This is a genomic window from Pseudomonas sp. S2_F07, from assembly GCF_054668325.1.
Window position 1 is genome coordinate 1 of sequence record NZ_CP162758.1, and the last position, 110,612, is coordinate 110,612.

The 110,612-nt window shown below is 60.8% G+C and carries 110 protein-coding genes and 1 pseudogene (1 of these 111 running past the window's edge); 56 read left to right on the forward strand and 55 right to left on the reverse strand.

Annotated elements, in window-relative coordinates:
- Positions 1–732 (forward strand): peptidase M14 (locus AB4O40_RS00005; protein WP_460160118.1); only part of this gene is annotated, 732 nt, incomplete at its 5' end.
- Between the two features lie 181 nt (positions 733–913).
- Entirely contained in the window at positions 914–1,630 is a 717-nt protein-coding gene (locus AB4O40_RS00010) for an alpha/beta hydrolase (protein ID WP_223541521.1), read from the forward strand.
- 3 nt (positions 1,631–1,633) lie between these two features.
- Here the strand turns inward: AB4O40_RS00010 and AB4O40_RS00015 are convergent, their stop codons facing one another.
- The 5 genes from AB4O40_RS00015 to AB4O40_RS00035 all read right to left on the reverse strand — a co-directional run bounded on the left by AB4O40_RS00015 (position 1,634) and on the right by AB4O40_RS00035 (position 5,931).
- On the reverse strand, positions 1,634–2,200 hold the full coding sequence (locus tag AB4O40_RS00015; protein ID WP_056723641.1) for a DcrB/PsbP domain-containing protein: 567 nt from the start codon (positions 2,198–2,200) through the stop codon (positions 1,634–1,636).
- Between the two features lie 126 nt (positions 2,201–2,326).
- Entirely contained in the window at positions 2,327–3,121 is a 795-nt protein-coding gene (locus AB4O40_RS00020) for a hypothetical protein (RefSeq protein ID WP_056723686.1), read from the reverse strand.
- A 216-nt stretch (positions 3,122–3,337) separates the two neighbouring features.
- Positions 3,338–4,519 carry an acetyl-CoA C-acetyltransferase gene (locus AB4O40_RS00025; RefSeq protein ID WP_056723643.1) on the reverse strand — a complete coding sequence of 394 codons (1,182 nt, stop codon included), beginning with the start codon at positions 4,517–4,519 and terminating at the stop codon, positions 3,338–3,340.
- Positions 4,520–4,530: 11 nt separating this feature from the next.
- Positions 4,531–5,196, reverse strand: coding sequence for a CoA transferase subunit B (locus AB4O40_RS00030; protein WP_056723644.1), 666 nt, complete (start codon positions 5,194–5,196; stop codon positions 4,531–4,533).
- Between the two features lie 36 nt (positions 5,197–5,232).
- Positions 5,233–5,931 carry a CoA transferase subunit A gene (locus AB4O40_RS00035; protein ID WP_046043267.1) on the reverse strand — a complete coding sequence of 233 codons (699 nt, stop codon included), beginning with the start codon at positions 5,929–5,931 and terminating at the stop codon, positions 5,233–5,235.
- 210 nt (positions 5,932–6,141) lie between these two features.
- Here AB4O40_RS00035 and AB4O40_RS00040 point away from each other — a divergent pair, with 210 nt between their 5' ends.
- Entirely contained in the window at positions 6,142–7,044 is a 903-nt protein-coding gene (locus tag AB4O40_RS00040) for a LysR family transcriptional regulator (RefSeq protein WP_056723646.1), read from the forward strand.
- Between the two features lie 114 nt (positions 7,045–7,158).
- On the opposite strand, the gene AB4O40_RS00045 is transcribed toward AB4O40_RS00040, so the two are convergent.
- Positions 7,159–8,001, reverse strand: coding sequence for an NAD-dependent protein deacetylase (locus tag AB4O40_RS00045; RefSeq protein WP_409079306.1), 843 nt, complete (start codon positions 7,999–8,001; stop codon positions 7,159–7,161).
- A 122-nt stretch (positions 8,002–8,123) separates the two neighbouring features.
- Positions 8,124–9,170: a class I SAM-dependent methyltransferase gene (locus AB4O40_RS00050; RefSeq protein WP_056723650.1), complete on the reverse strand. Its 1,047-nt coding sequence runs from the start codon at positions 9,168–9,170 to the stop codon at positions 8,124–8,126.
- A 346-nt stretch (positions 9,171–9,516) separates the two neighbouring features.
- On the opposite strand from AB4O40_RS00050, the gene AB4O40_RS00055 reads away from it, so the two are divergent.
- Both AB4O40_RS00055 and AB4O40_RS00060 read left to right on the forward strand, forming a co-directional pair.
- On the forward strand, positions 9,517–10,347 hold the full coding sequence (locus AB4O40_RS00055) for an HvfB family MNIO-type RiPP peptide maturase (protein WP_056723653.1): 831 nt from the start codon (positions 9,517–9,519) through the stop codon (positions 10,345–10,347).
- 3 nt (positions 10,348–10,350) lie between these two features.
- The gene (locus AB4O40_RS00060; protein ID WP_413966572.1) at positions 10,351–11,106 is read left to right on the forward strand and encodes an HvfC family RiPP maturation protein; all 756 of its coding nucleotides are present in this window, start codon (positions 10,351–10,353) and stop codon (positions 11,104–11,106) included.
- A gap of 1,047 nt (positions 11,107–12,153) precedes the next feature.
- Here the strand turns inward: AB4O40_RS00060 and AB4O40_RS00065 are convergent.
- Together AB4O40_RS00065 and AB4O40_RS00070 are read right to left on the reverse strand one after the other, a co-directional pair.
- Positions 12,154–13,464 carry an ATP-binding protein gene (locus AB4O40_RS00065; RefSeq protein ID WP_056723655.1) on the reverse strand — a complete coding sequence of 437 codons (1,311 nt, stop codon included), beginning with the start codon at positions 13,462–13,464 and terminating at the stop codon, positions 12,154–12,156.
- Positions 13,461–14,201 carry a response regulator gene (locus AB4O40_RS00070; protein WP_056723657.1) on the reverse strand — a complete coding sequence of 247 codons (741 nt, stop codon included), beginning with the start codon at positions 14,199–14,201 and terminating at the stop codon, positions 13,461–13,463. Before AB4O40_RS00070 ends, AB4O40_RS00065 begins: the two co-directional genes overlap by 4 nt.
- 297 nt (positions 14,202–14,498) lie before the next feature.
- On the opposite strand from AB4O40_RS00070, the gene AB4O40_RS00075 reads away from it, so the two are divergent.
- The 3 genes from AB4O40_RS00075 to AB4O40_RS00085 all read left to right on the forward strand — a co-directional run bounded on the left by AB4O40_RS00075 (position 14,499) and on the right by AB4O40_RS00085 (position 16,401).
- Positions 14,499–14,762, forward strand: coding sequence for a DUF2790 domain-containing protein (locus AB4O40_RS00075; protein WP_223542438.1), 264 nt, complete (start codon positions 14,499–14,501; stop codon positions 14,760–14,762).
- Positions 14,763–14,810: 48 nt separating this feature from the next.
- Positions 14,811–15,023 carry a hypothetical protein gene (locus AB4O40_RS00080; protein WP_223542437.1) on the forward strand — a complete coding sequence of 71 codons (213 nt, stop codon included), beginning with the start codon at positions 14,811–14,813 and terminating at the stop codon, positions 15,021–15,023.
- Positions 15,024–15,183: 160 nt separating this feature from the next.
- Positions 15,184–16,401: a cytochrome c biogenesis protein DipZ gene (locus AB4O40_RS00085; RefSeq protein ID WP_409079409.1), complete on the forward strand. Its 1,218-nt coding sequence runs from the start codon at positions 15,184–15,186 to the stop codon at positions 16,399–16,401.
- A 9-nt stretch (positions 16,402–16,410) separates the two neighbouring features.
- On the opposite strand, the gene AB4O40_RS00090 is transcribed toward AB4O40_RS00085, so the two are convergent.
- Entirely contained in the window at positions 16,411–17,403 is a 993-nt protein-coding gene (locus AB4O40_RS00090; RefSeq protein WP_223542435.1) for an AraC family transcriptional regulator, read from the reverse strand.
- A 179-nt stretch (positions 17,404–17,582) separates the two neighbouring features.
- Between AB4O40_RS00090 and AB4O40_RS00095 the strand changes: the two genes are divergently transcribed.
- Positions 17,583–17,852, forward strand: a complete 270-nt coding sequence (locus tag AB4O40_RS00095) for a DUF4242 domain-containing protein (RefSeq protein ID WP_056723667.1) — start codon at positions 17,583–17,585, stop codon at positions 17,850–17,852.
- A gap of 44 nt (positions 17,853–17,896) precedes the next feature.
- The gene (locus AB4O40_RS00100) at positions 17,897–18,709 is read left to right on the forward strand and encodes a class I SAM-dependent methyltransferase (protein ID WP_223542434.1); all 813 of its coding nucleotides are present in this window, start codon (positions 17,897–17,899) and stop codon (positions 18,707–18,709) included.
- A gap of 129 nt (positions 18,710–18,838) precedes the next feature.
- Here AB4O40_RS00100 and AB4O40_RS00105 read toward each other — a convergent pair whose 3' ends face one another.
- Both AB4O40_RS00105 and pcsA read right to left on the reverse strand, forming a co-directional pair.
- Positions 18,839–19,225, reverse strand: a complete 387-nt coding sequence (locus AB4O40_RS00105; RefSeq protein WP_460056818.1) for a DUF488 domain-containing protein — start codon at positions 19,223–19,225, stop codon at positions 18,839–18,841.
- 2 nt (positions 19,226–19,227) lie between these two features.
- Complete coding sequence (gene pcsA, locus AB4O40_RS00110; protein ID WP_409079411.1) at positions 19,228–19,950, reverse strand: phosphatidylcholine synthase; 723 nt, start codon at positions 19,948–19,950, stop codon at positions 19,228–19,230.
- A gap of 258 nt (positions 19,951–20,208) precedes the next feature.
- On the opposite strand from pcsA, the gene AB4O40_RS00115 reads away from it, so the two are divergent.
- Positions 20,209–20,937 (forward strand): tellurite resistance TerB family protein, encoded by a 729-nt coding sequence (locus AB4O40_RS00115; protein ID WP_409079412.1) that lies wholly within the window; start codon positions 20,209–20,211, stop codon positions 20,935–20,937.
- Between the two features lie 207 nt (positions 20,938–21,144).
- On the forward strand, positions 21,145–23,181 hold the full coding sequence (gene ligD / locus AB4O40_RS00120) for a DNA ligase D (RefSeq protein WP_460056813.1): 2,037 nt from the start codon (positions 21,145–21,147) through the stop codon (positions 23,179–23,181).
- A 148-nt stretch (positions 23,182–23,329) separates the two neighbouring features.
- On the opposite strand, the gene AB4O40_RS00125 is transcribed toward ligD, so the two are convergent.
- The 7 genes from AB4O40_RS00125 to potE form a co-directional block, all read right to left on the reverse strand.
- Positions 23,330–24,004 carry a DUF3313 domain-containing protein gene (locus tag AB4O40_RS00125; RefSeq protein WP_460056810.1) on the reverse strand — a complete coding sequence of 225 codons (675 nt, stop codon included), beginning with the start codon at positions 24,002–24,004 and terminating at the stop codon, positions 23,330–23,332.
- Positions 24,005–24,054: 50 nt separating this feature from the next.
- On the reverse strand, positions 24,055–25,323 hold the full coding sequence (locus tag AB4O40_RS00130; protein ID WP_409079414.1) for an OmpP1/FadL family transporter: 1,269 nt from the start codon (positions 25,321–25,323) through the stop codon (positions 24,055–24,057).
- A gap of 68 nt (positions 25,324–25,391) precedes the next feature.
- Complete coding sequence (locus AB4O40_RS00135) at positions 25,392–27,005, reverse strand: arylsulfatase (RefSeq protein ID WP_056723126.1); 1,614 nt, start codon at positions 27,003–27,005, stop codon at positions 25,392–25,394.
- A gap of 200 nt (positions 27,006–27,205) precedes the next feature.
- Positions 27,206–27,745: an HD domain-containing protein gene (locus AB4O40_RS00140; protein ID WP_056723124.1), complete on the reverse strand. Its 540-nt coding sequence runs from the start codon at positions 27,743–27,745 to the stop codon at positions 27,206–27,208.
- Positions 27,745–28,146, reverse strand: coding sequence for a hypothetical protein (locus tag AB4O40_RS00145; RefSeq protein WP_056723123.1), 402 nt, complete (start codon positions 28,144–28,146; stop codon positions 27,745–27,747). The genes AB4O40_RS00140 and AB4O40_RS00145 overlap by 1 nt, the downstream gene beginning before the upstream one ends.
- Before the next feature lie 194 nt (positions 28,147–28,340).
- The gene (locus AB4O40_RS00150; protein WP_056723121.1) at positions 28,341–30,626 is read right to left on the reverse strand and encodes an Orn/Lys/Arg family decarboxylase; all 2,286 of its coding nucleotides are present in this window, start codon (positions 30,624–30,626) and stop codon (positions 28,341–28,343) included.
- Positions 30,623–32,032 carry a putrescine-ornithine antiporter gene (gene potE, locus AB4O40_RS00155; RefSeq protein ID WP_056723119.1) on the reverse strand — a complete coding sequence of 470 codons (1,410 nt, stop codon included), beginning with the start codon at positions 32,030–32,032 and terminating at the stop codon, positions 30,623–30,625. The genes AB4O40_RS00150 and potE overlap by 4 nt, the downstream gene beginning before the upstream one ends.
- A 184-nt stretch (positions 32,033–32,216) precedes the next feature.
- On the opposite strand from potE, the gene AB4O40_RS00160 reads away from it, so the two are divergent.
- Positions 32,217–32,546 (forward strand): hypothetical protein, encoded by a 330-nt coding sequence (locus AB4O40_RS00160; RefSeq protein WP_056723118.1) that lies wholly within the window; start codon positions 32,217–32,219, stop codon positions 32,544–32,546.
- A gap of 121 nt (positions 32,547–32,667) precedes the next feature.
- A complete protein-coding gene (locus AB4O40_RS00165) occupies positions 32,668–33,084 on the forward strand; it encodes an organic hydroperoxide resistance protein (RefSeq protein ID WP_046040328.1) in 417 nt (138 codons plus the stop codon).
- 119 nt (positions 33,085–33,203) lie between these two features.
- Here the strand turns inward: AB4O40_RS00165 and AB4O40_RS00170 are convergent, their stop codons facing one another.
- The 5 genes from AB4O40_RS00170 to AB4O40_RS00190 form a co-directional block, all read right to left on the reverse strand.
- Entirely contained in the window at positions 33,204–33,713 is a 510-nt protein-coding gene (locus tag AB4O40_RS00170; protein ID WP_056723116.1) for a copper chaperone PCu(A)C, read from the reverse strand.
- A 1-nt stretch (position 33,714) separates the two neighbouring features.
- On the reverse strand, positions 33,715–34,320 hold the full coding sequence (locus AB4O40_RS00175; RefSeq protein ID WP_056723114.1) for an SCO family protein: 606 nt from the start codon (positions 34,318–34,320) through the stop codon (positions 33,715–33,717).
- A gap of 226 nt (positions 34,321–34,546) precedes the next feature.
- Positions 34,547–35,431, reverse strand: coding sequence for a ChaN family lipoprotein (locus tag AB4O40_RS00180; RefSeq protein WP_460056798.1), 885 nt, complete (start codon positions 35,429–35,431; stop codon positions 34,547–34,549).
- An 18-nt stretch (positions 35,432–35,449) separates the two neighbouring features.
- The gene (locus AB4O40_RS00185) at positions 35,450–36,217 is read right to left on the reverse strand and encodes a heme ABC transporter ATP-binding protein (protein WP_056723110.1); all 768 of its coding nucleotides are present in this window, start codon (positions 36,215–36,217) and stop codon (positions 35,450–35,452) included.
- Positions 36,217–37,254, reverse strand: a complete 1,038-nt coding sequence (locus tag AB4O40_RS00190; protein WP_460056795.1) for a FecCD family ABC transporter permease — start codon at positions 37,252–37,254, stop codon at positions 36,217–36,219. Before AB4O40_RS00190 ends, AB4O40_RS00185 begins: the two co-directional genes overlap by 1 nt.
- A 298-nt stretch (positions 37,255–37,552) precedes the next feature.
- On the opposite strand from AB4O40_RS00190, the gene metE reads away from it, so the two are divergent.
- Positions 37,553–39,841 (forward strand): 5-methyltetrahydropteroyltriglutamate--homocysteine S-methyltransferase, encoded by a 2,289-nt coding sequence (gene metE, locus AB4O40_RS00195; protein WP_460056793.1) that lies wholly within the window; start codon positions 37,553–37,555, stop codon positions 39,839–39,841.
- 191 nt (positions 39,842–40,032) lie between these two features.
- Here the strand turns inward: metE and AB4O40_RS00200 are convergent, their stop codons facing one another.
- The 7 genes from AB4O40_RS00200 to AB4O40_RS00230 all read right to left on the reverse strand — a co-directional run bounded on the left by AB4O40_RS00200 (position 40,033) and on the right by AB4O40_RS00230 (position 46,018).
- A complete protein-coding gene (locus AB4O40_RS00200; RefSeq protein WP_223542131.1) occupies positions 40,033–40,704 on the reverse strand; it encodes a class I SAM-dependent methyltransferase in 672 nt (223 codons plus the stop codon).
- 112 nt (positions 40,705–40,816) lie between these two features.
- Positions 40,817–41,338, reverse strand: a complete 522-nt coding sequence (locus tag AB4O40_RS00205) for a hypothetical protein (protein WP_056723103.1) — start codon at positions 41,336–41,338, stop codon at positions 40,817–40,819.
- A gap of 103 nt (positions 41,339–41,441) precedes the next feature.
- Positions 41,442–41,963: a methylamine dehydrogenase light chain gene (locus AB4O40_RS00210; protein WP_008050506.1), complete on the reverse strand. Its 522-nt coding sequence runs from the start codon at positions 41,961–41,963 to the stop codon at positions 41,442–41,444.
- Between the two features lie 18 nt (positions 41,964–41,981).
- Entirely contained in the window at positions 41,982–42,608 is a 627-nt protein-coding gene (mauD, locus tag AB4O40_RS00215) for a methylamine dehydrogenase accessory protein MauD (RefSeq protein WP_056723101.1), read from the reverse strand.
- 5 nt (positions 42,609–42,613) lie between these two features.
- Entirely contained in the window at positions 42,614–43,153 is a 540-nt protein-coding gene (locus AB4O40_RS00220) for a MauE/DoxX family redox-associated membrane protein (protein ID WP_056723100.1), read from the reverse strand.
- Positions 43,154–43,164: 11 nt separating this feature from the next.
- Positions 43,165–44,313, reverse strand: a complete 1,149-nt coding sequence (locus AB4O40_RS00225; RefSeq protein WP_056723097.1) for an amine dehydrogenase large subunit — start codon at positions 44,311–44,313, stop codon at positions 43,165–43,167.
- A 223-nt stretch (positions 44,314–44,536) separates the two neighbouring features.
- Positions 44,537–46,018, reverse strand: coding sequence for a PAS domain-containing sensor histidine kinase (locus AB4O40_RS00230; protein ID WP_414917284.1), 1,482 nt, complete (start codon positions 46,016–46,018; stop codon positions 44,537–44,539).
- A gap of 321 nt (positions 46,019–46,339) precedes the next feature.
- On the opposite strand from AB4O40_RS00230, the gene AB4O40_RS00235 reads away from it, so the two are divergent.
- The 9 genes from AB4O40_RS00235 to feaR (AB4O40_RS00275) all read left to right on the forward strand — a co-directional run bounded on the left by AB4O40_RS00235 (position 46,340) and on the right by feaR (AB4O40_RS00275) (position 54,260).
- Positions 46,340–47,503, forward strand: coding sequence for an acyl-CoA dehydrogenase family protein (locus AB4O40_RS00235; protein WP_056723093.1), 1,164 nt, complete (start codon positions 46,340–46,342; stop codon positions 47,501–47,503).
- A 31-nt stretch (positions 47,504–47,534) separates the two neighbouring features.
- The gene (locus AB4O40_RS00240) at positions 47,535–47,906 is read left to right on the forward strand and encodes a hypothetical protein (protein ID WP_460160119.1); all 372 of its coding nucleotides are present in this window, start codon (positions 47,535–47,537) and stop codon (positions 47,904–47,906) included.
- Between the two features lie 3 nt (positions 47,907–47,909).
- On the forward strand, positions 47,910–48,380 hold the full coding sequence (locus AB4O40_RS00245; RefSeq protein ID WP_223542134.1) for a nuclear transport factor 2 family protein: 471 nt from the start codon (positions 47,910–47,912) through the stop codon (positions 48,378–48,380).
- Complete coding sequence (locus AB4O40_RS00250) at positions 48,377–49,525, forward strand: amidase (RefSeq protein WP_460056783.1); 1,149 nt, start codon at positions 48,377–48,379, stop codon at positions 49,523–49,525. Before AB4O40_RS00245 ends, AB4O40_RS00250 begins: the two co-directional genes overlap by 4 nt.
- A 23-nt stretch (positions 49,526–49,548) precedes the next feature.
- Positions 49,549–50,832 (forward strand): aromatic ring-hydroxylating oxygenase subunit alpha, encoded by a 1,284-nt coding sequence (locus AB4O40_RS00255; RefSeq protein ID WP_056723085.1) that lies wholly within the window; start codon positions 49,549–49,551, stop codon positions 50,830–50,832.
- Positions 50,829–51,329 carry an aromatic-ring-hydroxylating dioxygenase subunit beta gene (locus tag AB4O40_RS00260; protein ID WP_409079422.1) on the forward strand — a complete coding sequence of 167 codons (501 nt, stop codon included), beginning with the start codon at positions 50,829–50,831 and terminating at the stop codon, positions 51,327–51,329. The genes AB4O40_RS00255 and AB4O40_RS00260 overlap by 4 nt, the downstream gene beginning before the upstream one ends.
- Before the next feature lie 10 nt (positions 51,330–51,339).
- Positions 51,340–52,080, forward strand: coding sequence for an SDR family NAD(P)-dependent oxidoreductase (locus tag AB4O40_RS00265; protein WP_056723080.1), 741 nt, complete (start codon positions 51,340–51,342; stop codon positions 52,078–52,080).
- 156 nt (positions 52,081–52,236) lie between these two features.
- Positions 52,237–53,187 carry a PDR/VanB family oxidoreductase gene (locus AB4O40_RS00270; RefSeq protein ID WP_056723078.1) on the forward strand — a complete coding sequence of 317 codons (951 nt, stop codon included), beginning with the start codon at positions 52,237–52,239 and terminating at the stop codon, positions 53,185–53,187.
- A 152-nt stretch (positions 53,188–53,339) separates the two neighbouring features.
- Positions 53,340–54,260, forward strand: a complete 921-nt coding sequence (feaR, locus tag AB4O40_RS00275) for a transcriptional regulator FeaR (protein WP_223542137.1) — start codon at positions 53,340–53,342, stop codon at positions 54,258–54,260.
- A gap of 152 nt (positions 54,261–54,412) precedes the next feature.
- On the opposite strand, the gene AB4O40_RS00280 is transcribed toward feaR (AB4O40_RS00275), so the two are convergent.
- Entirely contained in the window at positions 54,413–55,042 is a 630-nt protein-coding gene (locus tag AB4O40_RS00280) for a response regulator transcription factor (protein ID WP_053161157.1), read from the reverse strand.
- Between the two features lie 259 nt (positions 55,043–55,301).
- Between AB4O40_RS00280 and hpaC the strand changes: the two genes are divergently transcribed.
- The gene (gene hpaC, locus AB4O40_RS00285; protein ID WP_057715405.1) at positions 55,302–55,811 is read left to right on the forward strand and encodes a 4-hydroxyphenylacetate 3-monooxygenase, reductase component; all 510 of its coding nucleotides are present in this window, start codon (positions 55,302–55,304) and stop codon (positions 55,809–55,811) included.
- A 237-nt stretch (positions 55,812–56,048) separates the two neighbouring features.
- Positions 56,049–56,345 (forward strand): DUF6124 family protein, encoded by a 297-nt coding sequence (locus tag AB4O40_RS00290; protein WP_056723073.1) that lies wholly within the window; start codon positions 56,049–56,051, stop codon positions 56,343–56,345.
- Between the two features lie 239 nt (positions 56,346–56,584).
- Here AB4O40_RS00290 and AB4O40_RS00295 read toward each other — a convergent pair whose 3' ends face one another.
- The gene (locus AB4O40_RS00295) at positions 56,585–57,907 is read right to left on the reverse strand and encodes an alginate export family protein (RefSeq protein ID WP_460056772.1); all 1,323 of its coding nucleotides are present in this window, start codon (positions 57,905–57,907) and stop codon (positions 56,585–56,587) included.
- Positions 57,908–58,188: 281 nt separating this feature from the next.
- On the opposite strand from AB4O40_RS00295, the gene feaR (AB4O40_RS00300) reads away from it, so the two are divergent.
- From feaR (AB4O40_RS00300) to AB4O40_RS00315, 4 genes are all read left to right on the forward strand, one after another.
- Positions 58,189–59,097 (forward strand): transcriptional regulator FeaR, encoded by a 909-nt coding sequence (gene feaR, locus AB4O40_RS00300; protein ID WP_056723069.1) that lies wholly within the window; start codon positions 58,189–58,191, stop codon positions 59,095–59,097.
- A gap of 454 nt (positions 59,098–59,551) precedes the next feature.
- The gene (locus AB4O40_RS00305) at positions 59,552–59,884 is read left to right on the forward strand and encodes a hypothetical protein (RefSeq protein WP_223542451.1); all 333 of its coding nucleotides are present in this window, start codon (positions 59,552–59,554) and stop codon (positions 59,882–59,884) included.
- A gap of 328 nt (positions 59,885–60,212) precedes the next feature.
- Positions 60,213–60,602: a c-type cytochrome gene (locus AB4O40_RS00310; protein WP_460056767.1), complete on the forward strand. Its 390-nt coding sequence runs from the start codon at positions 60,213–60,215 to the stop codon at positions 60,600–60,602.
- Between the two features lie 48 nt (positions 60,603–60,650).
- Positions 60,651–62,141 carry an aldehyde dehydrogenase family protein gene (locus AB4O40_RS00315; protein WP_460056764.1) on the forward strand — a complete coding sequence of 497 codons (1,491 nt, stop codon included), beginning with the start codon at positions 60,651–60,653 and terminating at the stop codon, positions 62,139–62,141.
- A gap of 105 nt (positions 62,142–62,246) precedes the next feature.
- On the opposite strand, the gene AB4O40_RS00320 is transcribed toward AB4O40_RS00315, so the two are convergent.
- Positions 62,247–64,658 carry a DUF3772 domain-containing protein gene (locus AB4O40_RS00320; protein WP_460056761.1) on the reverse strand — a complete coding sequence of 804 codons (2,412 nt, stop codon included), beginning with the start codon at positions 64,656–64,658 and terminating at the stop codon, positions 62,247–62,249.
- A gap of 312 nt (positions 64,659–64,970) precedes the next feature.
- On the opposite strand from AB4O40_RS00320, the gene AB4O40_RS00325 reads away from it, so the two are divergent.
- The 3 genes from AB4O40_RS00325 to AB4O40_RS00335 are packed head-to-tail and all read left to right on the forward strand — an operon-like array spanning position 64,971 to position 67,944.
- Positions 64,971–65,936 carry a Bug family tripartite tricarboxylate transporter substrate binding protein gene (locus AB4O40_RS00325; protein ID WP_460160120.1) on the forward strand — a complete coding sequence of 322 codons (966 nt, stop codon included), beginning with the start codon at positions 64,971–64,973 and terminating at the stop codon, positions 65,934–65,936.
- Position 65,937: 1 nt separating this feature from the next.
- Positions 65,938–66,420 carry a tripartite tricarboxylate transporter TctB family protein gene (locus tag AB4O40_RS00330; RefSeq protein ID WP_460056758.1) on the forward strand — a complete coding sequence of 161 codons (483 nt, stop codon included), beginning with the start codon at positions 65,938–65,940 and terminating at the stop codon, positions 66,418–66,420.
- A gap of 15 nt (positions 66,421–66,435) precedes the next feature.
- Complete coding sequence (locus AB4O40_RS00335) at positions 66,436–67,944, forward strand: tripartite tricarboxylate transporter permease (protein ID WP_056723056.1); 1,509 nt, start codon at positions 66,436–66,438, stop codon at positions 67,942–67,944.
- Between the two features lie 121 nt (positions 67,945–68,065).
- Here AB4O40_RS00335 and AB4O40_RS00340 read toward each other — a convergent pair whose 3' ends face one another.
- A complete protein-coding gene (locus AB4O40_RS00340; RefSeq protein ID WP_056723054.1) occupies positions 68,066–68,965 on the reverse strand; it encodes a LysR substrate-binding domain-containing protein in 900 nt (299 codons plus the stop codon).
- Between the two features lie 160 nt (positions 68,966–69,125).
- Here AB4O40_RS00340 and AB4O40_RS00345 point away from each other — a divergent pair, with 160 nt between their 5' ends.
- Positions 69,126–70,427: an NAD(P)/FAD-dependent oxidoreductase gene (locus AB4O40_RS00345; RefSeq protein WP_056723052.1), complete on the forward strand. Its 1,302-nt coding sequence runs from the start codon at positions 69,126–69,128 to the stop codon at positions 70,425–70,427.
- 54 nt (positions 70,428–70,481) lie between these two features.
- Positions 70,482–71,570, forward strand: a complete 1,089-nt coding sequence (locus AB4O40_RS00350; RefSeq protein WP_460056753.1) for a polyamine ABC transporter substrate-binding protein — start codon at positions 70,482–70,484, stop codon at positions 71,568–71,570.
- Between the two features lie 176 nt (positions 71,571–71,746).
- Here AB4O40_RS00350 and AB4O40_RS00355 read toward each other — a convergent pair whose 3' ends face one another.
- Positions 71,747–72,265 carry a carboxymuconolactone decarboxylase family protein gene (locus AB4O40_RS00355; RefSeq protein WP_056723048.1) on the reverse strand — a complete coding sequence of 173 codons (519 nt, stop codon included), beginning with the start codon at positions 72,263–72,265 and terminating at the stop codon, positions 71,747–71,749.
- A 133-nt stretch (positions 72,266–72,398) separates the two neighbouring features.
- Here AB4O40_RS00355 and AB4O40_RS00360 point away from each other — a divergent pair, with 133 nt between their 5' ends.
- Complete coding sequence (locus tag AB4O40_RS00360; protein ID WP_056723046.1) at positions 72,399–73,214, forward strand: AraC family transcriptional regulator; 816 nt, start codon at positions 72,399–72,401, stop codon at positions 73,212–73,214.
- A gap of 135 nt (positions 73,215–73,349) precedes the next feature.
- Here AB4O40_RS00360 and AB4O40_RS00365 read toward each other — a convergent pair whose 3' ends face one another.
- Positions 73,350–73,781, reverse strand: a complete 432-nt coding sequence (locus AB4O40_RS00365; protein WP_223515445.1) for a nuclear transport factor 2 family protein — start codon at positions 73,779–73,781, stop codon at positions 73,350–73,352.
- Positions 73,782–73,938: 157 nt separating this feature from the next.
- Between AB4O40_RS00365 and AB4O40_RS00370 the strand changes: the two genes are divergently transcribed.
- Positions 73,939–74,589, forward strand: coding sequence for a DUF2238 domain-containing protein (locus AB4O40_RS00370; protein WP_056723042.1), 651 nt, complete (start codon positions 73,939–73,941; stop codon positions 74,587–74,589).
- Positions 74,590–74,672: 83 nt separating this feature from the next.
- On the opposite strand, the gene ilvD is transcribed toward AB4O40_RS00370, so the two are convergent.
- Positions 74,673–76,355 (reverse strand): dihydroxy-acid dehydratase, encoded by a 1,683-nt coding sequence (ilvD, locus tag AB4O40_RS00375; protein WP_056723040.1) that lies wholly within the window; start codon positions 76,353–76,355, stop codon positions 74,673–74,675.
- A 393-nt stretch (positions 76,356–76,748) separates the two neighbouring features.
- Here ilvD and mqo point away from each other — a divergent pair, with 393 nt between their 5' ends.
- The 3 genes from mqo to sorB all read left to right on the forward strand — a co-directional run bounded on the left by mqo (position 76,749) and on the right by sorB (position 80,619).
- Positions 76,749–78,395, forward strand: a complete 1,647-nt coding sequence (gene mqo, locus AB4O40_RS00380) for a malate dehydrogenase (quinone) (RefSeq protein WP_056723037.1) — start codon at positions 76,749–76,751, stop codon at positions 78,393–78,395.
- A 306-nt stretch (positions 78,396–78,701) separates the two neighbouring features.
- Positions 78,702–79,961, forward strand: a complete 1,260-nt coding sequence (gene sorA, locus AB4O40_RS00385) for a SorA family sulfite dehydrogenase catalytic subunit (RefSeq protein ID WP_223542278.1) — start codon at positions 78,702–78,704, stop codon at positions 79,959–79,961.
- 10 nt (positions 79,962–79,971) lie between these two features.
- Positions 79,972–80,619 carry a SorB family sulfite dehydrogenase c-type cytochrome subunit gene (gene sorB / locus AB4O40_RS00390; RefSeq protein ID WP_056723034.1) on the forward strand — a complete coding sequence of 216 codons (648 nt, stop codon included), beginning with the start codon at positions 79,972–79,974 and terminating at the stop codon, positions 80,617–80,619.
- A 75-nt stretch (positions 80,620–80,694) separates the two neighbouring features.
- On the opposite strand, the gene AB4O40_RS00395 is transcribed toward sorB, so the two are convergent.
- Positions 80,695–81,501 (reverse strand): glycosyltransferase family 2 protein, encoded by an 807-nt coding sequence (locus tag AB4O40_RS00395; RefSeq protein WP_414913029.1) that lies wholly within the window; start codon positions 81,499–81,501, stop codon positions 80,695–80,697.
- Positions 81,502–81,682: 181 nt separating this feature from the next.
- On the opposite strand from AB4O40_RS00395, the gene AB4O40_RS00400 reads away from it, so the two are divergent.
- The 5 genes from AB4O40_RS00400 (at position 81,683) to AB4O40_RS00420 (ending at position 85,939) form a co-directional block, all read left to right on the forward strand.
- Positions 81,683–81,814, forward strand: a complete 132-nt coding sequence (locus tag AB4O40_RS00400; protein ID WP_263291783.1) for a hypothetical protein — start codon at positions 81,683–81,685, stop codon at positions 81,812–81,814.
- Between the two features lie 13 nt (positions 81,815–81,827).
- Positions 81,828–82,400, forward strand: coding sequence for a hypothetical protein (locus AB4O40_RS00405; RefSeq protein ID WP_056723030.1), 573 nt, complete (start codon positions 81,828–81,830; stop codon positions 82,398–82,400).
- 198 nt (positions 82,401–82,598) lie between these two features.
- Entirely contained in the window at positions 82,599–83,441 is an 843-nt protein-coding gene (locus AB4O40_RS00410) for a DUF6502 family protein (protein ID WP_056723028.1), read from the forward strand.
- Positions 83,438–85,087: a DUF5666 domain-containing protein gene (locus AB4O40_RS00415; protein ID WP_223542280.1), complete on the forward strand. Its 1,650-nt coding sequence runs from the start codon at positions 83,438–83,440 to the stop codon at positions 85,085–85,087. Before AB4O40_RS00410 ends, AB4O40_RS00415 begins: the two co-directional genes overlap by 4 nt.
- Before the next feature lie 102 nt (positions 85,088–85,189).
- On the forward strand, positions 85,190–85,939 hold the full coding sequence (locus AB4O40_RS00420; RefSeq protein WP_056723023.1) for a hypothetical protein: 750 nt from the start codon (positions 85,190–85,192) through the stop codon (positions 85,937–85,939).
- Between the two features lie 92 nt (positions 85,940–86,031).
- Here the strand turns inward: AB4O40_RS00420 and AB4O40_RS00425 are convergent, their stop codons facing one another.
- The 3 genes from AB4O40_RS00425 to AB4O40_RS00435 form a co-directional block, all read right to left on the reverse strand.
- A complete protein-coding gene (locus tag AB4O40_RS00425; RefSeq protein WP_056723021.1) occupies positions 86,032–86,835 on the reverse strand; it encodes a 2OG-Fe(II) oxygenase in 804 nt (267 codons plus the stop codon).
- Positions 86,836–86,918: 83 nt separating this feature from the next.
- Complete coding sequence (locus AB4O40_RS00430) at positions 86,919–87,728, reverse strand: glycosyltransferase (protein WP_223542281.1); 810 nt, start codon at positions 87,726–87,728, stop codon at positions 86,919–86,921.
- A gap of 322 nt (positions 87,729–88,050) precedes the next feature.
- Positions 88,051–88,536, reverse strand: a complete 486-nt coding sequence (locus tag AB4O40_RS00435) for an adenosine-specific kinase (protein ID WP_223542282.1) — start codon at positions 88,534–88,536, stop codon at positions 88,051–88,053.
- A gap of 458 nt (positions 88,537–88,994) precedes the next feature.
- Here AB4O40_RS00435 and AB4O40_RS00440 point away from each other — a divergent pair, with 458 nt between their 5' ends.
- The 3 genes from AB4O40_RS00440 to kynB all read left to right on the forward strand — a co-directional run bounded on the left by AB4O40_RS00440 (position 88,995) and on the right by kynB (position 90,920).
- Positions 88,995–89,318: a hypothetical protein gene (locus AB4O40_RS00440; protein ID WP_460058205.1), complete on the forward strand. Its 324-nt coding sequence runs from the start codon at positions 88,995–88,997 to the stop codon at positions 89,316–89,318.
- Positions 89,319–89,371: 53 nt separating this feature from the next.
- A complete protein-coding gene (locus tag AB4O40_RS00445; RefSeq protein WP_460056740.1) occupies positions 89,372–89,989 on the forward strand; it encodes a hypothetical protein in 618 nt (205 codons plus the stop codon).
- A 268-nt stretch (positions 89,990–90,257) separates the two neighbouring features.
- Positions 90,258–90,920: an arylformamidase gene (gene kynB / locus AB4O40_RS00450; protein ID WP_056723141.1), complete on the forward strand. Its 663-nt coding sequence runs from the start codon at positions 90,258–90,260 to the stop codon at positions 90,918–90,920.
- A 39-nt stretch (positions 90,921–90,959) separates the two neighbouring features.
- On the opposite strand, the gene antC is transcribed toward kynB, so the two are convergent.
- Genes antC through antA form a run of 3 tightly spaced genes read right to left on the reverse strand, consistent with a single transcriptional unit; the run spans position 90,960 to position 93,883 of the window.
- Positions 90,960–91,982: an anthranilate 1,2-dioxygenase electron transfer component AntC gene (gene antC / locus AB4O40_RS00455; RefSeq protein WP_056723013.1), complete on the reverse strand. Its 1,023-nt coding sequence runs from the start codon at positions 91,980–91,982 to the stop codon at positions 90,960–90,962.
- Between the two features lie 18 nt (positions 91,983–92,000).
- On the reverse strand, positions 92,001–92,492 hold the full coding sequence (gene antB, locus AB4O40_RS00460) for an anthranilate 1,2-dioxygenase small subunit (protein WP_056723011.1): 492 nt from the start codon (positions 92,490–92,492) through the stop codon (positions 92,001–92,003).
- Complete coding sequence (antA, locus tag AB4O40_RS00465) at positions 92,492–93,883, reverse strand: anthranilate 1,2-dioxygenase large subunit (protein WP_056723009.1); 1,392 nt, start codon at positions 93,881–93,883, stop codon at positions 92,492–92,494. Before antA ends, antB begins: the two co-directional genes overlap by 1 nt.
- Before the next feature lie 458 nt (positions 93,884–94,341).
- On the opposite strand from antA, the gene AB4O40_RS00470 reads away from it, so the two are divergent.
- A complete protein-coding gene (locus AB4O40_RS00470) occupies positions 94,342–95,355 on the forward strand; it encodes an AraC family transcriptional regulator (RefSeq protein WP_056722997.1) in 1,014 nt (337 codons plus the stop codon).
- 15 nt (positions 95,356–95,370) lie between these two features.
- Here AB4O40_RS00470 and AB4O40_RS00475 read toward each other — a convergent pair whose 3' ends face one another.
- Positions 95,371–95,844: an Lrp/AsnC family transcriptional regulator gene (locus AB4O40_RS00475; protein WP_056722993.1), complete on the reverse strand. Its 474-nt coding sequence runs from the start codon at positions 95,842–95,844 to the stop codon at positions 95,371–95,373.
- 390 nt (positions 95,845–96,234) lie between these two features.
- Here AB4O40_RS00475 and kynU point away from each other — a divergent pair, with 390 nt between their 5' ends.
- The 3 genes from kynU (at position 96,235) to AB4O40_RS00490 (ending at position 100,396) form a co-directional block, all read left to right on the forward strand.
- A complete protein-coding gene (gene kynU, locus AB4O40_RS00480; RefSeq protein WP_460056733.1) occupies positions 96,235–97,485 on the forward strand; it encodes a kynureninase in 1,251 nt (416 codons plus the stop codon).
- 102 nt (positions 97,486–97,587) lie between these two features.
- Positions 97,588–98,901 carry an OprD family porin gene (locus AB4O40_RS00485; protein WP_056722989.1) on the forward strand — a complete coding sequence of 438 codons (1,314 nt, stop codon included), beginning with the start codon at positions 97,588–97,590 and terminating at the stop codon, positions 98,899–98,901.
- Positions 98,902–98,986: 85 nt separating this feature from the next.
- Positions 98,987–100,396 (forward strand): amino acid permease, encoded by a 1,410-nt coding sequence (locus AB4O40_RS00490; protein WP_056722987.1) that lies wholly within the window; start codon positions 98,987–98,989, stop codon positions 100,394–100,396.
- 66 nt (positions 100,397–100,462) lie between these two features.
- On the opposite strand, the gene AB4O40_RS00495 is transcribed toward AB4O40_RS00490, so the two are convergent.
- Positions 100,463–101,389 carry a universal stress protein gene (locus AB4O40_RS00495; RefSeq protein WP_223541861.1) on the reverse strand — a complete coding sequence of 309 codons (927 nt, stop codon included), beginning with the start codon at positions 101,387–101,389 and terminating at the stop codon, positions 100,463–100,465.
- Positions 101,390–101,681: 292 nt separating this feature from the next.
- Here AB4O40_RS00495 and AB4O40_RS00500 point away from each other — a divergent pair, with 292 nt between their 5' ends.
- Both AB4O40_RS00500 and AB4O40_RS00505 read left to right on the forward strand, forming a co-directional pair.
- Positions 101,682–101,906 carry a hypothetical protein gene (locus AB4O40_RS00500; protein WP_056722983.1) on the forward strand — a complete coding sequence of 75 codons (225 nt, stop codon included), beginning with the start codon at positions 101,682–101,684 and terminating at the stop codon, positions 101,904–101,906.
- Positions 101,907–101,952: 46 nt separating this feature from the next.
- Entirely contained in the window at positions 101,953–102,876 is a 924-nt protein-coding gene (locus tag AB4O40_RS00505; protein ID WP_223541862.1) for a universal stress protein, read from the forward strand.
- A 52-nt stretch (positions 102,877–102,928) separates the two neighbouring features.
- Here the strand turns inward: AB4O40_RS00505 and AB4O40_RS00510 are convergent.
- A pseudogene (locus AB4O40_RS00510) lies at positions 102,929–103,053 on the reverse strand (GNAT family N-acetyltransferase); the annotation flags it as partial.
- Between the two features lie 190 nt (positions 103,054–103,243).
- On the opposite strand from AB4O40_RS00510, the gene AB4O40_RS00515 reads away from it, so the two are divergent.
- Positions 103,244–104,143, forward strand: a complete 900-nt coding sequence (locus AB4O40_RS00515; protein ID WP_223541863.1) for a universal stress protein — start codon at positions 103,244–103,246, stop codon at positions 104,141–104,143.
- A gap of 33 nt (positions 104,144–104,176) precedes the next feature.
- On the opposite strand, the gene fnr is transcribed toward AB4O40_RS00515, so the two are convergent.
- On the reverse strand, positions 104,177–104,923 hold the full coding sequence (fnr, locus tag AB4O40_RS00520) for a fumarate/nitrate reduction transcriptional regulator Fnr (protein ID WP_223541864.1): 747 nt from the start codon (positions 104,921–104,923) through the stop codon (positions 104,177–104,179).
- 151 nt (positions 104,924–105,074) lie between these two features.
- Positions 105,075–105,503, reverse strand: a complete 429-nt coding sequence (locus AB4O40_RS00525; RefSeq protein ID WP_056722975.1) for a potassium channel family protein — start codon at positions 105,501–105,503, stop codon at positions 105,075–105,077.
- 340 nt (positions 105,504–105,843) lie between these two features.
- Here AB4O40_RS00525 and AB4O40_RS00530 point away from each other — a divergent pair, with 340 nt between their 5' ends.
- Positions 105,844–106,758: a universal stress protein gene (locus AB4O40_RS00530; RefSeq protein WP_056722974.1), complete on the forward strand. Its 915-nt coding sequence runs from the start codon at positions 105,844–105,846 to the stop codon at positions 106,756–106,758.
- A 22-nt stretch (positions 106,759–106,780) separates the two neighbouring features.
- On the opposite strand, the gene AB4O40_RS00535 is transcribed toward AB4O40_RS00530, so the two are convergent.
- From AB4O40_RS00535 to AB4O40_RS00555, 5 genes are all read right to left on the reverse strand, one after another.
- Entirely contained in the window at positions 106,781–107,689 is a 909-nt protein-coding gene (locus tag AB4O40_RS00535) for a MurR/RpiR family transcriptional regulator (RefSeq protein WP_046040448.1), read from the reverse strand.
- Positions 107,690–107,816: 127 nt separating this feature from the next.
- Complete coding sequence (locus AB4O40_RS00540; protein WP_056722970.1) at positions 107,817–108,581, reverse strand: ABC transporter ATP-binding protein; 765 nt, start codon at positions 108,579–108,581, stop codon at positions 107,817–107,819.
- An 18-nt stretch (positions 108,582–108,599) separates the two neighbouring features.
- Positions 108,600–109,712 (reverse strand): succinylglutamate desuccinylase/aspartoacylase family protein, encoded by a 1,113-nt coding sequence (locus AB4O40_RS00545; RefSeq protein WP_046040451.1) that lies wholly within the window; start codon positions 109,710–109,712, stop codon positions 108,600–108,602.
- Positions 109,713–109,721: 9 nt separating this feature from the next.
- Positions 109,722–110,420 (reverse strand): ABC transporter permease, encoded by a 699-nt coding sequence (locus AB4O40_RS00550; protein ID WP_046040453.1) that lies wholly within the window; start codon positions 110,418–110,420, stop codon positions 109,722–109,724.
- A gap of 13 nt (positions 110,421–110,433) precedes the next feature.
- Positions 110,434–110,612: the 3' portion of an ABC transporter permease gene (locus AB4O40_RS00555; protein WP_046040455.1), read on the reverse strand. Its footprint extends 511 nt past the window's final position; the window shows 179 of its 690 coding nt (coding positions 512–690); its start codon lies beyond the right edge, outside the window; the stop codon is at positions 110,434–110,436.

Consider the following 110,612-nt stretch of genomic DNA (forward strand, 5'->3'; position numbering starts at 1 on the left):
CTGATTCGCCAGGCCATGGGCGAGGTCCTCGACGGCTTGCCGGCAGCGCCATCGCAGCTGGAAGCCATGCACCGCCTGTTGCTGCGCCATGCCTGCGACGCCGACATCACCCTCGACCTGCATTGCGATTTCGACGCTGCGATCCACATCTATGCGTTGCCGCAGCACTGGCCGCAGTGGCAATCCCTGGCGGCGCGTTTGAAGGCCGGTGTGGCGTTGTTGTGTGAAGACTCCGGCGGCAGTTCGTTCGATGAGTCCTGCTCTTCGCCATGGTTGCGCCTGGCCAGGACGTTCCCGGCGGCGGCGATTCCACCGGCCAACCTGGCGACCACCCTGGAGCTGGGCAGCATGGGCGACACTCGGGTCGACCAGGCCCAGGCCAATTGCGAGGCCATTCTCGGGTTCCTCGCCGAGCAAGGATTCATCTCCGGCACCTGGCCGGCGGCACCGGCTGAATGCTGTGAGGGCATGCCATTCGAAGGCACCCAATACCTGTTCGCCCCGCATCACGGCGTGGTCAGTTTCCTGCGTGAAGCCGGGGAATGGGTGGAGAAGGGCGATGCGCTGTTCGAGGTGGTCGACCCGTTGAACGACAAGGTCACCACCGTGCAGGCCGGCACCAGCGGTGTGCTGTTCGCCATCGACCGTGGGCGCTACACCCAGCCAGGCAGCTGGCAGGCGAAGGTCGCCGGGCGCGAGCCGATTCGGGTGGGGAAGTTGATCAACGACTGATTCAGAAATTTCGCAGGCTGTTCGGGCCTCTTCGCGGGCAAGCCCGCTCCCACAGGGTTTACGCGATTCTTGTGGGAGCGGGCTTGCTCGCGAAGGCGGCATCCGCCACGCCCGAGATGTTCCTGCCTACTGACCAGTGTTAGGCTCTTCCCCGAATCCTGCATTCAGTGAAGGAAGACCCATGTTGAAGATGCTCGCGCTGCTCACGCTCCTGCTATCCACCGCTGTCCACGCTCAAACCCCTCTGCAAACCGATTTGCCGCTCAAGTACCTGGCGCAGGCCAGCGCCGATTCGAACCATCAACCCCTGGTGATTTTCCTCCACGGTTACGGCAGTAACGAGCAGGACCTGTTCGGTATCAAGGATGACTTGCCCGCGTCCTACACCTTCGTGTCGGTGCGGGCGCCGATGGTGATGCAGGAGGGTAGTTACCAGTGGTTTCGCAAGAAGGGTGAAGGGGCCTACAACGGCGAGACCGATGATCTGAAGGCCAGCGGCCAGTTGCTGCTGGACTTCGTCGCACAGGCCACGAAGAAATATCACACCGAACCCGAGAAGGTGTTCCTGGTCGGTTTCAGCCAGGGTGCGATCATGTCCTACGAAACAGGCCTGCGCCATCCCGAGGCGTTCGGTGGGATCGCTGCGTTGAGCGGGCGGATTCTGCCGGTGCTCAAGTCCGAGCTCCAACCGGATGAAAAACGCCAGTCCCTGGCGATTTTCATCGGTCATGGCGAGCAGGACAAACGCCTGCCATTGAGCGACGGCACCGAAGCCAACAGCCTGCTGCAGAGCGTGTCACTCGAACCCGAGTTTCACGCCTACCCCGGTGTCGGTCACAGTATCAGCGCCGACGAGATACAGGACTTGAGCGCCTGGTTGCAGCGCCTCAACCCCTGAGATTCATTTTCCGCTGACGATCTGTTTGATCAGGGTTTCGTGGGCCGCCATGTCGCCTGGGCGGGAAATCACCTGGATCACCGCCATGCGAGTGCCGGATGCGGCCATCAGCGTGGTGGTGAGGGTCATGCCACCGCCCTGCGTGGCAGTGCCGTCGATCTGGCGCAGGCCCAGTCCGGTTGTACGGGTCAGCGCTTTCTCGCTGAGCTTGTTGTAGTCGGGCAGGGATTTGTGTTGCGCCGCTTCGAAATCGGCCGCGGTGCCGTCGAGGAACCCGCCGTCGTTGTCCTTGACGCTGACACCGTTGGGCAGGGTGTTTTCGGCGGCGATCACCACGGTCTTGGTGGTCTCGTTACTGTACAGGGTGCCGCTGGCACCGTCCGGGCTGGCCGGCAGCGGGTTGGCGATGAAACCCTTGGGCAGGTTGAAGGTGAACTTGCTGCCGAGCATCGAGACTTTGTGGGCGGGCGCAGCACTGGACGTGGCCTTGGCGGCCTGCGCATTCAAAGCCCCAAGGCCGGTAGCGGCGGCCAGCAGCAGGACAAGGGCTTTTTTACTCAACAATGACATCGGGATCTCCAGGGATGGGCGCGCAGTGGGGGGCGATCATCCCATGGAGGTTGCGATGCATTCCAGTGTGCTCTACTCAGCGGTCGCTGGGGCGGGCATCATCCTGGCCCGATGACCTGATGCAGCTTAGCGTTTGATGACTGCTCCCTCGGTGTCCGTCACCGGGCCAACCGGACGCGCCAGCAGGCGTTTGGTCACGCCCAGCATGGCCACCGATACCGCGACTCCCAGCACAAAAGCGTTCATTCCCATCGTTGGCAGGGCCAGCGCCAACACCAGGCAGAAGGCGGCGAACGAGTACATGCCGGTGGCGGTGGCGCGCAGCAACGCGGCGGTAAAGGCCGGGCCACGGGTTTGCTGGGAGAACACCGCCATCACGCTGCCTAATACCGGGAACACCGCCAGCAGGCCGCTCCAGCGGTCGCCAACGGTGCTGGCCAACAGCGTGACAACCAGGGTGAGCAATGCACCGGCCATCATGCGCAACAGGAGCTTGTCGGATTTCGGTGCCGGGCCACTGAGCACCGGTTGCACGGTGGGGAACAGGTACGGTGCGGCGAGCAGCGCGGTGGCGGCGGCGCACACCGAGAACACCAGGGAGGCCGGGATCAGCGACAGGACAACCGCCACCAGTGCCCAGACCGAGAGCGAGATCACCAGCGCCAGCGGCCATCCGGCCCGTTGTGCGACCTGGGCGTAGGTCACGCAGAACGCAATCATCGCGAACATGGCTGACAGCGCGGCAGTGGCCGATTGCGCGGCGAACGCCTGGCCTTGTTCGAGGGCGAGGAACAACAGGATCGGCCCGACCACCACCGGCAACCCCGACAACCAACCGGCCACGCTCGGCCCCCAGCGTTTGCCAGCCAGGGAAATCAGTAGCAGGAAGCCTGGGATCAACAGCAACTTGAGGATCAACACGCGCACGTCTCCGACCTGTGTGAGGTGGCAACGGTAGCATTGCATCGGGTGGATTGCTTTATGTGTTCGCGAGTTTTGTATACAAAATTCAAGCCCGCTGGAAATGAAAAACCCAGGCAAAAAAGAACCCGGTGCGACTTGCATCGCACCGGGTGTTTTTCCAGACAGATCACGGATCTTCGTGGGTCCCCGCGCCGTCTGTTGAACGCTGTTGGCTTACGCCCTTTCGAGCGCCAGCGCTACGCCCTGACCACCACCGATACACAGGGTGGCGAGGCCTTTTTTGGCGTCACGCTTGAGCATTTCATGCAGCAGGGTCACCAGCACGCGGCAACCCGAGGCACCGATCGGGTGACCCAGGGCAATGGCGCCGCCGTTGACGTTGACCTTGTTCAAGTCCCATTCCAGGTCCTTGGCCACCGCCAGCGATTGCGCGGCGAAGGCTTCGTTGGCTTCAATCAGCTCAAGCTGGTCGATGTTCCAGCCGGCCTTGTCCAGGCAGCGGCGGGTGGCCGACACCGGGCCGATGCCCATGATCGCCGGGTCGACACCCGCGTTGGCGTAGGCGGCGATTTTTGCAAGGACCGGCAGGCCCAGGGCCTTGGCCTTTTCGGCGCTCATCAGGATCACGGCCGCGGCACCGTCGTTCAGCGACGAAGCGTTGCCGGCGGTCACCGAGCCGTCCTTCTTGAAGGCGGCTTTGAGTTTGCCCAGGGATTCGGCGGTGGTGCCGGCCCGTGGCTGTTCGTCGGTGGCGAAGGACAGCGGATCGCCCTTGCGCTGCGGGATCAGGATCGGGGTGATTTCATCGACAAAGCGCCCGGCTTCGATGGCGGCCACGGCTTTCTGCTGCGAGGCGGCGGCGAATGCGTCCTGCTGCTCGCGAGTCAGGCTGTATTTCTCAACCAGGTTCTCGGCGGTGATGCCCATGTGGTAATCGTTGAACGCGTCCCACAGGCCATCGCTGATCATGGTGTCGACGATTTGCCCGTTGCCCATGCGCAGGCCGGTGCGGGCACCGGGCATGACGTAGTTGGCCAGGCTCATGTTTTCCTGGCCACCGGCGATGATCACCTCGGCGTCGCCGCAGCGAATCGCCTGGGCGCCCAGGTGCAATGCTTTAAGACCGGAGCCGCAGACCTTGTTCAGGGTCATGGCAGGTACGGCGAAGGGCAGGCCGGCCTTGATCGCGGCCTGGCGCGCAGGGTTTTGCCCGGCGCCGGCGGTCAGCACCTGGCCCATGATCACTTCATCGACCTGCGCAGGATCCAGGCCGGTTTGCGCCAGCAACTGACGGATCACCGCAGCGCCCAGGTCAACCGCGGACACATTGGCCAGGGATCCCTGGAAGCTGCCGATCGCGGTGCGCGTGGCGGCAACAATGACGACTTCTTGCATGGAATGATTCCTCACTGGGCAGCGAACTGCATTTCCGGCACGTGGTCCGGCACGATCAGTTTACCGGCAGTCTTGGCGACGATCTCTTCGACGCTGACACCCGGCGCACGTTCTTTGAGAATGAACGCGCCGTTTTCGATTTCCAGGTAGGCCAGGTCGGTCAGCACACGCTTGATGCACCCGGCGCCGGTCAGCGGCAGGCTGCATTGGTCCAGCAGCTTGGACTCACCATCCTTGGAGGCGTGGGTCATGATGACGATAATGTTGTCGGCGCCGGCCACCAGGTCCATCGCGCCGCCCATGCCCTTGACCAGTTTGCCGGGGATCATCCACGAGGCGATGTTGCCTTGCACGTCCACTTCAAAGGCGCCCAGCACGGTCAGGTCGACATGACCACCGCGGATCATCGCGAAGGACTCGGCGGAGGAGAAAATCGACGCGCCGGTACGGGCGGTCACGGTTTGCTTGCCGGCGTTGATCATGTCGGCATCGATGGTTTCTTCGGTAGGAAACGGACCCATGCCCAGCAGGCCGTTTTCCGACTGCAGCATGACTTCCATGCCTTCGGGGATGTAGTTGGCGACCAGGGTCGGAATGCCGATGCCCAGGTTCACGTAGAAGCCGTCCTGCATTTCGCGGGCGACGCGTTGAGCCATTTGTTCGCGGGAAAGTGCCATTGTCGTTATTCCTTCATTCGGTCCGGGGGTAGGGGATCACTTACGCACGGTGCGCTGTTCGATGCGCTTCTCGAACGTGCCGCAGATGATCCGGTCGACGTAGATGCCGGGGGTGTGGATCTGCGCCGGGTCCAGCTCGCCGGGTTCAACGATTTCTTCGACTTCGACCACGGTGATCTTGCCGGCGGTGGCGGCCAGCGGGTTGAAGTTCTGGGCGGTGTGGCGATAGATCACATTACCGAAATGGTCGGCTTTCCAGCCTTTGACGATGGCGAAGTCGCCGGTGATGGATTCTTCCATCAGGTACTTGCGGCCATGGAATTCGCGCACTTCCTTGCCTTCGGCGACCGGGGTGCCAACGCCGGTGGCGGTGAAGAAGGCCGGGATGCCGGCGCCGCCTGCGCGCATTTTTTCAGCGAGGGTGCCTTGCGGGGTCAGGGTGACTTCGATTTCGCCCTTGAGCAGTTGCTCTTCGAACAGCTTGTTTTCGCCGACGTAGGACGCCACCACTTTGCTGATCTGGCGGTCGGTCAGCAGTACGCCGAGGCCGAAACCGTCGACGCCGCAGTTGTTGGAAACCACGGTGAGATCGCGGGTGCCCTTGCGCTTGATCTCGTTGATCAGGTTTTCCGGGATCCCGCACAGGCCGAAGCCACCAGCGATCACGGTCATGCCGTCTTCAAGACCTGCCAGAGCTTCCTCGTAGGAACTCACGCGCTTGTCGAAACCTGCCATATGCACCTCTTTTATTCTTTGTGGGCGGCTGGCTAGCCGAATGGGAAGGAGTGTCTCGCTGGAGTATTCATTTGTTAAGTTGATTTTTAAGGTTAATTAATAGATAAAACTCAAGAATCTGTAGGGGCTGCCGAAGGCTGCGATCTTTTGGATCAAGATCAAAAGATCGCAGCCTTCGGCAGCTCCTACAATAGCCGGGAGAAATCGAGTATGACCGTCAAGCAGATCCGCGCCTTTCTGGCCGTGGCCCAGAGCCTGAGCTTTGCCGTGGCCTGCGAGCGCCTGCACCTGTCGCAATCGGCCTTGAGCCTGACCATTAAGGCGCTGGAGGAGGGCCTGGGCGGGCGCTTGTTCACCCGCACCACGCGCAATGTGGCGCTCACCGCCGAAGGCGAATCCCTGGTGCCGCTGGCGCGCCGGTTGATCGCCGACTGGGACAATGCCGAGGATGAGTTGCGCCAGCGCTTTACCTTGCAGCGCGGTCGCGTGACCCTGGCGGCGATGCCATCGTTCGCCGGCAACCTGCTGCCGCCGATCCTCAAGACCTTCCGCGCCCGTTATCCGAATGTCAACGTGACGGTCAATGACGTGATCAACGAGCAAGTGCTGGAAATGGTCCGGGACCGCCAGGTGGAACTGGGGGTGGCGTTCGAGCCGACCCAGAGTTCGTCGCTGCAGTTCACGCCGTTGTACATCGACCGCTTCGTCGCGGTGGTGCCCCTGGATTCGGCGCTGGCCGAACTCGATGACATCGACTGGCAGACCCTGCTCAAGGAGCCGTTCATTACCTTGCAGCGTCCGTCGACGGTGCGGGTGATGCTCGAAGAACACTTGCAGGCCCGGGGCATGAAGCTGCCGGTGGAGTTTGAAAGCCATCAACTGGCGACAGTCGGGCGCATGGTCGCCAGTGGCCTGGGCGTGAGCGCGGTGCCAGCCTTGTGTGCCGGACAGATGCGTGAGTTGGGGGCGCGTTGCATCACCTTGCGCGACCCGGTGGTGGAGCGCGCGCTGGGGGTGCTGACGTTGCCGGGGGGAGAGCTGTCGGCGGCGGCCCAGGCGTTGTTTGATGTGCTCAAAGAGGAAAACCTTGGGCAACGTTTCTCCACGAACTGATCACATTACCTGTGGGAGCGGGCTTGCTCGCGAAAGCGGTGGGTCAGGCAAAAAAGATGTTGGATGTGCCGCCCTCTTCGCGAGCAAGCCCGCTCCCACAGGGTACTGTGTTGATCAGGAAGAGAGGCGTTCGGCCAATATTGGCAACAACCGCTCGCACGACCCCTCGATCTTCAAATCCAGCATCTCATCGGCCCGGGTCTTGCCCAGGTTGATCGCAATCAGCGGCTTGCCCTGGTCCACCACCGCCCGACACAAGCGAAACGCCGAGTAGGCCATCAACGACGAGCCAATCACCAACAGCCCGGCAGCCTGTTCGACGGCGGCCATCGCCTTGGCCGCCGTGGCCTGTGCGACGTTCTCGCCAAAAAATACCACGTCCGGCTTCATCCGTTCCCCGGCGCAATGTGGGCAGCGGGGGACCTGGAAGCGTGCCTCGAAGGCCGGGTCGAGCAAGGTGTCGCCATCCGGCGCCTGCACTGCGTCGACGCCGGCCAGGTACGGGTTCTGTGTTTCCATCAGGTGCTGGATCGAGTCGCGCTCACTACGCTGACCGCAATCCAGGCACAACACCCGGTGCAGACTGCCGTGGAGTTCGATCACGTCGTGGCTGCCGGCCTGGTCGTGCAGGGTGTCAACGTTCTGGGTGATCAACCCGCTGATCTGCCGCGTGCCTTGCAAGCGGGCGAGGGTGTCGTGGGCCACGTTCGGTTGTGCCATTCGCACCCTCGGCCAGCCGAGCATCGCCCGCGCCCAATAGCGCCGCCGGGACTCCGGGGCCGAGAGAAACTCCTGGTACATCATCGGCTGCCGGCCCCGTCGCACGCCCTGGCTGTCGCGATAATCCGGGATGCCTGAGGGCGTGCTGATACCGGCCCCGGTCAGCACGGCAAACGGCTGATCCGCCATGAGCTGATGGAGGCGATCGAGTTGGTCACGGGTCTGGCGGTCGAGCATGCCGGGAAACCTGTAGGAGCGAGCCTGCTCGCGATGGAGTGTCAGTCGACATCAATATAGCTGACACACCATCGTCGGAACGCCGCCCGGAGCAAGCTCGCGCCTACAGATGACGGCGAGGATTATTTACGCGCCTCCAGAATCAGGTTGAACGGCGTTTCCGTGGCCCGGCGAAAACGAGTGAATCCGGCCTCGCTGAACACCTTGCGCAAGCGTGCTTCACCGGCCTGGGCACCGAGGCCGAGGCCAACTTCCTGGGACAGCGAGTTGGGCGTGCAGATGAAGGTCGATGCCGCGTAGAACAGGCGTCCGACCGGGTTGACGTTGTCGTCGAGCAAGTCGTTGGCGTAGGGCTCGACCAGCAGCACCGTGCCGTCGTCCTTCAGCGACTCATAGGCGTGTTTGGCCGCACCCACCGGGTCGCCCATGTCGTGCAGGCAGTCGAAGTAGCAGATCAGGTCGTAATCGCTGCCGGGGTAACTTTTCGCCGTGCCCTGGAAGAACCTGGCCCGGCTGGATACACCCCCTTCTTCGGCCCGCTGGGTGGCAACGGTGACGGACGGTGCGTGGTAGTCGAAGCCGACGAAGCGCGAATCCGGAAACGCCTGGGCCATGATCACCGTCGAGGCGCCATGGCCGCAGCCGATGTCCGCCACTTTGGCCCCGGCTTCCAGTTTGGCCACCACGCCGTCGAGGGCCGGCAACCATTCGGCGACCAGATGGGCTTTGTAGCCGGGGCGGAAGAAGCGTTCGGTGCCGCTGAACATGCACGGGTGGTGATCGCCCCAGGGCAGGGCGCCGTCGCCGCGCATGGCGCTGACCAGTTTGTCCTTGTCATGGAAAAACGACGCGACCACGCCAATCCCACCCGCCACATAAACCGGTGAGTCTTCGTTTGCCAACGCCATGGCTTGCTCTTCGGGGAGCCGGAACTGGCCGTCACGGTGTTCCATGTAGCCGGAGGCTGCATGGGCGCTGAGCCATTCGCGCAGCAGGCGGGTGTTGCAGCCGGTTTTCTCGGCAAGGGTTTCGGGGGTGATGGGCTGACTGTCGGCCATCGCCCGGTACAGGCCGAGCTCTTCGCCAAGGATGACGTTGGCGAGCATCGCCGCGCCGCCCATGTCATTCACCAGTTTGCCCATGAAATCGTTGAGTCTGGCCTCGTCCATCATGTGTGCTCCTTTAGCAGGATCACGGTCCAGAGGCATTGTCTGGCGAGGCGTTCGCCGCTGGGCGGTGGTCGTGGGGATGTACAGGGCACCAAGCGGGCCCTGTGTGCAGTAAGTTTAGTCCGGGCCTTGTAGCGCGCGGCCTGGCGCGACGAAAGCAACGTTTATTCTGCCGCTATACGACCCTGTGGGAGAGATGTATCTCACTGTGTCCCACCGGCCTTTCGATACAGTCCCGCGCAACTTCAGACCCCAGCCGAACACAGTCCAGATACACCCTTTCGATTAACTCTGTCTCATGGCGGGCACCGGCTCGCGTCCTTGAACATCTTGTGAGATCGACACCATGCAGACATCCATTCCCCCCGTAGCCAAGGCCAGCGCAGGGCTTGGCCTGCGTCGCGGTTTACTCAAAGACCTCCAGGCCGCACCGGCAGGGGATTTCGATTTTCTGGAAGTCGCGCCGGAAAACTGGATCGGCATCGGCGGTGCCCACGGCGCGGCATTGCGCGCCCTGGCCGAACGCTATCCATTGTCCTGTCACGGCTTGTCCCTGTCCCTCGGCGGGCCGTCGCCGCTGGACGTCGATTTTCTGCAGGAGGTTCGCAGCTTCCTCGATCATTACAACGTGCCGCTGTACAGCGAGCACCTGAGCTATTGCAGCGACGACGGCCACCTGTATGACCTGTTGCCGTTGCCGTTCACTGAAGAAGCGGTGCACCACGTCGCGGCGCGTATCCGTCAGGCCCAGGACATCCTTGGTCGGCGCCTGGCAGTGGAAAACGTTTCCTATTACGCCGCGCCTCAACAGGACATGGACGAGGTGACCTTCACCAATGCCGTACTGCGTGAGGCCGATTGCGACCTGTTGCTGGACGTCAATAACGTCTACGTCAATTCGATCAACCACGGTTTCGATCCGCAGGCGTTTCTGTCTGGCATCGATTCGGGCCGGGTGGTGGCGATGCACATTGCCGGGCATTTCGACGAGTCCGATTCCTTGAAGATCGACACTCACGGCGCTTCGGTCAAACCGGCGGTGTGGTCGTTGCTGGCCCAGGCCTATGCCCGGTTCGGTGTGCAACCGACCTTGTTGGAGCGGGATTTCAACTTTCCGGCGTTCGCTGAGCTGGTGGCGGAATTGCAGACCATTCGCCGCTTGCAACAGGAGGTTTGAACCGTGGAGAAGCAATCGTTGCATCAGCAGCAAAGCACCATGGGCCAATACCTGCGTGATCCCGAGCGTTTCGCGCCACCGGCCGAAATGGACGCTGCCCGGGCGCAGGTGTATCGCGATCTGGTGTTTGCCAATCTGTCGTCCTTGCTCAGTGGCACTTTTCCGGTGCTGGTGAAGATTCTGGGCAATGAGCACTGGCGTTCGCTGGTGCGGATTTTTCTGCGGGACTACCGCGCCCGCACGCCGAAGTTTGGTGAGATTGCTGAGGAGTTTGTCGGGTTTCTCGCGGCCGGGCCTCAGGCGTTGAGCGATGGGCCGTGGCCGCCGTTCATGGTGGAGCTGGCGCATTACGAGTGGGTGGAAATGGCCTTGCAACAATCCGACGCCGAGCCTCTGGTTGGCGGTGATGCCGCGTTGCTGCTGGATCGGCCCTTGGGGGTGTCGCCGTTGGCCTGGCCGTTGGCTTATGCCTGGCCGGTGCAGCAGGTGGGGCCGGATTATCAGCCGGACGTTTTACCTGCTCAGCCGACTTTGTTGCTGGTGCGTCGTGCCGAGGATTGGAGTGTGAGGTTTTCTGAGTTGAGTCCGTTGGCGTGGCGGTTGTTGCTGCGTATTCGTGAGTTTCCGGAGTTGACCGGGCATGAGCAGTTGCAAGGATTGGCGGTGGAGGCGGGGATGGTGGGGGATTCGGGGTTTCTGGTGGGTGGGTTGGCGTTGTTGCGGCAGATGCATGGGGAGGGGGTTGTTGGGGGTGTTTGATCTGCTTTGACCTTGGCGGCCTTTGGGCCGACCAGGTTCTTGGTTGATTGAGTACATATCCGTTGCTGCGGTAACGGCGGCTGGCGGTTTCGCCCTTACGGCGAGTCCCTTTGGCAAACGCCCCAAAGGAACCAAAGGTCTCGCCCCTTACGTACGGCCCCTCGCTAAGGCTCGGGGTTCCTTCGCTGCGGTATTCATCCGGGGGCATTGCCCTCCGGTCGGCTTCGCTTCGACCTACATGCAATGAGTTCGACTGCGTCGAACGGCGCTGCGCGCCCATCCCCGGATGAACACCTCCGCTCAGCCTGCCGAGGGGGCGGGTGGATCAAGATCAAGAGCTGCAGGCGAGCTAACGCTCGGCCTGATGAGTGGTGAAAAGCGTGGGTGTACGCCGATCAACTGTAGGAGCTGGCTTGCCAGCGAAGGCGGCCTGACAGCCGACCTGGTTTTGCTGCTGCACACGGTCCAATTGTGGGAGCGGGCTTGCTCGCGAAGACGGCCTGCCAGCCGACCGAAATCTTGCTGATGTACTGAGTACTTGTGGGAGCGAGCTTGCTCGCGATAGCAGTCTACCGGCGACCAGGTACCTCCCAGACGAACGACCCCGTCAACCAGGTCGGCCGGTAGGCCGCCTCGGACGCTGTTACAGTGTACGCCCCCTCGTGAGGCCGAGCGCAGGTTCTGCGCAGTGGTCAACCCGGCATGGATGCCGGGTTAGCCGCCCCCGGCCATGGATGGCCGATGGCGGCGGGCCCACGGAGCAGGACCGGAGCGAGGGAATGCCGAGCCTAGGCGAGGCACCGAATGTCAGGGGCAAGAGCCCTTGGTTACTTGGGGTCGGGCGGCGTTCCGTTTTTCCAAGTGACCCGCCGTAAGGGCGGAACCATAAGCCGCCGTTACCGCAGAAACGGATATGTACACCCTCAAAAATCCATGCCGCCTGACACAAAGCCATCGTCGGAACGCCGCCCGGACCAAGCCCGTTCCCACAGGGATCCTCAGTGGCCACAAGTCCCGAGTAAACCCGCAAACCCGAACCGAAGACATCTACACCGGCAATCGCAACTCCGCACACAACCCGCCACCCTCACGATTGCTCAAGGTCAACGACCCTCCAATCGCGACCGCCAGTTGCTGGGCGATCGCCAGCCCCAGCCCGGTGCCGCCGGTGCTGCGGTTGCGGGAATTCTCAACGCGATAGAACGGCTCCATCACTTGCTTGAGTTCCTCCTCGGCGATCCCCGGGCCACGGTCGAGGATCCTGATCGAGAGGTTGCCATCGGCCCGTTTTTCCACCTGCAATTGAGCAGCACCGGCAAACTTCAATGCGTTGTCCGTGAGGTTGACCAGCACCCGGCGCAAGGCGTGGGGGCGGGTATCGATGACGGCCGCACTCTTGCCGGTGAGCTGAACATCCTTGCCCACGTCCTGATAGTCGAACACCAGGCTGTCGAGGAACGAGTCGAGGTCGGTGCGGCGGCTTTCTTCGGTGGCGCCGTGGATGCTGCGGGCGTAGGCCACGCCTTCGCGCACCAGGTGTTCCATCTCGCCCAGGTCGTTCCACAGTTTGTCTTTCTCACTGGAGTCGTCCATGAACTCGGCGCGCAGTTTCATGCGGGTGATCGGGGTTTGCAGGTCGTGGGAGATTGCCGCGAGCAGTTGCATGCGTTCTTTCAAGTAGGCCGCGATGCGTGCCTGCATCGAGTTGAAGGCCCTGGCAGCGTGGGCGACTTCGCTCGGGCCTCTTTCGTCGAGGAGCACGGGGTGCGCGTTGGGGTCCAGGGTTTCGACGGCACCGGCGAGGCGGGTGAGGGGGCGGATGGCGATTCTCACCGCCAGCCAGGAGCACGCCAGCATCAACGCCAGTTGCCCGAGCAACACGATGGGCAGCCAGGGTGACAACGGCACCATCGCCGGGCGGACGTCGATGGTCAGCGGGCTGCCATCGGCCAGGTTCAAGTGCACTTGGAAATGTTTTTTCGGCCCGGGGATGTCGGTGAAGGTCATCGGGTAATCGTGGCCGATGGCGTCCTTGATCGAGGCAATGGCGATGGGCGCATCGGGCATGTCGGTGCGCATGGGCGTGCCCGGCGAACCCTCATTGAGCATGTAACTGTAATTGCGCCGCTCCAGTTGTTTGAGCCAGGCGGCTCGCTCATCGACGGGCAAGCGGTCGAGGATGGCAACGGAGGTGGAAACGTCGGTTTCCAGGTTGCCGAGCATGGTGTTTTTCGAGGACTCGTAGCGTTCGTAGTACTGCACACCGAAGGACAGCGCCTGGGCGAGGATCAGGCCGATCAGGAAAATCAGCGACAGCCGCGAAGCCAGGGTGCGTGGCCAATGCAGCGCCAGGGTCATGATTGATCGCCCAGGATTTCCACCGGCAGGGAAAACACATAGCCTTCGCTGCGTACGGTCTTGATGTAGGCCGGCTCGCGAGCGTCGTCGAGCAAGCGCTGGCGCAGGCGACTGACCAGCAGATCGATGGAACGGTCGAACAGGTCGGCGTCGCGGCCCTGGGTCAGGTTGAGCAATTGATCGCGGTTGAGCACCCGCTGCGGATGGTCGAGAAACACCCGCAATAATCGATATTCGGCACCGCTCAGGGCCACCATGGTGCCGTCTGTATCGAGCAGGTGACGGGCCGAGGTGTCCAGGCGCCAACGGCCGAAGGCCAACAGGCGGCTGGCTTCGGTCACCACCAGGTTCGGCGGCAGCATGCGCGTGCGTCGCAGCACCGCGTTGATCCGCGCCAGCAGTTCGCGGGCGGCGAATGGCTTGACCAGGTAGTCGTCGGCGCCCATTTCCAGGCCGAGGATGCGATCGGTTTCATCGTTGCGGGCGGTGAGCATCAGCACCGGCGTGGCCTTGTGCTTGCCGGCGCGCAATTCGCGGCAGAGCAGCAGGCCATCGTCCCCTGGCATCATGATGTCCAGCACGATCAGGTCCACTGGAGTGGTTTCCAGAAAAGCGCGCATCTGCCGTCCATCCGCCACGACCGTGGTGCGCAGACCGTTTTTCTTCAGGTAGTTGCCAACCAGTTCGCGGATTTCGCGGTCATCGTCAACGATGAGGATGTGATCAACGTGATCCATTGGGCCAAACCTCTGGTAAATGGGGAATGCCACACAGTCTATAGAGCCTGGGCGGGCTCGCCTGCCACCCTTTGTATTGCAGTGTATCTGGCTTGCCTGCGGATACACACGAAGGCAAAAAAGCCGATTTCCAGCGGTTTTGTATGCCTGTGTATCCAGGCGCCGTTCTGATACGCAGCGATTGATTCACGCCGATTCCCGACACAGACGAGATACCTCACAGGCTTTTAATGGGTTCCATCGAGGCCAGCCAGAGCGCCTCGGCCCAACGACCTGTCGAACCCTGAGGAATCCGCCATGAACACCAAGGCCATCTACGCCGCCTGCCTGTTTGCCGCCCTGAACATCTGCACCTTGTCGGCCCGTGCCGAAGCCGATGTCGCTCCCAGAACCTACACCTACGGCACCCAACTGGACATCAGGAAAGTGCTGTCGCTGACCGAGGACGCTACGCCTTCCTGCGGCGTGGTGAATGCGCAGCTGACGTACCTCGACTCCCAGTCCAGGACCCAAGTGCTGGATTACCGCAAATTCGCTGACAACTGCAACTCGCAAAACTGAGTGTCGCGCCCGACCACCGCCTGATCCATTTGAAACAGGAAGGACATCATGAACAACGTTTCCCGCTACCTGACCGCCATCGTCTTTTCCGTCGCCGGTGCGGCGGCCCATGCCAACGCCACTGTCGAGCAAAGCGCCTGCGCCGGCAACACCTGCTTCCAGCTCACGCCTGTGGCGCAGAAGGATACCCAGGGCTTGTTGGCGCAAGACGGTTCCAGCCGCACGCCGCAAGGGCAGTTGCTGGATGAGCAGACGGCTTGAGAACACCCCAATCCAATGTGGGAGCGGGCTTGCTCGCGAAGAGGCCAGTACATTCAACATTGATATCAACTGAAAGTACGTCTTCGTCGGAACGCCGCCCGGAGCAAGCCCGCTCCCACACTGGCTCTGTGTCGCCCTATAACCTGCATCAGGTGATCCCATGTTACTCATCGCTTTCCTGGGCGGCATATTGACCGTCCTCAGCCCGTGCATCCTGCCGGTCGTGCCCTTCCTGTTTGCCGGGGCCGACCGCACACGTTCCTCGATCCTGCTGACCCTCGGCGGCATGGTCCTGACCTTTGCCCTGGTCTCCAGCCTGGCCGTGGTCAGCAGCGAGTGGGTGATCCAGGCCAGCAATACCGGCCGCCACGTCGCGCTGGTGGTGATGGTGCTGTTCGCCCTGTCGCTGATTTCCGCCCGGGTCGGTGAATGGCTGGCGCGGCCCTTCGTGCTGCTGGGCAATCGCATCGACCCGAACTCGCGCAAGATGTCCCGGCCGCTGGCCTCGATCATGATCGGCGTCGCCACCGGGCTGCTCTGGGCACCCTGCGCCGGGCCGATCCTCGGGGTGATTCTCACCAGCGCCATGCTGCGAGGCGCGAACGCCGGCACCAGTCTGTTGCTGGTGGCCTATGGCGCGGGCAGTGCGCTGTCCCTGGGCACCTTGATCTTTGCCGGTCGCGGCCTGGTCAATCGCTTGAAACCGTCGATTCCGGTCACTGGCTGGTTGCGCCGTGGCGCCGGGGTTGCGGTGCTGTCCGGTGCGGCGGTGATTGCAACGGGGGCCAATGACCTGTTGCTGGCCAACACCTCCTCGCAAGGTGTCGGTAGCGTGGAGAAAGGCGTGCTGGAAACCGTGCCGAAAGTCGTCGACTACCTGGTCAGCAAGGTCAAGGCCGACAGCACCATGGACAGCGCCCAGGGCGCCATGCCCTCGCTGTCCGGCGCGGTGGACTGGCTCAACTCGCCGGCCCTGAGCAACGAGGCCGTTAAAGGCAAAGTGGTGCTGGTGGACTTCTGGACCTTCGACTGCATCAACTGCAAGCACACCCTGCCGTACGTGAAGGACTGGGCGAAGAAGTACGAAAAGGACGGGCTGGTGGTGATCGGCGTGCACTCGCCCGAATACGGCTTTGAACGCATCATCGACAACGTCAGGGCCAAGGTGAAGGAGTACGGCATCACCTACCCGGTGGCGATCGACAACAACTACGCGATCTGGCGCAACTTCGACAACCAGTACTGGCCGGCGCACTACCTGATCGATGCCAAGGGGCAGATGCGTTACACCCACTTCGGTGAGGGTAGTTATGACACTCAGGAGAAGATGATTCAGCAGTTGCTGGAGGAGGCCAAGGCAAGCGCGCCAACGGCGTAATTGGCTCGATCAATGGCTCACAGGTCTTGCCTCGTGGGCCATGATTTTTTTCTCCTGGCCGCGCCGCCACGCCGCCGGTGGCGCACCGAACTCGCGACGGAAGGCGCGGCTGAAAGCGGTATCGGTCTGGTAACCCACTTCTTCGGCGATGCGCGTCAATGAGCTGTTGCTGCTGCGTAACAGGTTGGCGGCGAGCAACATGCGCCATTGCGTCAGGTACTGCATCGGCGACACCCCCACCAGTTGCTGGAAGCGTTCGGCCAACACCGATCTTGAGGTGCTGGCGGTGCGCGCCAGTTCGTCCAGCGTCCAGGCGTGGCAGGGCTTTTTGTGCAAGGCGTTGAGGGCGGCGCCGACGATGCGGTCGCGCACGCCGGCCAGCCAGCCGGTGCGGCCTTCGCCCTGTTCGTTCATGTACAGGCGCAACACTTCGATGAACAGCACTTCGGCCAGTTTGGCCAATACCCCTTCGCCGCCAGGGCGAGGCGAGCGGGCTTCGGCGAGGGCATAACGCACGGAGGATTCCAGCCAGATACCGGCATCCGAACCGCGTACATTGACGCGCACCACGGCCGGCAAGCCCTTGAGCAACATGCCCGCCAGGCGCGTGTCGCACGCCAGGTAACCACACACCAACCGGGTGACCGCGCCACCTCCGCCATAACTCAACTGCCGAGGCCGGCGCGCGAGCACCGCATCCAGTCGCGCACCCGTGGCCGGGGGCAACCCGGGACGGGAGCACATGCGGTGGGCATCGCCCTGGGGGAAGATCACCACGTCGCCCGCACTCAGCAGCAGCGGCGGGGCATCGCCCAATTCCACGTAGCACTCACCCTCGGTGATCAGGTGAAAGATCACCACTCGTTCCGCATCGGGCTCCAGGAACGGCGCCGCCGTATCGGCGCTGGGCGACTGGTAGCACCAGGGCGCGGTGAACCGGGCGTTAATGAAGATCGCGCCGACCAGGTGCACGACGCGCAGGGTCTGTGACAGAGCGTCCATTGGGGTTTCCCCGTGGGAGGTTCCTGATTGTGAGCGCGCCTGCGCGCTACGTGGAATCTCCGGACGATCGGGCAGGGTTGGGCGACGATCGGACAGGACGCCAGCGCCCGTCAGGACGATAGTTTGTCTACGGGGTCAATACCGGCCCTGCTACCCAGAACAAGAAAAGAGAGGTTGCCATGCCGAAGTTCGTGATTGAACGCGAGATCCAGGGCGCCGGAGCATTGTCGGAAAGGGATTTGAAAGCCGCTTCGCTAAAGTCCTGCCAGGCGTTGCGTGAGTTGCCAGAGGTGCAGTGGCTGCAGAGCTATGTCACCGGTGACAAACTCTACTGCGTGTACATCTCGCCGAACGAGGAGCAGATCCGGGAGCACGCCAGGATCAGTGGTTTTCCCGCCAACCGCATTTCCCAGGTCATGAATATCATCGATCCGACGACGGCGGAGTAACCGCGACCGGACCCGACTCGTGTTTCAAACCAGAGACCGTTTCCATGAGTACACCCATTGATCTGACTGCCTTGAAAAACCGCCAGATGGCCTCCTGGGCCAGCGGTGACTACGCCGTGATCGGCACCACCCTGCAGATCGTCGGCGAGCAACTGGCCGAAGCCTGCGACCTGTTGTGCGATGAGCGCGTGCTCGACGTAGCCGCCGGTAACGGCAACGCAACCCTCGCGGCTGCCCGCCGTGGCTGCCAGGTGACGTCCACCGACTATGTCGCCGCCTTGCTCGAACGCGGCGAAGAACGGGCCCGGGCAGAACGCCTGAAGGTCTCCTTCCAGGTCGCCGATGCCGAAGCCTTGCCCTTTGCCGACGGCAGTTTTGATGCCGTGCTGTCGACCTTCGGCGTGATGTTCACGCCAGACCAGCCCAAGGCCGCCGCGGAACTGGCGCGGGTTTGTCGCCCGGGCGGGCGGATCGGCCTGGCCAACTGGACGCCGGAAGGTTTCGTCGGCCAGATGTTCAAGACCCTGGGCCAACACCTGCCACCCCCTCCGGGCGCCAATCCGCCCTCCCGCTGGGGTAGCGAAGCCTGGCTGCGCGAGCATTTCGACGAGCGTGAATTCCTGCTTCAGGTGACACGCCGCACGTTCAATTTCCGCTATCGCTCGGCGGCGCATTTCATCGACACCTTCCGCCAGTGGTACGGGCCGGTGCACAAGGCCTTCGCCGCGCTGCCCGCGGATGGCGCCAAGGCACTGGAGAGGGACCTGAGCGAGTTGATCAACCGGATGAACCGGGCGGGCGACAAGTCGCTGGTGGTGCCGAGTGAATACCTGGAGGTGGTGATTACGCGGCGTTGAGTTACCACAAGTCCAATGTGGGAGCGGGCTTGCTCGCGAAAGCGGTGTGTCAGCCACAGCATCTTCGACTGAAAGACCGCATTCGCGAGCAAGCCAGCTCCCACAGGAGTTGTGTGGTGGTCATTGCCTCTAAATCACTACGGCGCCACGGGCTTGCAGCAACTCGCGCAACACCGACCGGTGACAATGCGCTTCATCCTCGCAATAACAACCCACGGCCAGGGACGTCTGGTGGGACAGCGCGGCCAGCAGGTCCAGCATCTGACTGGCCGCGGGCTGGCTCATCTCGGCCTTGAACTTGCGCCGGAACATCTCCCAGGCCTTGGCATCCTGTGCAGCCTTGGCCTCGGCCACCAACTCGGCACTGGGCGACAGCAGCGGTTGCCAGACATCATAAAAGTCCCGACGGGCGAATTCGGTTTTCGGTACGCCGCGTGGAGGGCGGCGTACCGTGCCCAGGCGCAAGCCTTCGTCAGGCCGACGGGGTGATCCGAGTTGAACGATATGGACCGCCATGGCTACTTGAGCCCCGACTCGTCGAACCACTCCAGCGCCGTGCGCCACAGGCAGATGCCCAGGAAGTACGCCGACATCAGCAACCACAAGCCCATTACCAACGGATTGATCCGTGGATGGTTGAGCACCAGTGACAGGCTACACAGCAACCAGATGGCTGTCACCGCAATGTTGATCGGCATGAACCGGCGCACGCGAAACGGGTGCAGGAATTTCATCCGGGTCACGGTCAGCAGCGCCAGGCCGATGACCGTGGCGAAGGTGATCCACGGCGGCGGGGCGATGATGTACAGGCACAGGGCGACCACGTTCCAGGCGGCGGGGAAACCCTGGAAGTAGTTGTCGGTGCTCTTCATGTTGACGTTGCAGAAGCAGAACAGCGACGACACCAGAATCAGCGACACGCTCAGCAGCAGGGTGTAGTCCGGCAACGGAATGTAGCGGTAGATGAACAGTGCCGGGATAAACACGTACGTCAGGTAGTCGATCACCAGGTCGAGGATCGAGCCATCGAAGCTCGGCAACACCGACTGCACGTTGACCTTGCGTGCCAGCGCACCGTCCAGTCCGTCGACGATCAGGGCGACACCCAGCCACAGCAGGCAATGGGTCGGTTGGTTATCCAGCAGGGACAGGGTGGCGAGGAAAGCGGTGACCACGCCAGTGGCGGTAAAGCCATGGGCGCCCCATGCTTTGAGCCTGGCGATGTACAGGGTTGAAATCACGGGGGCGTTCTCCAGTGAATGAAGCAAGCCAGTTGTCGCCCCGCGTATGGGGGCGGTGGCAAACCGGGTCGGGTTGCAGGTATCGACCGGGTTTGCGGGAATAAGGTTCACCACCTGTGAATCTTAGCTGCGCCGCCAGGAAATACTCCGGAGCAATCCGCGGTAGCGCGGGCGGGTCAGCCCAACGGTGCTGGCACATTCGCCGGCGGGGGCTATCGTTGCCTGACTGGATAAACGCCCTTCAAGAGGACAACTGCCATGAACACCAGCGATCTGCTCGAACAATTACTGCGCGCCGGCCAGGGCTCGATGGCGCAAAAGGGGGGCGGTGGCTCGTCGGCCCAAGGCGGGCTCGGCGACCTGGGTGGATTGCTCGGCGGCTTGTTGGGTGGTGGTGCTGGTGCAGGCAGTGGCGGTGGTGGCGCTGGGTTGGGCGATTTGCTCGGTGGCTTGCTCGGTGGTGGTTCGCCGATGGGCGGTGCACCGCAAAGTCGCTCCGCTGGCGGCACTAATTATGCGGCGCTGGCGTCCCTGGGCATGATGGCGTTCCAGGCGTACCAGGCCTGGCAACGCAGTCAGGCGTCGGCGCCGCAAGAAGCGCCACGGACCGTGGACTTGCTGGCCGGCCCGGAGGCCGAGGAGCACAGCCATGGGATCCTGCGGGCATTGATCGCCGCGGCCAAGGCCGATGGCCGCATCGACGAAGCCGAGAAGCACATGATCAGCACTGAAATCGGCCGTCACACCGACGATCCGCAATTGCAGCAATGGCTGGACGACGAGGTCGCCAAGCCTCTGGACCCCAATGAAGTGGCGCAATCGGCCACCGACCCGGCCATGGCCTCGGAGATGTACCTGGCCAGTGTGATGCTGGTGGACGACCAGCAGGACGCCGAGCGCAACTATCTGGATGAACTGGCTGCGGCGTTGCAGATCGACCCGCTATTGCAATTGCATCTGGAACAGCAGGCCAAGGGTACTGCCTGAAAGGGTGCATCCGCCTTGGTAAAGCTTCGCGAGCCTGCTCGCGAAGAACGATGACTCGGTCAACCTGCGCAAACACCGGCCGTACCCCGCGCTACAAGCCCGTCCGTCCGGGCTTTTTCAACGTTGATTGAATTATTGCGCCGCTCGCTGGCTCTGCTTGATTAGAAGACGTTTGCATTCGACGTCCTGGCGTGAAGCAGGTAAGCCATGCCCCGTAACCTCGATGATTACAACCGCCTGGGTGACTTTTCGGCGACCTCCAGGGCCGCCGCCAAGCGCTCACGCCCGGGAACATCATCGCCCCTCACCGGTGCGCGCAAAGCCAGGCTACCCGAGTTGCTCAAGCCTGAGTTGGCGACGTTGGTGGAAAAAATCCCCGACGGCCCGTGGAGCTACGAAATCAAGTTCGACGGCTACCGCATCATGGCCCGCATCGACCACGGCGAGGTGAAGCTGATCACCCGCAATGGCCACGACTGGACCCACAAACTGCCGGGGCAGGCCGCGGCCCTGGCCGCGCTGGGCCTCGAATCGGCGTGGCTCGACGGTGAAATGGTGGTGATGGACGAACAGGGTGTGCCGGACTTTCAGGCGCTGCAAAACGCCTTCGAAGAGGATCGCAGCGACGGCATTCTCTACTACCTGTTCGACCTGCCGTACCTCAATGGCGTGGACCTGCGCGAGGTGTCGGTCGAAGAGCGTCGGGCCGCGCTGGCGACCGTGCTCAAGGCCAATAAAGATCCGTTGCTGCGCTTCTCCGAGTCGTTTGGCCAGGAGCCCCGGGCCTTGCTCGACAGCGCCTGCCAGATGCGCATGGAAGGGTTGATCGGCAAGCGTCTGGGTTCGCCCTATCTCTCCCGGCGCAGCAGTGACTGGATCAAGCTCAAATGCCAGCAACGGCAGGAATTCATCATCGTTGGCTTCACCGAGCCGAAAGGCTCGCGTCATGCCTTCGGGGCATTGCTGCTGGGGCTGCATGACCGCGATGGCGGCGAGTTGCGCTACGCCGGCAAGGTCGGCACCGGGTTCAACGAGGCGACCTTGCGCAGCCTCCATGAACAACTCAAGCCGTTGCAGGTGAAAAAGCCGCCTGTGGTTAACCCACCCGTCGGTTCGCAGGCCAGGGATGTGCACTGGCTCAAACCCAGGCTGCTGGCGGAAGTGGCCTTCGCTGAAATGACCAGGGACGGCTCGGTACGCCATGCCGTGTTCCATGGTCTGCGCAAGGACAAACCGGCCCGAGCCATCACCGAGGAGCGTGCGAGTACCGTGAAAACCTCCACTGAGAAAAAAACCGGCACGGCAAAGCCCGCAGCCACGCAAAAGAAAACCGCGCCTGCCCCCTCACAGATCGGTCTGGAGGACGGCAAGGTCCGCATCACTCACCCGGACCGGGTGATCGACCCCGCCAGCGGCACGACCAAACTGCAACTGGCGCAGTACTACGCCAGTGTCGCCGAGTGGATCCTGCCCGAACTCAAGGATCGTCCGGTGGCGCTGGTGCGTGCCCCGGACGGCATCGCTGGCGAGCTGTTTTTTCAGAAAAACGCCGAGCACCTGGCGATCCCCGGCATCACCATGCTGGACAAACAACTCACCGGCCAGCCGATGATGCTCATCGACAATGCCGAGGCGCTGGTTGGCGCGGTGCAGATGAGTACCGTGGAACTGCATACCTGGAATGCGACGTCTGACAAACTCGACAAGCCGGACCGTTTTGTCCTCGACCTTGACCCGGACCCGGCGCTGCCATGGAAGCGCATGGTCGAGGCCACGCAACTGACGCTGTCGGTGCTGGATGAACTGGGGCTCAAGGCGTTTCTGAAAACCAGCGGCGGCAAGGGCATTCATGTGGTAGTGCCGTTGACCCGCAAGCTCGGTTGGGACGAGGTCAAGGATTTCAGCCATGCCATTGTCAACCACATGGCCAAGCTGTTGCCCGAGCGTTTTTCGGCGGTGTCGGGACCGAAGAACCGGGTCGGACGGATCTTTATCGATTACCTGCGCAACGGCCTGGGGGCGACCACCATTTGCGCCTACGCCGTACGTACCCGCGAAGGGTTGCCGGTGTCGATGCCGATCTGGCGCGAAGAGGTGGCCGAACTCAAGGGTGCCAATCAATGGAACCTGCACAACGTGCATGAACGTCTGGCTGAAGTCGGGGATGGGCCGTGGGCGCAGATGCCCGGAACCCGACAAGCGATCAATGCCGAGATGCGCCGGCGGGTGGGGATGAAGAAGTGACCGCAAGGGTCAGGAGGGGAACCTCTGTGGCGAGGGAGCTTGCTCCCGCTCCCGACTGCGCAGCAGTCGCAAAACATGTCGTTGCCGACAGTCCAGGGGCCGCTACGCAGCCCGGCGCGAGCAAGCTCGCTCGCCACAAAGGCAGGTGTTACTTGAGGAATGCCTGGAAGTCGGTACCCAGTTTGTCGATCGCCGCCTTGAAGTCCTTGGCGGTAATCTGCTGGCTTTCGTTTTTCAGTTCGGTGCCGAACACCTTACGCACCGCTTTGGCTACGGTCTGGTTGCTCCTGGCGTCGACGAACTCGGCTTCGATGAACAGGGTGGTGTCCTGGTCACGGTGGCCGGTGGCGGCCTGGGTTGCGCCGACGACGGCCGCGATGGGAACCACTTCATACCACTTCATGCCTTCGTTCTCGGCGTTCACCCCGGTAATTGCCGCACGCATGATCAGGGGACGAGAACCCGCCGGTGCGGATGAGGTGTTGGTCACTACGCGATACTTCTGACCCAGGGTGGCCTTGGCCTTGTTGGTCATGTAGTTCTGAATGTCGGTCAGCGTTTGCTGGTTGACCCGCTCATCGGGTTTTGGCGCAGGGTAGAGCTCCAGTTTATTGAACACCACGGTGTCATAGGCATTCGGGTTCCACGAAGGGCTGACCCAACGCATCACGGTACCGCCGCTCGGCGTTTCCACTTCCTGCAGGTTGTTGTAGTTGGACAGGAAGCCTGAGTATTGCTCCTTCTCAGTCACTTTCGAGGTGCAACCGCCTAGCAGCAGACTGGCCAGCGTGGCGCCGACGAGCAGTTTTCGGGACAGATTCATAGTGGTGTTTACTCCTTGGAAGAAATCTTCGTTCTTTTGTTTACAAGACATCAAAATCGCCAGGTCATGTTTCCGCTCAAGGCTTGAATCCAGGCATTGTCGAATTGACCGGATACTCGATTGCCCGATACGGATTTGGTCTGCTCAACCGGCATGTCGCCGAGCCAGACCATGGCCCAACTGACGTTGACATCGGTGTCCTTGTCCAGAGCATAGGTGGCCCCGGTGGCAATACGCCAGGATTCGTTCATCGGCACGACTACACTGCGGTTACTGTCCGAGACGGCGCTGCTGTCGTAAGCCACGCCGAAGTTCCACAACCACTGCTCGGTGGCCTGGTATTGCGTGCCAAGGGAGAGGTGCCAGGTGTCCTTGAAGCCGGCGTCGACGGTCTTCGATTGCGAGCCGAACGCCGTGGTGTCGACCTCTACGGCGATGTCGCCGAATTCCGACCAGTCCTGCCAGTTGGCCGAGGCCAGCAGTGCCCATTGTCGGTCCAGTTGCTGGAACAGGCTCAGGGTGACGGTTTGCGGCACCTTCATGTCCAGTTCGGTGTTGGTGTTGTTGACTCTGTCGAGCAGACGTCCGTCGCCCTTCACATCAAGCCGGTCCTTGAAGTCCAGGTCGACCTGGCTGGTGTAGGTCAGGCCGATGCGCGTGCCGGGTTGCGGGGCGTAGATCACACCGACGTTGGCGCCATAGCCCCAGGTGTTGTCCTGATACTTGTATTGGCCGTCAGCGCGGTCAGTGAAGCCGAAAGGGGAGCGGTCGATGGCGGTGTCGGCCTGCAACATGCCGTACATGGCCTTGACGCCGAGGCCGACCGACCACTGCTCGTTGAAGCGATACGCCACGCTCGGTACCAGTGACAAGCCGAGCAGGCTGGAGTTTTGTGCGAAGTAGCGGCCGGACCAGTCGTTGTCGTAATTGAGCGCCAGGCCGAAGTCACCATAGGAACCGAAACCGACGCTCCAGTGCTCGTCGAGTTCATGGCTGATGAAGAAGCTGGCGCCGGGCATCGGATCGAGGGCATTGCCACTGCCTGTGCCCGGGGTGTTGGTGCCGGAGTCGCGGTCGAAGCTCAGGTCGCCGTACAGCACCTGCAAGCCACCGGTGATTTGCGTGCCCGGCAGAAAACTCATGCCCGCCGGGTTGCTGGCGATGGTCGAGGGGCCTTGGGCACGGGCGGCGGCACCGGCGTTGGCCAGGCCGGCGTTATCGGTGCCGATTTCATAGAGCATGATGCCACCGGCCCAGGCTTGTTGGCAGCACAGGGCAAGAAGCGCAGAAGTGGGCAGGGCAGCTGTTTTTATTGGCATTGAAATCCCTCAGCAATTGTCCATTTCGAATACGGGTGGACTGCACAAGCCACCCGTGGATTCGGCTGTTATTTGGCCATCTCTGCCCGAGCCGCGGCGATCTTGGCTTTAACCGAGTCGAGGTTGAAGCTTGCGCCTTTTTGCATCGGCGGGAACTCGATCGCCGTTTCCGCCAGTTTGGCCACCTGTTGCTGGACGAACACGAAGCGCCAGAACTGGAACTTGAACCAGTCGAAGTACTGTTGCGAACCCTGCGCGGCCTGGTTTTCCGGCCAGCCCATGCGCTCGAACGGGTCGAGTCGAAGGTTGGTCAGGATCGGCACATCCACAGCAACTTTAGCTCCCATCCAGCCACCCGGTTGGTCGATGAAGCGATATTTGTAGTCGTCTATGCGCACTGCACCCAAGGCGCTCTCTCCAAAGTAGAAGATTTCATGGCGGTTCGACGGTCCTTTTCCGGTGATCATTGGAGTTTGATCATAGCCGTCCAGATGAACTTTGTAGGTGGTGTCGCCCAATTGTTTGCCTTTGAGCAGTTCGGCGGTAATGTTCGGGTTGCCCGCCGCCGCGACCAGGGTCGGGAACCAGTCCATGCCGGACATGATGCCGTTGGCGACCTGGTTGGCCGGTACCTTGCCCGGCCAGCGAATGATCGCCGGCACCCGGAAGCCACCTTCCATCACCGTGCCCTTGCCCATGGCAAACGGCGTCGTACCGCCATCGGGCCAGGTGAAGTTCTCGGCCCCATTATCGGTGGTGAAAATGACGATGGTGTTGTCGTCCATGCCGTCTTTTTTCAGCTTCGCCAGGACGTCGCCGACGATGTCATCGAGCTGCGCCATGCCGGCTTCCTGTTCCGACCAGCCATTTTCCGAGTTGCGCATGGCCTGGTACTTGTCGGACAGATGCGTGACGATGTGCATGCGGGTCGGGTTGAGCCAGACGAAGAAGGGTTTGTTGTCCTGTTTGGCCTTGTCGATGAACGAGAAGGCCTTGTCGCGAATTTCCTCGTCGACGGTTTTCATCCGCTCCGGATAGAGCGTGCCGGCGTCTTCGATTTTCTGCTTGCCCACCTTGCCCCAGCGTGGCATCACCGTCGTGTCATCGGTGGTGGAGGCCCAGCTGTGGACCATGTTGCGTGGGCCGACACTGTCCAGCAGCTCCTTCGGATAATTGGGGTGCGCCGGGTCTTCCATGGCATCGAGGTGGTAGAGGTAACCGAAGAATTCGTCGAAACCGTGGACGGTGGGCAGGAACTGGTTGAGGTCACCCAAGTGGTTTTTGCCGAACTGGCCGGTGGCGTAACCCATGGCCTTGAGGGCGGTCGCGATGGTCACGGCTTCGGCAGGAATGCCCACGGGCGAGCCAGCCTGGCCGACGGTGGTCATGCCTGTACGAATCGGCAGTTCGCCGGTGATGAAATTGGCGCGTCCAGCGGTGCAACTGGCTTCGGCGTAGTAATCGGTGAAACGCATGCCTTCATTCGCCAGTTGGTCGAGGTTGGGGGTTCTGCCGGCCATCATGCCCTGGTTGTAGACGCCGATATTCGACCAGCCGATATCGTCGCCCATGATCACTAGAATGTTGGGGGCCTTGTCGGCGGCCAGGGCCTGACCGGGAAACGCCATTGCAGACAGTAAAAGGGGGACTGCAAACATCGAGGAAAAGGTTGTCCGGTTCATGTCGAGCTCCTGCGCACTAGCGTGAGTACATAGAGACGAGCCCCCAACCGTCGTTGAAATGCGTTACCCCCCGCGAAGAGCGTAGGTTTGAATTTCGAAATATCCAGTAGTGAATAGTCAGAAAGTTAGTGTTTCAGGCACATTGCCGCGAAATGGCTTTCCGGCAATGGCGACGTCAGAGGGGAAGGCAGACGTTTGTGTTACCAGCGAAACATCGGCAGCGGCCGCAGCGGCGAGCGGATGAGCTGCCGGGCGGAAAGCTTGATCAGCATCGAGTGGAAACCGTGATCGGGAAAGGTCGCCTGCACGGTTTTGATGAAGCTGCGGGGCAAGCCGAAACGCACCAGGCCCAGGGATACGTCCACCAGGTCGGCCTGGCGGAAGGGTTCGACACTGTCGGCGTAGACACCGCGATACCGGCGCAGCTTGTGATGCTCAAGTATCAGCGCGCTGACTTCATCTTTCAGTTCCGGTCGTTGCCGGTTGTCGAGGTACTCGGTGGCCAGGGCGATGGACGGGGGCAGGTAGTCGAGGGTGTCATCGGTCCAGATACCCAGGTCATGAAACGCCGCCGCGATTTGTACCGCGTCCGGGGGCAGGCCTTCGGCACCACGCAGGGCACCATGGAAATTCAGCACCCGGTAAATATGGTTGCGGTAGCCCTGAAGGTCGGCCCCGATGGCCAGGGCGAACGAAGTGAGAATCTCGTCGGTGAGGGGGAGTTCGAGAAGAGGTGTCATCAGGCGTCACGCAACAGGTCGTTGGCATTGAGCAGGTCGTAGGCGATCTCCGGGCGCTTTTCCATGGCCCGGCGAATGGCGGCGGGGATGTTGGCGCGGGTCTTGCGGCACAGCCCCGGCAGTTCGCCAACCTGGATGCCGATGCCGCGCATGGTGCGCACTTCGTTGAAACCGGGGGCGATGTGCACGCGGATACCCAACTGTTCGAGCATGCGCCGTTGCAGGTGCTCCAGATCGCTCAGGCTCTGCAGGTTCTCCAGGCGCTCGATCAGGCGTTTTTCTTCGTTGCGGGTCAGAAACAGAATGCGCAGGTCCGCCCCTGGTGTTTCCAGCAGCGGGTCGCGCCCGCAGTCGCAGGCGCCGGGCGGGCAGGGTGAGCGGATCGCAGCAGTGGTGGTCATGGGGATCAATCATAGAGCGCAGTGATCGAGTTTGCCCATAGGGATTTTTGGGGGGATGCAAAGCAATGTGGGAGCGAGCTTGCTCGCGATGGCATCGTGTCAGGCAACAGTGATGTTGACTGCAAAAACGCTATCGTCGGAGCGCCGCCCGGAGCAAGCTCGCTCCCACAGGTGTTGCGGTGAAACTGCGTGACCTATTTCAGTACCAGCATCCGATAAACGCCGTCTTCGACTTCGATCCCGTGGGTGTCATGGGTGAAGCCGGGGAAGGATTTGTCGAAGGCTTCCAGTGCCTTGAGATACGCCAGCAACGGACCGTCCGCCGGCCCTGCGTTCTCACCCGGCATCAGCAGCGGGATGCCTGGTGGATACGGCACGATACCGGTCGCGGCAAGACGCCCGGCGGCTTCGTTGAGCGTCACCAGCTCGATGTCGTTGCGCACCAGTTTTTCGTAGGCCTCCACCGGGCTGAACTCGGCTTTTGGCAAGGTGCCGAAGGCCTGGGACATGTTGGCGGTGGTCTTGTGCTTCTTCATTGCGGCGAAGATTTCGTTGGCCAGATCCTTCAGGCCCATACCGGCATAACGATGCTGGTTGGCGTTGTACAGGTCGGGCAGGCACAGCTCGAGCTCGGCGTTGTCGTCGTAGTCACGCTTGAAGTCGAGCAGGGCGTTGAGCAGCGTGCCCCACTTGCCTTTGGTGATGCCGATGGAGAACAGGAACAGGATGGTGAAGTCGGTGGTTTTCTCGACCACGATACCCTGACGGCCCAGGTACGCCGTGACCACGCAAGCGGGGATCCCGGAGGCGAGCAGGTTGCCGTCGTCACCCATGCCCGGGCTGAGCACCGAGACCTTGATCGGGTCGAGCATGCAGTAGCCGTCTTCGATGTCGCCGAAGCCGTGCCAGACCGCGTTCGGGTGCAGGACCCAGCAGTTCGGGTCGGTTTTCAGCGTGGCCGGGTCGACCTCATGGAACGGCACGGTCGCTGCGCCAACCTGTACGGTCGGCGGCTGCCAGCAGGTGAAGAACCAGTCGTCCTTGCTCAGCATCTCGTTATGCATGCGCGAGAGCACCTGGCGGAAGCTGATGGCTTCTTCAATCGACTCGTTGGTGAGGATCTGCCCGCTCGGTGCCTCCATCATCGCCGAGCTGACGTCGCAGGACGCCATGATCGCGTAGTTCGGCGAGGTCGAGGCGTGCATCATGTACGACTCGTTGAAGCGCGCATGTTCGATCGGGTTACGCCCGTCACGCACGTGGATCATCGAGGCCTGGGACAGGGCGGCCAGCAGCTTGTGAGTCGACTGGGTGGCGAACACGGTCGGCCCGGACTTGTCATGATCGGCCGGGTCGCCGTGCATGGCATGGCGTCCGCTGTACAGCGGGTTGAAACGCGCATAACCGTACCAGGCTTCGTCGAAGTGCAGGCGGTCCACGCTTTCACCCAGCAGTTCTTCGACGCGGGTGACGTTGTAGGTCAGGCCGTCGTAGGTGGAGTTGGTGACAATGGCGTGCACCGGCGTCGGGTCGATGCCTTGCTTGACCAGCGGGTTGTCGGCGATGGCGGCTTTCACGCCTTCGGCGCTCAGGGTCTGCGGCAGGATCGGGCCGATGATGCCGTAGCGGTTGCGGGTCGGTACCAGGTAGGTCGGAATCGCCCCGGACAGGGTCATCGCATGCTCGGCGGACTTGTGGCAATTGCGGTCGCACAGGGCGATCTGGTTGCGCGTGACGCTGGCCATGAGGATGACGCGGTTGGACATCGACGAGCCGTTGGTCACGTAGTACGTGCGGTGGGCGCCAAAGACCTTGGCGGCATAACGTTCGCCCTGGCCGATAGGGCCGCTGTGATCGAGCAGCGAACCGAGTTCGCCCACCGAGATCGACAGGTCGGAGCGCAGCAGGTTTTCCCCGAAGAACTCGTAGAAGGCCCGACCCGCTGTGCTTTTCAGGAATGCGGTGCCGCCGGCATGGCCTGGGGTGTGCCAGGAGTATTCATAGCTGCGGGCAAACTTCACCAGCGCGCCGAACATCGGCGGCAGGGCGGCCTGGCGATAGCGCTCGATGGCCGCCAGGATGCGCCCGCTGAGGAAGCGGGAGGTGTCCTCGGGCAGCCAGATGAAGTCGTCGGCGTGCTGCATGACCAATAACGGAATGCTCGACGCGGTGGTACGGTCGCTGATCAGGAACACCGGCACGCGGGTGTTGCGCTCGCGCAGCTTGACCAGCAATTTGGTGCAGTCGGCGTGGCCTTCGCTGGTGTCCATTTCCCAACGGATCAGCACGCATTGAATGGCAGGGTCCGAGCGCAGGATCGAGGCGGCATCGGTGAGGCTTTCCGAGGCCAGTACGCTGACACCACGTCCCTCTACGTCCTGGACCAGTTGGTCCAGGGCGCGGCCAAACACCGTTCGCTTGTCCGGCGGGCTGCTGACCAGTAGCGCCAGCATGCCCAGCGAGTGTTTATATTCCGTCATGCTTGAACCTCCATAGTGGCTGTATTCAGATTGTTCACCGGCACTGGCTCGGCAGTGAGGTGCTGCGCGCTGACGGTTTGCGTCGGTACGCTGTTGTTGAGTGCTTCGAGGCGGATCAGGCGGTTGTTGACGAAGCCGAACAGGGTGTAGCCAACGATCGTGGCCACGCCGCCCAGCATCAGTGCCTGTTCACCGGAACTGTACAGTGCCAGGTAACTGTAGGCCGCCGCGATCAGGGCGATGACGTTGGTGGCCAGTGCCTTGCCTTCCGGCACGTTGGAGACTTTCTGCATGGTCATCAGTGCGGCCATGGACAGGATGTACGGCACCAGGTTGGTGACCACCGCGAGGTTGACCAGGGTGTCGAACTGCTTGCTCAGGTCGGGGCTGATGGTGAGCAGGGCCAGCGCGGTCTGTGCCGCCAGCAGCACCAGCATGCCGACAATCGGCGTTCCCGCTTTGTTGCCCTTGGCAAAGATCGGCAGGAAGTAGCCGGTGTCGGCCGAGCTTTTGTACACCTGGGCGATGGTGAACTGCCAACCCAGCAGCGAACCGATGCAGGCGAGCACCATGGCCGCCATCACGATATCGCCGACCATTGGGGTGAACATCTTGGCGAACACCAGGCCGAACGGCGCGGTGGACGTGACCAGTTCTTCGTTGCCGACGATGCCGAAGATGACGTTGGTGGAGACGATGTAGATCACCGCCGCCCCCAGGGTGCCGCCCAGCACGGCAATCGGTACGTTGCGCTCAGGGTTTTCCACCGCGTCGGTGTTGGCGCAAGCCGATTCCAGGCCGAGGAAGGCCCACAGGGTAATTGCCACCGAGGCGCCTGCCGCTTCGAACCAGCCCTTGTCGTGGGGGTTCCATCCAGCGGCGTAAACGCTGCTGTCGAACCAGAACCAGCCCACCGTGGATACCAGTACCACCGGTGCAATCACACCCCAGACCGTGACCGCGCCGATCCGGCCGGTAATGCGGGCACCGCCAAAGTTGGCGAAAGTGGTGATCCACAACAGGGCAATAGTGGCCAGGCCTACTTGCAGCGAATCAAGCTTTATCCCGAACAACACCTGGATGTAGCCGACGGCGGTAATACTGATCGCCACGTTGGCAATCAACAGCGAGAGACCGTAGGTGTAGTTGGTGATGTAGTTACCTGCTTTACCGAAGGTGTATTCGGCATAACCGCCCATGCCGCCGGTCTTGCGGCTGAGCATCCCGCATCGCGCAAAGGCGTAGGCCAGAGCGAGGGAGCCGGTGGCCGTTATCAGCCAGGAGAGGATAGAAATCGCACCGACTTCGGCGAGTTTAGTCGGTAGCAGGATAATTCCTGAGCCCAACATGTTGACGGCGGTCAACATTGTCAGTTGCCCCACACTCATTTTCTTTGCGACTGACATTCCGTTGCCTCACTTAGTTGGCGATTGAGAACCTTAGCTATAGCAAAGGTTTGAAATCCCGCAAGAAATTGACGACCCCCCATCCGGCTTTTTCATTTATTTGCAAAAAAGGCAGGATGCTGGCCCCCAAGTTTCAAAGTTATCTGCAAAATTACTTGGTTTTCAATTGGTTAGATAGGTCGAAATGCGCAAGATATGGATCGCATTAGTCCCGCTAGTAGTTGCGGGCATAGCCACTTCGGTTCAAGCAAAAGAACTGGCCGCCAAAGATCAGTACATGTGCAGTTGGGGGGCGGGCACCGCTGCAAGGGCACAGGAACTCAAGCTCTCAGGGGTTTCCTTGTATGCCGCCCGGCAGAAAATCCAGGTCTACAAGTTCGCTAAAAGCTGGATGCGCATGATGGCTCTTGGCATTACAGAGCAAACTTATGACAGTCCGTCGCGATTCAAACCGGCTGCTGTACGCCAGAGCTTTTATGAGGACTGCGTCAGGTACAAGTTGGCGCGTAAATAAAGAAGAAGCGGGCGTCGGTCGGATCGACCGCCGTGCGGGGCTGTGACGACTATATTGATTGACCATCCCAGCGACCCGATGGGGTGAAACCGGTTTTTTACAACTCAATCAGGAGGTCATCATGAGCCAGATCGATAAAGTGTTGTACACCGCCCAAACCCACACCACCGGCGGGCGTGATGGCGCGTCCCGCAGCTCCGACGGGATCCTCGACGTGAAGCTGTCGTCGCCGGGTGCGGGCGGTGGCGGAACCAACCCCGAGCAACTGTTCGCTGCCGGGTGGTCAGCCTGTTTCATCGGCGCCATGCAGGTTGCAGCCAGGGAAATGAAAGTGGCGCTGCCCAAGGATGTGGCGGTCGATGCCGAGGTTGACTTGGGCACCAATGAAGGCGGCTACCTGCTGCAGGCGCGGCTCAATGTCAGCCTGCCGGGGCTGGACCGTGAAACCGCACAGAAAATCGTCGACACCGGGCACCAGTACTGCCCGTACTCGAAAGCCACGCGCAACAACATCAATGTGGTGCTCAAGCTTGTTTAAGTTGACGTGAAAAGGTCTTGATCTAAAAAAAGATCGCAGCCTGCGGCAGCGCCTACGAAATCGGTGTAGGAGCTGCCGCAGGCTGCGATCTTTTTTTGTGTTGCGATACTACGAGAAATTCAATTCATCTTGCTGTGATCATGCATCATCGTGCCGTGATCCATGGTGTTAATCGCTTTGGCAACGGCTTCTACCTGAATCGACTCTTTCTCGCCCTTGGCGTTTTCGACGGTCAGGGTCAGTGGCACCTTGTCGCCGTCCTTGATCTGGCCTGTGAGGTTCATCAGCATGATGTGATAGCCGTTGGGATCGAAGCTCACCGGCTTGCCGGCCGGCAGAGCCACGGAGTCCACCTGCTGCATCTTCATCACGTCGTCTTTCATGCTCATTTCATGAATCTGCACCAGCTTGGCGACCGGCGTTTGCACGCTCAGCAACTTGCTGTCGCTGCTGGCGGTGACGGTCATGAAGGCGCCGCTCGACGGCTGGCCGGCCACGGTGGCGCGGACCCAGGCGTCGTCGACCCGGGTTTGTGCCGAGACCTGAAGGGCCAGGCCGACCAGGGACAGGCCCAGTGCCAGTTGCTTGCAGCGTTGCACGAAGCGGTTTTTAGCCTGCGGGGCATTCATTTCAGCAAACCTCCATCACGGTGAGCAGGTCTTCTGCGCACTCTTTGGCCGTCAGGGACGCGGACAGTCCCAGGCGCAGATTGCCCCGGGAGTCGAAGACATAGCTGGTCGCGGTATGGGAGAGGGTATAGGTATCGCCGCTTGGGACTTTCTCAAAGAACACGCCGAATTCCTTGGCGGTGGCGGCGGTTTCTTCCAGCGTGCCGTACAGGGCTTCGAAACTCGGGTCGAAAGCCTTGACGTACTTGTCGAGCAACTCTGGCGTGTCGCGTTCAGGGTCGAGGGTGATGAAGACCACCTGCAGCCTTTCGCCATCGCGGCCCATCAGTTTCTTGGCCTGTGCGGCGCGGGCCAGGGTGGTCGGGCACACGGCCGGGCACTGGGTGAAACCGAAGAACACCATCGGCATCAGGCCGCGATAGCTGCCCAGCATCCGGGTTTCGCCCTCAGGGTTCTTGAGCTTGAAGTTACGCCCCATGATCTTGTCGCTGAGGTCCTTGCCGTAGTTGAACGACAGCTTGCTGCTGTCGTCGCAACCGGCGAGCAGGCCCAGGCTCAACAGGCCCATGCCTTGCAGGACAGTCCGGCGGGTATACAAAGTACTCATGAAAAAAAGCATCCTGTTGAACAGGCTGAAATGACAGCGTGATGACTGTACAGACGAAAAAATCGCAGGGATGTTAACAAACTGTGCCGGTGCCGGAGGTGCGGATACGACCATTGGACCGGCGCACAGGCGTGACATAGTGTCGCGCTGTCAGGGTGAAAGTGCTCTTGTGGCGAGGGAGCAAGCTCCCTCGCCACAAAGGTTCAGGGCAATCTGTCGGGTCGTTTTAACGACGCAGCTTCGCGCAATGATCCTGTTGCGGTTGCGCAGCGGTGTACCACACGTAATCCGCACTCTCGGCGGTCACGGTCTTGCCCGCTTCGGCCAGGATCAGCACCGCATTCCCTTCACCGGCACCCAGATCCTTCAGGTGCAGCGGCACCCCCAGGTCCTTGCGCACGTGGAAGGCACCGGCCAGCAGCAACGCAGGCTTCGGCGCGGCCATCAGGCGCTCGGCCATGCGCCGGTCACGTTGCTGCTGCACGGCGAGCATGGCCGGCATCTGCGCTTCGGGCAGCAGGCCGCAATGGGATTCGCGGATGTCGTCCAGCAAGGTCGCCTGCACCTGTTGAGTGGTGGATGCTTGCCCCGTGAGTAGCGGGCGCTGTTTGTAGATCTGCATGATCTGCGCGCGGTCCAGGTTCGCCGCCAGCAGCGGATACGGTTGCCGCAGCGCGTAGGTGACGAGTGCGCCATAAACACTCCAGTCCCAATTGGCCTGCCAGGCCAGCGCCTTGAACGCATCGATCGGTGGCTGGCCCGCGCGGGTCGCAGCTTGCGCGGCATCGACCCCGGCCTGTTGATCTGGATTGAGCATTTCCATCAACAAACTGCCTTGTGGGCGTTGCGCCGCCAGTTCGCGCAGCAGCCACAATTGCAGGGCGTGGTGGTCCGGGTTGTCGTGCTGTTCACCGACCAATACCCGAGGTGCAACGGCCAGTCGTTCGACCAGTTGTTGCGGCGTCAACGTACGGCCCGTGGCGAGTTCGCGAATGACCCCAAGGTCGGTGTGATCACGGCCTTGCGGGGCGATCGGCGCCGGCAGTGGGGTGACCTGATGGGTTTGGCAGGCAGCCAGCAGGCTGAATGCACAGAGCAACACAAAGCGCATCGGTTTTCCTTATTGGTCTCAGCGCGCGATGATCAACGGGTGGCCACGTTCCGGGTGTTGCTGAATCAGCACTTCCAGACCATACACCGCCGCCAGCGCCTCGGTGGTCAGCACCTCTGCCGGTGGACCGTAGGCGTGGGGCAGGCCCTGTTGCAACAACAGTAGTTGATCGCAGTAACGTGCGGCCAGGTTGAGGTCGTGCAGGATCACCAGCACCGCGGCACCACGCTCGGCGAAGTCGCGCACGGCTTGCAAAATAGTGTGCTGGTGCAGTGGATCGAGCATCGATGTCGGCTCATCGAGCAGCAGGGTTTGCCCTTCGGCACCTGGCCAGAGCTGAGCGAGCACCCGCGCCAGATGCACGCGCTGGCGTTCACCGCCCGACAGGGCCAGGTAGCTGCGTCCGGCCAGATGAAGGGCATCGGCGGTCTTGAGCGCCTCGGCGACGATTTCGGTATCACGCACGCGGCCGCTGGCGTGGGGCAAGCGCCCCATGCCGACGACTTCATTGACCGAAAACGCAAAGTTCAGGCTCGAACTCTGCGGCAGCACGGCCAGGCGTTTGGCCCGTTCCTGACCCGGCCAGTCGGCGAGTGGACGCTCGTCGAGGCTGACCCTGCCTTCACTGGTCGCCAGTTCACCACACAAAGCCCCGAGCAGGGTGCTTTTGCCGGCACCGTTCGGCCCCAGCACGCCTAGCACTTCACCGGGGCGCAACTCGATATCGATGTTTGCCAGTACCGTGCGGTTGCCACGACGTACCAGCAAGTTGTTTGCCCGCAGCATCAGGAACGCCCTCGCACAAGCAGATATAGAAAGAACGGAGCGCCGATCAGTGCAGTCACGATGCCGATGGGCAGTTCGGCCGGCGCCAACAACAGGCGCGCCGCCAGATCGGCCAGCAACAACAGGCTGGCACCGGCCAGCAACGAGGCGGGCAGCAACACCCGGTGATCCGGACCCACCAGCAGGCGCATCAGATGCGGCACCACCAGACCGATAAAACCGATCAGCCCGGCCGCCGCGACGGCCGCGCCGACGCCGAGCGCCGTGCACAACACCAGCTCAAGCTTGATCCGCTCGATGTCAAAACCCAGGTGACGCGCTTCCGATTCACCCAGCAGCATGGCATTGAGCGCCGCCGCGCGACGGGGCAACCACAACGCCACGCCTACGGTGACAATCAACAGGGGCCACAAGCGTGGGTAACTGGCACCGTTGAGGCTGCCCAGGTTCCAGAACGTCAGGGTGCGCAAGGTCGCATCATCGGCCAGGTAGGTGAACAGACCGACCCCGGCACCGGCCATGGCCGTCATCGCCACACCCGCCAAGAGCAGGGTGGCGACGTCGGTCTGCCCGTTGCGGCGACCGAAGCGATACACCACTGCCGTGACGATCAAGCCGCCGGCGAAGGCGCTCACCGACAGCAGATAAGGTTCGATGGCCGGCGGCAAGCCACCGAGCAGGCTGCCGCCGACGATGGCCAGGGCGGCACCCAACGCCGCACCACCGGAGACGCCGACCAGACCCGGGTCGGCCAAGGGGTTGCGGAACAACCCCTGCATCGCCACGCCGGACAGCGCCAGTACCGAACCCACGGCGATGCCGAGCAAGCTGCGCGGCAGACGAATCTGCCCGAGGATCAACTCCGCCTGCTGCGTGTCGCCACCTTCGAGCGGCAACCCCAGCAGACGCATCCCGGCCAGCAAGGTATCTCCCGGCGGCAGGCTGACCGGCCCGAGGGCCAGGGACAGCCAGAACACCAGAACCAGCAACAACAGCAAAAAGATCAACGTCGGACGCGGCCGAAAAATGGCCGTCATGGGCTGATCCCGGCGGTCCGCGCTTTTGCGTCCGGGTAGAACGCCGTGGCACGGGCCGGCAGTGTCTTGATACGCATCGGGACTATTCCTTGGCCGATCAGAGGGGTTCGTAGCGGGTGATGATGCCATCGACGCCCGGCTTACGCACACGCCACGGTTCGGTCACGCCAGATCAGGTGTTTATGTATGGCGTTATCGATCATGAGGAGAACTTGTGATCATCAAGATTAAAATGAGTTTGTCTCACTCGCTGGCACTGTCGACAATGGCCCCATTGAACGCATTGGAGTTATTTGACATGGCTGTGGCCCATTCCCTTGGATTTCCGCGCATTGGTCGCGACCGTGAACTGAAAAAGGCGCAAGAGGCGTTCTGGAAGGGCGAACTCGACGAAGCCGGTCTGCGTACCGTGGGCCGCGACCTGCGCAAGACCCACTGGGACTTGCAGAAAAACGCCGGTATCGAGCTGCTGCCGGTTGGCGACTTCGCCTGGTACGACCAGGTCCTGACCCATTCGTTGATGTTCGGTGTGATCCCGGAGCGTTTCCGCCCGCACGATGGCAAGGCCAGCCTGCAAACCCTGTTCGGCATGGCCCGTGGTGTGAGCGACAGCTGCTGCGGCGGCGCGCACGCCCAGGAAATGACCAAGTGGTTCGACACCAACTATCACTACCTCGTCCCTGAATTCAGCGCCGATCAGCAGTTCCAGCTCGGTTGGGACCAGTTGTTCGAAGAAGTCGAAGAAGCCCGTGCACTGGGGCATAACGTCAAGCCGGTGATCATTGGCCCGCTGACTTACCTGTGGCTGGGCAAGGCCAAGGGCGCCGAATTCGACAAGCTGGAACTGCTGGATCGCCTGCTGCCGCTGTACGGCCAGATCTTCCAGCGCTTGGCGGCACAGGGTGTCGAATGGGTGCAAATCGACGAGCCGATCCTGGTGCTCGACCTGCCACAGGCCTGGAAGAACGCCTTTGAGCGGGCCTACAACCTGATTCAGCGTGACCCATTGAAGAAGCTGGTTGCCACTTACTTCGGTGGGCTGGAAGAGAACCTGGGCCTGGCCGCCAACCTGCCGGTGGATGGCCTGCACATCGATCTGGTGCGTGCGCCTGAGCAGTACCCGACCATCCTCGATCGCCTGCCGGCCTACAAAGTTCTGTCGCTGGGCGTGGTCAACGGCCGTAACGTCTGGCGCTGCGATCTGGAAAACACGTTGGCTACCTTGCAACATGCTCACGAGCGTCTGGGGGATCGCCTGTGGGTCGCGCCATCCTGTTCGCTGCTGCACAGCCCGGTTGATCTGGAGCGTGAAGACAAGCTCGATGCCGAACTGAAAAGCTGGCTGGCGTTTGCCGTGCAGAAGTGTGAAGAAGTCGCGGTGCTGGCTCAGGCTGTCAGCGAACCGGAAGCGCCGAAGGTGCTGCAAGCGCTGACTCACAGCCGCGCCGTGCAGGCCAGCCGTGCTGCGTCGCCACGCATTCATAAACCGGCCGTGCAGGCGCGGGTTGCTGCCATCACCGCCCAGGACAGCCAGCGTCATTCGCCGTTTGCCCTGCGTATCGAGAAACAGCGCGCCGGCCTTAACCTGCCCCTGTTCCCGACCACCACCATCGGTTCGTTCCCGCAAACCGCGTCGATCCGTCTGGCTCGCCAGTCGTTCAAGCAAGGCAGGCTGACCGAAGCCGAATATACCGAGGCGATGCACAGCGAGATTCGTCACGCCGTGCAAGTGCAGGAGCAGCTAGGCCTGGACGTGCTGGTGCACGGTGAAGCCGAGCGCAACGACATGGTCGAATACTTCGCCGAGCAAATCGACGGCTACGTGTTCACCCGTTTCGGCTGGGTCCAGAGCTACGGTTCGCGCTGCGTGAAACCGGCGGTGATCTACGGTGACCTGAGCCGCCCGAAAGCCATGACCGTGGAGTGGATCCGCTACGCCCAGGGCCTCACCGACAAGGTGATGAAGGGCATGCTGACCGGTCCCGTGACCATGCTGATGTGGTCGTTCCCCCGTGAAGACGTGAGCCGCGAAGTGCAGGCTCGTCAACTGGCTTTGGCCATTCGCGACGAGGTGCTGGACCTGGAAACCGCCGGGATCAAGATCGTGCAGATCGACGAGGCCGCGTTCCGCGAAGGCCTGCCGTTGCGCCAGGCGCAGTGGCAGCACTACCTGGACTGGGCGACCGAAGTGTTCCGCCTGTGCGCCTGCGGCGTGCGTGACGAAACCCAGATCCACACCCACATGTGCTACAGCGAATTCAACGATGTGATCGAGTCCATTGCCGCCATGGATGCCGACGTGATCACCATCGAAACCTCGCGTTCGGACATGGAACTGCTGGACGCGTTCGAAGCCTTTGCCTACCCCAACGAAATCGGCCCGGGCGTGTACGACATCCACTCGCCAAGGGTGCCGGACTCCACGGAAATGGCCAACCTGCTGCGCAAGGCCGCCAAGCGCATTCCCGCCGACCGCCTGTGGGTCAACCCGGACTGCGGCCTGAAGACCCGCGGCTGGCCGGAAACCGAAGCGGCGCTGGTGCACATGGTCAACGCTGCGCGCCACCTGCGTAAAGAATGGGCCTGACGCTTTAGTGGATGCGCCACTGAAACCTGTGGGAGCGGGCTTGGTCCGGGCGGCGATCCGACGAAGGCGGAGTGTCAGGCGAAATCGATGTTGAATGTGCCGGCCTCTTCGCGAGCAAGTCGGATCGCCGCACCGCCGCTCCCACAGGGATTTTCGGCGGGCACAATAACTGTGTGCGTTGTTAAAACCACTCAGCGCCGTGGCTCGGCCACCAACAGCAATGACTGCGGCACGGGGCTTTGCGGGTGCTGTGGCTCCTGCAGGCTGGCAAGAGTAAATCCCGCCATGTCCAGCGCATTCAGCCAACTGGACAAGGTACGGAAATACCACGGCATGGGCTGCCACTGCCCCTTGAACGTGGAGAATGTCTCTTCCCGCCAACCATCCTGATAATCGCCCACCGCAGCCGCCCACGGGTGCAGCGTCTGGATCACCAGCGCGCCGCCAGGGGCGAGCAGGGTGTTCATGGCGGCGAGCAGGGGGATGATGTCCTGGTGCAGCAGGGCGAAGTTGGCGCAGATCAGGTTGTAGTCGCGGCCGATGTCGACTTTCGCTTCCAACAACTGTTCATAACTCGCCAAATGCACCGGCGCAGCGCCCGCCGCCCGCGCCGCCGCCACCAGCGTCCCATCGCCATCCACGCCGACCGCCTCGATACCCCGGGCTGTCAGCGCACGCAACAACCAGCCTTCGCCGCAACCCAGGTCGAGCACACGCTCGGGCTGACGACCCAGCACCGCCAGCACGACGGCCTGGTCGGTGACCTTTTGGCGGCTTTCGATGGTGCCCGAGCGTATGGCGTCGATCCAGGCCCGGGCGTTGTGGTGCCAACTGTCGAGGAGGGTGGTTTCGGGGGCTGACATGGTCGATGTCCGGCGTGATGGGTTGGATGAAAGGATAGGGCAAGGGTTCCGATCGTCCATTCTACTGGTTTGTTTTCAGCCGGTTTTACCCGGCACCAACGACAGACTGTCCTCAGTAGTTCATCCCGTCATCGATCGCGATGCCCTTGGCGCGCATGGCCTTGATCAACCCGCTACGGGTGCCGGGCAGGTTGAGCATGGTCTTGGCCCGTAACTCTGTGACTTCTTCGGTGGTGTAGGGCTGATAGTCGGCCGGCAGACTGTCGCCCGCCATGCCGTCTTTGCGCATCAGCCAGTTGAGCAAGTCCGCCAGTTGCGCGTTGTTCAGCGCCGACTGCGACATGCCCGGCACCCGCACGAGGAATTCTCGGCCACCGGGGACTTTCAGGAAGTTGCCGACAAAGCCTTTCATCCGTGGCGTGTCGTTGGCGGCCGAACCTGTGCCGTCGCCCAGGTGGCAACCGGCGCATTGCAGCTGGTAGTTCACGCCGACGCTGTAACCGGCCTGGGCAATCGGGGTTTGCAGTGATTCATTGCCCGGCGCGTGATGCTGGTTCGGGTCGGGAATGGCCCGGGCATAGGCGAGCGGGGCGCCAAGGGCGCAGACGAGACCGAGGAGTAGCAACTTGCGCATGACTGAGCACCTTTTGCTTGTTGCGGGCGAAAGTTAAAAAAACAGCCGGACAAAATAAAAAAGCCGCCGATTGCGCGAACAACCGGCGGAAAGCGCGTTTGTTTTAAACGGCGACGCCGCGGATGACCGAAACGGTGCAGTGATAGATGTGGGATTTGGCGGCCAGGCACCAGTTCACATCGTTGTTGTTGAACGGGCGGTAGGCCGGTTCTTCACTGTCGTTGCGGGTGCAGGCGCATTGGGCGCAGCTTTGCTTACCGCAGCAGTCGTTGTACGAAATGATGTAGTCCTTGCCGTCGGCCGGGTTGCGGCAGGTGCCGATCCAGGTCACTTGCGAGGCTTCGGTGCCCGGTGGGCAGGACGTCACCGACCCGCCGCAGCAACTGCACAGAAAGCCATCGATGGAACAGTAGCGCCAGTAGTCGCAACTGTTTGGATCACCCGGGTCGCCGGCCTGCGCGGGTTCCGCGGCCAGGGCCTTGCTGGTGCGGTCCAGCGGCAGCAGCAGGGGCAGGGCGGCACCGGCCACCATCAGCGAACCCATGCGTGCCAGCAATTTACGACGCGACGTGGTGTCGGCGACACGGCGGGATGAACGCTCAAACAACAGATCCAGCAGTTTCATAAAGGTCTCCCTGCCTTATCAGTGGCTATGGCCGTGGCTGTGGTCGTGATCGTGGGTGTGCGGTTGGGCATTGAGGTACTGCTGCAGCGTGGCGTGCTTCAAGTGCTCGACTTCAAACAGGCTGTCCAGGTGCTCGCGGGAGTTGACCAGGCCTTTGGCGCGCAGGGTGCCGGCCTTGTCGATCAACGCGGCGTACGGCAGCTTGCCGATCTGGTAGGTCATACCCACTTCCGGGCCGACCACATAGGTGGTGTCTTCGAGTTTATGTTCGCGGATCAGCGCTTGCTGGGCATCCATGTCGCCGTCGCTGACGAACACCACATCGAGCGTGCCGGCCTGTTCCTTGGCGATGGACTTGATCGCCGGCAGCAGCGACTTGCAGATCGGGCAGGTCGGCGAGAGGAAGAACAGCAGTTGCGATTTCTCGCCGGCATAACCGAAGTTCACCGGACGACCGTGACGGTCGCTGGCAGTGACTTGCGGCGCGGGTTCATTGACCGCCACGCCTTTGTCGACCATCAACGCGCCGGCCGGCGCCAGGCGACCGTGCAGCACGCCAATCTGCCGCACCAGGCCCATGACGACAAATGCCACGGCCACCAGCAGCACCCAGAGCAGAACGTTGGAAACAATCAAGCCTTCCATTTCGATTACCTACCAATCAATTTGAGCAGAAGAGGGGAGTTCGCCAGCAGGCCATCGGCCGCGGCGTAGATGAGCAGCGCAACGGCGGCCGCAGCCAGGGTCACGAAGCCATCGAACAGGTTGAGGTCGCGGGCAACCGGCGCCACGCTGGCCACCAGCGCCAGTAGCACCAGCGCGCTGTTACGTGCCAGCAACACCGGGCGCAGCGGCTGTGCCTGGTCGGGGCCGGCACAACCGCAATCGATGTCGGCGCGACCGCGCCACAGGTTGATGCCGATGGCAGCGGCGTACAGCGCCAACAGGCTGGCGGCGCTCAACGCGGCATAACCACGGCTGACCGGCACCAGCAGGGCAAAGGCGATGGCCAGTTCCAGCAGCGGCACCAGCCGTGCCGTCGGGCGCACCAGCGCCTCGGGCAGCAGTTGATAGTCCGCCAGTTGCCGGGCGAAGCGGGCCGGCGCGCGCAACTTGTGGGTCGCGGCGTTGGCCAGCAACACCGCGATGGCGACGGCGCTGGCAATGATGAAGATCGGATCTGTGTGCATGGCCGAACCTCTTAGTAGCTCAGGACCTGAGTCGCGGTTTTGGCGACTTTCGGCATGCTGCCGGTGAGCTTGTTGGTCTTCAGATCGAAAATCTGCAAACCGCCTTCCACGTCGGTGCCAAGCAACAACGGCTTGTCGTCGCCAGTGGCCTGCATACTCCACACCGGAACCGGGGCTTCCAGGGTCGCCACCTTCTTGTGGGTCTTGAGGTCAAACGCCCAGATCAACGGGCTCGGGTCTTCCCACTTCAACGGTTCGTGGGCGTCGTGCATCAGCACGTACAGGCGGTCCAGTTTTGGTGCCACGGCCATCAACTGCCAGCCCCCCGGCGCCCAACCGGCTTTCTTTTCCTCGTCGGAAACCAGCGACCAGGACGGCAGGACCTTCGGCGCATCTCCAGCGAAATCCACCGGGCGTACGGTGCCGGTCGTGGTGGTGAAGTAGTAGGTATCGCCGACGTTGACCGCGCGCTCTACCAGTTTTTCCGCGTTCGGATCAAAGAACGGCGTGCGGCTGCGCGCGGTTTCCTGGCCCTGATCGTTGAGGGTCACCACCTGCAGGCTGCCGTCGCCGCACAGCGAGGCGAAGCGGCGGTTGCCGACCGGGTAGTTGAGTACGCAACCGGGGATGGCGATTTCCGTGGCAACGGCCTTGGCCTGGGTATCGACCACGGTCACCGACGTCGACGGGGTGAAGTTGTAGACGTAGACGAACTTGTCGTCGCCGCTCGGCTTGAGCGAGTAACGCTGGGTCAGCGATTCGGCGCGCTTGTTCGGGATCAGCACTTCCCAGGCCGGCGACAGGGTCGAGCTGTCCCACGCGGTGAGCACGTCGGTGCGGGTGCCGCGGGTGCCACGGGAATACCAGATGTCCGCACTGTAGAGGGTTTTCTTGTCGTGACTGAGGGTCGACGGCGCCGCGAAACCGGTCGGCACCATGCCGAGGATGCGCTTCTGGTCCGGGTCGACCACGGTCACGCGGCCCGCCACGAAGCTGTCGAACTCGACGTCGATGACAAACGCGCGGTGAGCTTCGGGTGGAAACGCCAGAACGGTCTGGCCAATCGTACCGGCGGGCAAGTCCGCGCGGGCACTGTTCAAACCGAGTACAAGCAGGCTCAGGCCTAGCGCTGACTGTACGGAGATCCTGTTTGTTCGCATAAGGGGAACTTCCTGAATTGTTGGTAACGCGGATCGCGGGTGCTTTGGCAGATTTTTACCCTTTGATTCTGCCGTGCCCCGCGATCGCGAGAATTGCCCTGCCTGCCAAGTGTTTGTGTGTCTGTGCCAGTCGTATGGAAGAGCGAAAAGATCGCAGCCTGCGGCAGCTCCTACAGGGCAATGAGGTCCCCGTAGGAGCTGCCGCAGGCTGCGATCTTTTGCTTTAGACGAGGGAAGCGAGGGGAAGGGAGAAGCTGAAAACAGCGCCGCACGGCTCCAGGTTTTGCGCCCAGATATCGCCACGGTGGCGGCCGATGATGTTCTTGCACAGCGCCAGGCCGATGCCGTTGCCGCTGACCTTGGACGAGAAGAAGCCGTCGAACAGCTTCTCTTGTGCCTGGGCCTGGATGCCGCGCCCGCTGTCTTCAATGCGCACCAGGGCCACATCGTTCTCGCGGCTGGCATGGATACGCAACAAGCGTCGTTCGGTAGGCAGGTCGGCCATTTCTTCGATGGCGTTGAACGCCAGGTTGAGGATCACCTGGCCGATCAGCACCTTCTCGCAACTCACCCGCAGCGGTTCTGAGGCGGTGACTATTTCCACGCGCACCAGGCTCGGATCGGCCCGCAGGCTGATGAAGTAGCGGGTTTCGCGCAGTAGCTCATTAAGGTCGAGCAGCTCTTCGCTCTGCTCCAGCTTGACCACGTAATCGCGCACGCTCTTGATGATCACCGAGGCGTGTTCGATCTGCCGCACGGCGCTCTGCAAGCCCCAGGCGACGCCTTGATCGGTTTCGCCGGCGTTGCCCAGGCGAATCACCGCGCCTTCAATAAAGTTGCGGGTCGCCGCCAATGGCTGGCTCAACTCGTGGGCAATCGCCACGGCCATTTCACCCATGGCGTTGTAGCGCGCCAGGTATTCGAGTTTCTGCTCGCTGACCCGCCGTGCCTCTTCGGCCTGCACCTGTTCGGTCACGTCGCGGAACAGTAGCAGGTGGCCGACCAGATCGTCCTCGATCTCGATGTAGCGGCACGTTGCGTCATGCCAGCGCCACTCGCCATCGCGGCGCTGCACTTTGTAATGCACGTTGAACGGCGCGTGCTTCGGTCTCTCCTGGGCAAGCTGGTGCAGCAGGCGCTGGCCGGATGCGTCGTCGCACCAGGCCAGGAAGTTCTTGCCCATCAGCTGGTGCACTTCGCTGTTGAGCAGGTGCGCGCCGGAGTCGCTGATAAAACCGATATCACCCTCGGGGCCGAGCACCGCCACGCCTTCGGCCAGGTCCTGCATGAAGGCCTTGAGCCGGCTCTCGAAACGCTTGAGGTCGCGCTTGACCTTGTCTTCCTTGGAAATGTCGCGGAACTGCACCATCAGCACATCGCGACCGTCCAGGTGCACCAGGGTCGCCACCGCCTCGGAAAGAATCTCCACCCCTTGCTTGGAGCGATAGCACCATTCGATGGCCCGTTGCCCGGTGCGCGCGGCGCCTTCCAGCCAGCGCAAGCCCACCGAGCGTCGGTACTTCGGGGCGTCGCGGGTCATGTCCGGGGCCTTGAGCGGCGTCAGTTCTTCCAGGGTAAAGCCCAGCGCCGCCAGGGCAGCGCCGTTGGCCCAGAGAATTTCCTTGGTGTGCGCGTCATGAAGAATGATGCACAGCGGCATGGCTTCGATCAGCGCATAAAAGTCGTTCGGTTTTGGCTGGTACATCGCACGGCCCCTGGCGGCAGAGATTTGCAGTATGGCGTTTTATACCTGCTCGCACAGCGGGATGCGCTCAGAGGTAATCGGTGGCGGGCTAGGGGTTTTCTTTAGCGGGGGGGTTGCACGCACCAATAGTTGTGCCGGGACGCGGTTTTTACACTGGACCTCAATGCAAAGGCATCCACACATCTTCTCTGTAGGAGCTGCCGAAGGCTGCGATCTTTTGATGTTGATTTGTCGGGATCAAAAGATCGCAGCCTGCGGCAGCTCCTACAGGCAGGGGAGCAGCGGAGCCTACTAACAATAATCAAAACGGAGAACTAGCCCATGCTGCGTTCAGCTGTCGCGCAACAAGACCCTGTGTCCGCCCCGGTCGTGCCAATGGTCGAGAGTCAGCTATTCCAGCAAGTGCTGGATGAGGTTCGCCAGCGTCGCGAAGAATTCGACGCCGGCTCCCACGTGCCTCGGGACATGATCGAGCGCTTCAAGCAGGTGGGCATTTTTCGCGCCGCCACGCCGAAATGCTTCGGTGGTGACGCCCTGGCACCGGTGCTGTTCCTGGAAATGATCGAGCGCATCTCCGAAGCCGACGGCTCGGCGGGCTGGGTGGCCAGCTTCGGCAGCGCCGGTGTCTACCTGGCAGCCTTGCCACGGGAAACCCTGGCTGAGCTCTACGCCGAAAGCCCTGACCTGGTATTCGCCGGCGGCCTGTTCCCCTTGCAACCGGCCGAGACCGTGGAAGGCGGGTATCAGGTCAACGGCACCTGGAAATTCGCCAGCGGCTGTAAAGGCGCAGACCTGTTGGGCGTTGGCATCGGCGCTGCCGGCGGCAAGCCGCGCACCGCTGTGTTCCGCCCGGAGCAGGTCGACATCGTCGAGAACTGGGAAGTGGTCGGCCTCAAGGGCACCGGCAGCCATGACCTGCGAGTGAGCGATAAACGCGTTGATGAGCGCTGGACGTTCATCCGTGGCGGAGCCGCGACCATCGACGAACCGCTGTTCCGCTACCCGTCGATCGCCTATGCCGCGCAAGTGCTGGCGGTGGTCAACCTCGGCCTGGCCCGTGCAGCGCTGGACGAAATCAGCCGCATGGCTGGCGGCAGCGGCATCACCGGCGCGCCGAAATTGTCCGACCGCGCCTACGTGCGCATCGAGATCGCCAAGGCTGAAGCCAAGCTCAGCGCCGCCCGCGGTTTCTTCTACAACGCCACCGAACAGGTGTGGAACTCGATCCTGGCCGGCAACCCGGTCACCCCGGAGCAGACCAGCCTGTTGCGCCTGTCGGCGATTCACGTGTCCCAGGCCGGTGCCGAGGTGGTGCAGAGCGCCTACAGCCTGGCCGGCACCACCGCCATTTACCTGCGCCATCCGCTGCAACGCTACCTGCGCGACTCGATGGTGGTGACCCAGCACGCCTTCCTCAGCGAAGGCCTGTACGACGGCGCCGGCTCGGTGTTCCTCGGCGTGCCGCCGTTCCCGGGCTACATCTGAATCCCCATTACTTTTTCAAGGAATCGCACCCATGTCGCAAACCACCCAAGAACCATTGCGCGTCGTCTTCTGCATCGGCATCACCCAGAATTTTTTCGACCTGCCCACCGGCGAAGGCCTGAGCGTGTGGAAAGGCTTCAGCCAGATGATGGGTGACCTCGGCGCCATGCCCGGCATCACCGTGCTCGGCGCGATGGATGACGACCGCCTGATGGTCGGCCCATCCACCACCTCGCCCTGGACCGTGTACATCATGGCCGACGTCGACTGCCACCAGTCGGTAATCGACGCCTGCAACCTGTTCCGCACCACGCCGGTCGGCCAGTACAGCCTGTGGCGCTACGCCGGGATCGAAGCGCGCATCGGTCGCCCGCTGACCATTCCTGATGCGGCCAAGGTGTAAGCCATGAACGAGGCCTTGCTGCAGCGTCTGGCGACGCTCGAAGGGGAAAGCGCAGTGCGTCGCCTGATGGCGCGCTACATGGACCTGTGCGACGTGCCGCGGGCGGCGATTCATCTGAGTCAGTTGGCGCAACTATTCACCGAGGATGCGATCTGGGAAGGCCTCGGCACCCAGACCGCACAGACCTTCGGTCAGCACCAGGGGCGTGAAGCGGTGGCGGCGTTTGTCGGCGGTTATCTGCCGCCGTCCGACCACTTCAAGCTGAACCTGCATTACCTCACCAGCGAGTCGATCGTGGTCGACGGCAAGGCGGCGCAGGGGCAGTGGATCATGCAGCAGATCTCGACGTACGCCGATGGCCGCAACGAGTTGTTCGGCACGCGCCTGAACATCGATTTTCGTTGTGTCGACGGCGTCTGGCTGATCGCGCATTTCCGTACGCAACGGCTGTTCAACACGGAGCTGAATGCATGAGTACTTTTATCAGCGAATTCCTCCTCGGTGGCAACGGCAAGCGCGTCGCCATCAAGGATGCCATCGACATCGCCGGCCATCCGACCCGCTCGGGCAGCCGCGCCTTCGCCGATGCACCGGCGGCGACGAAAAACGCCGAAGTGGTCGATGCGATCCTCGACGCTGGCTGGCAGATCGTCGGCAAGACCAACTTGCATGAACTGGCGTTCGGCGTGACCGGCATCAACGACTGGACTGGCACACCGATCAATCCGCAAGCGCCGGATCGCGTTCCTGGCGGCTCGTCCAGCGGTTCGGCTTCGGCGGTCGCGGCAGGCCTGGCGGACATCGCCATCGGCACTGATACCGGTGGTTCGGTGCGCGTGCCGGCAGCCTGCTGCGGGATTGCCGGGCTCAAGCCGACTTATGGCCGTGTCAGCCGTGTCGGCGCCCATCCGCTGGAATCGAGCCTCGATTGCGTCGGGCCGTTCGCCAAAAGCATGGAGGACCTAATCGCTGCGATGCAGGTGATCTGCCCGGGCTTTACCGCTCAAGGGTTGCCAGGTGACGGCGCCGGGGTCGGCTTTCTCGAGGTGGCCTGCGATGCGCATCTGCAAGCAAGTCTCGGAGCCGCCGCCGACCGCGCCGGATGGCGTCGCAGCAACCTGCACCTGAGTGAATTCGAAGCGGCGTTCGCCGCCGGCCTGACCGTGATCAATTTCGAAAACTGGGCGGCGTTCGGTCACCTGACCGGCAAGGGCCTGATCGGCGCCGATGTGGAAACACGTTTGCTGGCGGCCAGCCGCACCACGCGCCAGGAACTGGCTGAGGCCGAAGCCGTGCGCACAGCGTTCACCCAACAGGTGGACGCGGCGCTGGAAGACTTTGCCGTATTGCTGCTGCCGACAATGCCGAGCCTGCCGCCGACCCTCAGCGAAGCCCGCGCCGGCAGCAAAGCCGTGGCCGGCATGACCCCGCTGGTTCGGCCTTTCAACCTCAGCGGCCACCCGGCCCTGACGGTGCCGGTGGAACTCGACTGCGGCGGGCTGAAGGTCGGCCTGCAAATCGTCGGCCGCAAGGGCCAGGACGAACTGGTCTGCGCCTTTGGTGCGCAACTGCAACAGAGCATGGCCGGTGAGCGGCCTGGCTCTAAATCAAAATCATAAAAAGAAGCCATGAGGAGAACCGCATGAGCACTCATGAATATCAGCTGATCGCATCGTCGAAAAGCCCGGAAGACCTGGTCCGACACGACCGCGTCGACGTCTCGCTGTACAACGACCCGGCGCTGTTCGAAGCCGAGCTGGACAAGATTTTCTACCGCACCTGGGTGTGGGTTGCCCACGAAAGCGAAGTGCGCAACAGCGGCGACTTCAAGACCGCCACCATCGGCCGTCGCCCGGTGATTGTCGTGCGCGACAAGAAGAACAACATCAACGTGCTGGAAAACCGTTGCCGCCACCGTGGCGCCACCGTGTGCGAGAAGCACAAGGGCAACGCCACCGGTTTCACCTGCCCGTACCACAGCTGGTCCTACGGCCTGGACGGCAAGTTGCGTGCGCTGCCGTATCCGGATGGCTACGAAGGCATCCTGGAGAAATCCGAATTGCCGCTGACCAGCCTGCGCGTCGAAAGCTACGCCGGCATGGTCTTCGCCAGCTACAACGACGAGATCGAACCGCTGGAAGACTTCCTTGGCGGCGCGAAACACTGGATGGACCTGTTCATGAAACAGGGCGCCGGTTACCCGATAAAGACTCAGGGCGAACACAAGTTCAGCTTCAAGGGCAACTGGAAGATCCAGCTGGAAAACACCACCGACGGTTACCATTTCCCGATCGTGCACAAGTCGTTCATGTCGTCGGTCGATGAAGAAACCTCGGAAATGCTCTCGTTCATGACCGACGAACAAGCCGTGACCCATTCGCTGGGCAACGGCCACAGCGTGATGGTGATGGTGCCGGAGCACGTCGATCTCGATCATGACGACGGCACCGAACAGTTGCAGGAACGCTTCGCCCATGTGACCGAAGAACTGTCGAAAACCCTGCCGGCCGATCAGGTGCGTCGCATCGTGCGCTCGCTGCACGGCGCCGGTTTCAACCTGAACCTGTTCCCCAACGTGGCGATGTCGATGTCGTTCTTCCGCGTACTGCGCCCGGTGTCGGTCAGCGAAACCGAGATCCGCCACGTGGCCCTTGGCATGGACGGCGGCCCGGAAATTGCCAACCGCGAACGCATGCGCATCCACGAACACTTCCAGGGCCCGTTCGGTTTCGGCAGCCCTGACGATGCCGAAGCCTGGGACCGCGTGCAGCGCGGCTCGTATGCCGGCGTCGATGCGCCAATCCTGGTCAACCGCGGCCTGAACCGCGAAATCACCGCTGAAAACGGCGACAAGGTCAGCCACGCCACCGACGAAGGCGGCATGCGCGGTGCCTACGACATGTGGAAAAGGATGATGAGCCAATGAGCAATCAAGACACCCTGAACGGTTTTTCCGGTCCCCTGGCCCAGGCCATCGAATTCATCTGGCGCGAAGCCGAACTGCTCGACCACAAGAACTACGCCGAGTGGGCGACCTTGTGGAGCGAAAGCGGCAAGTACATCGTGCCGATCGACCCGGACACCGAAGACTTCGAAGCGACCCTGAACTACGCCTACGACGATGCGCGCATGCGTGGCCTGCGCATCGAACGCCTGACCGCCGGCTACTCGCCGTCGGCGGTGGACGCGGCGAAAACCATCCGCACGATCTCGCGTTTCCGCCTGGTGGAAGCGGCCGGCGACATCGTCGAAGTCAATTCGGCGCAGTTGCTGTACGCCTACAAGCGCGGCGTGCACACGCCGTTCGTGGCCGACCTGAACCACCGCATTCGATTCACCGACGGCGTGCCGACCCTGGAGCGCAAAGTGGTGCGCCTGATCAACTCCACCGACAGCCTGAGCGCGCTCGGCTTCCTTTTGTGAGGGCAATATCATGAGTCGAGTAGCCCTTGTAACGGGTGCCTCGCGCGGACTGGGCGAGTGTATCGCCCGCCGTCTGCACGCGGCGGGTTATCGCGTCGGCCTGGCCGATGTGCGTCTTGATGGCGTGCAGCAACTGGCTGCCGAGCTGGATGGCAGCGGCGTTACTGCCGTGGCAATCGAGCTGGATGTGCGCAGCAAAGCCGACTTCCAGCGTGCTCGCGACCTGCTCACTGAGCAGTGGGGCGGCACCGACATTCTGGTGAACAACGCCGGCGTGTCGAAAGTCGCGGCGCTGATGGACATCACGCCGGAAGAGTTCGACGAGTCGATGGCGATCAACCTGCGCGGCACCTTTGTTGCCTGCCAGGTGTTCGGCGCGCACTTCGCCGAGCGCGGCTTCGGGCGCATCGTCAACATCGCGTCCCTGGCCGGACAGAACGGCGGCACCGCCACCGGCGCGCATTACGCGGCGGCCAAGGGCGGCGTGGCGACCCTGACCAAGGTCTTCGCCCGCGAGCTGGCGCCCCAGGGTGTGACGGTCAACAGCATCTCGCCAGGCCCGCTGGACTTGCCCGTGGTGCGCGAGACCGTGGCCCCGGAGCGACTGGAACAGATCCTGAAAATGATCCCGGCCGGCACCCTCGGTAATCCCGAGTTCATCGCCGACAGCGTGTTACTGCTGATCGCCGATAACGCGACCTCCGTGACTGGCGCGTGCCTGGACGTCAACGGCGGCTTGTTCATGCGCTGAGCGCTGGCCATGGATTTCTTGGCCGGACAAATGAACCCGTAGGAGCTGCCGAAGGCTGCGATCTTTTGATCTTGCTTCTAAAAGATCGCAGCCTTCGGCAGCTCCTACAGGGGTAGCAAGCGTGTTTAACACAAACAACAGTATTCAGGTGATGCAATGATGAAGGTGAAGATCGAAAGGATCGTCGACGAAGCGCTGGATATCCGTTCCTTTCGCCTAGTGCGCAGTGACGGCCAGCCGCTCGACACCTATGAACCGGGTGCCCACGTCGACCTGACCGGGCCGACCGGGGTGACCCGCCAGTATTCGCTGTGCAGCCCGCCACAGGATCGCCGTGCGTATCTGGTGGCGGTGAAGAAAGAAGCGCAGTCGCGCGGCGGTTCACTGGCGCTGCACGAGCAAGTGGAAGAGGGCATGGAGCTGGAAATGGGTGCGCCGCGCAACCTGTTTCGCCTCGATGAAACGGCCAGCGAACACGTGCTGTTCGCCGCCGGTATCGGCGTCACGCCGCTGCTGAGCATGGCCTACAAACTGGCGGAAAGCGGCCAGCCGTATCGTCTGCATTACTTCGCTCGTTCGGCGCAGTACGCGGCGTTTACCGAACTGTTGGCGACGAATTTCGCTGATAACGTGGAGTTCCACTACGGCGTTGAACCTGCGGATCTGGACGGCGCATTGAGCGAATGCCTGAACCGCGCCAATGCTGCGGCCCACGTCTACACCTGCGGCCCGGCGCCTTTCATGAACAAAGTGGTGGAAGTGGCGTCCCGCAGTCGCTCGGACGATGCCATTCACCTGGAACACTTCGCCGCAGACCCGGCCGCCAACAGCGCCCCGGCGGGCACCTTCGAAGTGGAACTGGCCAGTTCCGGCGTGGTGCTGCAAGTGCCGGCCAATGCCAGCCTGGTCGACGTGTTGCAGGCCCATGGTTGCGACATCGACACCGAGTGCCGCGAAGGCATCTGCGGCACCTGCATCGTCGAAGTGCTGGACGGCTTGCCGGAGCACCGCGACAACTGCCTGTCGAACAAGGAAAAGGCCTCCAACAAGCAGATCTGTGCCTGTGTATCACGGGCACTTTCCGCTCGTCTGGTACTGGACCTTTAAACCGAAAGTTCACTGGAAAGCTTGGGCCGGAGTCTGTTGAATGGGCGCCCGGCTGCCGTCGAAGGAGGAGATGGCTACAGAAATTACCGTTTTGACGAACCGCTCGATGAAGCGGTCGAAAAATAACAACAAAAACGTGAGGCTTTGCGGACATGATTACAGCATCGACGGTGCGCAACGAGGCGTTCGAAAGTTGGTTGAGCCAGGTGAACCAGGCCTGTGGGCGTTTCGATGCCCGGGCGCTGGACTCCGATTTCTATGGCGAACTGACAGAATTTCGCAGCGGCGCGATCAACCTGAGTGTGGTCGACATGGCGCACGTGCATTTGTACCGCACCAGCAAGGACGTCAGCACCAGCAGCGACGGCCACTACTACGCGGTGTTCCAGCTGCGTGGCAGCTCGCAACTGGAGCAGGGCGACAACCGCGCGCAACTGGGCTGTGGCGACATCGCCCTGATCGACGCCAGCCGTCCGAGCGACATGATCTACAACGACGATTGCCGACAGCTGTCGCTGATTTTGCCGCGCCAGGTGGTCGAGCGCGGTTCGCACTTCAATGCCGTCAACTGCGCCACGCGCATCGCGGCCGGCAGCCCCCTGGCGGCGATGGCCAGCAAGCTGGTGCTGGACACCCGCCAGCAGGACGGGCTGGAGATGCAGGAAAGCGAAGCCGTGCTCGATGCCCTGGCCAGCCTGTTGCTGCCGGGCATCAGCGCCCGCGACTGCGGTGCGGACGCCCACGAGCGGCAATTTCGCAAGATCATCGCCTTCATCGACGCGCACCTGAGCGACGAAGAACTGTGCCCCGAGCTGATTGCCCGTGAAGTCGGGATTTCCGTGCGCGGCCTGTACCGGATGTTCTCCAAGCGCGGCCTGGTGGTGGCGCAATACATCAAGCACCGCCGCCTGGACTTCTGCGCCGAAAACCTGCGCCGCGCCGATGTCGAACAGAAGCTGTCGGCGTTGTGTTATGCGTGGGGGTTTTCGGATTCGAGCTACTTTTCGTCGGCCTTCAAATCGCGCTTTGGCGTGTCACCAGGGGCTTATCGCAAGCGGTATAGCCAGATCTGAATCCGCCATTGATGTTGAATGTGCCGGCCCCTTCGCGAGCAAGCCCGCTCCCACATTGAATCTGCGGTGAACACAAAGTCTGTGTCCGGCCGAGATCAAAATGTGGGAGCGGGCTTGCCCGCGATGGCGGCCTGACGGCGAATACAGAATGATCAGTGCCGCACCGGCTCATCCACCGGCAAATGCAGCACCTCGCGCACCAGCATGGCGATGCTGCTCACGCCCATCTTCTCCTTGATCTTGGTACGGTGCACATCAACGGTCTTCACGCTGATGTTCAGCTCCCGGGCGATCACCTTGCTCGCCTTGCCATCGATCACCAGCATCAACACTTCCCGCTCACGGCTGGTCAACAGTGCCAACTTGCCTTGCAGGTTCTGACGCTGCTGCTGATCGGCCTGGGCGTGCACGGCGGTCTTCAGCGCGGCCTGGATGCGGTCGATCATCTGCTGCGGGTTGTAGGGCTTCTCGACGAAATCCAGCGCGCCGTTCTTCATCGCCGTGACCGACATCGGAATGTCGCCATGGGCCGAGACGAAAATGGTCGGCAGGGTGCTGCCGCGCTGGTTGAGGATTTCCTGCAGCTGGAAACCACTGGTTTCCGGCATGCGCACGTCGAGCACCAGGCAGGCGGGCTGCTTGGGGTCGTATTGGCTGAGGAACTCTTCGGCGCCGGCAAAGCACTGCGCCTGCACACTCACCGACTCCAGCAACCAGGCCAGTGAGGTTCGCAGGTCCTTGTCGTCGTCAACGATATAAACAATCGGTTTACGGATTTCCATCGGGGCTGCCACGAAAGTTTTCTAATTATTGTTTTCGCACGGGAGCGTGCGGCACGCATTGGCTCATCTTTCTGGAACCAGTATGCAGAATACCCACTGTGACCGGCCCTTGCGATAAAGAAACCACCTAGTCGACTAGCGGAAACCCAACCCTGCCATGGGGATCGTCAGAATAGTTGCGCCGCGCCCGCAGCCTTAGTCTTGTTCCATCACCTACGGGCCGCAAGATCGCGGCCCTCCTGAAGGAAGGGGCATCGACATGGCCGACCTGAGCCAGCAGCAAATCGACTTTCGCAACGCCATGGCGCAGCTGCCTGCCGCGGTGAACATCATCACCACCAACGGCCCCGGCGGTCGTTGCGGCATCACCGCCAGCGCCGTGTGCTCGGTGACCGACTCGCCACCTACGGTGCTGGTGTGCGTCAACCGCAACAGCGCCACCCACGACGTGTTCCGCACCAATGGCCACCTGTGCGTCAACGTGCTGTGTGGCGAGCAGGAAGAACTGGCCCGGCATTTCGCCGGCATGACCCAGGTGCCGATGGCCGAGCGCTTCGCCTGGGACCTGTGGGACGACGGCGCCGCCGACGTGCCGGTGCTGCGCGATGCCCTGGTGCAACTGGAAGGGCGGATCAGCGAGTGCAAGGAAGTGGGCTCGCATTCGGTGATGTTCGTGGAACTGACGAAGGTGGGCGTGCGCGAACCGCGTGACAGCCTGGTGTATTTCAACCGCTTGTTTCATCGTGTTGAGCATGCCAGCGCGGCTTGATTGAGACCTTCTTTTGTAGGAGCTGCCGAAGGCTGCGATCTTTTGATCTTGCTTTTCTCGATCTAACAGAAAAGCAAGATCAAAAGATCGCAGCCTTCGGCAGCTCCTACGGATTGGGTGTGTATTGGTGGGTTGTTTAACAGCTGTAGGCGTCACTTCCTGCAAGCTACAGCGCCTTGCGTCGTTGCCTACAGGTACGCCAGAATCCGCCGGCTTGTGCGCCCTGGAGACCGAAGGATGTTGAAGGTTACCCCTGATCCATCGGACAACGACGCTTGTCCCAACCCGGCCCTGCACATCATGGCCACCCCGCACAAACCCTCCACGCTGTTCACCATCAACCCCGACATCGACACCGAAACCCTGCTGGCCCACGCCTGCGAATCGCTGGCCTCGGCGAACGTCATGGCCAATGACCTGGCGGGATTCCTGGAAGGCACGCACCGCAACACCCTGCTGGGCATCGCGCAAGTGATCATGCTGGGGGAGTTGGCGGTGAATCGGGCTTTGGATCAGGTCGATCGGCCCGGCTAACCACTAAACACTGTGGGAGCGAGCTTGCTCCGGGCGGCGTTCCGACGATTGCGGAGTGTCAGTCAGTGGAGATGTTGGATGTGATGGCCTCGTCGCGAGCAAGCCCGCTCCCACAGGGGATCTGCGGTGTACACGGATTTTGTGTGCAGCAGAAATCCAAATGTGGGAGCGGGCTTGCCCGCGAAGGCGGTGTATCAGGCACTGCAAATCTCAGATACGAAAGTTCCCCTCGGCCGAAATCAGAAACCGGTGGCGAACACCACCTGGGCGTAGACGTTCTTGTCGTTGTTACCCAGTTGGGTACCACCGTCTTCGGCGCTCTTGTCCGGCTGGTAGATGCCCACCAGTGGCATCACGGTCAGGTGGTCGTTGACGTGCCATTCGGCATACAGGTCGACTTCGTGGCCATCGGTGTTGCCCAGGTTGCGGTCGATGGTGTCGTAGTTGAAGTACATTGCGCCGATGTTGAGGTTCTCCAGCGGCGAGACCTTCATCGTGACGTTCTGGATGCGCGAGTTGCTGTTGAACGGCCCGGCGTAGTTGCCCGCCACTTCACCCTGGAACCAGGTGCCGTAGCCACGGTTGAAACCGTAGAACAGGGTGTCGTAGCCTTCCGAGAAGCGGCTGTAGCGGTAGCTGGCGCTCGGTGTCCAGACTGCGTCGGAGAAGGTCCAGCCGGCTTCCAGGTACCAGGCGTCTTCGCTGGTGGTGTGAGGCTTGTCCTGCTTGGCGTATTCACCGGACAGGAACAGGTCTTTCACCCCGGCGTTGCCCGCCGCACGCAGGCTGTAGGTCTTCATGCCGTCGCGTTCGAGCTGGATCGGCGAGGCGTACTGTTCATCGATATCGGTGGTCTTGATGAAGGTCAGGCCGACGGTACCGGCCTCGGCCACGTGCTCCAGGGTGCCGACGTACATTTCGGTCTTGGCCTGGGCGCGGTTGTCGGATTTGAGCCACATCAGGTCGCTGCGCCAGCCTTCCTTGCCACCCAGACGCAATACAGCGGTTTCGTCGAAGGCCTTGCGCGCCGCCAGGTAGTAGGCACCGCCACGGTTGAATTCGCCGTCGGCCAGGCCCTTGCCCATGTTCAGCGCGTCGCCGTCGATCAGGAAGCCGTCGCCGACCACAATGTTCTGTCGGCCGAAGGACAGGTCGACGCCATCACTGCCCAGCGCGCCGAACAGATCGGCCGAGCGCCAGCCTAAGTAGGCGTCTTCGAATTTGGTGGTGCGCTCGGAGCCATCGGAGAAGCCAGCGGCATCGCCATCGCCCCAGGTGCCGGAACTGAGCATGTTCCCCGCGCCGTACGCGGTGCCCACACCGCCCAGGCCTTGATCGAAGCTCAAGCCGTATTTGATGTAGCCCTCGCGCCACGACGAGCTGCCTTCACTCAGGCGACCGGACAGGGCGTAGTTTTCCTGGCTGTGGAAAATGCCGAACACGGCTTCGAGGGTAGCGTTCAGATGGCTGTCGTCGTCGGCGTAGAGTTCATAGGCACCGGCATTGCCGGCACTGATCATCAGCGCGAGCGTCGAGAGACGAAGCAAGGGGGACTTGAGCATGGTGTGGCATCCGTTCTTGTTCTTGAGCGCAGGTTTGCGGTCTGTCCGGATACTAAGACGCGGCCATTGTTTGCCCTTTTCCCTGTTTGCCAATTAGTTGGTTGTGCATGCCAGATTGCATGGCGCGTTGCCACGACGCCGGTTCCTGGTGCGCGAAAACAGGCGCTGCGCAGCAATCGCGCACGGATGGGCATGGCCGCCGCGGTATTTCGCGGTGGCCAGCGACAGGAACGAAAAGTGCAGGACGCCTCGCAGCGACTAATGCAATGGATGAGGCTGCGATGAGCAATGCACAACAGGTCGAGCGCTTTGATCAATGGCTCGACAAGGTCAATCAGGTGTGCGGGCGCTTTGGTGCCAATGTGTTGGGGACGCAGTTTGCGGGCTCGATCGATGAGTACCGCAGCGGTGAGCTCAAGATGAGTTTTGTCGACGTGGCCCAGGCCCGACTGTTCCGCACGCAGCATGAGATCGATCAGGGCGAAGACTCGCATTATTACGCGGCGTTCCAGCTGGCCGGCGAAGCCGTGATGGAGCAGCAGGGCAGTTGCATCACTCTGTTGCCGGGGGATATCACGCTGATCGACTCCACGCGCCCAAGCAACTTTGTCTACCGCAACAACGCCCGTCAGTTGTCATTGATACTGCCCAGGGAGCGAGTGGAGCAGCAGCTGCGCTTCACCACGGTCAAACCCGCGCAACGCATTCAGGCGTCGGCGCCGATGGCGGGGCTGGCCCAGCGCCTGATCCTCGGTTCAACGGAACAAGGCCTCAGTCACACAGAAAGCGAAGCGACGCTGGACGCGGTGATCAGCCTGCTGCGTCCGGCGATGGGGGCGAGCGAGTTGGACGACTCACCCCAGGTGCGCACCTTCCGCAAGGCCTTGCGCGTTATCGATGAGCACATTGGTGACGAGGCGCTGTGCCCCGAATGGCTGGCGACCCAGGTGGGCGTCTCCGTGCGCGGCCTGTACCGGCTGTTTTCCCGACACGGCCTGGTGGTGGCGCAATACGTGAAAAACCGTCGCCTCGACCTTTGCGCCGAACAACTGCGCCATGCCCGGGGCGAGGGCAAGCTGTGTGCACTGGGCTATGAGTGGGGCTTTAACGATTCGAGCTATTTCTCTACGGCGTTCAAGGCGCGGTTTGGCGTTTCGCCGGGTGAGTATCGGAAGCGGTATACGAATTGAGTGGTCCGGTCAGGATCCCGTCACGCAATGGCAACCGATCAGCAAGGTTGCCGTCCGTCGCCTTTTTAAAAAGCTAAAATGCAAATTCAAAAAAGATACTTTGGAAAAAGAAAGAAATTTCCTACTCCGACCTACAGAAGGCCGACGCCAGCATCGTTCGCTTTGTGGTTAACGTTTATTTTGTTTTTAAAAGCTTATAAAAACTTATCGATGTAATGATGCTTTTACGATGTTGATAAGCAAAAAAATATTCCGAATGTCCTGTGCGAACCCTCCTTTTATATTGAGTGAAATCTCCTACGTGTAAAAGAAATCGTTTCTTGCGCTCTGTTTTGAAAGTTATTAAAAGCAAATGCGTCACTTGATTTTGGTGGCGTTCTCTCTAATAGCGAGTAATCAAAAATGAAATGCGAAAATTTTTGGGACGTTCCTTGTTTTGACGATGAGCTTGAATATGGCTCATCTCCGCGTATTGCCGAAGGCCTTGGGGCACAAAGTGGCAGAGGATGTGACGGTGGGTGTGGCAGGAATGCTATACCTGACCCTGCAAAGAGACTTCATGATGTTAAATATACAAAGCTACGAAATACTTTATTTTGACTCCAGTAGTGTGGAGGTTTCGAAGAGCGGCAGGTCGATAATGCGTTCACCATCTTTAGCGGTGGCTCTGGCCAAACTAAAAAACTACAAGAATGTTTCAAAGGCAGAATTTGATGAGGTGTTGTCAGAGTATGGCTTGAATCCGGAAGCGGATTACGAGCTTTTAGAGTTGAAAAAGCTCAAGTAGTCATCACCTGATTGGCTAGTACAAGTGTTGGTCTCGCAAATCTGCACTGCATAAATTGAGTGCACCTTCCGGTAGGAGCTGCCGCAGGCTGCGATCTTTTGATCTTGCTGTCGACGATATCGAGAGCATGAAGATCAAGAGATCGCAGCCTGCGGCAGCTCCCGCGCAATCTGGCACAACCGCCAACACAACTGGCACGCAGGGCAAAACCTGCGTGCCGACGACCGCCGACAATCCCTACCAACCTGCCGAAGCACCGTTGCCTCGGCATTTTTAGTGTTGGCGTTCGCCTGCCGGCGGGCGCATGGATTTTCAAGGTCGTTTTCCTATGTTCACTTCGCTGCGTGTGCCCCTGATCGGTTTGCTGTCCTTCACCCTGGTCCAGACGGTGTCCGCCGCTGAGTGTGCCCCGGACACGCGCCGTGGCGGCGAAGTGTTTGCCACCGAGTGCAGCGTCTGCCACGCGGTGACCAAGGGCACGACCGGCATGATGGGGCCGAACCTGTTCGGTGTGTATGGGCGCAAGTCCGGCTCGCTGGCGGGTTTCAGCTACTCCCAGGCGATGCGCGACAAAGACGTCGACTGGCTGGCCGAGAACATCACGCAATTGATCACCCAGCCCCAGGCCTTCGTGCCGGGTACCTACATGCCCTACATGGGCCTGGCTTCCGCCGCCGACCGCCAGGCGGTCGCGTGCTTCCTCAAAGAACAACACTGATCAGGCCGCAATTGCGCCTGAACAACTCGTCTGAATGAAAGGTGAATTATGAGCAACGTTGAAATCCTGCCCCAGGTTGCTGCATTCCTTGCACGTCGCCACGGCTGCTTCATCGATGGCCAGTGGGTGCTTGCCGAGGGCGACAGCATCGCCGTGGTCAACCCGGCCACCGGGCAAACCCTGTGCGAAACCCTGGATGCGCCGCTGGAGCTCGTCGAGCGCGCCGTGCAGTCGTCCCACAAGGCGTTCAAGTCCGGTGTGTGGTCGAGCCTGCGCCCGGCGGACCGTGAACGCATCCTGCTGAACTTCACCCGCCTGGTCGAAGAACACGCCGAAGAGCTGGCCCAGCTGGAAACCCTGAGCCAGGGCAAGTCGATCAACATGGCCCGCGCGCTGGACCTCAACGCCACCGTGGAATTCATGCGCTACATGTCCGGCTGGGCGACCAAGATCGAAGGCCAGACTTTCGATGTGTCGATCCCGCTGCCACCGGGCGCCAAGTTCACCGCGTTCACCAAGCGCGAGCCGGTCGGTGTTGTGGTCGGTATCGTGCCGTGGAACTTCCCGCTGCTGATCGCCGCCTGGAAACTGATGCCAGCCCTGGCCACCGGTTGCACGGTGATCATCAAGCCGGCCATGGAAACCCCGCTGACCGCCATGCGCCTGGCTGAACTGGCTGTGGAAGCCGGCATCCCGGCCGGCGTATTCAACGTGGTCACCGGTGGCGGCGCCTCCGTTGGCGGCGTGCTGACCGCGCATCCGTTGGTGAGCAAAGTGTCGTTCACCGGTTCCACCGCCGTGGGCAAGAGCGTCGGCGTGGCGTGCATGGAAAACATGACGCGCTTCTCCCTGGAACTGGGCGGCAAGAACCCGATGATCGTGCTCGCCGATGCCGACATCGAAAAAGCCGTGCAGGGTGCGATCCTCGGCGGCTTGCTGAACAACGGCCAGGTCTGCGCGGCGGCCTCGCGCTTCTACGTGCACCGCTCGATCCACGACCCATTCGTCGAAGCCCTGGCCGCCGCCGTCTCCTCGATGCCGATTGGCGCCGGCATGAATTGCGACGCGGCCATCAACCCGCTGGTGTCGCGCAAGCAACAACAAAGCGTGCTCAAACACATCGAACTGGCCCGCCAGCAAGGTGCGCGGGTGGTGACTGGCGGCGAGTTGCTGGAAGGCGACGGCTTCTTCGTGCAGCCGACCATCCTGGCGGACATCGACCACAGCATGGCCGTGGCCCGTGAAGAAGTGTTCGGCCCGGTATTGGGCGTGATGCCGTTCGACGACGAAGACGCCGTGATCGAACTGGCCAACGACAACCGCTACGGCTTGGCCGCCAGCCTGTGGACCAACGACCTGGGCAAAGCCATGAACCTGGTGCCACGCATCGAAGCCGGTACGGTCTGGGTCAACGCCCACGTGCTGCTCGACCCGGCGATGCCGTTCGGTGGCGTCAAGCAATCGGGTATGGGCCGTGAGTTCGGGCGTGCGGTGATCGAGGCTTACACCGAGCTCAAGTCGGTGTGTATCGCCCATTGATATACCTGTAGGAGCTGTCGAGTGCCACGAGGCTGCGATCTGTTGATCCTGGTTTAAAAATCAGATCAAAAGATCGCAGCCTTCGGCAGCTCCTACGGATTGGTGTTACGCGCCAGGTGGCGATTTCGCCAGTTCAATCCCGGCGGCCCCCAGCCGCTTGAGTATTTCAAACAGCAGCTCGCTTTTGATCGCGCCGACCGTGCGTGGGCTGCCGACATAACCGGTGATGGTCAAGGTGATGCCTTCAGGCTTCAGCTGACTGAAACGCAAAAACGGCGCGGGTTTATCCAGAATGGATTCATGCTCGGTGTAGGTGTCCATCAGCAGGTTTTGCACCAGCTCCGGGTCGATATCCAGCGGGAACATCAGTTCGAGTATCACCACGCCCTGGGCGCTGCCGCCGAGGGTGACGTTGCGCAGGTTCTGCGAAATCAGGTGGGAGTTGGGCACGATCATGATCGAACGGTCGGCCAGTTGGATTTCCGTGGCCCGCACGTTGATCCGTCGTATATCGCCTTCGACTCCGCTGATGCTGATCAGGTCGCCGACCTTCACCGGACGCTCGGTGAGCAGGATCAGGCCGGAGATGAAGTTCTTCACGATCTCCTGGAGACCGAAGCCGATGCCCACCGACAATGCACTGACAATCCAGGCCAGGTTGGTCCACTTGACCCCCAGCGACGACAGTGTGAGTAGCACCACGGATGCGTAACCGATGTTGGCAAACAGGGTGCTGAGCGAGGCGCACATGCCCGGGTCCATCTCGGTTTTTGGCAGGAACTCGTTATCCAGCCAGCGTCGGAAGGCGCGAATCAGGTAGATGCCGATCACCAGGGCGAGGACGGCATTGAGCAGGTTGTCCGGGACGATGTTCAGCTTGCGCAGCCCCTCACCACCGAGAATGGCCACGGTGCCGGTGACCAGTTGCCCGAGCGTCGTCCCCACGCCGCCGACGAACAGGGCAATGACGCCGATCAGCATCAGGATGGCGCGGCCAGCCCCGGACATGACGGTGCAGATCTGCTCCAGGCGCGGATTGCCGATGCCCAACAGCTGCTTGATCGCCTTGCCGGAGGCTTGCCGGGGCGAGAAAAGGTAGTCGCAGGTGTCCTGGTAGACCTGTGTCAGCAGGTAGAAACCGGCGCAGATGATGAATATCCAGACCAGTTCATAGGTGATGAACCGGGCCATCGTCACATAGCCGATCAGCAGGGCGAACAGGGACACCACCACGGCCGCGCCGGTGAAGGTGTAAATCAGACCGGCGAAGGTGGTGACGCCTTCGGGGGCTTCTCCGGCAACGATCAGGTCTCTGCGTGTCTTGCTGACGCGCAACAGCAGCGCACCGATCACCAGTGCCGCGACCAGTGCCACGATGCCCCGACCGAACAACACCACTTCGGCGCTCATGCCGGTGACATTGCTCATCTGCACCAGGGTCACCAGCACCAGCAGCAGGCTGGCCAGCAACCGCGGATAAGGCTCCATCGCCAGAGCCACCGGGTCGGCAATATCGGGCAGGCGCCATGAAGGATGTTTGGTGGATAACAACGCGCGGCTCAATCCGGTGATCAGCACGCAGGTATAGGCCAGCTTTTCCAGGTATTGCGCCAGGTCGGCCAGCAGCGGGGTGTAGGGCAGTTGCCGGGTCCCGGCAAAGTGCAGCAATTGCAGGGCGATGCCGGCGGTCAGTAGCGTCGCGATCACCGACGCCAGCGCAAGGGAGCTGCGCCGCAACCGGCCTGCAGGCATTCGATGAAAGCACAGCCACGCCAGGCCCCGCCCGGCGAGGTTTCGACCCACGGTCCATATGACCAGGGCCAGCAACAGCAGGGCGGCCGTGATCCCGCGTTGTCCGGGTTGCCAGGCGGCCCGGTGCGTGGCCTCGAGTTGCTCGATGAGGGCGCTGAACCGCTGACGGTCCTCGATCGGCAGAGCGAACAATGGCGACCAGAAACCCGGGTACAGGATGCTGCTGGTCTGCTGGGTCACTTCCGCTTCCAGCAGGCTGCGCCGGATGCTGGCAATCTGGGTGATCAGTTCGGCGGCACTTATTTTTAGCGCGGCCAGGGTTTTGAGTTGGCTGTCGATCTTGTCCTTTTGCTCGCCGAGGGCATCTCGTTGGGTGGTGATGGCAGACGTCACCTGTGCGTTCTCGTCAAGCGGCACTGGCCCCAGCACGTTGAGTTGCGCCTGCAATTGCGCCTGTCCAGGCAGCAGCGATGTAGACAGGCGTTCAATCTCCTGAATCAGTACTTGTACCTGGTCCTGTGAGCTTTCCAATTGGGTGTAATTGCTGGCCTGGGAAACCTGCTGCTTGAGGCTGTTGAGCTGGTTCTGCACCCCCAGCAATTCGCCGTCGGAGATGCTGATGATCGGGGCCGCGGGGGCGGGAGCGGGAGCGGGGGCAAGTGCAGGAGTCGGGGCGTCGGCCATGTCCCCCGCCAACAGCCATCCCGGGCTTGCCGCCAGAACCGCGAAGGCGACGTGAATCATTGACTTCAAGACATTGCGCATCGGCGAGCTCGACGGGTTGTTAGTCACTTAGCCAATGAGGTTAGGTCAAGACACGCACCCTAGAGCATTGTTTTGTCGGAAGGGCCCCGGCTGGTTTTTGCCTGGGTGTGACTCATGTAGCCGGTGGCTGGCCTGACAGCGTTCAGGTTAGCGAGGCGATCCCTCAGCGGGTTGCGGCGCCGTTGGCGGGTGGTTTGAGCAAAACAGATCAACCCACGGAACCATGGCCTAAGCTTGTTTGCAGGCCCCTGCTTATCGTGCACCTCGATGGGCAAGCGGCACCTATAAAAACAATGCAATCAGGAGATACCCATGTCCGCCTTGATCCGTCGTTTCAGTCGCTGCATGGCCGCCGGCTTGACCGCTGCCGTGCTTGTCGCACCAGCCTTTGCGCTGGATACCGTGAAATTCATGGCCCCGGGTTCCGTGGGCGGTGGTTACGACCAGACCGCCCGGGTGCTGGGCAAGGCCATGGTCGAGGCCAATACGGCCAAGGCCGTGACTTTCGAGAACAAGGGTGGGGCGGGCGGGACCCCGGGACTGGCGCAATTTGCCAACAGCACCAAGGGTGACCCGAACGCATTGCTGGTGGTCGGCGCGATCATGGTCGCGGGCATCGAACAGAACAAACCGCAGATCAGCCTGAAGGATGTGACGCCCATTGCCCGGCTGTTCACCGAGTACAACGTGATCGCCGTGCGCAAGGAGTCTGAATACAAGACCCTCGATGATCTGATCAAGGCCTTCAAGGCCAGTCCAACGAGCATCACCTGGGGCGGCGGCTCCAAGGGCTCGGTGGATCACATTGGCATTGCCGAGCTGGCCGGCAAGCTGGACGTGCCGGTCAACAAGGTCAACTACGTGGCCTTTGGCGGTGGTGGCGAGGTGGTTGCCCAGGCGCTGGGCGGCCAGCTCAAGGTGATCACCGGCGGTTATGCCGAGCTGGGCCAATACATCAAGACTGGTCAGTTTCGTGTCCTGGCCATCGGCGCGCCGGAGCGGGTTCCCGGCATTGATGCACCGACCCTCAAGGAAAGCGGCTATGACGTGACGATCGGCAACTGGCGCGGCGTTTATGGTGCAGCGGGCCTTACCCCGCAGCAGCGTAAAGAGGTGATAGACGCGGTCGTGGCCGCCACCAACAGCAAGATCTGGCAGGACAATATCCAGGCCAATGCCTGGACGCCCAGCGTGCTGACTGGCGATGACTTCGGCAAATTCGTCGAGGAAGAACACGTGCGGTTGCGCGCCATGCTGGTCAAGGTCGGGCTGCTTTGAGATGGCCACACAGCGCGCAGTGGTACCGACGCAATTGGCGGTCGGCATCGGCCTGATCGCCATCAGCGTCGTATTGGCGATCGGCGCCTACCGGTTTCCGCCGGAAATGGGCTTCGTGATCCTCCCGGCGTACGTCTATCCCTATGTCGTGGCGGCGTTTCTCGGTGCAGTGGGACTGCTGCTGGGGTATCAGGCGGTCAGTGGCGGTTTTCGCGAGCTGGATAATGACGCCACCACGGTGCCCGGTGGAAAAACCGGTGCGGTCTGGGTGACGACGGGGCTTGTCGGGGTGGCGCTGCTGATCAACCTGATCGGGTTTGTGCTGGCAGCCGGGTTGCTGTTCGCCTGTTCGGCGCGGGGGTTCGGCAGCCGTCATCCCCTGCGGGACCTGGCCATCGGCATTGCCTTGACCCTGCCGATCTACTGGCTGTTCAACGCCGGGCTGGGGGTTTCCCTGCCGTCGCTGATCAACATCTGGCTTTGAAAGGAGCTCGACACCGTGGACATTCTTTCAAGCCTGGCGATGGGTTTTTCCTCGGCGCTGACGCCGATCAATCTGATGTGGGGGTTCATCGGCTGCCTGCTCGGCACTGCCATCGGCGTGTTGCCGGGGATCGGTCCGGCGCTGACGGTGGCCCTGCTGTTGCCGATCACCGCCAAGGTCGATCCTACCGGCGCGCTGATCATGTTCGCCGGTATTTATTACGGCGCGCAGTTCGGTGGTTCCACCACCTCGATCCTGCTCAACACACCCGGCGAATCGTCTTCCATGGTCACGGCCCTGGAAGGCAACCTGATGGCGCGCAACGGCCGGGCCGGTCCCGCGCTGGCAACGGCGGCGATCGGCTCGTTCGTCGCCGGCACCATCGCCACGATTTTGCTGACGCTGTTTGCGCCCATTGTGGCCAGGCTGGCCCTGAACTTCGGCCCGACCGAGTATTTCGCGATCCTGGTGCTGTCGTTCACCACCGTGTCGGCGGTGCTCGGCGCTTCCATGCTGCGCGGGTTTGCCTCACTGGGCGTCGGGCTGACCATCGGTTTGATCGGCCTGGACTCGACCTCGGGCATTGCCCGCTACACATTGGGTGTTCCCGAACTGGTGGACGGCATCGAAGTAGTGCTGGTGGCGGTCGGTTTGTTCGCGGTGGGCGAGGCCTTGTACAGCCTGCTCTATCAAAAGGAATCAAACGAAGGCCGGCATCGCCTGACCTCATTGTGGATGACCCGCGCCGACTGGAAACGCTCGGTGCCTGCGTGGCTTCGGGGCACGCTGATCGGTTTTCCGTTTGGCTCGATTCCGGCCGGTGGCGCCGAGATTCCGACCTTCCTGTCCTATTCCGCCGAACGCAAACTCAGTAAGTACCCCAAGGAGTTTTCCGCCAACAAGGGCGAAGGCGCCATCGAAGGCGTGGCCGGCCCGGAAGCGGCCAACAACGCCAGCGCGACCGGGTCTCTGGTGCCGTTGCTGACCCTGGGCATCCCGACGTCCGCCACCGCGGCGATTCTGCTGGCGGCATTCCAGAACTACAACCTGCAACCGGGGCCGATGCTGTTCGAAACCTCCGCGGAACTGGTCTGGACGCTGGTGGCCTCGCTGTACATTGGCAACGTGATCCTGCTGGTGTTGAACCTGCCGCTGGTGGGGCTGTGGGTCAAACTGCTGCAAATCCCCCGGCCGTACCTGAACGCCGGCATCCTCGTATTCGCCACCATTGGCGTGTATGGCATGCGCCACTCCTCCTTCGACCTGATCCTGATGTTGGCCATTGGCTGGGGCGGGGTGCTGATGCGCCGTTTCGACTTCCCCGTCGCCCCGGTAATCGTCGGCATGCTGCTGGGGCCGATGGCGGAGAAACAATTGCGTAACGCCTTGTCCATCAGCGAGGGCGACTGGACGGTGTTCCTCACGCAACCGATCTCGGCGTTCTTCCTCGCCCTGACGCTGCTGGTGCTGGTGGTGCCCCATGTGCTGCATAAACGCGGCATCAAGTTGCATGAGGATGATTGAGTCCTGCGATGCGCAACCCCTGTGGGAGCGAGCTTGCTCGCGATGGCGGAGTGTCAGACACCTGTGATGTCGACTGTCACGCCCTCATCGCGAGCAAGCTCGCTCCCACAGGTTCTGGGGCCTACTTGGCGGACTGCGTTGTGGTTTGCGCGGTGAACCATTGCATGACGGGTGCGCAGGCTGGATGCGATGCCGCCGATGGTTGCAGGCACAACGAGTAAATCCCCCGGGTCTTCAACGGCTCACCAAACGGAATCACCAGTTCTCCCCGTTGAATCGACTCGCCCGCCAGGGTCATGTCGGTCATCGCCACGCCAAGGCCCCGGGCGGCGGCATCGAGCGCCAGTTCGTCGAGATTGAAGGGGATGTGCCGATAGTCATGCAGCGCCTTGCCGCCATGGGCTGACAGCCAGACCTGCCAGTCATGTTGATCGGAGGAACGGTGCAGCAACGCGAACCCCGACAGATCCTCCAGCGAAGCCAATGGCCGATCGGTGGTGCCCAGCCCTGGTGCACATACGGGCACCAACGCTTCTTCGAACAGGGTCAGGCAATCGGGCGCTGTGGCCGGCTCGGGCAGATAGAGAATGTAGGCGTCGCTGTCACTGGCCGGCTCGACCACTTCAGTGGCCACGGTTTCGATTGCCAGGGATACGTCCGGGTGATGCCGGTAGAACTCGTTCAACCTGGGCAACAACCAGCGCACCGCCAGTGACACGTGCATGCGAATGCGGAACGGGCGCTTTTGCGGCGCGAGCCGGTCTTCGAGGGTGCGCAACTGTTCGAGGATGCTGCGGGCGCTGGCCAGTACCTGTTCGCCCTCGGCGGTCAGCTGAAGGCTGCGGCTGCTCCTGACAAACAGCGCCACGCCAAAGTGGCCCTCCAGTTGCTGGATCTGTCGGCTCACGGCGCTTTGGGTCAGGCAGAGCTTTTGCGCCGCCTGGGTGAAGCTGCCCGACCCGGCGACCTCGACCAGGGCTTGCAAGCCCTGCAGTGAGGGCACGTGGCGAATCTTGTCCATGCGTTTTCAGAATGCCTCGATGATTTAATAACGTTGGTTGCCCGGGTTTTGAGCCTTTAGATTCTAGTCATCGCCGCCGTCCTCGAAAACCATTTATGCAAATCCTGCATGCAGTGCTTTGGATCGAGACGGTTCGCAGAACAAGAAAACGAGGTGACGCATGGAAAATATCTGTGGCTGGATTGCGCAAGCGGGGAGTTCACCCCTGCGCGAGCCGCTCAAAGGCACGCAGCAGGCCGACTGGCTGGTAATCGGTGCCGGCATCACCGGCCTCAGTGCCGCGCACGCCCTGGCGCAAATGCACCCCCAGGCACGCATCGTGGTCGTGGACCGGCAGCGGGCTGCGCAGGGGGCATCGGCGCGCAATTCCGGTTTTGTGGTGGCCCATGAGCATCCTGCCGCTGGCGAGTTGGTGGGCAGTGACGGATTCGCCGGGTATCAGGTAGATACGTCCATCGGCCGCGCGGCTGCCGACGAGGTCCGTAAGCAGATAGCCCGCCATGGCATCGAATGCGACTTCAGGGAGTCGGGCTATTTCTTCGCCGTCAGCGATCCACGCAAACTGACCCAGGTCGAGGTCAAGCTGCAGACCCTGCGTGCCGTGGGCGCCAGTGCGCAGTTTCTGCAAGGCGAGTCGTTGCTCGAGAAACTCGGCAGCCGGCACTACCGCGCCGCGATCTGGTGCGGCAACGGCAATGCGCTGCTGCAACCTGCGAAGTACGTGAGGGGCTTGCTCGATGCCCTGCCGCCGAAAGTGACGGTCTACGAGAACACCGATATCACAGGCCTTGAGCGCCTGGGTAACGGCCGGATTCGCGCCAGGGGCCAAAAAGGCTGTGTCGAGGCCAAACAGGTATTGGTCTGCCTTAACGCCTTTATCCCCCGCGCAGGCATCGAGGACAGTGGCACATTCGCGATGGAACTCAGTGCCAGCCTCACGCGCCCCCTCAGCGATCAAGAGTTTCAAACCCTGGGTGCGCCAGCGTCCTGGGGCGTGCTGTCGACCCGTCCGCTCGGGGCCACGGTGCGCCTGACCCCGGATCGCCGGGTGATGATCCGCAACACCGCGGAGTACCGCTCGAGGGATTTGTCATTGAGCGAATTGTCGACTCGCCGCCAGCACCATGTGCTGGGGTTGCAACGACGTTTCCCGATGCTCGGCGAGCAGGACATCGAATACACCTGGACCGGACATCTCAGCGCTTCGCGTTCCGGGCAACCGTATTTCGGCAAAGTCGAGGAGGGCGTGTTTGCCGTGGCCGGGTGCAATGGTTCCGGCGTGGCGCGGGGCACGCTGTGGGGCCGCTTGCTGGCGGAGCTGGCCTCGGGTCGTGAGTCGCCGCTGATGCGGTCGGTCATGCAACGGGCACAACCCGGCTGGCTGCCGCCCAAACCCTTGCTCGACATCGGTGCCATGCTGCGTATGCGCGTGGAAGCGGTCCGGGCCAGAAGCGAAATCTGAAAACACCCGTTTCACAACAAGAACAAAAGCACTTCCCATCGAAGGTGATTCAACATGCGCGTCAATACGCTTTCCCTTGTGGCCCTGATTTCGACGTTTTCCGCCGTCACCCATGCCGACGAAACCGTCAACATTTCCAACTGGAACGGCTACATCGCCGATGACACCCTGGCCAATTTCACCCGGGACACCGGGATCAAGGCGACCTACGACATCCACGACAGCAACGAAGTGCTGGAATCGAAGCTGATGACCGGCAACACCGGGTATGACGTGGTCAGCCCGTCGAACCACTTCCTGTCACGCCTGATCAAGGCCGGGGCCATCCAGAAACTCGACAGGAGCCAGTTGCCCAACTGGAAAAACCTCGACCCGGCGCTGATGAAAAAGCTTGAGGTCAACGATCCGGGCAACCAGTACGGCTACCCCTACATGTGGGGCACGGCGGGCATCGGCTACAACGTCGAGAAGATCAAGGCGATCTTCGGCAATACCGACGTCACCCGGTCCTGGAGCCTGTTCTTCGACGAAAACAACATCAAGAAGCTCAGCGAGTGTGGGGTGGCGATCATTGACAACCCGACGCAGATCCTGCCGATCACCCTCAATTACCTGGGCCTGCCACCCCACAGCCATGAGCCGGCCGACTACAAGAAAGCCGAGCAGGCGCTGCTGAAAATCCGGCCTTACGTCCAGTATTTCCACGCGTCCAAGTACATCAGCGACCTGGCCAACGGCAACGTCTGCGCGGTGATCGGTTTCAACGGCGACATCGTGCAGGCCGCCGCGAGTGCCGAGGAGGCGAAAAACGGGATCGACATTGCCTACTCGATCCCGGACGAGGGTTCCACCTTGTGGCTGGACATGGTGGTCATGCCCAAGAGCGCGCCACACGAGAAGAACGGCTACGCCTACATGAACTACCTGCTGGAGCCGAAGGTGATTGCCAACATCAGCAACAGCATCCACTACGCCAACCCCAACAGTGCGGCGGATGCCTTCGTCGACCCGGCGGTGAAGCAGGACCTGGCGATCTATCCGCCCAAGAGCGTGATGGACAAGCTGTTTACCGTCGAGGACTTGCCCGCGGCCATTGCACGGTTGAGCACGCGGTTGTGGACCAAGCTGAAAACCAATACCTGACCGATTGGTGATTCCGGTCAATCAGATGTGACACTGCACCTGTGGCGAGGGAGCTTGCTCCCGCTGGGCAGCGAAGCGGCCCCGGCTCTTCATACGAAAAGCTGGGACTGCTGCGCAGTCCAACGGGAGCAAGCTCCCTCGCCACGGTTACTCGTTTGCCTGAGTCAACGATTCATTCAGGCGTCGATGGCCGGGAAGTCGATGTCGGTCAGCACAGCATTGTTCAGGTAGTTGGTCAATGTCTGCGAAGCCACATGGGCGATCACTTCGATGATCTTGCTGTCGTCGATACCGGCGCTACGGGCAGCGGCGAGCTGCTCGACGGTCAGGTGACCACGGCTTTCGGTGATCTGGCGGGCGAGGGCGGCAATGGCGTTGAGCTCGCCGTGTCGTGCGCTGAGGATGTCCTGCTTCGACAGCCCGGCCTTGCCGGCGAACAGCGTGTGAGCCGCCAGGCAGTAGTCGCAACCGTTGACCTGCGAGGTGGCAAGGAACACCGCTTCCTTTTCCGTGGCGCTCAGGGATGTCTTGCTCAGTGCGGCTGAGTTTTGCAGATACGAGGCTAGCACCGCTGGGGCATGGGCCAGTACTTTGAAGAGATTGGGCAGAAAACCGATTTTCTTCTGCACGCCTTCCAGCAGCGGGCGGGTGGCGTCGGTGGCGTGTTCCAGGCTGATCGGGGTAATGCGGGTCATGGTGATACTCCGTGGTGTGAAGCGCGGTATGCGCTGGCTACGGAGCTGATGTTAGGGAGAGTGCCTGGTGTTTTGGGTGCGAATCGTCGAGGATATGCGACAGATCGTCCAGAACTGCTTCCGGGAGCCTGTCATGGATCGCTTGTCTACGTTGCTCACACACTTCGGCGTCAATGCCGGCACTTTTCATAGCGGTACGTTCTGCGGCACCGCCGCCTACGACGGACAACAGGCCAGCGGTCATTTGCACCTGCTTCAAGCGGGCGAGTTACTGCTCAAGATGGGCGACCAGCCGGACCTGCAACTGACCGAACCGAGCCTGATCTTTTTCCCCCGGCCCTATCGACATCGCCTGTTTGCGTCTGAGTCGTCCGGCACGCAGCTGGTGTGCGCGACCCTGGATTTCGACGGCGGTGCGGGCAATGCCCTGGCGGCGGCGCTGCCGGATTATCTGGTGCTCAAGCTCGATGAAATCCCGACCCTGGCCGGGACCCTGGAATGGCTGTTCAACGAGGCGTTCGACGGTACTTGCGGGCGCGAAGCGGTGATGGATCGTCTGTTCGAGCTGCTGGTGATTCTGTTGCTGCGGCACATCCTGAGCACCACAGGCCAGCAACCGGGCATGCTGGCCGGCCTCGCCGATGCGCGCCTGGCGCGGCCCCTGAGCCTGATGCATCAAACCCCGTCCAAGGCCTGGAGCGTGGCCGAACTCTCGGTTGCCGCCAACATGTCGCGGGCCAGTTTCGCCGAGCATTTTCGCCGGGTCGTCGGGCAGACGCCGGTGGATTACCTGGTGAGCTGGCGCATCAGCCTGGCCCAGAAACGCCTGCGCGAGGGCCGGCCGATTGCGCTGATTGCCGAGGAAGTTGGTTATGAGAGCCCCTCGGCGCTGGCCCGGGCGTTTCGGCGTAAAACCGGGCTCAGTCCCAGGGAGTGGAAAGGTAGTTGATTCACCCGAAAACCTTGTGGGAGCGAGCTTGCTCGCGATAGCGGTGTGTCAGACACCATGATGTCGACTGATACGCCCTCATCGCAAGCAAGCTCGCTCCCACAGGTCCAGCGGTGCGGCTTCTTTACGCGGGCATCAGAACTTGAACGCCTGCCGTCCCACCAACAGCCATTTGCCGTCCTGCTTTTGCCAGATCTGGAAGTTTTCGATTTCCGTCGGCACCACTTCGGTGCCTTTGAGCGCTTGCGCCGAGAAGTGGTGACGAACCAGCGCGACATCGCCGGAGACGGTTATGGTCTGGTTCTGCATCTCAAGGGTCTTGAACGCGCTTTTGCCGGTTTCGATGTCGGCGATGAAGGCCTGCTTGTCCTGGATCTTGCCGCTGGAATGCCCGTAGGTCAGGTTCTCGGCGGTCAAGGCGTTCAGTTCCGGGATGTCTTTGTGCAGCATGGCCTGGGTCAGGTGGTCGACCGCCTGGGCCACATCCTTGTCCGCGGCGGCCGGGGTGGCGGCGACGTAGCCGCTGAACAGGCACAGAAAACCGATCAGCACTTTTGCTTTTTTCATGGGTGTTTCCTTGTTGTTGTAGGGATAGCGCGATGACTGGATGAGCATTCATCAGTCATCGTACAACTTATCATGAGGCAGAGGAAAAAAGCGAACTTGCCTGGTGCCCTTGCCTCGAAGTTAAAAGGGCGATGCCCTGACTTCGAGGTAGTGCGCCATGCAGCCTGATCCGCGTATACGGTTCGACCTGACGTTGCTCATGGTGTTTGTGCTGGTGGTCGTGGCGTCGGGTTTTTCTCCCCGCAGCCGGGTGGACTGGGCGCTGGAAAACCTGCTGGTGCTATTGCTGGTGGGGACTTTGGTGGCGGTATCTCGTCGGTTCCGCTTGTCGGCGATGTCCATCACGCTGGTGTTTGCGTTTCTGTGCGTGCATGAATTGGGCGCCCATTACACCTATTCCCTGGTGCCTTACGATCACTGGTCTTCGGCATGGTTGGGCTTCAGTTTTGACCGGGCGGCAGGTACTCACCGTAATCACTACGACCGCCTGGTGCATCTGAGCTACGGGTTGCTGCTGGCTTATCCGGTGCGCGAAGTGCTGCGGCGACTGACGCCGCTGCGCGGGTTCTGGCTGTTTTTCGTGACCCTGAACATCATGCTGTCGACATCCGCCTTGTATGAACTGGTGGAGTGGGTTGGCGGTGCCTTCCTGGGCAATGACACGGCGAAGGCCTTCGTCGGCGCGCAAAACGATCCGTGGGATTCGCAAAAGGACATGGCCATCGCGGTTGCCGGGGCGTTTGTCAGCCTGTTGCCGGTGTCCTTGCGCGACAGGGTGCAAAAGCAAGCAATGACGACTGCAAGGTGATCGGTTCAGGCTTTGAAGTAGAGGTTGCCTGACAGGCCGCCTGCTCGCGATGGCATTAGACCAAACAGCGCCAGACTCAAACCTTACAGGTACTTATCCGTCACAGCCCCCTCCGAAGCACTGGACACCGTCTTCGCATACTTGGCCAACACCCCGCGCGTGTACTTGGATGGCGGCCGCACCCAACGCGACTTGCGCTCGGCCAGCACGGCATCGGAGACATCCACCGTGATCTGCCGGGTTTGCGCATCGATGATGATCCTGTCGCCATTCTCGACCAGCGCAATCGGCCCGCCTTCAAAGGCTTCCGGCGTGATATGCCCGACCACGAAACCGTGGGAACCACCGGAAAAACGCCCGTCGGTGATCAGCGCCACCTCCTTGCCGAGGCCCTTGCCCATGACCGCGGAGGTCGGCGAGAGCATTTCGCGCATGCCCGGGCCGCCCTTGGGCCCTTCGTAGCGGATCACGATGACATCGCCGGGCTGCACTTCGCCATTGAGAATGCCGGCCAGCGCACCTTCCTCGCCGTGATAGACCCGGGCCGTGCCTTCGAAACGCAGGCCTTCCTTGCCGGTGATCTTGGCCACGGCGCCGGTGGGCGAGAGGTTGCCGCGCAGAATGACCAGGTGAGAGTCCTTCTTGATCGGCTGGTCGAAAGGCCGGATCACGTCCTGGCCGGCGGGGTAGTCGGGCACGCTGGCCAGGTTTTGCGCCAGGGTCTGGCCGGTGACGGTCAGCACATCACCGTGCAGCATGCCGGCGTCGAGCATGCGCTTCATCAGCGGTTGAATGCCGCCGATGGCCACCAGTTCGCTCATCATGTATTGACCGCTGGGGCGCAGGTCGGCGACCACCGGGGAAACCTTGCCCAACTCAACGAAGTCATCCAGGGTCAGTTCGACATCCACCGCGTTGGCCATGGCCAGCAGATGCAGCACGGCGTTGGTCGAGCCGGCGAGGGCGATCACCACGCGAATGGCGTTCTCGAAGGCTTTGCGGGTCATGATGTCGCGAGGCTTGAGGTCGAGCTTGAGCAGCTCCATCACCTGCTGGCCGGCGCGGAAGCTGTCCGAAGCCTTGTCGCCGCCGATGGCGTCCTGGGAGCTGGAACCGGGCAGGCTCATGCCCAAGGCTTCAATGGCTGAGGCCATGGTGTTGGCGGTGTACATGCCGCCACAGGAACCGGGGCCGGGAATCGCCACTTCCTCGATCTGCTTGACCTGGATCTCGCTGATGTCGCCCCGCGCGTGCTGGCCCACGGCCTCGAACACGGAAATGATGTCGGTGTGGCCGGCACCCGGCTGGATGGTGCCGCCATAGACAAAGATCGACGGGCGATTGAGTCGCGCCATGCCGATCAGGCAGCCCGGCATGTTCTTGTCGCAGCCGCCGATGGTCACCAGGCCATCGAAACCCTCGCAACCGGTGACCACTTCGATGGAGTCGGCGATCACCTCGCGGGACACCAGGGAATACTTCATGCCTTCGGTGCCGTTGGCGATGCCATCGGAAATGGTGATGGTGTTGAAGATCACGCCCTTGGCCCCGGCGGCATTCGCGCCTTTTTCGGCTTCGAGCGCCAGCTTGTCGATGTGCATGTTGCAGGGCGTGACCATGGCCCAGGTCGAGGCGATGCCGATCTGCGGCTTGGTGAAGTCTGCATCGGTAAAGCCCACGGCCCGCAACATGGCGCGTGCCGGTGCGGCCTCCACGCCGTCGATCACTTGAGAGGAGTACTTGCGCAGATCGTCTTTGTCGCTCATGACTGGCTCCTGTCGCTGATGGCTGTTGCTCACACACGCGTTGGGAAAAAACAGGATGAGTATAGAAGGCCGGGCGCCCGGGCCCGGACTAACCGGTCGGGAACAGACGCGCGGGTAAGCCTTGTCGTGATATTCTTGGCGACAACTTGGTTTGACCTGTTCAGTTTGCGTGTCCTTGAGACGTGCCGACGGAATCACTGTCGCTCAAGTAGCTGAAGCCAATAAAGATAAGAAGTCAGTTCAGAAGGGACATTAAAGTGGGGTCGATGCGGTTCATCGGCCTTGTGTGCCCACCCTGCAATCCTTGAGTGCCGCACCCGTGACTGCCGTGAAATACGGGGCAGTGCGCATGAGGATGGAAGGGCGGATGGCGTTTTATCATAGGTGCTACAGATGTTTAAAAAAGTGAACACGGCCCTGCTGGGGCTGGCTTTGTCGATGGGGATGTCTGCCGTCCACGCGGAAGAAGCCAAGAAAGTCGATGTGCTGCTGATCGGTGGCGGCATCATGAGCGCGACCCTGGGTGTGTGGCTCAACGAGCTGGAACCCGGCACCTCGATGCAAATGATCGAGCGCCTCGACGGCGTCGCCCAGGAAAGCTCCAACGGCTGGAACAACGCCGGTACCGGTCACTCCGCCCTGGCCGAGCTGAACTACACCCCGGAAGACGAGAACGGCAAGGTTTCGATCCCGAAGGCCGTTGAAATCAACGAAGCGTTCCAGATCTCCCGTCAGTTCTGGGCCTGGCAGGTTCAGCAAGGCGTGCTGAAGAACCCGCGTTCGTTCATCAACTCCACGCCGCACATGAGCTTCGTGTGGGGCGATGACAACATCAAGTTCCTGAAAAAACGCTACGAAGCCCTGCAAGCGAGCCCGCTGTTCGCCGGCATGCAGTACTCCGAAGACCCGGCTGTGATCAAGCAGTGGGTACCGCTGATGATGGAAGGGCGTGACCCGAGCCAGAAAATCGCGGCCACCTGGAGCCCGCTGGGTACCGACGTAAACTTCGGCGAAATCACCCGCCAGTTCGTTGCACACCTGCAAACCACGCCGAAGTTCGACTTGAAGCTGTCCAGCGAAGTACAGGACATCACCAGGAACGAAGACGGCAGCTGGCGCGTCAGCTACAAGAACCTCAAAGACGGCAGCAAGACCGAAACCGACGCCAGGTTCGTGTTCATCGGCGCCGGCGGCGGTGCCCTGCACCTGCTGCAGAAGTCCGGCATTCCTGAAGCCAAGGAATACGCTGGCTTCCCGGTAGGCGGCTCGTTCCTGGTGACCGAGAACCCGACCATCGCCGAGCAACACCTGGCCAAGGCCTACGGCAAAGCCTCCGTTGGCGCACCGCCGATGTCGGTTCCGCACCTGGACACCCGCGTGCTGGACGGCAAGCGCGTGATCCTGTTTGGCCCGTTCGCGACCTTCAGCACCAAGTTCCTCAAAGAAGGTTCGTACCTGGACCTGCTGACCACCACGACCACCCACAACGTGTGGCCAATGACCAAGGTCGGCATCAAGGAATACCCGCTGGTGGAGTACCTGGCAGGCCAGCTGATGCTGTCTGACGAAGACCGCCTCAACGCCCTGAAGGAATACTTCCCGAACGCCAAGGCTGAAGACTGGCGCCTGTGGCAAGCCGGCCAGCGCGTGCAGATCATCAAGCGTGACGAAGCCGCCGGTGGCGTGCTGAAACTGGGCACCGAAATCGTCGCTTCCCAGGACGGCAGCATCGCCGGCCTGCTGGGCGCCTCCCCGGGCGCATCGACCGCCGCACCGATCATGCTGACCGTGCTGCAGAAAGTGTTCAAGGACAAGGTCGCGACCCCTGACTGGCAGGCAAAACTGCACCAGATCGTACCGAGCTACGGCACCCAGCTGAACGCCAGCCCTGAGAAAGTCGCTGAGGAGTGGGCCTACACCGCCAAGGTGCTGGAACTGACTCCGCCACCCGCGGTGATCGCGCCGGCTGTGAAACCAGTGACTGTCGATACGGATGCGAAGGCTCCGAAGGCTAGTGCTGCGAGTGATATGGCTCTCTAATTAGACTGCCGGATCAAAAAAAGCCCACTGAACCGGTAACGGTCAGTGGGTTTTTTTGTGGGCGACAACAAAGACATCGTTTCAAACAAAACCTCTCTATGCCGAACGTTTCGCCACCCCCTGTCATCAATTGCAAAGTCCCTGACGCTCAATGTGAAGCAGCCCGCTTGCACGTGACGATACTGGTTTGTTTTCCGAAGTCGAACCGTAAAGCGAAACCGCACTGGCACCTTCAGGCCGATGCCTCTTCACCCTGACGAGGGACTGTCAGTTGCATCTCAATAAAACAATCATAGAGAGCGCAGAATGAAGTTCAGTTTTGTAGACAATAGCCAGCCGACCCGCCGACGGGTCTTGCGCGATGCTTTCACCCTGGCTTTGGCGGCCTCGCCGTTGGCAAGCCTGGCCAGGGCAGCCGACGAGTCCGCAGCGGCCAGCGAATCCGCCGAGGAAGTGACCTTTGCCGCCGGCCCACGGCCGCTGGTGCAATACCCGCAAAAACGTCCGTTGACCCTGGTGACCACTCGGCCGCCGCATCTGGAGACGCCATTCCCCGTCTTCAATGAAGGGCCGATCACGCCCAATGACGCTTTTTTCGTGCGTTACCACCTGGCCAATTTCCCGACCAGCATCGATCCGGACAGCTACCGCCTGACGATCAAGGGTTCGGTCGACACGCCGCTGTCGCTTTCCCTTGCCGAGCTCAAGGCCCTCGCCACACCGGTAGAGGTGGTGGCCGTCAATCAGTGTTCGGGTAACAGCCGTGGCTTCTCGATGCCTCGCGTGTTCGGTGCTCAGTTGGGTAATGGCTCCATGGGTAATGCGCGGTGGGTGGGGGTACCGCTCAAGGCTGTGCTGGAAAAGGCGGGGGTAAAAGCCGAGGCCCGGCAAGTGACTTTCCGTGGGCTCGATAAACCTGTGCTGCCGAGCACGCCGGAGTTTATCAAGGCGCTGGACATCAGCCATGCCATGGACGGCGAGCCGATGATCGCCTGGTCGATGAATGGCACCGACCTGCCGTTTCTCAACGGTTACCCGATTCGTCTGGTGGTGCCAGGCTACTTCGGTACGTACTGGGTCAAGCACCTGAGTGAGATCGAAGTCCTCGACCATACCTACGACGGATTCTTCATGGCCAAGGGGTACCGGCTTCCGGATAACGAATGCTTGTGCATTGCCCCCGGCACCACGGCGGCGAAAACCCTGCCGATTTCCAAATTGCCGGTGCGCAGTTTCATCACCAGCGTTAAACACGGCGATGTATTGCCGCTGAATAAAAGCATGGTGCTCAAGGGCATTGCGTTCGACGGGGGCGTTGGGGTCAACAAGGTGGAGGTGTCGATCGACGGCGGAAAAACCTGGCGTGAATCCACGCTCGGGCAAGACCTTGGTCGTTTCTCCTTTCGTGAGTGGACACTGCCGATCACCTTTACCGGCAAGGGCGCCACGCAGTTGATGGTGCGAGCGAGCAACAGCGCTGGCGAGACACAGCCGTTACAAGCCGACTGGAACCCCGCGGGCTACCGCCGCCACGTCATCGAAACCACCCACGTGACCGTCGCCTGAGGAGGACCGCATGAAATTTGTGAAATGCATGACCGCCTTGCTGTGCGCCGCTCAGGTTTGCCTGACGACCCTGGCAGGCGCCGCGCCGCTATCGATCACGCTGCCGCCTGAAACGGCTGCGTTCAAGCCCAGCTCGATGCCTGGCTACCCGTTGGCGCAGCAGAAGTGTTCCGTCTGCCATTCGGCCGATTACATCAATTTCCAGCCGCCGGGCCTGAGCCTGGCGCAATGGACCGCCGAAGCGGGCAAGATGCAGCACGTGTATGGCGCTCCGATCAGCGACCAGGATGTGAGTGTTATTGGCGCTTACCTGGCGGTGACCTACGGCAGTGCGAAGGCCAATGATGCCGATGTTCTGGCGGCCTCGAACGCCCCGGCGCCCCAAACCCCGGCGGTGTCCGTGGCAAAAGTCGACGCCAAGGCCTTGCTGCAGAACAACGCCTGCCTGTCCTGCCACGCGATCGATCACAAAGTGCTGGGCCCCGCCTACCGCGATGTGGCGGCCAAATATGCCAGGGACCCGCAGGCAATGGACCGGATTATGTCGAGCATCCAGCACGGCGGTAGCGGGAAGTGGGGAGATGTCCCCATGCCGCCTTACGCGCAGTTGAGCCCGGACGACCTGAAAAGCCTGGCGACCTTTATCCTGCAACAGTAAGTCAGTCTAAGCCTGATGCGAAAAGCCCACTGAACCGGCGACGGTCAGTGGGCTTTTTTGTAGGCGCGGGCTTGTTCAAGGCATTGAGGAGTTGGTTGTACCGAAGCGCTTGAGAATGTCCTGGTACATCTTGGTCCGCCGGTGATTCTGGCCATAGCCGCCAGCAGCGGCGACGGTGCCGGCCTGGACGTGGTCCAGGTACTTGAATATTTTGCCGGGCGAAAGAAACACGACTTTGTAGCCAAGCCCGATCACGCGGTCTTGCAGCTCATAACCGGGCACACGGTCATCGATCTGAAAATGCAAACCGCGCTGCTTGATCAGCCTGCCATTCCATAACGTGCAAAAGCTTTTCAAGTGGGTTTCCCGGTAGGGCTTCGGGTCTTTCGAGCGCAGGCCCAGCGATTGCTTCAGGCGTCGGTAGTGGTGCTTGAACAGGCGTGAAGTGAAGCGCCACACGGTCCTTGGCAGTCCGCGGTTGAGTTGCTCGGTGCAACCGACCGCGATGACGTTTTGATCCTTGGTGCAGTAGTCCATCATCATCGCAAAGACGTTTGCATCGAAGATGAACGTGTCGGTGTGCATCAGGAACAGGTAGTCGGTATTGATTCTGGCCAGCGCCATGTCCAGCGCTTTGCCATGGGCGATGTGCCCCGGTTCTTTGGCGGGGGCATCGCGCTCGATCAGGTTGATCCAGTCCAGTGAGCGCAAATACTCGACGCTGGCGTCCGCCGAACCGTTATCGACCACCCAGACCGCAATACCTGATTTTTGTGCAGGCTCCTGCAACAGCTCCAGGCAGATCCTGGTGAGCTCGGGGGTTTTGTAATTAACCAGAACGATGCTGAACGGAGGTTTGGCGCTTGTATCGACACTGCCCATCTTCGAAATGCTCGACTACCCGAAAGTGTCGAAGACTAACGAGACAACCTTAGCCCAAGCTTAATTTCACCTGCACGACACAGACGCTGGCTATCGCTGCCTGACGCCTCGAACGAGCCCGTGCGCACCTCGCCGCTGCGGGTGTAGCGGGCGATTATCCGCCACGGGAATGACCGGCTTCATGTTCGACGAAAGTCGTATGGCGGTTGGTGCTGCCAAATGTTATTTGGCTTTTGTCTTGAAAGCGCAATTGCAAATTTGTATCATTCGTTTTCAAGTCAGCGAAGCAGGGAACGCCGCGCCAAAACAATAATAAGGTCAAGGCAATGCTCAAAATGCTTCTCGTGTACGGTCATCTGCTCGCTACGTGTATTGCCCTGGGGAGGGTGTTGCAGGCGGATCACAAGCTTTGGAGTTGGCGCAAGGAATTACTGGACCAGGCGAGGCTTGAATACCTCGATGAAACCCAGAAAATTGTCAGCCTCGCATTGCTGGCTCTATGGGCAAGCGGGCTGTTGCTGGTGCTTCAGGGTTATCTCTATGAAGGCGAGGCGTATCTGCTCAATCAGAAACTCTGGGCCAAGGTGACGGTCGTCGCGCTGTTGAGCCTCAACGGTGCACTGTTGCATCGAGTCGGCTTCCCACTGCTGCAAAAGGCTCCCTTCGTCGCACTGCGCAGTGCAGGCCGCACGCGACTCGCCCTGTTGGGGGCGCTTTCCATGAGCGGTTGGCTGTTCGCCGCTTTCCTGGGGGTGGCTCGAGCCTGGAATCACGTGTTGCCTTACCTGCATGTGATGGGCGCATTCGCCGCATTCTCGTTACTGGCTTGTTGTGTGGCACTGGCAGTCGCCGGCAGGGCGGGCAGTGTCGGTGCGCAAAAATCCTCGGTACCGGGGTAGCGCCCGACAGAGCGTATTTCATCCCTGTAAACTCGGGCTAGCTTCATTGCGCGGGAATAATTCCCGCGCATGAAATTCAGGCTTCTCCCAAGATGTTCCCGGATTGCAACGGGTATTGCGTTGGCACCGCGCTTTGTAAATTCATGGGATTATTTCCCACGCGGCTATACTGGGGTTATCTACCCAGGAATTCGCTGAATGCAATCATCCACGCTGCCCACCTCGCTCCTCAAAGCCTTGCGGCATGTCATGCAGCCGCTGGTGCGCCTGATGCTGCGCAAAGGCGTCACCTACCTGGTGTTTGCCGACCTGCTCAAGGAGGTTTTCGTCGAAGTGGCGGACCGTGAGTTTCGCCTGGGCGAGAAGGCGCCGAGCGACAGCCGCATCAGCCTGCTCACCGGTGTGCATCGCAAGGATGTACGGCGCCTGCGCAATACCGGCGATCCGGCTGCTTCCACGCTTCCGGAAAACATCACGTTCGGTGCGCAACTGGTCAACGCCTGGGCCAGCGCGCCCTTTTGCAACGACGCCGGCCAGCCACAGCCACTGCCTCGATTGGCCAGTGTCGGTGGCGACCGTTCCTTTGACGCCCTGGTGGCGAAGGTCAGCACGGATATCAGGGCACGGGTGGTGTTGGACGAGTGGCTGCGCCTGGGGATCGTGCGCCTCGACGAAAAAGAGCGCGTGCACCTTGAAGCCCAGGCCTTCGTGCCACAAAAGGGCTTCGATGAGAAAGCGGCTTACCTGGGGCATAATCTGCATGATCATGCCTGCGCTGCGGTACACAACCTGAGCAGCGAAGGCCCGGCCTTTTTTGAACGCAGTGTCCACTATGATGCATTGGCCCCAATGAGCGTCGAGGCGTTGCGCGAGGCCGTGGCCAGCGAGGGAATGCAGGCCCTGTTGAGCTTCAACCGACTCGCCGCCGAACTGGAATTCCGGGACCTGCCCAGCCTTGAGCCGCGCCAGCGCATCACGGTCGGCCTGTACTTCTACACTGAAGCTTCCGATCCCAATTCACCAAAAGCTCCTGAATCATGACCGTCAAATTGCGCCTGATTCGTGCAATCGCCCTCGTTCTGGGCCTCGGGTTTGCGATTGTGCTGCAAGCCGCCCCAGCCTGTGTCAGCCAGAATGACGTGGGCACCAGCGAAGTGCCGGTCATCCAGGCACCAGGGGGCACCGGCGGTACGGGCGCAGCGCCTGGCGGCATGGGCGGTACCGGGATCGACGCCGACAACGGTGGAGTCGGTGGTACCGGCGCACCGTTGAAAAAACGCCCTGGCGGCATTGGCGGCACCGGGGCCGTTGCAGGCGGCGTGGGGGGGACAGGCATCAGCGACGATAACGGAGGAGTCGGTGGCACCGGCATTGTCGGCACCATCACCGGGTTCGCCTCGATCTGCGTCAATGGCGTGGAAGTGCACTTCAACAACAACGTTCCTGTCAGCGAGAACGGTATCGCCAGTTCCAGTACCCGCCTGGCGATAGGCCAAGTGGTTGCCGTGCAAGCGTTCAACTCCCGGCGCGGTCTGGAGGCCGGACGCATTTCTATCCTGCACGCCTACGAAGGTCCTTTGACAGCGCTGCCGCGCGATTCCATGCCCATGCGTGTCATGGGGCAACCGGTACGTCTGGCCAAGGGTGCCCAGGTCGCTGCCGGTCTGCGCCCGGGTGATCCCGTACGGGTCAGCGGGCTGCGCGATGCTCGTGGCGAAGTGGTGGCTAGTCGCATCGATCGGGCGCCCGGCCTCAAGGAGGCCAGCGCCATCGGCCCGGTGGATCGCAGCGGCTATCTCCAGGGGCTCAAGCTCAGCAATCACCCAGGCCCGGCGCAGGAAATGCTGGTGCGCGGCCACTGGTCCGGTCGCGAGCTGGACGTGAACCAAAGCCGCCCCGATCCGAGCCTGCCTTTCATTGGCCGGGCACACAATGCGGTGATCGAGGGGCTGGTACAGGGCCGGCAGGACCGCCATCTGGTGGTGGGCGGCTTTAATGTGACGCTGGCGCACGACACCGTGTTTGTCGGTGTGCAGGCTTCGCAGCTGGGTCTGGATCGACGCGTGCGGATCAACGGCGTGTTCACCGGCGCGCGGGAGGTGCAGGCAACGCGGATCGAATTGCCTCGCGAGCGCTCCGATTCGCCCGCCAGCAACCGGCACGGACGACTCGGTTCCAGCGAGCAAGACACCGACGACTCAAGTGGCTCGGGCAACTCGAGCGGCTCAAGTGGCTCAGGAAACTCCGGAGACTCCGGAGACTCCGGCAATTCCGGCAATTCCGGCAATTCCGGCAGTTCGCGGGGTTCGGGGAACTCGGGCAGTGACAGGAGCGGCCGCTCCGAGAGTACAGGCAGTGTCATCGACGATACCCGCCACGGGGGCGGTGACAGTCATGGCGGTGGCGACAAGATAGAGCGCGTTGATGTGGACAAGTCTGGCAAGTCAGAGCGAGTCGAGAAGGTCGATCAATCCGGTAAAGTCGAGAAAGTGGAGAGGGTAGAGAGGGTAGAGAAAGTAGAGAAGGTAGAACGTCCGGAGAAAGTCGAGAAGGTTGATCGGCCAGAGAAGGTTGAGAAAGTCGATCGGCCGGAAAAAGTTGAGAAGATCGAAAAAGTTGATCGGCCAGAAAAAGTCGAGAAAGTGGAGCCAGCTGAAAAAATCGATCACTCCGGCAGGTCGGGTTAAGCAGCGCAGCCATGATGCACTTTCGTCATAAGTAACTAGTCTGGGTAAGTCACGCAACAAAACATGCGTGTGAACTTCGATGACGCCAGACACGAGGTGAACATGGATCCCAAGCGCATCCTGCTCGTCGGTTGGCTTGCCAGCCTGGCCTTGCCGGCCTTGGCCGATACCTTCACGACCTCGATCGGAACCGACTACTCCCGGGGCGACTATGGCACCGGTACTACGTCCGAAACCTGGTACGTCCCGCTGGTGGGCAGATACGAAACCGGTCCCATGACCTACAAGCTCACCGTGCCCTGGCTACGCATCACCAATCCTTCGGTCGGCCCTGGCGGCGAACCGCTGCCCGGCGGTTGCGGCAAGGTGGAAAGCGGTCTGGGCGACACCGTTGCCGGTGCCGACTATGCCGTGCTTGACGGCAGCGTTGGCGGGCTGTTCGTGGACCTGATCGGCAAGGTCAAGTTGCCCACCGCCGATGAAGACGAGTGCCTGGGCACCGGCAAAACCGACTATTCCGCCCAGGTCGATGTCGCCAAAGCCTTCGGTCCCGTGACCGGGTTCGCGACCCTGGGCTGGAAAAAGTTCGGCGACCCGTCGGGCTCCGACTTCGACAACCCGATATTCGCCGGCCTGGGCTTCGCCATGCCCGTGTTCGCGCGCACCACGGCGGGTGTGTCCTACGACTGGCGGCAAAAAGTTGTTTCCACCGGCGACGAAATCAAGGAACTCACACTCTTCCTTACGCACAAGCTCAATCAGGAGTGGAAGTTTCAGTTGTATGCCGTCAAGGGTTTTTCCGACGCCAGCCCGGACGGCGAGGCCGGACTGTTGCTCAGCCACGCTTTCTGATTCCTGCCCGTTATCCGCCGTACCGGCATACCGGGACAGTTCCTGCTGGTCAGCGGTATGACGTCATTGTCCGCTCCCGGGCATTTTGCAGTTCAGTTTTTCTTCCTGATCAGTTTATTAATGTAGTACTTCAGGCTTAAACGATCCTTGGGCCTTGGTTTGTAGTGGGTCTTGTTTCTTTGTGCCGGATCGATCGCCATGGTTCCCGCGGTATAGTAATAAAGCGCGATAGACCTGCGGGTAATGTGCTCTGGAGTCGTTAAAGGCTCCGGGTGCCCATGATTGCTGTCTTTGTCTGTGTTGAAAATGACGCAGCGATTGTAAATGGGCAGTACTTTTTTAAGGCAGTTCTTCATGCCGACATCCCAAAGTTCCAGGTTGCCGCCGTATTCCTCCTGCCAGTCTTCATTCAGATAAATGATGATATTCAGTCTGCGCTCGACATTAAGTTTTTTGTTGAGCCGGAAGTCCGAGTGTACCCCCAGGAAACCACCGCTTTTTGTTTCGTGCAGGCCACCACCGCTAAAGTAGGGGTCAGGTATCAGTCCTTCGATGCCTGTGAGCTTTTCAAGAAACTGCAACATGGGGGCCGAGTTAAACGCATTGAAAACAGTCTTCAAAAAAGGGTCACATTCGTTGGGACTGATTTGACGTTTGCGTTGACCTTTATAGCCGCGCTCGTAGAGCATTTCATTGTTGGTTGGTTCGACCGGGAAGTGCGAGCAGATGCTCGCAATCAGGTCTTCGTGCAAGAAGTTATCGATGACTATGTGCGGAAATGGCGTAGCCTGAACATAGCGGTCGGTCAACGAGGCACCAAGGGCACTGGCGGCATTTTGGTCGAAATCAAGCTCCGGGGACAGGGTGATAGGTAGTGCTTGAGTGATGGGTGCCATTACCGCTCCAGTAACTTGATATAAAGACTTGTGGGTGACTTGGAGCAATGTTGAATGCACTGCTCGTTGCGTCTGTTCGTAGCTTAATTTGTTCTGTCATCCTTGTTCAGACGCTTAAGGATGTTGTTGTACATTTTGGTTCGTCTATGAGTTTTATCATAGCCACCAGCCGCTGCAACAGTGCCGGCCTGAATGTGATCCAGATAACTGAAGATTTTACGCGGCGATATCATCTCTACGACATAACCCAGCGCGGTCATGCGGTCCTGAAGAGTATAGCCAGGCACGCGATCATCCATCGAAAAGTGCATGTTGTGCTGTTTTACAAGTTTGCAGTTCCACAATGTGCAGAAGCTTTTCAAATAGACTTCTTTGTACGGCTTTGGTTCTCTTGAACGCAATCCCATGGAGATTTTCAGGCGTCTGAAGTGATGCTTGAATAGTCGTGAGCTAAAGCGCCACGCAGTTCTCATGGTGCCGCGGTTTATTTGCTCGACACAACCGACGGCCACGACGTTTGGATTTTTCAGGCATTTATTCAGCATCATCGAAAATACATTTTTGTCGAAAACAAATGTATCGGTGTGCATCAGGAATAAATAATCGGTGTCTATTCGCTCCAAGACAAGGTCAAGTGCCTTGCCATGCGCAATATGTCCCGCTTCTGGTTCGGAAATAGAGCGCTCGATCAAGTTGATCCAGTCAAGAGTTCGTAAATACTCAGTGCTCTCGTCGGCGGAATAGTTATCAACTACCCATACTGGAACGCTGTTGCTGCCAAAATGCTGGTGTAATAAGTCCAGGCATATCTTGGTGATTTCTGGTGTTTTGTAATTTACTATAACTATGCTGAAGGCTTTGGGGCTTTCAGTCAGTAAATCAGGGTTGTTCATCGTTCAGGTGCTCAATGTTATTTTATTTGACTGTATGAATGAATGAACTTTTATACGTTTTTTGCTTGTTTGCCGCGCAAAATCTTGCATGGCCTTAGAGCACAATTTGTTAAGTCGCATTCTCATGCATAGTAACCACGGACTGCTCAGGCCCGATGGAGAGCAGTAGAAACGGACTTCATCGTATAAGGATCTGCCCTGCAGGTAAACATTTTGACTTGATTCGTTACATCAGGGGGCTGCTCAGGCCAGCCTCCCAAACAGGGCGTCATGCGCCGAATACCATGCGCCGGTTGAGCGTGGGTGGGGTTCGTTCTGCAACTCACTGCTTGTAGCCAATCTGGCGCAGCAAGTTCTTGCGCCACAGGATGTCTTCATCGCCTTCGATGTCGTTGGCACAAAAGCCATCCACTACGCCCAGGATTGCTCGCCCTTGCTGCGTTTCAGCGAGGATCACTTCGGTTGGATTGGCTGTTGCACAAAAAATACGGCATACCTCTGGAACCATTTTGATGGTGTTCAACACGTTCAACGGATAGAAACCGTCGCCCAGGAAAATGATGAAGCTATGGCCTGCGGCGATGGCTTTCGCATTCTTTTGTGCAAGTTCAATCATTGAGTTATCGGTGCCGGACCATCGCACCAGGCATTTGCCGGAGGCTTCACAAAAGGCCATGCCAAACTGGATCCCTGGCACGGTATTGACCAGCGCTTCGTGGATGTCCTCGACGGACTTGATGAAGTGCGTCTGTCCCAGAATGAAGTTCGTCACATCCGGCTTTTCGATTTTCAACGTGATGAGTTGCATTTCAAACGCCTCCTTTCACGGGTTGCCAGGAGAGCCTGGCAACAAACCAAGCATAGCCACTCATTTGCTATTGCCGCGTCCTCTTTCTGCTTTTGGCCGACTGCTCAACGCATGCCCCGGACCGGATACCCGGTCGTTGACACTTGGGCTGACAGGGCTAATCTAAGTGGTGTGGGAATATTTCCCACGCAAAGATTCCAGCTGGCTCCGAGGGATCGTACGGAAACCGCAGTGGTTCATTGTTGCTGCAGATTTATGGCCGTGCCGGTTGGCGGGCCGCTCCAATGGGCGGCCGGGAACTCACTGGACATTGCGTTCGATACGGAGGTGAAAACGCAACTCCAAACGGAGGTGCATCATGCTGCTCAAGAAATGTTTGTTGGCTCTGGCAATAGGCGGGGTCCTGTCGGCATCGACTGTCCTGGTGCCCGATTACATCAGTAGTTTCTCCAGCGTGTATGCCAAAGATGGCGGTAGCGGCGGTGGTGGTAGCGGTGGAGGCGGTGGCGGTCACGGCGGTGGCGGCGGTTCCGGCGGGGGTGGTCACGGTGGTGGCGGTGGCTCCGGTGGTGGCGGTGGTTCCGGAGGCGGCGGTCACGGTGGTGACGGCGGCGGAGGCGGCCACGGTGGCGGTGGCTCCGGTAGTGGAGGTTCTGGAGGCGGTGGTCACGGTGGCGACGGCGGCGGCCATGGAGGAGAGGGTGGCGGTCATGGTGCAACAGGCCATGACGGTGACGGTCGTGGAGGTCCGGGGCGCGGCGACGCTGACCATGGTGGTGTAGCCGGGAACAAAGGCCCGGGCAAAGCGCATGACAACGACGATGACCATGGTGGAATGGCCGGAAACAGAGGCCCAGGCAAAGCAAAAGACAAAGACGCGCGTGACAACGATGATGACAACGACGCGGATAACGCCGCAGATGCAGCCAGGGAAGCTGCAGAAGACGCCGGTGACGCTGCAAGGGAAGCCGCGGAAGACGCCAGGGACGCTGCCAGGGAAGCCGCGGAAGACAGGGGCGTTGCCAGAAATGACGCTGATGTAGCCAGAGACGCGGCCAAGGCTGATGCAGACGCAGCTCGGGACGCGGCCAAGGCTGATGCAGATGCAGCCCGGGACGCCGCCAGAGCTGAGGCGGATGCCGCCCGGGATGCCGCAAGAGCTGCTGGCGTACCGCGCGCAGATGCAGATGCAGCCAGAGACGCTGCACGTGCCGCCGCGGATGCAGCCCGTGACGCCGCCAAGGCCGACGCGGATGCTGCCAGAGACGCAGCCAAGGCCGACGCAGATGCTGCCAGGGACGCAGCCAAGGCCAAGGCGAACGTAGCCAGAGAGGCTGACAAAGCAGTCAAAGAGGCTGACAAAGCCAAGGCGAAGGCTGCCAGAGAGGATGTAGCGGATGCGCCGGATGCCCCGGACGCGCCGGATTTCGACACGGTTGAGGTAGAGAACTAGGCCCGCACGTTCGATGGCGAACACCACGGGCATACCCGTAGATTACGTCCCGGGCGTTTGAGGGACGTATCGTCAAAGCGTCGCAAGCCCTGAAGAATCACGGGGCTTGCGACTTTTTTTCGACTTCGTGTCTTTGAAATTTCCTGCCGCAATACCGCTCATTCATAGTGGTTTATGCGAAATCCCGTGCGTTGCTCCGGGTTTTTTGCACGAATCTTCACGCCTGTCGCTCGTATCATTTCTCCCGGAAACCACCGTGAGCATGGCGATGACAAAAAACACAGCGTTGTGGGACATCAGTCCACCCTTGAGTAGCGAGACACCGACCTGGCCGGGTGACACGCCCTTCCAGGAGGAGCGTGTCTGGACCTACGGTCCCGAGTGTCCGGTGAATGTCGGACGCATCACCCTGTCGCCCCATACCGGCGCCCACGTCGATGCACCGCTGCATTACAGCGCCGACGGCGCGGCGATTGGCGAGGTCGGGTTGGACGTCTATATCGGCCCTTGCCGTGTTTTGCATTGTCTGGACAGCGGCGAGCTGGTGCAGCCGGGGCAACTGGAAGGGCGTTTGCACAATGTGCCCGAGCGTGTGCTGCTGCGAACCTATCGACAGGCACCGCTGACGACCTGGGATTCGAATTTCACGGCGGTTGCCAAGGAAACCATCGACCTGCTGGCGAGCCTTGGCGTGCGCTTGATCGGCATCGATACGCCGTCACTGGACCCGCAGCAATCCAGGACCATGGACTCCCACGGCGCCGTGGCCCGCCATCACATGGCGATCCTGGAAGGCATCGTGCTGGACGAGGTCCCGGAGGGCGATTATGAACTGATCGCCTTGCCGCTGCGGTTCGCTCATCTGGATGCCAGTCCGGTCAGGGCGATTTTGCGGCCGTTGAGTACTTCACAACCCATTCATCAGATCTGAAGGGGGCGCCAGCCTGGCGCCCCCTTCGGGTGAGCGGTGTCAGGCATTACTCTCGGTGAATTTCTCGTAGTACAGCTGCACGTTGTCCAGTGCCTGTGCCAGCAGCCAGGTCTTGATCGACTCCACCATCGGCGGCGGCCCACAGACGTACATATCGACCTGGCCATCGCGCAGTTCCGCGACGTCGAAGTGTTCGGCAATGTATCCGCGCTTGCCGGTCCAGTGCGGCGACGGTTCGCTGACCACCTCGGTGTAGCGAAACCCAGGGATGCGTTGTTCATACGCCTGGATACGCGCCTGTTCGCACAAATCGGCCGCATCGCGCACGCCGTAGTACAAGTGCACGGGTTGCTCGCAGCCGCGTTCGGCGAGTTCGTCGAGCATGCCCAGCAATGCCGAAAGACCGGTGCCACCGGCCACCAGGATCAACGGCCTGGCGACGTGTCGCAGATAAAACGCCCCCAGCGGTGCCTCCAGGGCAATTTCGTCCCCCACCTGGCAGCGTTCGCGGATGTAGTTGCTCATTACGCCATCGGGAAGCAGGCGAATCAGAAACTGCAGCTCATTGCTGGCGCTCGGCCGATTGGCGAACGAGTAGGAGCGCTTGTTTTCGGTTCCCGGAATCAACAGCCGGGCGTACTGTCCGGGCAGGTAATCCAGCGATTGCCCCGCATTGCCCAGGTTCAGATGCAGGATCGCCGTGCTGGCCGAGACCTGTTTGACATTGGTGACTGTTGCCCTGAGTTGATCGGGGCCGGCGGCGTTGCACAGGCTGGACGCGAAGTCGAAGTAGAACGCCGCGTCGGATTTGACCCGTGTCTGGCAGGTGAGCATTTTGCGTTGTTGCAGGTCCTGGCTGGAGAGGGCTTCCTCATCCACATAGTCCTGGCTGTAATCGCCTGATTCGCATCGCCCCTGGCAGGTTCCGCAGACACCTTCGCGGCAATCCAGAGGAATGTTGATGCCATTGCGCAAGGCAGCGTCGAGCAGGATTTCGTTGGGTTGTACGGGAAAGAACAGCGTTTTGCCGTCGGCAAAGCTGAACGCGACCTTATGGTTCATGCCCCGGTCTCCTTGGATTCACAGGTGGTAGAAGTCGAGTACCGAGTTGATGGTGTCGTTGAGCAGCAACACATGCTTGCGGGTGATCAGCCAGCTATCGGCGTGGGGCTTGAGGTGATAGGTCGCGCGGCCGAAAAACTGCTCGGCCGTGGCCAGGCGGTAGTACAGCGTATGCCAGTTCAGGCGCACCTCCAGCTCGCCATTTGCAAGCTCGCCGATTCGCACGTTGCTGATCTGATGCAGGGTGCGCGGCATCGGCGTCGAGGACGCGGACTTGCCCGTACGCAGGCGGAACACACGGTCTTCCAGGCCTGAACGGTTGGGGTAGTAGATCAGCGACATTTCGCGCTTGGGGTCACGGGTGTAGACGTGTTCGGAGTCCCATTGCGGCAAGTGGAACTCGCTGTGCCCGGCGAACAGCTGGAGGTAGGCATCCCAGTCCTGGGCGTCGCACAGTTCGGATTTACGATAGAAAAACTGTTCGATCTGGTACTGCAATTGCGCATTCATCATTGCACCTCACGGAGTTTCAGGGATTTGGCGTCCAGACCGTCCAGCAGGAATTTCTGCCAGTTGCTGTGCTGGTTGACGTACAGCCCTTCGTGGGTGAATTCGGTGCCGGTCATGGCCGGGGCAATGCCGATCGCCTCGCTGTTGGGCGTGGCGCCGCTGGCCCAGCGGTGACTGCCGCGGGATATGTCGCTCCAGCGCTCCAGGCGTGCCTGGAAACCACGCTGGGCTTCACGGAACTCCACCAGGTCATCCGGTGTGCCCAGGCCCGAGACGTTGAAGAAATCCTCGAACTGGCGAATGCGGTTTTCGCGGTCGGCGTCCGACTCGTTCTTGACCCCCAGGCACTGGCTGATGATTTCGGTCTTGTTCCACGCCACCGGGCGGATGATGCGCAATTGCGAGCTGATCTGATCGAGGAAAAACAGGCTCGGATAGATGTTCAGGTTGCGCAGGCGATGCATCATCCACTCGGCCTTTTGCTGGCCGTGTTCTTCGATCAGTCGCGGCATGATGGTCGCGTAGCCGGAGCGTACCGACGGGTTTGGCATGTCGCTGAACAGCAGGCTGTGTCCGTTATCGAACGCGAACCAGCCATCATCGGTATTGGCGTCGCCGGCGCCGAGCTTGCTGTAGTCGAGGGTGCCGCTGGCGGCGGTGCCGTTCTCGCTGTTGACCTGCTGGCGATGCTGCACCGTGGCCACGTAGTTGTAGTGCACTGTGCTGACGTGATAACCGTCGAGGCCGTTTTCGTTCTGCAGTTTCCAGTTGCCGTCGTAGGTGTACGCCGACTTGCCGGGCAGCACTTCCAGCTCACCGGTCGGCGACTGGGCGACCATCATGTCAAAGAACACTTTGGCATCGCCGAGGAAGTCTTCCAGGCTGTTGTCGGCCTGCACATCAAGGCTGATGAAGACGAATCCCTTGTAGCTCTGGATACGCGCCTTTTTCAGGCCGCGGGTAGCTTTGTCGAAGCCTTCCGGGTACTCGCCCGGCGCCTTGACCTTGACCAGGCGGCCATCGCTTTTGTAGCACCAGGCATGGAAGGGGCAGGTGAAGGTCGACTGGTTGCCCTTGCCGACGCGGGTCAGCGTCGTGCCGCGATGCTGGCAGGCGTTGATCAGTGCATTGAGCTGACCGTCACCGTCGCGGGTGATGATCATCGGCTGGCGGCCGGCGCGCAGGGTCACGAAGTCGTGGTTGTTGGCCAGCTCGCTTTCGTGGCAGGCGTAGATCCAGTTCTTCTCGAAGATCATCTCCATTTCCAGATCGAACAACTGCGGCTCGGTGAACATGTCCCGGGCGATGCGGAATACGCCTTCTACGGGGCGGAAGTCCAGGCAGCTTTCGATGAACGTTTTCCATTGCTCGACGTTTCTTTCGCCACTCATGAGGTGTACCTGTTTTTATTGGGGCTAATCGGTACGTCATTAGAGGGAGTGGGGTGTGCCTGGGTCTATCCGCTTTGTGGGCGAAGGCAGTCCGTAAAATTGGTGGGTTCCCAAAAGATCGCAGCCTTCGGCAGCTCCTACATCGGACGCGTGTAATTGTAGGAGCTGCCGCAGGCTGCGATGCTGGCGATCGCGCGCGCGCCGGGTAACAACAGCGTGTGATGGGCTGGGCAGCAACTACCCAAACCACGCACCAAGTGATAAACGGCTGCACCTGTCTGCAGCAATCAGGTACTGTTTTGCGAGGCCGCGAATGCGATTTGATAGTCGTGTTATCCACTTAATTGGCGATTGCTATCCACTGGGTCAGCGCCGTCTTCTAGTGGCTTGGAACTTGCCTTTGCAAACCGTATACGCGCCGTCAGAGCGCGCTGAAAAAAAACCTTGAGTGCACCTTGATGAGCAACAACGTCGATCCGCAATTTCGCGACATTCGTGTCGACAGTGATGACCTGGAGGCCGCCAGAAGCTGGATGTCCGGTATCTGCGGACCCCATCGGCTGGTGAGCGCGAACCCCGAGCGGATCCGCTTTCATCACAACGCCAACATGTTCAAGTCGATGGCCACCACCCTGGGCACCATCGAATACGGTACCGATGTCACCATCGATATCGAGGACGCCGAGCACTTTCGCAGCTACAGCCTGAGCTTGCCGCTGGTGGGCGAACAGGAGCTGAGCAAGGATGGCAGCGTGGTCAGGTCGGACCGCGATCAAGGGGTCATCATTTCCCCCAATGAAAACCAGCTGCTGGCGATTTCCGGTGACTGTCGCAAGGTCCAGGTGGTGATTACCCGAGTGGCGATGAGCGAGGCGCTGGAGGGGATGTTGCAACGGCCCCTGGATGCGCCGCTGCGCTTCGAGCCGGTGATGGATGCGATCGATGGGCCGTCGGCGTCGTGGTGGCGCATGGCGCGCTATTTCATCGACGAGATGGAGCGCAGCAGTGAACTCTTCGAGCAGGTGGCCTTCACCCGGGACATTGAAAGCTCGCTGATCAAAGGCTTGATCCTCGCCCAGCCGAACAACTATTCGCAGGAACTGCGGGACGCGCTGGGTGTGAAGTTGCCGCACTACCTGGTCAGGGCCCGGCAATACATCCACGACAACGCCCGGGAAGCGTTGCATCTGGAGGACATCGAAGCCGCGGCCGGCGTTTCGCGCTTCAAGTTGTTCGACGCGTTCAAGAAATACTTCGCCCTGTCGCCGATGGCCTACCTGAAAAAGTATCGCTTGAACGCCGTGCGCCAGGAGATCCTCGAGCACGGCACGGTGCGTAGTATTTCCGGGATCGCCATGGGCTGGGGCTTCATGCACCTGGGGCGTTTTTCCACCGAGTACCGCAAGCTGTTCGACGAAACCCCGAGCATGACCTTGCAACGCAACGAAGCCCGACGCCAGCAGGGACTTTGACGGGCCGCCCCGGCCTTACTTGCGTAACACCAGATCAAGCAACTGCTCGCGCTCCTTGATTTTTTGCAGGACGATTTCCGAACGTATGTCGGTGACGCCGGCGGTGCGGTTGAGGTGATTGACGATGAAATCCGAGAAGTGCTTGAGGTTGCGGGCCTGGACCCGCAACACATAGTTGCTCGCCCCGGTGATGACATACGCGGTGACCACCTCCGGCCACTGCTGAACCTTCTTGATGAAGGTCTCGTGCCAGTCCTCCACGTCCTGTCGCAACGACACATGGACGATCGCTTCCAGCTCAATGCCCAGCCGCTCGGCATTCAGCACCGCGCGATAGCCGGTGATGATTCCCTCGCTTTCCAGCAGGCGTAAACGTCGCAGGCAAGCCGAGGGTGACAGGGCGACTTTCTCTGCCAGTTCCTGATTGCTGATACGGCCATCCTGTTGCAATTGATGCAGGATCCGCAGGTCTGTCGAGTCGAGATTCATGGTTTGAATAAATCCGCGTTTATTGGCTTTAGATTCGAATATTCTGCGAAATAATTACTACATGGTCGGTTACTTTGCACGAAAATTCTTCAAAGGTTCGTTCATTATCTCTCCACCGAAAGGCAAGTGAATTGCCTGGTGCCGGTCAGTTAGGCGTTTGAACACTGCAGTCCTTGTGGGAGCGAGCTTGCTCCGGGCGGCGATCCGACGATTGCGTCGGGTCAGTCAACATTGATGTTGAACATTAAGCCCCCATCGCGAGCAAGCTCGCTCCCACAGATTTCGAGTGTTTACTGATCAATATCAGGCGAATCGCCTTTATTCAGGGCGCCTGAACCGGCTGCTGCAACCTGCCCGGATGGCGTCGCATAACAAAAAACAGGACACTCGATGACGACAAGAAACAGTTGCCTGGCGCTTGATGCCCAGGACGCTCTGGCACCCCTGCGCCAGCAGTTTGCGCTCCCCGAGGGCGTTATTTATCTCGATGGCAACTCCCTGGGCGCGCGGCCGGTCGCTGCATTGGCGCGGGCGCAAGCGGTGGTCGCCGAGGAATGGGGCAATGGCTTGATTCGCAGCTGGAACAGCGCCGGCTGGCGCGAGCTATCCGAGCGTTTGGGCAATCGCCTGGCGGGTCTGATCGGCGCGGGGGAGGGTGAAGTGGTGGTGACCGATACCACCTCGATCAACCTGTTCAAAGTGCTGAGCGCTGCCTTGCGCGTACAGGCCACCAGGTCGCCGCAGCGGCGAGTGATCGTCAGCGAATCGAGCAACTTCCCCACCGACCTGTACATCGCCGAAGGCCTCGCGCAGATGCTGCAACAGGGTTACACCCTGCGCCTGGTCGACAGTCCTGAAGCGTTGCCGCATGCGATTGACCAGAACACGGCGGTGGTCATGCTCACCCACGTCAATTACAAGACCGGCTATATGCACGACATGCAGGCCCTGACCGCGCTGACCCACGAATGTGGTGCGCTGGCCATCTGGGACCTGGCCCATTCCGCTGGCGCGGTGCCGGTTGATCTGCACCAGGCGGGTGCCGACTACGCCATCGGCTGCACCTACAAGTACCTCAATGGCGGGCCGGGCTCCCAGGCCTTTGTCTGGGTTTCGCCGCCGTTGTGCGATCTGGTGCCGCAGCCGTTGTCCGGCTGGTTCGGCCATTCACGGCAGTTCGCCATGGAGTCGCATTACGAGCCGAGCAGCGGTATCGCCCGCTACCTGTGCGGCACCCAGCCGATTACCTCATTGGCGATGGTCGAGTGCGGCCTGGATGTGTTCGCCCAGACCGACATGGCCAGCTTGCGCCGCAAATCCCTGGCCCTGACGGACCTGTTCATCGAATTGGTCGAGCAGCGTTGCGCGGCCCACGAACTGAAGTTGATCACACCCCGTGAGCACGCCAGGCGCGGCAGCCACGTCAGCTTCGAACATCCGCAAGGTTATGCGGTGATCCAGGCCCTGATCGAGCGGGGCGTGATTGGTGACTACCGTGAACCGCGCATCATGCGTTTCGGTTTCACCCCGCTGTACACGACCTTCACCGAAGTCTGGGACGCGGTACAAATCCTCGGCGAGATCCTCGACCGGAACACTTGGTCACAAGCGCAATTCCAGGTTCGCCACAGCGTGACCTGAACCCTCCGACATCCGATTCCTGCCGCAGGAGTTTCTCGGCGGCAGGGCTTCGGCCGCCGGCAATAACCAGTTCTGCAATCACAATAATAAGGAGCACGCAGAATGAAACTGTCCCTCTGGCCCGCCTTGCCGCTCGCCATCTCCAGTTGCCTTGGCCAAATGGCCTGTGCCGCCTCCGACAACGGATTTGTCGAAGACAGCAGCCTGACCCTGACTAACCGTAACTTCTATTTCTACCGCAATAACCTCAACAACCCGGGCGGGCAGAATTATCGGGATGAGTGGGCCCACGGGATCATGCTCGATTACCGCTCCGGCTACACCCAGGGAACGGTGGGTTTCGGGGTCGATGCCTACGCGCAGTTGGGCCTCAAGCTCGACAGTGGCAAGGGACGCACGGGTACGGGTTTACTGCCGGTCGATGCCGATGGTCGCCCCGAGGATGAGTACTCCGAAGCGGGTGGCGCGGTGAAGGCGCGGATTTCCCGGACCGAACTCAAGTACGGCAACCTGACCCCGCTCAACCCGGTGTTCGGCACCGGCAATGCGCGACTGTTCACCAGCAGTGCCACCGGCTTTCAACTGACCAGCAATGAACTCAAGGCGTTGCAACTGGACATCGGTCATTTCACCGCCGGCAACGACAGTAATTCGACCAATGCCAATGGCGCGCTCAAAGCGCTGTACGCCGGCGTGGAAACCCGCAGTGTCGATTATCTGGGCGGCAGCTACGCCCTGAGCGATCAACTGAGTGTCAGCCTCTACGGTTCACAGTTCACCGACATCTGGCGCCAGTACTACGGCAACGCCAACTACACCCATGCCCTTGGTGAAGGCCAGTCGCTGAACCTGGATTTCAACATCTACCGCACCAACGACAGCGGCCAGAGCCTGGCCGGCAGGATCGACAACACCACCTGGTCGCTGTCCACCGCGTACAGGTTCGGTGCCCATCGGTTGACCTTGGCGTACCAGCGGGTCGATGGCGACGAGCCGTTCGATTACCTGGGGTTCGATCAGCAACCGGGTACCTCGATTTTCCTCGCCAACTCGATTCAGGTCCTCGACTTCAACGCCCCCAACGAACGCTCCTGGCAACTGCGTTATGACCTGGACATGGCGCCTTTCGGGGTGCCGGGCCTGAGCTTCATGTCCCGCTACGTCAGTGGTGACCACATCGATGACAGCCATTATGACGGTGGCCCCAATGGCGCCTACGGACGATACGGCGATGACGGCAAGCGCTGGGAGCGCGACATCGAGGCGCGCTATGTCGTGCAGTCGGGCAAGGCCCGGGACCTTTCAATCCGCGTGCGTCAGGCCAGTGTGCGTTCCACCGCGCAGGTCGCCCGCGCCGATACCACGGACAACAACGAAGTCCGGGTGATCATCGAGTATCCACTGAGTATTTTCTGATCCGTGTCCTGCTGTGCGTGGCTGATCCCCACTGTTAAACCCACGACGTGCTCTTCAAGAAAGACAAAATCCAGAGGACATAAAAATGACCGATAACTCCGGTTTCGAAACGATATCCAAGCGTGAACACGGCCTGCGGCGTCAGTTGACGTCGGGGCAAATGAGCATGATCGCCATTGGCGGTGCAATCGGCACCGGGCTGTTCATGGGCAGCGCCTATGCCATCGGCTATGCCGGGCCGAGCGTATTGCTCAGCTATGCCATCGGCGCAATCATCACCTTGCTGCTGATGGGCTGCCTGGCGGAAATGACCGTGGCCCATTCGACCTCGGGTTCGTTCGGTGCCTACGCCGAATTTTATGTCAGCCCGCTGGCCGGGTTCCTGGTGCGCTATGCCTACTGGGCGGCGATTGTGCTGGCGGTGGGCACGGAAGTGACGGCGGTGGCGATGTACATGAAGTACTGGTTCGCCAACGTGCCGGAGTGGATATGGATCGTCTCGTTCTCCAGCGTGCTGATCGTGCTCAATGCCATCAGCGTGAAGACCTTCGGCACCTTCGAGTACTGGTTCTCGACCATCAAGATCGGCGCGATTGTCGGTTTCATCATCCTGGCGGTGTACGTGGTGTTCGGTTCCGGCAATCCGCAATACGGCGTGCACAATTACACGGCTCACGGCGGCTTTTTCCCCAATGGTCTGCAAGGGATGTGGATCGCGGTGATCGTGTCGATCTTCAGCTACCTGAGCGTGGAGATGATCGCGGTGGCGGCCGGTGAGGCAAAAGACCCGGAACAAGCGGTGAAGAAAGCCTTCCGCGGGACTATCGTGCGCCTGGTGGTGTTCTACCTGCTGACCCTGGCGTTGATGCTGGCGATCGTGCCTTGGGTCCAGGCTGGCCATGCCCAGAGTCCGTTCGTCACGGTGATGCAAGCCATCGGCATTCCCGGCGCCACCGGCGTGATGAATTTCGTGATCCTGATTGCGGCGTTGTCAGCGATGAACAGCCAGTTGTACATCACCACGCGCATGATGTTCAGCCTGTCCCGCGCCGGCTACGCGCCAAAATCCATGGGGGTATTGAGCAAGACCGGGATCCCGCTGAACGCGCTGTTGCTCTCCAGTTCGGGTATCGCCCTGGCGACCTTGCTCAACATCCTGTACCCGGAAAGTTCGTTCACCTTGATGATGGCGATCTCGATGTTCGGCGCGATCTTTACCTGGTTCATGATCTTCCTCACACACTTCTGTTTCCGTCGTTTTCACGAACGCAACGGCAACCGCAAACTGTCGTTCCGCATGCGCCTGTTTCCCTACAGCACATTGCTGGGGCTGGTGCTGATGGGGGCCGTGATGATCACGACCTACTTCACTGAAGCCTTCAAGATGACCCTGGTGTTCGGCGTGCCGTTCCTGCTGGTGCTGTCGATTGTCTACGGTGTTTTCTTCCGCAAGACCAGGGGCGTTGCGGCGCTGAGTGCGCAAGCCAGACTCTAGCCTGAGGGTCGTGCCGGGGCGGCGCACTTAATACTCGTTCTCCCATCGCCTTTATTTCCCGGGGTGTCATCCCTCGAGTTCTTCGGGGGAAACCACCCAGATGCTGCACGGCATTTTGTAAAGCAGGTGTTCCACGGTACTGCCGATCAAACGCTCCATCGCGCGATGCCCCACGCGGCCCATGACAATCACGTCGATGTCATAGGCATCGGCGAAGCTGCACAGCACCCTGGCCGGGTCGCCCATGATCATGTGCTGGTTCTGCGGCGGGATGCCGTTGCGCTCGGCCAACTCGCCGAAGGCCTCGCCCTGCATGTCGAACAGGGTCTTGGCTTTGCTTGAAGAGAAAAACGCCGAGCCATTGCTAAAGCCAAATTCGTCGGCACTGATCGAAGACAGGTCATGGGCATAGACGACATCGAGTTGGGCGTTGCAGGTGCTCGCCAGTTTCGACGCTTCGCGCAAAATCCTGTCGTTGAAACCTTCGTACTGGCCATCACGATGGAAAGGGTCGACGGCGGCAACGATCCTGCGCGGCAGTGCGTGATGCATCTGGCTGACAAAATGCAGAGGCACCGGGCACTCGCGTAGCAGATGAATATCGAGGGGGGTGAACATCAGCCGCGACAGCAGCGACTCGTGTTCCAGTTCCTTGATCAGAACAGCCATTTTGGCCTCTTCAAGATGAATCAGGATTTCCTGCAACGGGTTATTGACCCAGACCACTTCGGTCGTGACGTGCACGCCGATCTTGCGTAACGGCCGGGCCTGTTCTTCGAGCCATTGCTGGTGGCGTTCGACATAGCCCAAACGGATTTCTTCGCGCGCCTGCTCGTTCACCAGACCCGCGGTCACCAGGCCTTCCAGGTAATCAAACGCAACGATGTGCAGTGCAGCTCCCGAGGCCTTGGCCAGGGCGGCAGCCCGGTCGAAGGCCGGGCTGTTTTTCATGAGCGGTGAGACGACCAGCATGAATCTTGATGGCTCGGACATGACAAATCTCCCGTGGCGATTGCGTCTGCTCATTTGAGAGGCTGCATTCAGGCAGGAACACCTTGCCTGGATCTTGAGACGACGCACAGAGATGAGTTTGATCTTTATCAAGCAGTCGCTTGACCGGAATACGCTCCCGACGTGCGGTGGGCACGGCAGGTCCAAACACGGATTTGTTGACCATTGTCAAACCTTCGCCTGCCAGCCCGGTGCAGTCTCGGGAGCAGGGTCATGAAGGTCGCAATTACACTTTGAAGTTAAAGCATGTCTCCAGCTTTAACGGAGGTTGACGATGAACATTGATATTACCGAGCAACGGGTTCCCCATTGCTGGGTCGTGCACCTGGATGCCCTGGAAGTCAATTTCAATAGCCAGGAAGCTGCCAGTAGCTTTGTCGGCCAACTCAAGGCACGTATCGAGGCACCTCATGTCTGGCCAGTGACTGTCCGCTCGGCGGCAAGCTGTCGAACTGTCCCGGCCCGGGAACAGGAGGTTCGTTTCGACCTCGTGGAGTGACGATACCGACCACGCCTGTCCATATACCCGGGTACCGAGGTGTCCTATGTCTAATGCTCAGCATGTACTGTTGATCGCCCCCCCGACCATGACCCAGACACCGGCATTCGATCGCGCCGGCGCGTTGGCTCGCGCCATGCAATTGCCCCTGCATATCGTGGCATTCGATTATTTTCAGGCCCTGGCGGTAGCCGGTCTGTTCGCCCCCGAACAAATAAGCGCGGCCAGGGAGGGCTACCTTCAAGCCCATCGACAGTGGCTTGTGCAGCAAGCTGAAAGGTTGAGCATGCACGGCGTGAAGGTCACCAGTGAGGTCGCGTGGGTACAGGCTCCTTATGCAGAGATCGTGCATTTTGTCAGCGAGATGCCCTTGGCGCTGATCATCAAGGGTGCTCAACAGGAGTCTGCCTTGAAACGGGTGTTCTTCTCGGCGCTGGACTGGCAATTGCTGCGCGATTGTCCGGTGCCGGTGCATCTGGTGACTGACGACCGCAACCCGCAGCCGCACAACATTTTGGTCATCGTCGATGTATTGCGCAGCGAAGAGCAGGACCTGGTGTTCAACGATCGGATTGTCGCTGCCGCGAAGAAACTGGCGTCAGTCTGCGAGGCCCGGCTTGAGCTGGCGCACGTGTATGACTGGACGGCCGCGTATGTCCAGGATATGGGCTTTGGCGCGTTGCCTCTGGCCACCGGGATTTATGAAGCCCTGGGAACGGCTGAGCGCGAAGCGTTTTCAGCTTTAGCCGAGCGCCACGGGGTGCCACCGGCGTGTCGCCATTTCATTGAAGGTGCGCCGATCCCGAGTATTTGCGAATTTGCCACCGGGCACCACACGGACGTCATTGTGATGGGGACCGTGCAGCACAAAGGGTTGAGCAAGCTGCCGGGAAGTACCGCTGAGCAACTCCTGCATCGGGCACCTTGCAGCGTGCTGGCAATCAAACCGGGCAGGATGCTGCAGTCCTGAAGATCATTCGCCCCGCGACAAGCTGTTGGCCAGACTCTCGCGGGGCAACTTTTTACAGGTAAAGCCGGTGAATGACCTGCTGACTGTCATCCGGATCATTGTGTGTGTGTCGAAACCCAGGTATCGGGCCAGTTCGCGCATCGGCGCATTGCTGGAGGCGTCCACCGAGTCCATCTGGATTGATGCAAGCGTGCGGCTCAGGTCTTTTTTACGCCGGTGGCCGTGCTTTTATCTGATCTGGATCAGGAACCTGTCATGGCGGTGTTCATTCGCTTGTGTTTGATTAAAATCAAGCAGGGGGTGAGGGTTCGGACGCAGTCTTGAGCATTGCCGGTACTTCAAGACCGGAGCTGAGCCGAGGTGTGTGATGGGGCAATATCAACGTTTACTGCTGATCGCCGATCAAACCCTGCACCAGTCCCCTGCCACGTTGCGTGCCGTCGCACTGGCCAGGGCCAGCGGTGCCGCACTCGACGTGCGGGCTTTTGTCGAGCCGGTGCCGATGGTGCATTTGTGGGAGGAGAAAACCGACGATGCAGGGCAGCAACGTTATTTGCGGCGCTATCGCCGTTGGGTGGCCGATGAAGTTGAACGGTTGAGCGACCAGGGGCTGCAAGTGACGGTCGATGTGGTTTTCACGACCCACCCGTTGCTGGACATTCTGAAGACTGTCGCCGACCTCGATCCCGATCTGTTGATCAAGGATGTGACTCTGGAGCCAATGCTCAAGCGAGTATTCATCACCCCGCTCGATTGCCACCTGCTGCGCGAATGCCCGATCCCCGTGCTCCTGGTGAACCAGGCCCGCTACGGCTTGCCGCACCGTGTTGTAGCGGCAGTGGATCCGTTCGATCCTTCAACGCAAATCAGCGGCCTGAACGACACCATCATCCAGACCGCCAATGCGTTGGCCCTGCAATGTGATGCCCCCTTGCATCTGCTTTACGCCTATGACTTGTCGCCGGCTTTCAATGGTGATGCACCGCTGGTCAGTGGTGGATGGGCCGGGGACTTCATCGAGGATCTGCGTTCGTCCTTGCACCTGGCGTTTGTCAATCTGGCGGATCGCTACAACGTGCCACCGGAGCGTCGGCATTTCGTCATGGGCCCGCCGGTGCCGGCCATTCGAGAGTTTGTCGAGGCGTATCTGGCGGATGTAGTGGTGATGGGCACTGTGCATCGGGTCGGAATCGACCAGTTGATTGGCAGTAACACGGAACGGGCGCTGTACTCTGTACCAGGTAGCATTCTGGCTGTCAGGCAGTGAGCCTCATGTTCGTCAAGCGCCGATTGGCAGCACCTAGCGCAGGGGAGGGCGATTACAGCCTGCAATCAGCTGTTTAAGCCCTTCCATATCATGAATCCTGACGTCTCGACCGGACACCTCCACCAGTCCTTGATCGCGCAGATGTGCAATCCCCCGGCAAATGGTTTCCAGTCGCAGGCCCAGGTAAGAACCAATTTCCTCACGGCGCATTTTCAGCACAAAGTTGCTCGATGAATAACCTCGCAAGCTCAAGCGCTGGGACAGATTCAGCAGGAACGCCGCCAGGCGCTCATCCGAGTTCATGTTGCCCAGCATCATCAACATGTCATGATCACGCACGATTTCACGGCTGAGGATTTTGTTCAGGCTGTGCTGCAGTGAAGGCAATTCCTGGGCGAGTTTCTCCAGTTGAGAGAAGTGGACAGGACAGACTTCACTGTCCTCCAGGGCAAAAGCACTGCAAGCGTGCAACTCGTTACTGATAGCGTCCAGGCCGAGCATCTCACCGGGCATATGGAATCCGGTGGTCTGCTCGCGACCATCGATTGAAAGCACACTGGTCTTGAATGAACCAATACGAACGGCAAACAGCGAACGCAGCGGGTCGCCGGCCCGGTAGAGTGTGGCGCCTTTTTTAACCTTGACCCTTTGAACGATCAGTGTGTCCAGGCGCGCGACCTCCTGACCGGTCAGGCCAAGGGGCAGGCATAGCTCCATTACGCTACAGTTTGAACAGGCCGTCTTGAGAGAATGGACGGCCGACAGTTTGATTTCAGACATGTTCTGGTATGTCCGGTATTGATGCGTAGAGCTTAGACTCCATGGGGGCCGAGGCTGATTTTTCTCGGACATTGGCGCGACTGAATGAGTAATTGGGAATCACTTTTGTACTGCGGGTGATACTCAAGGGCGACCTGCTGCTCAAGGCGATTTATCTGCTGCTTTTCCAGTATTTCTGCATTTCGAGAAACAGAAACGAAGCCGTCCAGGTAATCAGAACAAGCCCCGTCAGCGCTTGCAGCCCCGTCAGGTATTTGAGATTGCCCACCGGCGAGATATCGCCAAAACCGATTGTCGTGTAAGTGGTGAAGGAAAAGTACACGCAGTCCATCAGTGAACCGTCGAAATTTCCCTGCAAACTGCCCCACTTTTCAGAGTGGACCATCAGGTAATAAACCAGCGCAAAACACCAGACCTCGAGTGCATGGGCCACCAGGGCACCGAACACGCCCACCACAATTCTGAAACGACTCCAAAGGTTGAGTCGGGGAAGCCAGTCGTTCAGACGCAACAGGCATTCGTAGTGAATGACGACGACTATGATGACCACCAACGTATTGATCAATGTAACTGCCAGCATGGCAGTACCTCGTTCTGACTGGTTGTCCACGACGGACCGTGAGTGCCCGCATAGTGTGTTCTACGCCAGCGCAACAAAAAAGCTTTGAGCTTTATCAACAATCCTTCTGTCGATGGCAAGTTATCTGTGCGCCAAAGGAAAGCGCACTCATGTTTGACAAATATCAGAGGAGTACAGGTTCTCACGCCAGATACTCGATCAACAGGACACGCGCAGGAAGTCGATGCCCGCCTGGAGTCCGCCGATAAAGCACCCGGCAAGTATTGAGAGATGGCATGCAGTCCGACAGGAGCCGGGATTGCAGTCGTGACCGTGAGGTGCTGCAAGTACGAGGTATATGATGCTTAAACTTAAGCGAATCTTGTTGATCGCACCCGCGGAAATGGTCCGTACTCCGGCATTTGAGCGAGCTCATGCATTGGCTTGTGCAACGGGCGCATGTTTGCACATCGTGGCGTTCGATTATGTCCCGGCGCTGGCGTTGGCCGGTTTGTTTGACCATCAAGCGATGGCCCAGGCACGAGAAGGCTATTTGCAAGTGCATCGCCAATGGCTGGAGCAGCAAGGCCGAATTCAAAAGTGCGTGGGACTGCAGGTGACCACGGAAGTGGTCTGGAGCAAATCGAGCCCGGCTCATGTGCTTGAGTATGTGAATGACTTCCACCCGGATCTGGTCATCAAGGACTTCCACTATGTATCGGCACTCGGCCGTGCGTTCCACCAGCCCGTGGACTTGCTGTTACTGCGTGATTGTCCTGCCCACCTGCACCTGGTGGCCGAGGGCAAGAACTCCACACCCTTGAAGATTCTCGCCGCCATGGATTTGTCTCATCTGGAGGAGCTGAGCCAAGGGCTGAACGACCGGATTGTCGACGTAGCCTCGACACTGGCGGCGTCATCGGGTGCCGCCTTGCATGTGCTTAGTGTCAACAGCTGGGCGGTGGTAGGCGATACGAAAATGAGCGTACCGACATTGAGCCTGGGCGGTAGCTTGAAAGAAGCGGTCATCGATGCCCAGGAGGAGGCCTTCGAGGCGCTTGCCGATCGTTATGGCATAGAAGAAGAACGACGGCATCTTCTGACCGGTCTACCCCACAAAGTGATCAGGCAATTTGCGCAACACAATGCTTTTGACTTGTTGGTCTTGGGCACTGCGTATCATCACCGCGGGGGCGACATGTTCCTGGGCAGCACTGCTGAGCAGGTGTTGACCAATGCGCAGTGCAGTTTGATGTTCGTCAAGCCCCTGGCCTGATGCTGCCAGTGGCGCCAGGTACTCACTTTTTCGCAGGTTTGCCGCTGGCAGGGATGTGCAGGTACGACATCACGCTTTCAGTCAGTTCGGTTGCCAGTTTGACCGCTTCTTTATTGCGCGCCATCACGCCGGCGACCAAGCCTTCGATCAAGGCCAGTACGGCGATGTTGGAACTGGTAAGCACCGGGTGATCGCAAGGCGCAAACAGCGTGTGCTGGGCAATGCCGGTGAGCGGCGAGGCGGGTGAGTCGGTAATTGCCAGCACCGATGCGCCGCGTTCATTGGCGAAGCGTGCCAGTTGCAGGGTGTCGAGGGAGTAGCGCGGCAGGGCGATCGCCAGCAGCACGTCCTGGTCGGTGATCGCGGCCAGACGGTAAGCGGCGTTTTCGTTGCCGCCCTCCATGCTGATGGCAGTGGCGTCCGCACAGAAGGGCATCAGGGTCGACGCGGCGAGGCCGGCGAAGTAGACACTGTTGCCAAAGCCCAGGATGTAGATTTTGCGCGCTTTGATCAGGCGAGTGACGAATGCTTCGAAGGTGTCGGCGTGGTTGTTGCTCGCCGCAGTGGCCAGGTTGCTGCTGGCGCTCTGCAGTTGTTCATGCAGGCCAAACGCGCCGCCGGGGCGATGGGCAAGTTCGTTGCGCAGCTTGTCGACCGGCGACACCATCTGCTGCAACGTTGCGACCAGCTCGGCCTTCATGCCGCTGTAGCCACCGAGGTCCAGGGCTTTGGCCAGACGGTTGACGGCGGCGGGTGAGGTCAATGTTTCGTGCGCCATCTCCTCGATGGTCAGCGTCGCGGCCTTGAGCGGGTGACGCAGGATAAAGTCCGCGACCTTGCGCAGTGACGGCGGCAGATCGGAAACGATTTCCGTCAGTTTGCGCATGACCGGCGCGGCATAGACAGTGGTGTCTTTCGATGGGGTGGGCATATCCGGCTCAACATTTCCTGAAGGTGAGAGAAGGGCTGTGCCTGATGCCCTGACAAGGTTGGCCGGAGTGTATCCGAAGCCAACCTTGTCTGGGCAGCGCCGAGCAGTGCATGGGTGGGGGGCGGCGTTACTTCAGGCTCCCGGCCAGAAACTGCCGGAGGCGTTCGGACTGCGGGTTGACCAGCACTTCACGCGGGTCGCCGCGCTCTTCGACCATGCCCTTGTGCAGGAACACCAGTTGGTTCGAAACCTCGCGGGCAAAGCCCATTTCGTGAGTCACCACCACCATGGTGCGGCCTTCCTGGGCCAGATCCTGCATGACTTTAAGCACTTCGCCGACCAGTTCGGGGTCGAGGGCCGACGTCGGCTCATCGAACAGCATCACTTGCGGTTCCATCGCCAATGCGCGGGCAATGGCCACGCGCTGCTGCTCGCCACCGGACATATGCGCCGGCCAGGCGTTCATGCGGTGCGCCACACCGACTTTGTCCAGGTAGTGCTCGGCCTTTTCCCGTGCCTCTTTCTTGCCCAGGCCCAGCACATGCACTGGCGCTTCCATGACGTTTTCCAGAGCGCTCATATGTGACCACAGGTTGAAGTGCTGAAACACCATCGATAGTTGCGAACGCATGCGTTGCAACTGTTTGGGTTCGGCCGCCTTCAGTCCGCCGAGCTTGTTGGCCACCAGCTTGAGCGGTTCGCCATTGAGTACGATATTGCCCGCATTGGGTTGCTCCAGCAGGTTGATGCAGCGCAGGAACGTACTTTTGCCAGAGCCGCTGGAACCGATGATGCTGATCACGTCACCGGCCTGTGCCTGCAGGGAAACGCCCTTGAGCACCTGATGCGCGCCGTAGCTTTTATGCAGGTCTCGAACTTCAAGTTTGTACATGGTTTGAACTCTCTGGAGTCAGTCGCTGAGCAAGCGACCCTGGCGAATGGGGGTAACGCCTGCAACCTTGGCCAGCCACAATCCAGGCTGGGCAAAGCGCAGCCGTTCGCGGGCATAGAGAATGCCGTCGGTGCTGGCGCTCACCACGCTATGGCGGTCGGTCAGCGGGTCGATGACTTCGAATAGCGGATCGCCGACCTTGACCCGGGCGCCCAGCGGTTGCAGAAAACTCACCACACCCGGGTGGGGCGCACAGGCGTACTGCGCGCCGGCGAATGGCATGGCCTGGCAATGGCTCGGCGGTGCCGCTGGCCATTCACCGCTGATCAGGCCTTGTTCGGCGAGATACCCGAGAATGGCTTGGGCACTGTCGAGGCATTGCTCGCGTTCGGTGTCTGCCATGCCCCGCAATTCGATGGTGGTGGCCGCACACGCCAGGGGAATATTGGCTTCGGGAAACAGCTCGGCCAGGCGTAACCATGCAATGGCGCAGGCTTCGTCGAAGGCACTGCCGCCCGCATCTTCGGCCAATAACGTGACCCCCGCGCCGAGGCGAGCGGCCAGTGATTGCAAGCGTGGCCAGATTTGTGGCATCGCATACATCAACATGATCGATTCGAAATCGCAGTGCAGGTCCAGCACCACATCGGCGTCACAGGCATGCTGCAGCAACAGGCGGCGCAGGCCGTCGAGTTCCGAGGTCGGTGCCGGCATGGCGACCAGGGCATCGATCATGGCGCGGCGGATGAGTGCGATGTTGGCATCGGCATCGTCGCCCAATCGGCCTTCCAGCAGTGGCGCAATGGCATCGACCAACACCGGGAAGTCGCGATTGAAATTCTTGCCGCTGGAGAACTCGAAGCGCCCCTGATGGGTGGCCTGGAACATCTGGGCGATACCGATCGGATTGGCCATGGGCACCAACTCGATCACCCCGCTCAGGCGGCCTTGGGTTTCCAGTTCCAGAAGACGGCGCTTGAGCTCGACGGCAACGCGCATCCCCGGCAATTCGTCGGCATGCAGTGACGCCTGGATGTAGGCCTTGCGCGGTCCGCTGCCAAAACGAAACAGTGACAGCGTTCGCTCGGTGCCCGAGGCACTCCACGGCAACAGGTATTGAATGTGCTCCATAGCAGCTCCTTAGTGCTTGCGCGGTGCCAGGTACGCCAGCCAGCGGCGCTCGGCCAGCTTGAACAGGCGCACCAGGATGAAGGTCAGTGCGAGGTAGATGAGGCCGGCGGTGATGAACGCCTCGAACGGTAGATAGAAGCGTGAGCTGACCGTGCGCGCGGCCCCGGTGATATCGACGAGGGTGACGATGGAGGCCAGGCTGGTGGTTTGCAGCATCATCAGCACTTCGTTGCTGTATTGCGGCAATGCCCGGCGCAAGGCCGATGGCATGAGAATGCGGCGATACAGGGTCAGGCGTGACATGCCCATGGCCCTGGCGGCTTCGATCTCGCCAGGGTGGGTGGCTTTCAGACTGCCGGCCAGCAGCTCGGCGCTATAGGCGCTGGTGTTGATCGCGAAGGCCAGGCAGGCGCAAAAGGTGGCGCTGGACAGGTAAGGCCAGAGCACGCTTTGGCGCACCGCTTCGAACTGCGCCAGGCCGTAGTAGATCAGGAACAATTGCACGAGCATCGGCGTGCCGCGAATCACGTAGGTATAGAGCCAGGCCGGGAAGTTGATCAGCGGCGATCGCGACACTCGCATCAGCGCCAGTGGCATCGCCAATACCAGACCCAGCGCCAGGGAAATGAGCAGGACTTTGAGGGTCAACAAGGCGCCATTGAAGTACAGCGGCAGGTTTTCCCAGATCAGGTTGTAGTCGAGAATCATGGGTGGCTCCCCCTCACAATTCGGCGGCTTTGATGCCGACCGAGTAGTGTTTTTCCAGATAGCGCAGCACCAGCAAGGACAGGCTGGTGAGCATCAGGTACAGCGCTGCCACCGCGAGGAAAAACGTAAATGGCTCGTGTGTGGCATCCGCTGCGTTCTTGGCTTTGAACATCATGTCCTGCAAGCCGATCA

What these genes read in the sequence shown, in the direction of transcription:
- antC (WP_056723013.1), bottom strand. Translation starts at nt 91,982, where the DNA reads ATGAACCATAAGGTCGCGTTCAGCTTTGCCGACGGCAAAACGCTGTTC.
- ligD (WP_460056813.1), top strand. Translation starts at nt 21,145, where the DNA reads ATGCCCCGTAACCTCGATGATTACAACCGCCTGGGTGACTTTTCGGCG.
- AB4O40_RS00245 (WP_223542134.1), top strand. Translation starts at nt 47,910, where the DNA reads ATGAACGAGGCCTTGCTGCAGCGTCTGGCGACGCTCGAAGGGGAAAGC.
- AB4O40_RS00470 (WP_056722997.1), top strand. Translation starts at nt 94,342, where the DNA reads ATGAGCAACAACGTCGATCCGCAATTTCGCGACATTCGTGTCGACAGT.
- AB4O40_RS00265 (WP_056723080.1), top strand. Translation starts at nt 51,340, where the DNA reads ATGAGTCGAGTAGCCCTTGTAACGGGTGCCTCGCGCGGACTGGGCGAG.
- AB4O40_RS00010 (WP_223541521.1), top strand. Translation starts at nt 914, where the DNA reads ATGTTGAAGATGCTCGCGCTGCTCACGCTCCTGCTATCCACCGCTGTC.
- AB4O40_RS00130 (WP_409079414.1), bottom strand. Translation starts at nt 25,323, where the DNA reads ATGCCAATAAAAACAGCTGCCCTGCCCACTTCTGCGCTTCTTGCCCTG.
- sorB (WP_056723034.1), top strand. Translation starts at nt 79,972, where the DNA reads ATGAAATTTGTGAAATGCATGACCGCCTTGCTGTGCGCCGCTCAGGTT.
- AB4O40_RS00080 (WP_223542437.1), top strand. Translation starts at nt 14,811, where the DNA reads ATGAACAACGTTTCCCGCTACCTGACCGCCATCGTCTTTTCCGTCGCC.
- AB4O40_RS00190 (WP_460056795.1), bottom strand. Translation starts at nt 37,254, where the DNA reads ATGACGGCCATTTTTCGGCCGCGTCCGACGTTGATCTTTTTGCTGTTG.
- AB4O40_RS00185 (WP_056723110.1), bottom strand. Translation starts at nt 36,217, where the DNA reads ATGCTGCGGGCAAACAACTTGCTGGTACGTCGTGGCAACCGCACGGTA.
- AB4O40_RS00330 (WP_460056758.1), top strand. Translation starts at nt 65,938, where the DNA reads ATGGCCACACAGCGCGCAGTGGTACCGACGCAATTGGCGGTCGGCATC.
- AB4O40_RS00200 (WP_223542131.1), bottom strand. Translation starts at nt 40,704, where the DNA reads ATGTCAGCCCCCGAAACCACCCTCCTCGACAGTTGGCACCACAACGCC.
- potE (WP_056723119.1), bottom strand. Translation starts at nt 32,032, where the DNA reads ATGTCAGTCGCAAAGAAAATGAGTGTGGGGCAACTGACAATGTTGACC.
- AB4O40_RS00430 (WP_223542281.1), bottom strand. Translation starts at nt 87,728, where the DNA reads ATGAACAACCCTGATTTACTGACTGAAAGCCCCAAAGCCTTCAGCATA.
- AB4O40_RS00530 (WP_056722974.1), top strand. Translation starts at nt 105,844, where the DNA reads ATGCTTAAACTTAAGCGAATCTTGTTGATCGCACCCGCGGAAATGGTC.
- AB4O40_RS00025 (WP_056723643.1), bottom strand. Translation starts at nt 4,519, where the DNA reads ATGCAAGAAGTCGTCATTGTTGCCGCCACGCGCACCGCGATCGGCAGC.
- AB4O40_RS00440 (WP_460058205.1), top strand. Translation starts at nt 88,995, where the DNA reads ATGCCAAAGATGGCGGTAGCGGCGGTGGTGGTAGCGGTGGAGGCGGTG.
- AB4O40_RS00240 (WP_460160119.1), top strand. Translation starts at nt 47,535, where the DNA reads ATGTCGCAAACCACCCAAGAACCATTGCGCGTCGTCTTCTGCATCGGC.
- AB4O40_RS00435 (WP_223542282.1), bottom strand. Translation starts at nt 88,536, where the DNA reads ATGCAACTCATCACGTTGAAAATCGAAAAGCCGGATGTGACGAACTTC.
- AB4O40_RS00475 (WP_056722993.1), bottom strand. Translation starts at nt 95,844, where the DNA reads ATGAATCTCGACTCGACAGACCTGCGGATCCTGCATCAATTGCAACAG.
- mauD (WP_056723101.1), bottom strand. Translation starts at nt 42,608, where the DNA reads ATGGAAGGCTTGATTGTTTCCAACGTTCTGCTCTGGGTGCTGCTGGTG.
- AB4O40_RS00305 (WP_223542451.1), top strand. Translation starts at nt 59,552, where the DNA reads ATGGCTCATCTCCGCGTATTGCCGAAGGCCTTGGGGCACAAAGTGGCA.
- AB4O40_RS00220 (WP_056723100.1), bottom strand. Translation starts at nt 43,153, where the DNA reads ATGCACACAGATCCGATCTTCATCATTGCCAGCGCCGTCGCCATCGCG.
- AB4O40_RS00445 (WP_460056740.1), top strand. Translation starts at nt 89,372, where the DNA reads ATGGCCGGAAACAGAGGCCCAGGCAAAGCAAAAGACAAAGACGCGCGT.
- AB4O40_RS00495 (WP_223541861.1), bottom strand. Translation starts at nt 101,389, where the DNA reads ATGTCCGAGCCATCAAGATTCATGCTGGTCGTCTCACCGCTCATGAAA.
- AB4O40_RS00085 (WP_409079409.1), top strand. Translation starts at nt 15,184, where the DNA reads ATGTTACTCATCGCTTTCCTGGGCGGCATATTGACCGTCCTCAGCCCG.
- AB4O40_RS00230 (WP_414917284.1), bottom strand. Translation starts at nt 46,018, where the DNA reads ATGTACCAGCCAAAACCGAACGACTTTTATGCGCTGATCGAAGCCATG.
- AB4O40_RS00125 (WP_460056810.1), bottom strand. Translation starts at nt 24,004, where the DNA reads ATGAATCTGTCCCGAAAACTGCTCGTCGGCGCCACGCTGGCCAGTCTG.
- AB4O40_RS00355 (WP_056723048.1), bottom strand. Translation starts at nt 72,265, where the DNA reads ATGACCCGCATTACCCCGATCAGCCTGGAACACGCCACCGACGCCACC.
- AB4O40_RS00315 (WP_460056764.1), top strand. Translation starts at nt 60,651, where the DNA reads ATGAGCAACGTTGAAATCCTGCCCCAGGTTGCTGCATTCCTTGCACGT.
- AB4O40_RS00525 (WP_056722975.1), bottom strand. Translation starts at nt 105,503, where the DNA reads ATGCTGGCAGTTACATTGATCAATACGTTGGTGGTCATCATAGTCGTC.
- ilvD (WP_056723040.1), bottom strand. Translation starts at nt 76,355, where the DNA reads ATGAGCGACAAAGACGATCTGCGCAAGTACTCCTCTCAAGTGATCGAC.
- mqo (WP_056723037.1), top strand. Translation starts at nt 76,749, where the DNA reads ATGTTTAAAAAAGTGAACACGGCCCTGCTGGGGCTGGCTTTGTCGATG.
- AB4O40_RS00250 (WP_460056783.1), top strand. Translation starts at nt 48,377, where the DNA reads ATGAGTACTTTTATCAGCGAATTCCTCCTCGGTGGCAACGGCAAGCGC.
- AB4O40_RS00260 (WP_409079422.1), top strand. Translation starts at nt 50,829, where the DNA reads ATGAGCAATCAAGACACCCTGAACGGTTTTTCCGGTCCCCTGGCCCAG.
- AB4O40_RS00295 (WP_460056772.1), bottom strand. Translation starts at nt 57,907, where the DNA reads ATGCTCAAGTCCCCCTTGCTTCGTCTCTCGACGCTCGCGCTGATGATC.
- AB4O40_RS00065 (WP_056723655.1), bottom strand. Translation starts at nt 13,464, where the DNA reads ATGACCCTGGCGCTGCATTGGCCACGCACCCTGGCTTCGCGGCTGTCG.
- AB4O40_RS00415 (WP_223542280.1), top strand. Translation starts at nt 83,438, where the DNA reads ATGACCGTCAAATTGCGCCTGATTCGTGCAATCGCCCTCGTTCTGGGC.
- AB4O40_RS00150 (WP_056723121.1), bottom strand. Translation starts at nt 30,626, where the DNA reads ATGACGGAATATAAACACTCGCTGGGCATGCTGGCGCTACTGGTCAGC.
- antA (WP_056723009.1), bottom strand. Translation starts at nt 93,883, where the DNA reads ATGAGTGGCGAAAGAAACGTCGAGCAATGGAAAACGTTCATCGAAAGC.
- AB4O40_RS00135 (WP_056723126.1), bottom strand. Translation starts at nt 27,005, where the DNA reads ATGAACCGGACAACCTTTTCCTCGATGTTTGCAGTCCCCCTTTTACTG.
- AB4O40_RS00050 (WP_056723650.1), bottom strand. Translation starts at nt 9,170, where the DNA reads ATGGACGAGGCCAGACTCAACGATTTCATGGGCAAACTGGTGAATGAC.
- AB4O40_RS00550 (WP_046040453.1), bottom strand. Translation starts at nt 110,420, where the DNA reads ATGATTCTCGACTACAACCTGATCTGGGAAAACCTGCCGCTGTACTTC.
- AB4O40_RS00340 (WP_056723054.1), bottom strand. Translation starts at nt 68,965, where the DNA reads ATGGACAAGATTCGCCACGTGCCCTCACTGCAGGGCTTGCAAGCCCTG.
- AB4O40_RS00395 (WP_414913029.1), bottom strand. Translation starts at nt 81,501, where the DNA reads ATGGGCAGTGTCGATACAAGCGCCAAACCTCCGTTCAGCATCGTTCTG.
- AB4O40_RS00030 (WP_056723644.1), bottom strand. Translation starts at nt 5,196, where the DNA reads ATGGCACTTTCCCGCGAACAAATGGCTCAACGCGTCGCCCGCGAAATG.
- kynB (WP_056723141.1), top strand. Translation starts at nt 90,258, where the DNA reads ATGACAAAAAACACAGCGTTGTGGGACATCAGTCCACCCTTGAGTAGC.
- AB4O40_RS00405 (WP_056723030.1), top strand. Translation starts at nt 81,828, where the DNA reads ATGCTCAAAATGCTTCTCGTGTACGGTCATCTGCTCGCTACGTGTATT.
- AB4O40_RS00280 (WP_053161157.1), bottom strand. Translation starts at nt 55,042, where the DNA reads ATGGAAATCCGTAAACCGATTGTTTATATCGTTGACGACGACAAGGAC.
- AB4O40_RS00270 (WP_056723078.1), top strand. Translation starts at nt 52,237, where the DNA reads ATGATGAAGGTGAAGATCGAAAGGATCGTCGACGAAGCGCTGGATATC.
- AB4O40_RS00075 (WP_223542438.1), top strand. Translation starts at nt 14,499, where the DNA reads ATGAACACCAAGGCCATCTACGCCGCCTGCCTGTTTGCCGCCCTGAAC.
- AB4O40_RS00070 (WP_056723657.1), bottom strand. Translation starts at nt 14,201, where the DNA reads ATGGATCACGTTGATCACATCCTCATCGTTGACGATGACCGCGAAATC.
- AB4O40_RS00420 (WP_056723023.1), top strand. Translation starts at nt 85,190, where the DNA reads ATGGATCCCAAGCGCATCCTGCTCGTCGGTTGGCTTGCCAGCCTGGCC.
- metE (WP_460056793.1), top strand. Translation starts at nt 37,553, where the DNA reads ATGGCTGTGGCCCATTCCCTTGGATTTCCGCGCATTGGTCGCGACCGT.
- feaR (WP_056723069.1), top strand. Translation starts at nt 58,189, where the DNA reads ATGAGCAATGCACAACAGGTCGAGCGCTTTGATCAATGGCTCGACAAG.
- AB4O40_RS00235 (WP_056723093.1), top strand. Translation starts at nt 46,340, where the DNA reads ATGCTGCGTTCAGCTGTCGCGCAACAAGACCCTGTGTCCGCCCCGGTC.
- AB4O40_RS00290 (WP_056723073.1), top strand. Translation starts at nt 56,049, where the DNA reads ATGTTGAAGGTTACCCCTGATCCATCGGACAACGACGCTTGTCCCAAC.
- hpaC (WP_057715405.1), top strand. Translation starts at nt 55,302, where the DNA reads ATGGCCGACCTGAGCCAGCAGCAAATCGACTTTCGCAACGCCATGGCG.
- antB (WP_056723011.1), bottom strand. Translation starts at nt 92,492, where the DNA reads ATGAATGCGCAATTGCAGTACCAGATCGAACAGTTTTTCTATCGTAAA.
- AB4O40_RS00055 (WP_056723653.1), top strand. Translation starts at nt 9,517, where the DNA reads ATGCAGACATCCATTCCCCCCGTAGCCAAGGCCAGCGCAGGGCTTGGC.
- AB4O40_RS00310 (WP_460056767.1), top strand. Translation starts at nt 60,213, where the DNA reads ATGTTCACTTCGCTGCGTGTGCCCCTGATCGGTTTGCTGTCCTTCACC.
- kynU (WP_460056733.1), top strand. Translation starts at nt 96,235, where the DNA reads ATGACGACAAGAAACAGTTGCCTGGCGCTTGATGCCCAGGACGCTCTG.
- AB4O40_RS00255 (WP_056723085.1), top strand. Translation starts at nt 49,549, where the DNA reads ATGAGCACTCATGAATATCAGCTGATCGCATCGTCGAAAAGCCCGGAA.
- AB4O40_RS00350 (WP_460056753.1), top strand. Translation starts at nt 70,482, where the DNA reads ATGCGCGTCAATACGCTTTCCCTTGTGGCCCTGATTTCGACGTTTTCC.
- AB4O40_RS00400 (WP_263291783.1), top strand. Translation starts at nt 81,683, where the DNA reads ATGTTCGACGAAAGTCGTATGGCGGTTGGTGCTGCCAAATGTTATTTG.
- AB4O40_RS00225 (WP_056723097.1), bottom strand. Translation starts at nt 44,313, where the DNA reads ATGCGAACAAACAGGATCTCCGTACAGTCAGCGCTAGGCCTGAGCCTG.
- AB4O40_RS00490 (WP_056722987.1), top strand. Translation starts at nt 98,987, where the DNA reads ATGACCGATAACTCCGGTTTCGAAACGATATCCAAGCGTGAACACGGC.
- AB4O40_RS00105 (WP_460056818.1), bottom strand. Translation starts at nt 19,225, where the DNA reads ATGGCGGTCCATATCGTTCAACTCGGATCACCCCGTCGGCCTGACGAA.
- AB4O40_RS00425 (WP_056723021.1), bottom strand. Translation starts at nt 86,835, where the DNA reads ATGGCACCCATCACTCAAGCACTACCTATCACCCTGTCCCCGGAGCTT.
- AB4O40_RS00325 (WP_460160120.1), top strand. Translation starts at nt 64,971, where the DNA reads ATGTCCGCCTTGATCCGTCGTTTCAGTCGCTGCATGGCCGCCGGCTTG.
- fnr (WP_223541864.1), bottom strand. Translation starts at nt 104,923, where the DNA reads ATGTCTGAAATCAAACTGTCGGCCGTCCATTCTCTCAAGACGGCCTGT.
- AB4O40_RS00140 (WP_056723124.1), bottom strand. Translation starts at nt 27,745, where the DNA reads ATGACACCTCTTCTCGAACTCCCCCTCACCGACGAGATTCTCACTTCG.
- AB4O40_RS00175 (WP_056723114.1), bottom strand. Translation starts at nt 34,320, where the DNA reads ATGAGTACTTTGTATACCCGCCGGACTGTCCTGCAAGGCATGGGCCTG.
- AB4O40_RS00145 (WP_056723123.1), bottom strand. Translation starts at nt 28,146, where the DNA reads ATGACCACCACTGCTGCGATCCGCTCACCCTGCCCGCCCGGCGCCTGC.
- AB4O40_RS00165 (WP_046040328.1), top strand. Translation starts at nt 32,668, where the DNA reads ATGAGCCAGATCGATAAAGTGTTGTACACCGCCCAAACCCACACCACC.
- feaR (WP_223542137.1), top strand. Translation starts at nt 53,340, where the DNA reads ATGATTACAGCATCGACGGTGCGCAACGAGGCGTTCGAAAGTTGGTTG.
- AB4O40_RS00485 (WP_056722989.1), top strand. Translation starts at nt 97,588, where the DNA reads ATGAAACTGTCCCTCTGGCCCGCCTTGCCGCTCGCCATCTCCAGTTGC.
- AB4O40_RS00500 (WP_056722983.1), top strand. Translation starts at nt 101,682, where the DNA reads ATGAACATTGATATTACCGAGCAACGGGTTCCCCATTGCTGGGTCGTG.
- AB4O40_RS00410 (WP_056723028.1), top strand. Translation starts at nt 82,599, where the DNA reads ATGCAATCATCCACGCTGCCCACCTCGCTCCTCAAAGCCTTGCGGCAT.
- AB4O40_RS00205 (WP_056723103.1), bottom strand. Translation starts at nt 41,338, where the DNA reads ATGCGCAAGTTGCTACTCCTCGGTCTCGTCTGCGCCCTTGGCGCCCCG.
- AB4O40_RS00040 (WP_056723646.1), top strand. Translation starts at nt 6,142, where the DNA reads ATGACCGTCAAGCAGATCCGCGCCTTTCTGGCCGTGGCCCAGAGCCTG.
- AB4O40_RS00045 (WP_409079306.1), bottom strand. Translation starts at nt 8,001, where the DNA reads ATGCTCGACCGCCAGACCCGTGACCAACTCGATCGCCTCCATCAGCTC.
- AB4O40_RS00115 (WP_409079412.1), top strand. Translation starts at nt 20,209, where the DNA reads ATGAACACCAGCGATCTGCTCGAACAATTACTGCGCGCCGGCCAGGGC.
- AB4O40_RS00090 (WP_223542435.1), bottom strand. Translation starts at nt 17,403, where the DNA reads ATGGACGCTCTGTCACAGACCCTGCGCGTCGTGCACCTGGTCGGCGCG.
- AB4O40_RS00015 (WP_056723641.1), bottom strand. Translation starts at nt 2,200, where the DNA reads ATGTCATTGTTGAGTAAAAAAGCCCTTGTCCTGCTGCTGGCCGCCGCT.
- AB4O40_RS00360 (WP_056723046.1), top strand. Translation starts at nt 72,399, where the DNA reads ATGGATCGCTTGTCTACGTTGCTCACACACTTCGGCGTCAATGCCGGC.
- AB4O40_RS00365 (WP_223515445.1), bottom strand. Translation starts at nt 73,781, where the DNA reads ATGAAAAAAGCAAAAGTGCTGATCGGTTTTCTGTGCCTGTTCAGCGGC.
- AB4O40_RS00545 (WP_046040451.1), bottom strand. Translation starts at nt 109,712, where the DNA reads ATGGAGCACATTCAATACCTGTTGCCGTGGAGTGCCTCGGGCACCGAG.
- AB4O40_RS00505 (WP_223541862.1), top strand. Translation starts at nt 101,953, where the DNA reads ATGTCTAATGCTCAGCATGTACTGTTGATCGCCCCCCCGACCATGACC.
- AB4O40_RS00035 (WP_046043267.1), bottom strand. Translation starts at nt 5,931, where the DNA reads ATGGCAGGTTTCGACAAGCGCGTGAGTTCCTACGAGGAAGCTCTGGCA.
- AB4O40_RS00180 (WP_460056798.1), bottom strand. Translation starts at nt 35,431, where the DNA reads ATGCGCTTTGTGTTGCTCTGTGCATTCAGCCTGCTGGCTGCCTGCCAA.
- AB4O40_RS00370 (WP_056723042.1), top strand. Translation starts at nt 73,939, where the DNA reads ATGCAGCCTGATCCGCGTATACGGTTCGACCTGACGTTGCTCATGGTG.
- AB4O40_RS00540 (WP_056722970.1), bottom strand. Translation starts at nt 108,581, where the DNA reads ATGTACAAACTTGAAGTTCGAGACCTGCATAAAAGCTACGGCGCGCAT.
- sorA (WP_223542278.1), top strand. Translation starts at nt 78,702, where the DNA reads ATGAAGTTCAGTTTTGTAGACAATAGCCAGCCGACCCGCCGACGGGTC.
- AB4O40_RS00095 (WP_056723667.1), top strand. Translation starts at nt 17,583, where the DNA reads ATGCCGAAGTTCGTGATTGAACGCGAGATCCAGGGCGCCGGAGCATTG.
- AB4O40_RS00210 (WP_008050506.1), bottom strand. Translation starts at nt 41,963, where the DNA reads ATGAAACTGCTGGATCTGTTGTTTGAGCGTTCATCCCGCCGTGTCGCC.
- AB4O40_RS00100 (WP_223542434.1), top strand. Translation starts at nt 17,897, where the DNA reads ATGAGTACACCCATTGATCTGACTGCCTTGAAAAACCGCCAGATGGCC.
- AB4O40_RS00160 (WP_056723118.1), top strand. Translation starts at nt 32,217, where the DNA reads ATGCGCAAGATATGGATCGCATTAGTCCCGCTAGTAGTTGCGGGCATA.
- AB4O40_RS00345 (WP_056723052.1), top strand. Translation starts at nt 69,126, where the DNA reads ATGGAAAATATCTGTGGCTGGATTGCGCAAGCGGGGAGTTCACCCCTG.
- AB4O40_RS00515 (WP_223541863.1), top strand. Translation starts at nt 103,244, where the DNA reads ATGGGGCAATATCAACGTTTACTGCTGATCGCCGATCAAACCCTGCAC.
- AB4O40_RS00535 (WP_046040448.1), bottom strand. Translation starts at nt 107,689, where the DNA reads ATGCCCACCCCATCGAAAGACACCACTGTCTATGCCGCGCCGGTCATG.
- AB4O40_RS00320 (WP_460056761.1), bottom strand. Translation starts at nt 64,658, where the DNA reads ATGCGCAATGTCTTGAAGTCAATGATTCACGTCGCCTTCGCGGTTCTG.
- AB4O40_RS00170 (WP_056723116.1), bottom strand. Translation starts at nt 33,713, where the DNA reads ATGAATGCCCCGCAGGCTAAAAACCGCTTCGTGCAACGCTGCAAGCAA.